106 protein-coding genes and 2 tRNA genes are annotated in these 112426 nt (G+C 74.1%); 39 read left to right on the plus strand and 69 right to left on the minus strand.

What is annotated here, in order from left to right; genetic code table 11:
• Nucleotides 1-95 precede the first annotated feature (95 nt).
• The 8 genes from def to IE305_RS28225 all read right to left on the minus strand — a co-directional run bounded on the left by def (nucleotide 96) and on the right by IE305_RS28225 (nucleotide 7638).
• Nucleotides 96-725 (minus strand): peptide deformylase, encoded by a 630-nt coding sequence (gene def / locus IE305_RS28190; RefSeq protein ID WP_190132624.1) that lies wholly within the window; start codon nucleotides 723-725, stop codon nucleotides 96-98.
• Between the two features lie 96 nt (nucleotides 726-821).
• The gene (locus IE305_RS28195) at nucleotides 822-1814 is read right to left on the minus strand and encodes a tetratricopeptide repeat protein (protein ID WP_190132625.1); all 993 of its coding nucleotides are present in this window, start codon (nucleotides 1812-1814) and stop codon (nucleotides 822-824) included.
• A gap of 224 nt (nucleotides 1815-2038) precedes the next feature.
• Nucleotides 2039-3271 (minus strand): HD-GYP domain-containing protein, encoded by a 1233-nt coding sequence (locus tag IE305_RS28200; protein ID WP_190132626.1) that lies wholly within the window; start codon nucleotides 3269-3271, stop codon nucleotides 2039-2041.
• A gap of 11 nt (nucleotides 3272-3282) precedes the next feature.
• Nucleotides 3283-4578: an HD-GYP domain-containing protein gene (locus tag IE305_RS28205; protein ID WP_190132627.1), complete on the minus strand. Its 1296-nt coding sequence runs from the start codon at nucleotides 4576-4578 to the stop codon at nucleotides 3283-3285.
• A 152-nt stretch (nucleotides 4579-4730) separates the two neighbouring features.
• Nucleotides 4731-5099 carry a mycothiol system anti-sigma-R factor gene (gene rsrA / locus IE305_RS28210; protein WP_190132628.1) on the minus strand — a complete coding sequence of 123 codons (369 nt, stop codon included), beginning with the start codon at nucleotides 5097-5099 and terminating at the stop codon, nucleotides 4731-4733.
• On the minus strand, nucleotides 5096-5776 hold the full coding sequence (locus tag IE305_RS28215; protein ID WP_229891641.1) for a sigma-70 family RNA polymerase sigma factor: 681 nt from the start codon (nucleotides 5774-5776) through the stop codon (nucleotides 5096-5098). Before IE305_RS28215 ends, rsrA begins: the two co-directional genes overlap by 4 nt.
• Nucleotides 5777-6121: 345 nt before the next feature.
• Nucleotides 6122-6775 carry an alpha/beta hydrolase family protein gene (locus tag IE305_RS28220; protein WP_229891634.1) on the minus strand — a complete coding sequence of 218 codons (654 nt, stop codon included), beginning with the start codon at nucleotides 6773-6775 and terminating at the stop codon, nucleotides 6122-6124.
• 35 nt (nucleotides 6776-6810) lie between these two features.
• Nucleotides 6811-7638 carry an SOS response-associated peptidase gene (locus IE305_RS28225; RefSeq protein ID WP_190132630.1) on the minus strand — a complete coding sequence of 276 codons (828 nt, stop codon included), beginning with the start codon at nucleotides 7636-7638 and terminating at the stop codon, nucleotides 6811-6813.
• Between the two features lie 41 nt (nucleotides 7639-7679).
• Here IE305_RS28225 and IE305_RS28230 point away from each other — a divergent pair, with 41 nt between their 5' ends.
• The 4 genes from IE305_RS28230 to IE305_RS28245 all read left to right on the plus strand — a co-directional run bounded on the left by IE305_RS28230 (nucleotide 7680) and on the right by IE305_RS28245 (nucleotide 11227).
• The gene (locus IE305_RS28230; RefSeq protein WP_190132631.1) at nucleotides 7680-8396 is read left to right on the plus strand and encodes a M50 family metallopeptidase; all 717 of its coding nucleotides are present in this window, start codon (nucleotides 7680-7682) and stop codon (nucleotides 8394-8396) included.
• Nucleotides 8397-8424: 28 nt separating this feature from the next.
• Entirely contained in the window at nucleotides 8425-9792 is a 1368-nt protein-coding gene (gene aroA, locus IE305_RS28235) for a 3-phosphoshikimate 1-carboxyvinyltransferase (protein WP_190132632.1), read from the plus strand.
• 15 nt (nucleotides 9793-9807) lie between these two features.
• Entirely contained in the window at nucleotides 9808-10815 is a 1008-nt protein-coding gene (gene rsgA / locus IE305_RS28240) for a ribosome small subunit-dependent GTPase A (protein WP_190132633.1), read from the plus strand.
• Between the two features lie 88 nt (nucleotides 10816-10903).
• The gene (locus IE305_RS28245; protein WP_190132634.1) at nucleotides 10904-11227 is read left to right on the plus strand and encodes a DMT family transporter; all 324 of its coding nucleotides are present in this window, start codon (nucleotides 10904-10906) and stop codon (nucleotides 11225-11227) included.
• Nucleotides 11228-11248: 21 nt separating this feature from the next.
• Here IE305_RS28245 and IE305_RS28250 read toward each other — a convergent pair whose 3' ends face one another.
• Nucleotides 11249-11887 (minus strand): helix-turn-helix domain-containing protein, encoded by a 639-nt coding sequence (locus tag IE305_RS28250; protein ID WP_190132635.1) that lies wholly within the window; start codon nucleotides 11885-11887, stop codon nucleotides 11249-11251.
• A 147-nt stretch (nucleotides 11888-12034) separates the two neighbouring features.
• Here IE305_RS28250 and hisN point away from each other — a divergent pair, with 147 nt between their 5' ends.
• Both hisN and IE305_RS28260 read left to right on the plus strand, forming a co-directional pair.
• Nucleotides 12035-12829, plus strand: a complete 795-nt coding sequence (hisN, locus tag IE305_RS28255; protein WP_190132636.1) for a histidinol-phosphatase — start codon at nucleotides 12035-12037, stop codon at nucleotides 12827-12829.
• A gap of 159 nt (nucleotides 12830-12988) precedes the next feature.
• On the plus strand, nucleotides 12989-13411 hold the full coding sequence (locus IE305_RS28260) for a CBS domain-containing protein (RefSeq protein WP_190132714.1): 423 nt from the start codon (nucleotides 12989-12991) through the stop codon (nucleotides 13409-13411).
• 95 nt (nucleotides 13412-13506) lie between these two features.
• Here IE305_RS28260 and IE305_RS28265 read toward each other — a convergent pair whose 3' ends face one another.
• Nucleotides 13507-14994 (minus strand): catalase, encoded by a 1488-nt coding sequence (locus IE305_RS28265; protein WP_373311768.1) that lies wholly within the window; start codon nucleotides 14992-14994, stop codon nucleotides 13507-13509.
• A gap of 146 nt (nucleotides 14995-15140) precedes the next feature.
• On the opposite strand from IE305_RS28265, the gene IE305_RS28270 reads away from it, so the two are divergent.
• Nucleotides 15141-15560, plus strand: a complete 420-nt coding sequence (locus IE305_RS28270; protein ID WP_190132637.1) for a Fur family transcriptional regulator — start codon at nucleotides 15141-15143, stop codon at nucleotides 15558-15560.
• A gap of 102 nt (nucleotides 15561-15662) precedes the next feature.
• Here the strand turns inward: IE305_RS28270 and IE305_RS28275 are convergent.
• The 4 genes from IE305_RS28275 to IE305_RS28290 form a co-directional block, all read right to left on the minus strand.
• Nucleotides 15663-15736, minus strand: a tRNA-Met gene (locus IE305_RS28275).
• Between the two features lie 72 nt (nucleotides 15737-15808).
• The gene (locus IE305_RS28280) at nucleotides 15809-17773 is read right to left on the minus strand and encodes a tetratricopeptide repeat protein (protein WP_190132638.1); all 1965 of its coding nucleotides are present in this window, start codon (nucleotides 17771-17773) and stop codon (nucleotides 15809-15811) included.
• Between the two features lie 283 nt (nucleotides 17774-18056).
• Nucleotides 18057-18130 (minus strand) — tRNA-Met (locus IE305_RS28285).
• 41 nt (nucleotides 18131-18171) lie between these two features.
• Nucleotides 18172-21114, minus strand: coding sequence for a UPF0182 family membrane protein (locus IE305_RS28290; protein WP_190132716.1), 2943 nt, complete (start codon nucleotides 21112-21114; stop codon nucleotides 18172-18174).
• 154 nt (nucleotides 21115-21268) lie between these two features.
• On the opposite strand from IE305_RS28290, the gene IE305_RS28295 reads away from it, so the two are divergent.
• Complete coding sequence (locus IE305_RS28295) at nucleotides 21269-21853, plus strand: PPA1309 family protein (protein WP_229891636.1); 585 nt, start codon at nucleotides 21269-21271, stop codon at nucleotides 21851-21853.
• A gap of 36 nt (nucleotides 21854-21889) precedes the next feature.
• On the opposite strand, the gene IE305_RS28300 is transcribed toward IE305_RS28295, so the two are convergent.
• The 4 genes from IE305_RS28300 to IE305_RS28315 form a co-directional block, all read right to left on the minus strand.
• Entirely contained in the window at nucleotides 21890-22978 is a 1089-nt protein-coding gene (locus IE305_RS28300) for a YlbL family protein (RefSeq protein WP_190132639.1), read from the minus strand.
• 66 nt (nucleotides 22979-23044) lie between these two features.
• A complete protein-coding gene (locus tag IE305_RS28305) occupies nucleotides 23045-23221 on the minus strand; it encodes a hypothetical protein (RefSeq protein ID WP_190132640.1) in 177 nt (58 codons plus the stop codon).
• 183 nt (nucleotides 23222-23404) lie between these two features.
• Nucleotides 23405-23866, minus strand: a complete 462-nt coding sequence (locus IE305_RS28310) for a molybdenum cofactor biosynthesis protein MoaE (protein WP_190132641.1) — start codon at nucleotides 23864-23866, stop codon at nucleotides 23405-23407.
• Between the two features lie 200 nt (nucleotides 23867-24066).
• The gene (locus tag IE305_RS28315) at nucleotides 24067-25191 is read right to left on the minus strand and encodes an SDR family oxidoreductase (RefSeq protein ID WP_190132642.1); all 1125 of its coding nucleotides are present in this window, start codon (nucleotides 25189-25191) and stop codon (nucleotides 24067-24069) included.
• Nucleotides 25192-25392: 201 nt separating this feature from the next.
• On the opposite strand from IE305_RS28315, the gene IE305_RS28320 reads away from it, so the two are divergent.
• Both IE305_RS28320 and IE305_RS28325 read left to right on the plus strand, forming a co-directional pair.
• Nucleotides 25393-26850 carry a zinc-dependent metalloprotease gene (locus IE305_RS28320; protein ID WP_190132643.1) on the plus strand — a complete coding sequence of 486 codons (1458 nt, stop codon included), beginning with the start codon at nucleotides 25393-25395 and terminating at the stop codon, nucleotides 26848-26850.
• Nucleotides 26847-27371, plus strand: coding sequence for an NUDIX hydrolase (locus IE305_RS28325; protein WP_190132644.1), 525 nt, complete (start codon nucleotides 26847-26849; stop codon nucleotides 27369-27371). Before IE305_RS28320 ends, IE305_RS28325 begins: the two co-directional genes overlap by 4 nt.
• A gap of 70 nt (nucleotides 27372-27441) precedes the next feature.
• Here the strand turns inward: IE305_RS28325 and IE305_RS28330 are convergent, their stop codons facing one another.
• From IE305_RS28330 to IE305_RS28345, 4 genes are all read right to left on the minus strand, one after another.
• Complete coding sequence (locus tag IE305_RS28330) at nucleotides 27442-28200, minus strand: AIM24 family protein (protein WP_190132645.1); 759 nt, start codon at nucleotides 28198-28200, stop codon at nucleotides 27442-27444.
• Between the two features lie 18 nt (nucleotides 28201-28218).
• Nucleotides 28219-28902 carry an AIM24 family protein gene (locus IE305_RS28335; RefSeq protein ID WP_190132646.1) on the minus strand — a complete coding sequence of 228 codons (684 nt, stop codon included), beginning with the start codon at nucleotides 28900-28902 and terminating at the stop codon, nucleotides 28219-28221.
• A gap of 11 nt (nucleotides 28903-28913) precedes the next feature.
• Nucleotides 28914-30662, minus strand: coding sequence for a TerD family protein (locus IE305_RS28340; protein WP_190132647.1), 1749 nt, complete (start codon nucleotides 30660-30662; stop codon nucleotides 28914-28916).
• Between the two features lie 114 nt (nucleotides 30663-30776).
• Nucleotides 30777-31394: a M48 metallopeptidase family protein gene (locus IE305_RS28345; RefSeq protein ID WP_190132648.1), complete on the minus strand. Its 618-nt coding sequence runs from the start codon at nucleotides 31392-31394 to the stop codon at nucleotides 30777-30779.
• 408 nt (nucleotides 31395-31802) lie between these two features.
• Here IE305_RS28345 and IE305_RS28350 point away from each other — a divergent pair, with 408 nt between their 5' ends.
• The gene (locus IE305_RS28350; protein WP_190132718.1) at nucleotides 31803-32903 is read left to right on the plus strand and encodes a ThiF family adenylyltransferase; all 1101 of its coding nucleotides are present in this window, start codon (nucleotides 31803-31805) and stop codon (nucleotides 32901-32903) included.
• 48 nt (nucleotides 32904-32951) lie between these two features.
• Nucleotides 32952-34319 carry an ABC1 kinase family protein gene (locus IE305_RS28355; RefSeq protein WP_190132649.1) on the plus strand — a complete coding sequence of 456 codons (1368 nt, stop codon included), beginning with the start codon at nucleotides 32952-32954 and terminating at the stop codon, nucleotides 34317-34319.
• Between the two features lie 65 nt (nucleotides 34320-34384).
• Here the strand turns inward: IE305_RS28355 and IE305_RS28360 are convergent, their stop codons facing one another.
• From IE305_RS28360 to IE305_RS28380, 5 genes are all read right to left on the minus strand, one after another.
• Nucleotides 34385-34591, minus strand: a complete 207-nt coding sequence (locus IE305_RS28360; protein WP_190132719.1) for a hypothetical protein — start codon at nucleotides 34589-34591, stop codon at nucleotides 34385-34387.
• A gap of 110 nt (nucleotides 34592-34701) precedes the next feature.
• On the minus strand, nucleotides 34702-35031 hold the full coding sequence (locus tag IE305_RS28365; protein ID WP_190132650.1) for a putative WhiB-interacting protein: 330 nt from the start codon (nucleotides 35029-35031) through the stop codon (nucleotides 34702-34704).
• Nucleotides 35028-35399: a WhiB family transcriptional regulator gene (locus IE305_RS28370; RefSeq protein WP_190132651.1), complete on the minus strand. Its 372-nt coding sequence runs from the start codon at nucleotides 35397-35399 to the stop codon at nucleotides 35028-35030. The genes IE305_RS28365 and IE305_RS28370 overlap by 4 nt, the downstream gene beginning before the upstream one ends.
• Before the next feature lie 128 nt (nucleotides 35400-35527).
• Nucleotides 35528-35824, minus strand: a complete 297-nt coding sequence (locus IE305_RS28375; protein ID WP_229891638.1) for a hypothetical protein — start codon at nucleotides 35822-35824, stop codon at nucleotides 35528-35530.
• A 150-nt stretch (nucleotides 35825-35974) separates the two neighbouring features.
• Nucleotides 35975-38188: an ATP-dependent DNA helicase UvrD2 gene (locus IE305_RS28380; protein ID WP_373311769.1), complete on the minus strand. Its 2214-nt coding sequence runs from the start codon at nucleotides 38186-38188 to the stop codon at nucleotides 35975-35977.
• 148 nt (nucleotides 38189-38336) lie between these two features.
• Here IE305_RS28380 and IE305_RS28385 point away from each other — a divergent pair, with 148 nt between their 5' ends.
• Nucleotides 38337-38594, plus strand: a complete 258-nt coding sequence (locus tag IE305_RS28385) for a mycoredoxin (RefSeq protein WP_190132652.1) — start codon at nucleotides 38337-38339, stop codon at nucleotides 38592-38594.
• Between the two features lie 50 nt (nucleotides 38595-38644).
• On the opposite strand, the gene nudC is transcribed toward IE305_RS28385, so the two are convergent.
• From nudC to IE305_RS28410, 5 genes are all read right to left on the minus strand, one after another.
• A complete protein-coding gene (nudC, locus tag IE305_RS28390; protein ID WP_190132653.1) occupies nucleotides 38645-39574 on the minus strand; it encodes an NAD(+) diphosphatase in 930 nt (309 codons plus the stop codon).
• Between the two features lie 45 nt (nucleotides 39575-39619).
• Nucleotides 39620-41050 (minus strand): M20/M25/M40 family metallo-hydrolase, encoded by a 1431-nt coding sequence (locus tag IE305_RS28395; protein ID WP_190132654.1) that lies wholly within the window; start codon nucleotides 41048-41050, stop codon nucleotides 39620-39622.
• A gap of 47 nt (nucleotides 41051-41097) precedes the next feature.
• Nucleotides 41098-44382 carry an ATP-dependent DNA helicase gene (locus tag IE305_RS28400; RefSeq protein WP_190132655.1) on the minus strand — a complete coding sequence of 1095 codons (3285 nt, stop codon included), beginning with the start codon at nucleotides 44380-44382 and terminating at the stop codon, nucleotides 41098-41100.
• A gap of 137 nt (nucleotides 44383-44519) precedes the next feature.
• Nucleotides 44520-47948, minus strand: coding sequence for an ATP-dependent helicase (locus IE305_RS28405; protein ID WP_373311770.1), 3429 nt, complete (start codon nucleotides 47946-47948; stop codon nucleotides 44520-44522).
• A 171-nt stretch (nucleotides 47949-48119) separates the two neighbouring features.
• On the minus strand, nucleotides 48120-48494 hold the full coding sequence (locus IE305_RS28410; RefSeq protein ID WP_308440284.1) for an MGMT family protein: 375 nt from the start codon (nucleotides 48492-48494) through the stop codon (nucleotides 48120-48122).
• Nucleotides 48495-48704: 210 nt separating this feature from the next.
• Here IE305_RS28410 and IE305_RS28415 point away from each other — a divergent pair, with 210 nt between their 5' ends.
• The 7 genes from IE305_RS28415 (at nucleotide 48705) to IE305_RS28445 (ending at nucleotide 59041) form a co-directional block, all read left to right on the plus strand.
• Nucleotides 48705-51359, plus strand: coding sequence for a lysylphosphatidylglycerol synthase transmembrane domain-containing protein (locus tag IE305_RS28415; RefSeq protein WP_190132657.1), 2655 nt, complete (start codon nucleotides 48705-48707; stop codon nucleotides 51357-51359).
• 66 nt (nucleotides 51360-51425) lie between these two features.
• On the plus strand, nucleotides 51426-51833 hold the full coding sequence (locus IE305_RS28420) for a TOBE domain-containing protein (protein WP_190132658.1): 408 nt from the start codon (nucleotides 51426-51428) through the stop codon (nucleotides 51831-51833).
• Between the two features lie 16 nt (nucleotides 51834-51849).
• Nucleotides 51850-52653, plus strand: coding sequence for a molybdate ABC transporter substrate-binding protein (gene modA, locus IE305_RS28425; RefSeq protein WP_190132659.1), 804 nt, complete (start codon nucleotides 51850-51852; stop codon nucleotides 52651-52653).
• Between the two features lie 5 nt (nucleotides 52654-52658).
• Nucleotides 52659-54590, plus strand: a complete 1932-nt coding sequence (locus IE305_RS28430) for an ABC transporter permease (protein ID WP_190132660.1) — start codon at nucleotides 52659-52661, stop codon at nucleotides 54588-54590.
• 102 nt (nucleotides 54591-54692) lie between these two features.
• Nucleotides 54693-56291 (plus strand): alpha/beta hydrolase, encoded by a 1599-nt coding sequence (locus tag IE305_RS28435; protein WP_190132661.1) that lies wholly within the window; start codon nucleotides 54693-54695, stop codon nucleotides 56289-56291.
• A gap of 100 nt (nucleotides 56292-56391) precedes the next feature.
• Nucleotides 56392-57444, plus strand: a complete 1053-nt coding sequence (locus IE305_RS28440) for a hypothetical protein (protein ID WP_190132662.1) — start codon at nucleotides 56392-56394, stop codon at nucleotides 57442-57444.
• A gap of 10 nt (nucleotides 57445-57454) precedes the next feature.
• On the plus strand, nucleotides 57455-59041 hold the full coding sequence (locus IE305_RS28445; RefSeq protein ID WP_190132663.1) for an alpha/beta hydrolase: 1587 nt from the start codon (nucleotides 57455-57457) through the stop codon (nucleotides 59039-59041).
• Nucleotides 59042-59100: 59 nt separating this feature from the next.
• Here the strand turns inward: IE305_RS28445 and moeZ are convergent, their stop codons facing one another.
• The 12 genes from moeZ to IE305_RS28500 all read right to left on the minus strand — a co-directional run bounded on the left by moeZ (nucleotide 59101) and on the right by IE305_RS28500 (nucleotide 73410).
• Nucleotides 59101-60279, minus strand: a complete 1179-nt coding sequence (gene moeZ / locus IE305_RS28450; protein WP_190132664.1) for an adenylyltransferase/sulfurtransferase MoeZ — start codon at nucleotides 60277-60279, stop codon at nucleotides 59101-59103.
• A 79-nt stretch (nucleotides 60280-60358) separates the two neighbouring features.
• Complete coding sequence (locus IE305_RS28455) at nucleotides 60359-61150, minus strand: spherulation-specific family 4 protein (RefSeq protein ID WP_190132665.1); 792 nt, start codon at nucleotides 61148-61150, stop codon at nucleotides 60359-60361.
• Nucleotides 61138-62052: an NAD-dependent epimerase/dehydratase family protein gene (locus tag IE305_RS28460; protein ID WP_190132666.1), complete on the minus strand. Its 915-nt coding sequence runs from the start codon at nucleotides 62050-62052 to the stop codon at nucleotides 61138-61140. The genes IE305_RS28455 and IE305_RS28460 overlap by 13 nt, the downstream gene beginning before the upstream one ends.
• Nucleotides 62053-62130: 78 nt before the next feature.
• A complete protein-coding gene (locus IE305_RS33595) occupies nucleotides 62131-63399 on the minus strand; it encodes a hypothetical protein (protein WP_190132667.1) in 1269 nt (422 codons plus the stop codon).
• Nucleotides 63396-64958 (minus strand): DUF3492 domain-containing protein, encoded by a 1563-nt coding sequence (locus IE305_RS28470; RefSeq protein ID WP_190132668.1) that lies wholly within the window; start codon nucleotides 64956-64958, stop codon nucleotides 63396-63398. The genes IE305_RS33595 and IE305_RS28470 overlap by 4 nt, the downstream gene beginning before the upstream one ends.
• A 156-nt stretch (nucleotides 64959-65114) precedes the next feature.
• Nucleotides 65115-66800 (minus strand): dipeptide ABC transporter ATP-binding protein, encoded by a 1686-nt coding sequence (locus IE305_RS28475; RefSeq protein WP_190132669.1) that lies wholly within the window; start codon nucleotides 66798-66800, stop codon nucleotides 65115-65117.
• 5 nt (nucleotides 66801-66805) lie between these two features.
• Nucleotides 66806-67795: an ABC transporter permease gene (locus IE305_RS28480; protein ID WP_190132670.1), complete on the minus strand. Its 990-nt coding sequence runs from the start codon at nucleotides 67793-67795 to the stop codon at nucleotides 66806-66808.
• Nucleotides 67792-68793, minus strand: coding sequence for an ABC transporter permease (locus IE305_RS28485; RefSeq protein WP_190132671.1), 1002 nt, complete (start codon nucleotides 68791-68793; stop codon nucleotides 67792-67794). The genes IE305_RS28480 and IE305_RS28485 overlap by 4 nt, the downstream gene beginning before the upstream one ends.
• Nucleotides 68790-70517: an ABC transporter substrate-binding protein gene (locus IE305_RS28490; RefSeq protein WP_190132672.1), complete on the minus strand. Its 1728-nt coding sequence runs from the start codon at nucleotides 70515-70517 to the stop codon at nucleotides 68790-68792. The genes IE305_RS28485 and IE305_RS28490 overlap by 4 nt, the downstream gene beginning before the upstream one ends.
• A gap of 205 nt (nucleotides 70518-70722) precedes the next feature.
• Nucleotides 70723-70818 carry an Ms4533A family Cys-rich leader peptide gene (locus IE305_RS33850; RefSeq protein WP_373311771.1) on the minus strand — a complete coding sequence of 32 codons (96 nt, stop codon included), beginning with the start codon at nucleotides 70816-70818 and terminating at the stop codon, nucleotides 70723-70725.
• Between the two features lie 113 nt (nucleotides 70819-70931).
• On the minus strand, nucleotides 70932-72383 hold the full coding sequence (locus tag IE305_RS28495) for a DUF3152 domain-containing protein (RefSeq protein ID WP_190132673.1): 1452 nt from the start codon (nucleotides 72381-72383) through the stop codon (nucleotides 70932-70934).
• On the minus strand, nucleotides 72376-73410 hold the full coding sequence (locus tag IE305_RS28500; RefSeq protein ID WP_190132674.1) for an alpha/beta hydrolase: 1035 nt from the start codon (nucleotides 73408-73410) through the stop codon (nucleotides 72376-72378). The genes IE305_RS28495 and IE305_RS28500 overlap by 8 nt, the downstream gene beginning before the upstream one ends.
• 160 nt (nucleotides 73411-73570) lie before the next feature.
• Here IE305_RS28500 and IE305_RS28505 point away from each other — a divergent pair, with 160 nt between their 5' ends.
• From IE305_RS28505 to IE305_RS28520, 4 genes are all read left to right on the plus strand, one after another.
• On the plus strand, nucleotides 73571-73807 hold the full coding sequence (locus IE305_RS28505; protein ID WP_190132675.1) for an Rv3202a family protein: 237 nt from the start codon (nucleotides 73571-73573) through the stop codon (nucleotides 73805-73807).
• A 187-nt stretch (nucleotides 73808-73994) separates the two neighbouring features.
• A complete protein-coding gene (locus IE305_RS28510; RefSeq protein WP_190132676.1) occupies nucleotides 73995-74636 on the plus strand; it encodes a TetR/AcrR family transcriptional regulator in 642 nt (213 codons plus the stop codon).
• 127 nt (nucleotides 74637-74763) lie between these two features.
• Nucleotides 74764-74991 carry a DUF3107 domain-containing protein gene (locus IE305_RS28515; protein WP_190132677.1) on the plus strand — a complete coding sequence of 76 codons (228 nt, stop codon included), beginning with the start codon at nucleotides 74764-74766 and terminating at the stop codon, nucleotides 74989-74991.
• Nucleotides 74992-75201: 210 nt separating this feature from the next.
• Nucleotides 75202-75480 (plus strand): hypothetical protein, encoded by a 279-nt coding sequence (locus IE305_RS28520; RefSeq protein WP_190132678.1) that lies wholly within the window; start codon nucleotides 75202-75204, stop codon nucleotides 75478-75480.
• 39 nt (nucleotides 75481-75519) lie between these two features.
• Here IE305_RS28520 and IE305_RS28525 read toward each other — a convergent pair whose 3' ends face one another.
• The gene (locus IE305_RS28525) at nucleotides 75520-76266 is read right to left on the minus strand and encodes a ferritin-like fold-containing protein (protein WP_190132679.1); all 747 of its coding nucleotides are present in this window, start codon (nucleotides 76264-76266) and stop codon (nucleotides 75520-75522) included.
• A 536-nt stretch (nucleotides 76267-76802) separates the two neighbouring features.
• Between IE305_RS28525 and IE305_RS28530 the strand changes: the two genes are divergently transcribed.
• Entirely contained in the window at nucleotides 76803-79259 is a 2457-nt protein-coding gene (locus IE305_RS28530; protein ID WP_190132723.1) for a DEAD/DEAH box helicase, read from the plus strand.
• 243 nt (nucleotides 79260-79502) lie between these two features.
• A complete protein-coding gene (locus tag IE305_RS28535) occupies nucleotides 79503-80396 on the plus strand; it encodes an alpha/beta fold hydrolase (protein WP_190132680.1) in 894 nt (297 codons plus the stop codon).
• Here IE305_RS28535 and IE305_RS28540 read toward each other — a convergent pair.
• Nucleotides 80374-81162: a VOC family protein gene (locus IE305_RS28540; protein WP_190132681.1), complete on the minus strand. Its 789-nt coding sequence runs from the start codon at nucleotides 81160-81162 to the stop codon at nucleotides 80374-80376. The two genes, IE305_RS28535 and IE305_RS28540, sit on opposite strands and share 23 nt — an antisense overlap.
• 244 nt (nucleotides 81163-81406) lie before the next feature.
• On the opposite strand from IE305_RS28540, the gene IE305_RS28545 reads away from it, so the two are divergent.
• Nucleotides 81407-81568, plus strand: a complete 162-nt coding sequence (locus tag IE305_RS28545) for a DUF8834 family protein (protein WP_190132682.1) — start codon at nucleotides 81407-81409, stop codon at nucleotides 81566-81568.
• A gap of 85 nt (nucleotides 81569-81653) precedes the next feature.
• Here the strand turns inward: IE305_RS28545 and IE305_RS28550 are convergent, their stop codons facing one another.
• The 4 genes from IE305_RS28550 to IE305_RS28565 all read right to left on the minus strand — a co-directional run bounded on the left by IE305_RS28550 (nucleotide 81654) and on the right by IE305_RS28565 (nucleotide 84776).
• Complete coding sequence (locus tag IE305_RS28550; protein ID WP_190132683.1) at nucleotides 81654-82259, minus strand: MarC family protein; 606 nt, start codon at nucleotides 82257-82259, stop codon at nucleotides 81654-81656.
• A gap of 173 nt (nucleotides 82260-82432) precedes the next feature.
• Nucleotides 82433-83296 carry a PHP domain-containing protein gene (locus IE305_RS28555; RefSeq protein WP_190132684.1) on the minus strand — a complete coding sequence of 288 codons (864 nt, stop codon included), beginning with the start codon at nucleotides 83294-83296 and terminating at the stop codon, nucleotides 82433-82435.
• 127 nt (nucleotides 83297-83423) lie between these two features.
• The gene (locus IE305_RS28560; protein WP_190132685.1) at nucleotides 83424-84065 is read right to left on the minus strand and encodes a DUF6758 family protein; all 642 of its coding nucleotides are present in this window, start codon (nucleotides 84063-84065) and stop codon (nucleotides 83424-83426) included.
• 111 nt (nucleotides 84066-84176) lie between these two features.
• Nucleotides 84177-84776: a suppressor of fused domain protein gene (locus tag IE305_RS28565; protein WP_190132686.1), complete on the minus strand. Its 600-nt coding sequence runs from the start codon at nucleotides 84774-84776 to the stop codon at nucleotides 84177-84179.
• Between the two features lie 549 nt (nucleotides 84777-85325).
• Here IE305_RS28565 and IE305_RS28570 point away from each other — a divergent pair.
• Nucleotides 85326-86441, plus strand: coding sequence for a magnesium and cobalt transport protein CorA (locus tag IE305_RS28570; RefSeq protein ID WP_190132687.1), 1116 nt, complete (start codon nucleotides 85326-85328; stop codon nucleotides 86439-86441).
• Here the strand turns inward: IE305_RS28570 and IE305_RS28575 are convergent.
• Nucleotides 86419-87417, minus strand: a complete 999-nt coding sequence (locus IE305_RS28575) for a DMT family transporter (protein WP_373311772.1) — start codon at nucleotides 87415-87417, stop codon at nucleotides 86419-86421. The two genes, IE305_RS28570 and IE305_RS28575, sit on opposite strands and share 23 nt — an antisense overlap.
• A 78-nt stretch (nucleotides 87418-87495) precedes the next feature.
• Here IE305_RS28575 and IE305_RS28580 point away from each other — a divergent pair, with 78 nt between their 5' ends.
• Nucleotides 87496-88035, plus strand: coding sequence for a hypothetical protein (locus IE305_RS28580; RefSeq protein ID WP_190132688.1), 540 nt, complete (start codon nucleotides 87496-87498; stop codon nucleotides 88033-88035).
• 20 nt (nucleotides 88036-88055) lie between these two features.
• Here the strand turns inward: IE305_RS28580 and IE305_RS28585 are convergent, their stop codons facing one another.
• Complete coding sequence (locus tag IE305_RS28585) at nucleotides 88056-88835, minus strand: hypothetical protein (RefSeq protein WP_190132689.1); 780 nt, start codon at nucleotides 88833-88835, stop codon at nucleotides 88056-88058.
• Between the two features lie 200 nt (nucleotides 88836-89035).
• Between IE305_RS28585 and IE305_RS28590 the strand changes: the two genes are divergently transcribed.
• The 3 genes from IE305_RS28590 (at nucleotide 89036) to IE305_RS28600 (ending at nucleotide 92259) form a co-directional block, all read left to right on the plus strand.
• Nucleotides 89036-90361, plus strand: coding sequence for a magnesium transporter MgtE N-terminal domain-containing protein (locus IE305_RS28590; RefSeq protein ID WP_190132690.1), 1326 nt, complete (start codon nucleotides 89036-89038; stop codon nucleotides 90359-90361).
• 61 nt (nucleotides 90362-90422) lie between these two features.
• Nucleotides 90423-91064: a DUF1003 domain-containing protein gene (locus tag IE305_RS28595; RefSeq protein ID WP_190132725.1), complete on the plus strand. Its 642-nt coding sequence runs from the start codon at nucleotides 90423-90425 to the stop codon at nucleotides 91062-91064.
• A gap of 43 nt (nucleotides 91065-91107) precedes the next feature.
• Nucleotides 91108-92259 (plus strand): Mrp/NBP35 family ATP-binding protein, encoded by a 1152-nt coding sequence (locus IE305_RS28600; RefSeq protein WP_190132691.1) that lies wholly within the window; start codon nucleotides 91108-91110, stop codon nucleotides 92257-92259.
• 58 nt (nucleotides 92260-92317) lie between these two features.
• Here IE305_RS28600 and IE305_RS28605 read toward each other — a convergent pair whose 3' ends face one another.
• The 5 genes from IE305_RS28605 to sigE all read right to left on the minus strand — a co-directional run bounded on the left by IE305_RS28605 (nucleotide 92318) and on the right by sigE (nucleotide 96949).
• Nucleotides 92318-93016: a hypothetical protein gene (locus IE305_RS28605; protein ID WP_190132692.1), complete on the minus strand. Its 699-nt coding sequence runs from the start codon at nucleotides 93014-93016 to the stop codon at nucleotides 92318-92320.
• Nucleotides 93017-93132: 116 nt separating this feature from the next.
• Nucleotides 93133-93549 (minus strand): sec-independent translocase, encoded by a 417-nt coding sequence (locus IE305_RS28610; protein WP_190132693.1) that lies wholly within the window; start codon nucleotides 93547-93549, stop codon nucleotides 93133-93135.
• Between the two features lie 88 nt (nucleotides 93550-93637).
• On the minus strand, nucleotides 93638-95410 hold the full coding sequence (locus tag IE305_RS28615) for a S1C family serine protease (RefSeq protein ID WP_190132694.1): 1773 nt from the start codon (nucleotides 95408-95410) through the stop codon (nucleotides 93638-93640).
• Between the two features lie 79 nt (nucleotides 95411-95489).
• Nucleotides 95490-96152 carry an anti-sigma factor family protein gene (locus IE305_RS28620; RefSeq protein WP_190132695.1) on the minus strand — a complete coding sequence of 221 codons (663 nt, stop codon included), beginning with the start codon at nucleotides 96150-96152 and terminating at the stop codon, nucleotides 95490-95492.
• Nucleotides 96149-96949, minus strand: a complete 801-nt coding sequence (gene sigE / locus IE305_RS28625) for an RNA polymerase sigma factor SigE (protein WP_190132696.1) — start codon at nucleotides 96947-96949, stop codon at nucleotides 96149-96151. The genes IE305_RS28620 and sigE overlap by 4 nt, the downstream gene beginning before the upstream one ends.
• Before the next feature lie 176 nt (nucleotides 96950-97125).
• On the opposite strand from sigE, the gene IE305_RS28630 reads away from it, so the two are divergent.
• Complete coding sequence (locus IE305_RS28630; RefSeq protein WP_190132697.1) at nucleotides 97126-97791, plus strand: O-methyltransferase; 666 nt, start codon at nucleotides 97126-97128, stop codon at nucleotides 97789-97791.
• Between the two features lie 130 nt (nucleotides 97792-97921).
• Here the strand turns inward: IE305_RS28630 and IE305_RS28635 are convergent, their stop codons facing one another.
• Complete coding sequence (locus tag IE305_RS28635) at nucleotides 97922-98089, minus strand: DUF3117 domain-containing protein (RefSeq protein WP_003985072.1); 168 nt, start codon at nucleotides 98087-98089, stop codon at nucleotides 97922-97924.
• Nucleotides 98090-98120: 31 nt separating this feature from the next.
• The gene (locus IE305_RS28640; protein WP_190132698.1) at nucleotides 98121-98360 is read right to left on the minus strand and encodes a hypothetical protein; all 240 of its coding nucleotides are present in this window, start codon (nucleotides 98358-98360) and stop codon (nucleotides 98121-98123) included.
• A gap of 39 nt (nucleotides 98361-98399) precedes the next feature.
• Between IE305_RS28640 and chcB the strand changes: the two genes are divergently transcribed.
• Complete coding sequence (chcB, locus tag IE305_RS28645; protein ID WP_190132699.1) at nucleotides 98400-99200, plus strand: 2-cyclohexenylcarbonyl CoA isomerase; 801 nt, start codon at nucleotides 98400-98402, stop codon at nucleotides 99198-99200.
• Between the two features lie 12 nt (nucleotides 99201-99212).
• Here chcB and IE305_RS28650 read toward each other — a convergent pair whose 3' ends face one another.
• Nucleotides 99213-99815, minus strand: a complete 603-nt coding sequence (locus IE305_RS28650; RefSeq protein WP_190132700.1) for a DNA-3-methyladenine glycosylase I — start codon at nucleotides 99813-99815, stop codon at nucleotides 99213-99215.
• Nucleotides 99812-100237 carry a cell division protein DivIVA gene (locus IE305_RS28655; protein WP_190132701.1) on the minus strand — a complete coding sequence of 142 codons (426 nt, stop codon included), beginning with the start codon at nucleotides 100235-100237 and terminating at the stop codon, nucleotides 99812-99814. Before IE305_RS28655 ends, IE305_RS28650 begins: the two co-directional genes overlap by 4 nt.
• 131 nt (nucleotides 100238-100368) lie before the next feature.
• Here IE305_RS28655 and folP point away from each other — a divergent pair, with 131 nt between their 5' ends.
• On the plus strand, nucleotides 100369-101229 hold the full coding sequence (folP, locus tag IE305_RS28660) for a dihydropteroate synthase (RefSeq protein ID WP_190132702.1): 861 nt from the start codon (nucleotides 100369-100371) through the stop codon (nucleotides 101227-101229).
• 31 nt (nucleotides 101230-101260) lie between these two features.
• On the opposite strand, the gene IE305_RS28665 is transcribed toward folP, so the two are convergent.
• Together IE305_RS28665 and dapE are read right to left on the minus strand one after the other, a co-directional pair.
• Nucleotides 101261-102022 carry an LOG family protein gene (locus IE305_RS28665; protein WP_190132703.1) on the minus strand — a complete coding sequence of 254 codons (762 nt, stop codon included), beginning with the start codon at nucleotides 102020-102022 and terminating at the stop codon, nucleotides 101261-101263.
• Nucleotides 102023-102107: 85 nt separating this feature from the next.
• Nucleotides 102108-103214: a succinyl-diaminopimelate desuccinylase gene (gene dapE / locus IE305_RS28670; protein ID WP_190132704.1), complete on the minus strand. Its 1107-nt coding sequence runs from the start codon at nucleotides 103212-103214 to the stop codon at nucleotides 102108-102110.
• Between the two features lie 72 nt (nucleotides 103215-103286).
• Between dapE and IE305_RS28675 the strand changes: the two genes are divergently transcribed.
• Nucleotides 103287-104213: a VldE C-terminal domain-containing protein gene (locus IE305_RS28675; RefSeq protein ID WP_190132705.1), complete on the plus strand. Its 927-nt coding sequence runs from the start codon at nucleotides 103287-103289 to the stop codon at nucleotides 104211-104213.
• A 332-nt stretch (nucleotides 104214-104545) separates the two neighbouring features.
• Nucleotides 104546-104950, plus strand: a complete 405-nt coding sequence (locus IE305_RS28680; protein ID WP_190132706.1) for an ATP-binding protein — start codon at nucleotides 104546-104548, stop codon at nucleotides 104948-104950.
• An 87-nt stretch (nucleotides 104951-105037) separates the two neighbouring features.
• On the opposite strand, the gene dapC is transcribed toward IE305_RS28680, so the two are convergent.
• The gene (dapC, locus tag IE305_RS28685) at nucleotides 105038-106135 is read right to left on the minus strand and encodes a succinyldiaminopimelate transaminase (protein ID WP_190132707.1); all 1098 of its coding nucleotides are present in this window, start codon (nucleotides 106133-106135) and stop codon (nucleotides 105038-105040) included.
• Between the two features lie 103 nt (nucleotides 106136-106238).
• Nucleotides 106239-106571, minus strand: a complete 333-nt coding sequence (gene fdxA, locus IE305_RS28690; protein WP_190132708.1) for a ferredoxin — start codon at nucleotides 106569-106571, stop codon at nucleotides 106239-106241.
• Between the two features lie 114 nt (nucleotides 106572-106685).
• Between fdxA and IE305_RS28695 the strand changes: the two genes are divergently transcribed.
• Both IE305_RS28695 and IE305_RS28700 read left to right on the plus strand, forming a co-directional pair.
• The gene (locus tag IE305_RS28695) at nucleotides 106686-107693 is read left to right on the plus strand and encodes a GNAT family N-acetyltransferase (protein ID WP_190132709.1); all 1008 of its coding nucleotides are present in this window, start codon (nucleotides 106686-106688) and stop codon (nucleotides 107691-107693) included.
• Between the two features lie 90 nt (nucleotides 107694-107783).
• Nucleotides 107784-108641 (plus strand): transglutaminase family protein, encoded by an 858-nt coding sequence (locus IE305_RS28700; RefSeq protein ID WP_190132710.1) that lies wholly within the window; start codon nucleotides 107784-107786, stop codon nucleotides 108639-108641.
• A 15-nt stretch (nucleotides 108642-108656) separates the two neighbouring features.
• Here the strand turns inward: IE305_RS28700 and IE305_RS28705 are convergent, their stop codons facing one another.
• From IE305_RS28705 to IE305_RS28720, 4 genes are all read right to left on the minus strand, one after another.
• Entirely contained in the window at nucleotides 108657-109289 is a 633-nt protein-coding gene (locus IE305_RS28705) for a response regulator transcription factor (RefSeq protein WP_268255954.1), read from the minus strand.
• Nucleotides 109286-110473: a sensor histidine kinase gene (locus IE305_RS28710; RefSeq protein ID WP_190132727.1), complete on the minus strand. Its 1188-nt coding sequence runs from the start codon at nucleotides 110471-110473 to the stop codon at nucleotides 109286-109288. Before IE305_RS28710 ends, IE305_RS28705 begins: the two co-directional genes overlap by 4 nt.
• A gap of 90 nt (nucleotides 110474-110563) precedes the next feature.
• Nucleotides 110564-111304, minus strand: coding sequence for an ABC transporter permease (locus IE305_RS28715; RefSeq protein ID WP_190132711.1), 741 nt, complete (start codon nucleotides 111302-111304; stop codon nucleotides 110564-110566).
• The gene (locus IE305_RS28720; protein ID WP_190132712.1) at nucleotides 111301-112254 is read right to left on the minus strand and encodes an ABC transporter ATP-binding protein; all 954 of its coding nucleotides are present in this window, start codon (nucleotides 112252-112254) and stop codon (nucleotides 111301-111303) included. The genes IE305_RS28715 and IE305_RS28720 overlap by 4 nt, the downstream gene beginning before the upstream one ends.
• Nucleotides 112255-112426: the final 172 nt, after the last annotated feature.

The raw sequence follows: 112426 nt of genomic DNA on the forward strand, positions 1-112426 counted from the left end.
TCTAAACTGCTCGCGCCCTAGACAACCGACCACGTGTTGCGACGACCGTTAGAAACCGCCCGATCCGTACGGGCCCTTCTGCCTTGCGTGCGCGCTCAGTCGTTCGGCACGACCGGGTAGCGCGGGGTGCCCTCGGCCATCTGGCGGAGGACGTCCTTGCGGTCGCGCTTGGAGAGGCGGTCGATGTAGAGGCGGCCGTAGAGGTGGTCCGTCTCGTGCTGGAGGCAGCGGGCGAAGTAGCCCGTGCCCTGGACCACGATCGGGTTGCCCTTCATGTCCTGGCCGCGGACCACCGCGTAGTCGGGGCGGGGCAGCTCGCAGTAGGCGCCGGGCACCGAGAGGCAGCCCTCGCCCGAGTCGTCCAGGACGCGGCGGTCGGCCGGCAGCTCGTCCAGGACGGGGTTGCAGACGTGGCCGACGTGGCGCACGCCCTCGTCGTCCATGCAGTCGTAGACGAAGACCTTCAGGTCGACGCCGATCTGGTTGGCGGCCAGGCCCACGCCCTCGGCCGTGCGCTGGCTGGCGAACATGTCGTCGATCAGCTGCGCCAGCGACTCGTCGAACTCGGTGACGTCCTTGCACTCCTTGTGCAGAACGGGGTTGCCGACGACCGTGATCGGACGCGAGGTGCCGCGCTCGCGGTGGGCGGCCTCGCGCGCCTCGGCGTCCGTCACGTCGTCGAGGAACTCCTCGCCCGTCTGCTGACCGGTCTCTTGCTGCGCCATCTCCGCCGTACGCCTCTCTCACAAACGCCATGTCGTGCCCCGTCGTCACACGGGGCCCATACAGGGTAAGCGGACGACCGCCGGAGGGCGCCGCCCTCAGCAGACCTCTTCGAGATCCCGCCATTCCCGGGTGTCGGGGCTGTCGGCGACCCAGCCGTCCAGCAGGCCGCGCACCAGGGCGGCGGGCGCGGCGATGCCGCACTCCCGCTCGGGCACCCACAGGGAGCCCGAACCGGAGCCCGCGGTGCGGTGGCCCAGGGGGCCGGGGTGGCCGGGCTCGCTGTGGTCGTGCGGGTCCAGGTGCTCCCCGTCGCCCTCGTCGCTGGGCATGCGGCTCTCCGAGCACGTGCGGCACAGCAGGCGCACGGAGGAGGACCAGTCCTCGGCGGCGAAGCCCGCGTCGGCGGCGAGCCGCTCCAGGGCGTCCCGGTCGGCCTCCGTGGCGGCCTCCAGCAGCACCACCCAGGTCGGCACGGGCGAGGGCGCCCACAGTTCGATCTCGTCGAAGACGGGGTACGCCGGGCCGGCGGCCGTGACGCGCTCGCCGTGCGGCACGCCGTCGTGCAGCACGACCTCGCCCCAGCGGCGGCCCGAGGACGGCAGCGGAATGCTGAGCACCTCGATCCGGGCCGGGTCCAGGCGGCGGCCCCAGACCACCTCGGCCTCGCCCTCCGGCGACAGCCGGACGGCGGCGCTGCCCAGCTCCATGCCCGTCGGCTCACCGGCCGGGCCGCCCTCCGCCGGCACCTTCAGCCCGTACGCCTGCCAGGCGCGGCGGGCCAGCGGCCAGTCCTGGAGGGCGGTCGCGGCGATGCCCACGTTCCACCAGTCCGGGGCGCCCGTCTCGCGGTCCAGCAGCGCCACCGCGCGCAGGCCGGCGGCGCGGGCCTGCTCCCAGTCGTGCCGGAACTTGTGCAGCAGTGCGAGGTTGAACCACGACTCGGACAACCACGGTTCCATGTCGGCCGCGCGCGTCAGCAGCGCGCCCGCGTCCTCGTACCGGCCGTCGCCGATGAGAGTGAAGGCACGGTCGGTGGCCTGCCGCCACGAGGCGGAAGGCCGGTGCCGTACCCTGCCGAAGATCCTCACGATTCCCGCCTGCCGGTCTCTGCGTGTGCGTACGGACACGCCGGATGGTCAACTGCTCCGGGGAGCGGCTCCCACCACACCTCCTTGCCGACGACAGCGCGCACGACACCCCCCGATTTCCGCATTCTCGCCGAACTCTTCGTCCTCTTCGCATCCAACCATGCCCCTTCGGACGCCCGCTCATTACCCGCGGGTTCGGCGGGCCGGTCGTGCCGTGGCGGGGTTCACGGGCCGGGCGGGGCGGGGCCACCGCGGGCGAGCACCGTGGCGAGCGCCTCCACGACGCGGGGCTCGTGGTCGTACGCCGTGGCCAGACGGAGCCGCTCCAGCGCGCGCAGGGGGCCGCACGCCGGGTCGGCGGCGAGGTCGTCGTAGGCGTTGACGGTCCGGACGATACGGGCGGTGAGCGGCTGGTCCCGGTACGGATCCGCCTGCCGCTCGACCACGAGTACGACTTCCGGGGGAACGCCGGTGCGGCGCACCACCGCCCCGCCGAGCCGGGCGATGCGCCGCCGCTCCTCCGGGGGCAGCGGCTCGGTGGCCCCGGCGGGCACCGGGTCGGGCAGCGACAGCTGGCCCACGTCGTGCATGAGGGCGCCGTACTCCAGCACGGTGAGCTCCGCACCGGACAGGCCCAGCTCACGGCCGACGGCCCGGCTGAGGGCGGCCACGCGGCGGGCGTGGCCGGCCGGGGTGTAGCCCGCGATCTCGGTGGTACGGGCAAGGGAGGCGACGGTCTGCCGGCGGGTGGCGCGCGCGGCCTCGTAGCGGTGCACGGACAGCTGGGTGACCAGCAGCGGCACACAGAACACGGGCAGCGCCCACAGCCCGGCGGCGGCCACGGCCAGCGCCATCACGGCACCCGTGGCGCCGATCGCCGAGCCGACGCCCGGCAGCTCCCGCAGCTCCCGCCGCAGCGCCGGGCCGTAGGCGCCGCCCCCGGCGCGGGCCCGGGCGAGGGCTGCGGCGATCACGGCGTCGCACAGCGCGGTGAGGGCGAGGAGGAGCAGCAGGAACAGCGCGTAGTACGGGCTGTGCGCGGGCCAGGTGCCGAGCACGCCCGAGGCGTGCAGCGGCTGGAAGCAGACGGCGGCGAACCCGGCCCCGATCACCCGCCGCGCCAGCCGGTCCAGGGCGGGCGGCCGGCCCACGGCGCCGGCGAGCGTGGCGCCGAGGACGACGGCGACGACCTGCGGGGCGCCGTGCGAGGTGGGCTCGCCGCCGACCTCGCCGAGCAGCGCGTACGCGAGCGTGCCGGCGGCGCCGAGCGGCGCGGTCTCCCGCAGCCCGCCGCCGGAGCGGGGCCGTCGCCGGGCGGCCTCCCCGAGGGCGATCAGCATCCCGTAGGCCAGGGCGACGCGGGGCTGGGCCACGCCCCGCCAGGCGGTCCACGCGAGCGCGCCGACGGCGACGGCGCCGGCGAGGGCGTGGACGCAGCGCACGGCGGACGGGGTCATCCCGGTTCTCATCAGGCACCGCCACCGGCGGCGGTGCGGGCGGGGCACTGATCAAGAGGGACGTTTCGGCTGGCCGGGACCGCGGGGTGCCAGCCGTACCGGTCCAGGGCGCGGGTCAGGGCGGCCACCATGCGCGGGTCGAAGTGCGACCCCGCGCAGCGGTGCAGTTCGGCCAGGGCGGCGGGGACGGGGCGGGCGCGGCTGTAGCTGCGGGTGGAGGTCATGGCGTCGAAGGCGTCGGCGACGGCCACCACCCGCGCCGCCTCGGGGATCTGATGCCCTGTCAGCCCGTAGGGGTAGCCGGTGCCGTCCAGGCGCTCGTGGTGGTGCAGGATCGCGTCCCGGGCCTCGTCGAGGAAGCCGATGCCGCGCACCATCTCGTGCCCGTACTCCGGGTGCAGCTCGATCAGCCGGCGCTCCTCGGGCGTCAGCGGCCCGTTCTTGCGCAGCACCCGCGTGGGGACGCCGATCTTGCCGACGTCGTGCAGGGTGCCGGCGAAGCGCAGCGCCTCCAGCCGCTCCCCGCGCATGCCCAGCTCACGGGCGATGAGGACGGAGGCGCGGCCGACGCGCTCGCTGTGGCCCCGGGTGTACGCGTCCTTGAGGTCGACGGCCTGGACCAGGGCGCGGACGGTGGCGCGGTGTGCGGCGCGCTCGCGGCGGCAGCGGTCGAGCACCCAGGAGGAGAGGGCCATCGGCAGCAGGACGAGCAGCGCGGCGGGCGGCCCGTAGGGGCTGTGCCACACCACCGCCACCAGCAGGCCCGTGGGCCCCTGGGCGAGCGGCGGCACCAGCGCGCCCGGCAGCGCGTCGCGCCAGGCCGTGCGCGGGGAGCGGCCCTCGGCGGTGACCAGGACACCCCCCTCCAGCACCGCCAGCACCAGCGCGAGGACCAGGGCCGCGGCCAGGGCGGGCCCGAGGGCACGGGGAAAGGCGGGCGCGGTGACGGGGCGGGGCCCGCCGAGCCCGTAGACGTACGAGGCGGCGCCGGTGGCCAGCGACAGCTGGGCGGCGTGCCAGAGCCGGCGGACGGCCACCGGGCGGCGGCCCACGCGGCCGGCGAGCCCGCCGGGCACCGCCGCGAGGCCGGCGGCGGCCGGCGGCAGCAGCACGGCGGCGGCCAGCAGCACGGGGAGAGTCAGGGGGCGGCGCGGCAGCCGTTCGCACACCGCGCAGACGCCCGCGAGGAGGACCAGCGCGCCCCAGGGCACCCCGGGGGCGCTCCGGGCGAGGGGCACGGCGCACACCGCGGCGGCGAGCACGGCACAGGCGATGTATACGCGCGCCGCCGCCGGAAGTGGCCCCATGGCGTCTCCTCCCCGACCGTCGGACCTGACGTCTGGATGGGGAGGATAGGCCCGCGGGGCCCGGAATTCGGCGTCGCCGGTATTGCGCCGTCCGTTCGGGTGACGTTCCCGGGTGCGGTGGTTTGGATCAGCTCCGGATCAGGCCCGGGAGGTCATGCCTCGGCGGGCCGCTGGCCCGTGCCGCGGTCGCCGGCGGCCTTAGCCGCGCGCGCGGCGGCCTCCGCGGCGCGGGCCTCGGCGACCACGTCCTGGTCGGGCACCGCCTGGCCGGAGCGGATCAGGTCGATCCGGCTCATCACCTTCGACCGCAGGTCGGCCGGCACGTCGTCGTGCCCGCAGCAGCGCTTGACGAGCTTCTTCACGGCCTGCTCCAGCCCGTACTTCTCCAGGCAGGGGGAGCACTCGTCGATGTGCACCTCGAACTTGGCGCACTCACCGGCGGGCATCTCGTGGTCGAGAAACTCGTAGAGGTGGTCGAGGACTTCGGAGCAGTCCGTCTCGTGCGGCTCCCCGCGGCTCATGAGTCCGACCCTTTCCGGTTGTGCGACGTGGCGGAACCATCCGCGGCCGCGGCGGTCCCCGCCGGGACCAGACCGCGCTCGCGGGCGTAGTCCTCCAGCAGCCCGCGCAGCTGGCGACGGCCGCGGTGCAGCCGCGACATCACCGTGCCGATGGGGGTACCCATGATGTCCGCGATCTCCTTGTACGCAAAGCCCTCGACGTCCGCGAGGTAGACCGCGATGCGGAACTCCTCCGGAATGGCCTGCAGGGCCTCCTTGACATCGGAGTCGGGAAGGTGGTCCAGCGCCTGGGACTCGGCCGACCGCAGCCCCGTCGACATGTGCGACTCGGCGCGCGCCAGCTGCCAGTCCTCGATCTCCTCGGAGGCGCTGCGCAGCGGCTCGCGCTGCTTCTTGCGGTACGAGTTGATGAACGTGTTCGTCAGGATGCGGTACAGCCACGCCTTGAGGTTGGTGCCCTCGCGGAACTGGTGGAAGGACGCGTACGCCTTGGCGTACGTCTCCTGCACCAGGTCCTCGGCGTCCGCGGCGTTGCGCGTCATGCGCAGGGCGGCCGAGTACATCTGGTCGAGGAAGGTCAGAGCGTCACGCTCGAACCGGGCGCTGCGCTCGGTCGCGCTCTCCGCCGGCCTCCGGCCGCCGTCGGTCCCCGTGTCGGTCCCAGTGACCGGACCCACCTCCTCCAGCAACATGGCCGAGCCCGAGACGGTCTTGTTCGCATTCGGAACAGATCCGCTCGAATCGGAGAATAGACGACGTTCGGCTCCCCCCGCCGCTCCAGCCGCAGCCGGCTGGGCCACGCCCAGGACGGCCCAGGCGGGCTCGGCCTGCTGCGGGCGGGACGGGCATGCGATCGAACCCATGCGGGGAGCTCCCATTCCTTCGTGCCGGTGCGTGACTACGGAAACCGTCAACACCGGCCGCCCGCTGATCATTCCCGGTCTGCTGGGGCGAGTTCCACAGATTTTCGACGGGGTTTCGACAGGGTGTGTCAGGGAGGTCAGGGACGGGTCAGAGCCGGGTCAGATCCCCTCCCCCAGCCCGCGCAGCCACGTCCCCACCGTGTCCGTGATCACGGAGAGCGCCTCCTCCTGGGTGGTGCCGGCCTTCTTCGGCACCGCGAAGCCGTGATCGCCGCCGGGCACCTCCACCGGCGCCGTGCCGGGCGGGAACTCCTCGGGCCGGCCGAACGGGTCGCGGCCGCCCTGCACCACGAGGACGGGCAGCCCGGTGCCGGCCAGCTCGTCGGCGCGGGACTTCTCCGGGCGGCCCGGCGGGTGCAGCGGGAAGCTCAGCGCGAGCACGGCGACGGCCCCCAGCTCCGCGGCCGTACGGCAGGCCACGCGCGCCCCGGCGCTGCGCCCGCCGGCCACCACCGGCAGCCCGGGGCCGGCCAGCGCCGGCCACAGGGCCCGCCACGCCTCGTCCAGCGCCTTCGGCGCGGGGGCCACCTTGCGGCCGGCCACCCGCCACGGCTGCTCCACCAGGGCGACGGCCACCCCCTCGTGGGGCAGGGCCGCGGCCAGCGCCTGGAGGTCGCGGGCCTCGACGCCGCCGCCGGCGCCGTGCCCGAGGGCGAGCACCAGGCGGGCGTCCGGGGCGCGGTACCAGTGGACGCGGGCGGGGCCGGCCGGCGTGGGGACGTCCTCGGTGTTCTTCGTCGGCAGGGTCGTCACGCCTCCATCCTGCCCCTCACCACTGACAGGACAGCTCAGAACAGCGTCGCCTCCTCCGGCGCGTCCAGCTCCGCCACCAGCTCCGGCCCGTTGTTGCGCACGTCGCTGACCGCCGTGGTCACCGGGTGGGCGCGCAGCAGGTCCGCCCGCGGCGGCGTGAGCAGGGCCCGCAGCTCGCCGGGACCCGTCCGGGGGTCGAGCCACGCGGACCAGCGGTCGGGCGTCAGGACGAGCGGCATCCGGGGGTGGATCTCCGCCAGGGAACGCGGCCCCGGCTCGTCCCCCGCGCGGTCCCCGGCCCCCGCGAAGGGCGCCGTCTCCGCCTCCGTGGTGATCACCGAGCAGGTCACCCACCACGCCTGCGGGTGGTCCGGCGGCAGCGCCGGGTCGCGCCAGAACTCGTACACCCCGGCCAGCGCCATCACCGAGCCGTCGGCCGGCGTGACGAAGTACGGCTGCTTACGGGTGCGCTTGCGCAGTCCGCGCTCCTCCAGCTCGCGCTCGTGCCCGCCGGTGACCCACTCGTAGTAGCCGTCCGCGGGCAGCAGGCAGCGGCGGCTCTCGAAGGCGGCGCGGAAGGACGGCTTCTCGTGCACCGTCTCGGCCCTGGCGTTGATCATCCGGGCGCCGCCCTCGGGCGACTTCGCCCAGGACGGCACCAGGCCCCAGCGCAACGCACGAAGCTGACGAACCGGACGCCGGTCGGCGGCGTCTTTCAGAGGACGCTCGAGCACCGCGTGAACGCTCTTCGTCGGCGCCACGTTCCAGTCCGGAGCGAGCGTCTCCTCCGGTTCCCACTTCTCCACCCCGAAGAGCCCGGCCAGATCCTCCGGCCGACGGCTCGCAGCGTATCTCCCGCACATGAGTGCCACACTGCCACGAACACGCAAGGAGCAGCCCACCGATGCACAGCAGTACCAGCGCCGCCGACCTGTGGGAGCGGATCGTCGGCGTCCAGCCCGGGCCGTCGGTGTGGACGGTGGTGGTCACCGGCCTCGTCGCCCTCGCCGCGGTGATGCCCCGCCGGGTGTGGCTGGTCAGCCGGAACGCCGTCACCCTCGCCCACGAGGGCGGCCACGCGCTGGTGGCCGTCCTCAGCGGACGGCGCCTGCAGGGCATACGGCTGCACTCGGACACCTCGGGCCTGACCGTCTCCCGGGGCCGGCCCACCGGTATCGGCATGGTCCTCACCGCGGCGGCCGGCTACACGGCGCCCTCCCTGCTGGGCCTGGCCGGCGCGGCGCTGCTCGCCGCCGGGCACACCACCGCCCTGCTGTGGGGCGCCACCGCCCTGCTCGCCGCCATGCTGGTGATGATCCGCAACGCGTGGGGCGTACTGACCGTGGTGCTGTGCGGCGCCGCGTTCGCCGTGGTGTCCTGGCTGGCCGGCCCGGAGGTGCAGGCCGCCTTCGCCTACGGAGTGGTGTGGTTCCTCCTCCTGGGCGGTGTCCGGCCACCGTTCGAGCTCCAGCGGAAGCGGCGCCGCGGCCGCGCCCCCGACTCCGACGCCGACCAGCTCGCGCGGCTCACGAACGTACCCGCGGCCGTCTGGCTCGGCCTCTTCCACGTCGTGTCCCTGTGCTGCCTGGCGGGAGGCGGCCGCTGGCTGCTCGGCCGGTGACCGGGACCGAGCCACTAAGGTTGGGGGCATGACCGAGAGCACCGCGCACACCGATCTCTGGCCCGCTCCGACCGCGACGGGGGCCGTCGACGCGACCGTCACCGTGCCCGGCTCGAAGTCGGTCACGAACCGTGCGCTGGTCCTCGCGGCCCTGGCCGCCGAGCCGGGCTGGGTGCGCCGCCCGCTCCGCTCCCGCGACACCGTCCTCATGGCCGACGCGCTGCGCGCCCTGGGCGTGGGCATCGAGGAGACCGTCTCCTCCAGCTCCTCCCCCGCCGCCGGCCCGGACGCCGCCGGCGAGGCGTGGCGCGTCATCCCCGCCGGCCTGCACGGCCCCGCCACCGTCGACGTCGGCAACGCCGGCACCGTCATGCGCTTCCTGCCGCCCGTCGCCGCCCTCGCCGACGGCCCCGTACGGTTCGACGGCGACCCGCGCAGCCACGAGCGGCCGCTGCACGGCGTGATCGACGCGCTGCGCGCCCTCGGCGCCCGCATCGACGACAACGACCGCGGCGCGCTCCCCCTCACCGTGCACGGCGCCGGCGCCCTGGAGGGCGGACCGGTCGAGGTCGACGCGTCCTCCTCGTCCCAGTTCATCTCCGCGCTGCTGCTGTCCGGCCCCCGCTTCAACCAGGGCGTCGAGGTCCGGCACACCGGCCCCGTCCTGCCGTCCCTGCCGCACATCCGGATGACCGTCGACATGCTGCGCCAGGCCGGCGCCCAGGTCGACACCCCCGAGTCGGGGGGCGAGCCGAACGTGTGGCGGGTCTCCCCCAGCGCCCTCCTCGGCCGCGACCTCGTCGTCGAGCCCGACCTGTCCAACGCGGCGCCGTTCCTCGCCGCTGCCCTCGTCACCGGCGGCCGGGTCACCGTGCCCGACTGGCCCGAGCGCACCACCCAGCCGGGCGACTCCCTTCGCGAGATCTTCACCGCCATGGGCGGCAGCTGCGAGCTGACCGAGGCCGGCCTGACCTTCACCGGCACCGGCCGCATCACCGGCATCGACGCCGACCTGCACGAGGTCGGCGAGCTCACGCCCGTCATCGCGGCCGTCGCCGCACTCGCCGACTCCGAGTCCGTGCTGCGCGGCATCGCCCACCTGCGGCTGCACGAGACCGACCGGCTCGCCGCCCTCGCCAAGGAGATCAACGAGCTCGGCGGCGACGTCACCGAGACCGAGGACGGCCTGCGCATCCGGCCCCGACCGCTGCACGGCGGCGTCTTCCACACCTACGAGGACCACCGGCTGGCCACCGCCGCCGCCGTCCTGGGCCTCGCCGTGCCCGGCGTCGAGGTCGAGAACGTCGCCACCACCGCCAAGACCCTGCCCGACTTCCCCGAACTGTGGACCGGGATGCTCGGCTCCGTCGCGGGGGCGACGGTGGCCGGCAGCTGAGAGACCGGAAAGACCATGCGCCGCTACGGCAAGCACACCGACGAGGACGACGTCCGCGTCCGCCCCAACCGCAAGGGCAACCGCCCCCGCACCACCATCCGCCCCAAGCACGAGGACGCCGCCGAGGGCTTCGTCCTCACCGTCGACCGCGGCCGGCTGACCTGCCTCGTCGACGGCCGCACCGTCATGGCGATGAAGGCCCGCGAACTGGGCCGCAAGGGCGTCGTCGTCGGCGACCGGGTCGCCGTCGTCGGTGACCTCACCGGCGCCAAGGACACCCTCGCCCGCATCGTCCGCGTCGAGGAGCGCCGCTCGGTGCTGCGCCGCACCGCGGACGACGACGACCCGTACGAGCGGGTGGTCGTCGCCAACGCCGACCAGCTGGCCATCGTCACCGCCCTCGCCGACCCCGAGCCGCGGCCCCGCCTCATCGACCGCTGCCTCGTCGCCGCGTACGACGCCGGGCTCGAACCGCTGCTCGTGCTCACCAAGTCCGACCTCGCCCCCGCCGAGACGCTGATGCAGTCGTACGGCGCCCTGGGGGTGCCCTACGTCGTCACCAGCCGCGACGAGCTCGCCGAGGGCGACGCGGCCGAGCGGGTGCGGGAGCGGCTGAACGGCCGCATCACCGCCTTCGTCGGCCACTCCGGCGTCGGCAAGACCACCCTGGTCAACGCCCTCGTGCCGGACCGGCAGCGGGCCACCGGGCACGTCAACGCCGTCACCGGCCGCGGCCGCCACACCACCACCTCCGCGCTCGCCCTGCCGCTGCCGTCCGGCGACGGCTGGGTCATCGACACCCCCGGCGTACGGTCGTTCGGCCTGGCGCACATCGACCCCTCGCGCGTCATCCACGCCTTCCCCGACCTGGTGCCGGGCACCGAGGGCTGCCCCCGCGCGTGCAGCCACGACGAGCAGGACTGCGCCCTGGACCAGTGGGTGGCCGACGGCCACGCCGACCCCCAGCGGCTGTACTCGCTGCGCCGGCTGCTCGCCACGAGGGAGCGGCGCGAAGGCGACTGATCGCTTACGTTTGCGAGTGACCCCCGGCGGCAAGGGCATGAGACAGCCGGCGGAGCCGGGGGGTCGCCGTGGAACGGGAGGCAATCGGATGGCGTGGTTGCTGGTGGTGGTCGCCGGACTGCTGGAAACGGGCTTCGCCGTCTGCCTCAAGCTGTCCCACGGCTTCACGAGACTCTGGCCCACCATCGCCTTCGCCTGTTTCGCACTCGGCAGCTTCGGGCTGCTGACGCTGTCGCTGCGGAAGCTCGACGTGGGGCCGGCCTACGCGGTGTGGACGGGCATCGGCGCCGCCGGCACCGCCATCTACGGCATGGTCTTCCTCGGCGACCTGGTCTCCACCCTCAAGATCGTGTCGATCTCGCTGGTCATCGTGGGCATCATAGGTCTCCAGCTCTCCGGTTCGGCCCACTGAGCCGCGGGGTCCCGCCGCCCCTCATGCGGCGGACGGTGCCGCCAGCAGGGTGCGCACCAGACGGGCGACCTCCGCGGCCGCCTCCTCGTCCGTGGCGGCGGGCGCCACCACGTACGACAGCGTCAGCCGGACGGCCGCCTCGCAGGCCCGCCACGCCGGCCCCGGTGCGGCCCCCTCCTCCTCGCGCTCCGGCGCCCCGATGGCCTGCAGCGCGCTGTCACGTATCCGCTCGGCCATCGAGCCGGGCGTGGGCGCGCCACGGAACGGGCGGCGCGCTTCGGGGGCGCGCTGCGCGGGCACGGGGGGCGCGGCGGCGGCCGGGAGCCGCTCGCCGCGGCAGCCGGTGAGCGCCGCCCGCACGAACGGGTTGGCGCGGGCCGCGCGCAGCGTCCAGGCGGCCGCCGCGGCACAGCAGCCACCCGCGTCGGCGCCGGTCGCGGCCGCGTCGGCCAGGCAGCGCTCCACGCCGCCGAGGAACGCCTCCGCCTCCCGCCGCACCAGGGCGCGGGCCAGCCCCTCCTTGCTGCCGAACTCGTTGTACAGCGTCTGGCGGGACACCCCGGCGGCCGCCGCGACGTCGACCATCCGCACCGCGTGCCAGGGCCGGGCGGCGAGCGCCGCGTAGGCCGCGTCCAGCAAGAGCTCTCGTGCCGCGGGCATCGTCGCCTCCTCGGCCGTACGGCCGCACGACGGTCGGGGGCCCGGAGGGGGCCGGTCACAGAATTGACGTGCCGCCGGACGGTGTCAAGAGCGACGGCAGGTCGCGCCGCGCGTGACCTGGCGATGGCCACGGGTAGTGTGCGTGGCATGTCCGATTACCACGATGATCTGCGTCTGGCCCACGTGCTGGCGGACGCCGCCGACGCGGCCACCATGGACCGGTTCAAGGCGCTCGACCTCAAGGTCGAGACCAAGCCGGACATGACCCCGGTGAGCGAGGCGGACAAGGCCGCCGAGGAGCTGATCCGCGGCCATCTCCAGCGCGCCCGGCCGCGGGACGCCGTGCTGGGCGAGGAGTTCGGCAGCGAGGGTCTGGGCCCGCGCCGCTGGATCATCGACCCGATCGACGGGACGAAGAACTACGTGCGCGGCGTGCCGGTGTGGGCCACCCTGATCGCCCTGATGGTGCAGGGCGAGGGCGGCTACCGGCCGGTGGTCGGCCTCGTCTCGGCGCCGGCCCTGGGGCGCCGCTGGTGGGCGGCCAAGGACTCCGGCGCGTACACCGGGCGCAGCCTGACCTCGGCCACCCGGCTCCAGGTCTCCCAGGTGGGGCGGATCGGGGACGCGTCGTTCGCGTACTCGTCGCTCAGCGGCTGGGAGGAGCGCGGGATGCTGCCGGGCTTCCTCGACCTGACGCGGGCCTGCTGGCGCACGCGCGGCTACGGCGACTTCTGGCCGTACATGATGGTCGCCGAGGGGTCGGTGGACATCTGCGCGGAGCCCGAGCTGTCGCTGTGGGACATGGCGGCCAACGCCGTCATCGTGGAGGAGGCGGGCGGCCGGTTCACCGGCCTGGACGGCCGTCCGGGGCCGCACAGCGGCAACGCCGCGGCGTCCAACGGGCTGCTCCACGACGAACTGCTCGGCTATCTGCGGTCGTAGCCCCCGGTACACACAACTGCCGTAAAAATTCGGCAAATCTCCACGGTCCGGGCCCCTTGTCCGGCCTCGCCGACGCGTGTGACGATGACAGCCCCCGGTTTGTGAACTTGTGAACTCCCTTGTGGAGCTCTCCAGGTCTCCAAGGAGGTGGCCATCGCCATGCTCGTCCGCGACGCCATGAGCACGGTGCTCCTCACCATCGGCCCCGCCCACACGCTGCGCCAGGCGGCGCGGCTGATGTCCGCGCGCCGGGTCGGCGCGGCGGTCGTCCTCGACCCGGACGAGGGCGGGCTCGGCATCCTCACCGAGCGCGACATCCTCAACGCCGTCGGGCGGGGCCTGGACCCCGACCGCGAGACGGCTCAGGCGCACACCACGACGGACGTGGTCTTCGCCGCCCCGGAGTGGACGCTGGAGGAGGCGGCCGCGGCGATGACGCGCGGCGAGTTCCGCCATCTGGTGGTGCTGGGCGGCCGGGAGCCGGTGGGCATGGTGTCGGTGCGCGACATCATCCGCTGCTGGCTGCCGCGGCGCGCGGAGGTGCCGGCGGGGGCGGGAGCGGGGGCCGGGGCACTGACCTAGGGCCGCCGGGTGTGCCCGTGCGCGGGCATGACGGAGAGGCCGGAGCCCCATGGCAGTCCGGCCTCTCCGCCGTGTACGGCAAGTGTCCAGGGTCGTCAGCCGCGCAGGGCCTGGACGGCGGCCTCCAACCGCTTGCCGTAGTCCGCGTCCGCCTGGCGGAAGTTGTTGATCGCCCGCTCGGCGATGTCGTCGCGCGACACCTTGGCGATGAAGCCGGCCAGGTTGGCGATCAGGCGCTCCTTCTCCTCCTCCGTCATCAGCCGGTAGAGGTTGCCCGCCTGGACGAAGTCGTTGTCCTCGGCGTGCGTCGGGGCGGCGTGGTTGCCCGTGGCGCCGGTGACGGCGACCGGCTGCCACAGCGGGCGGTCGGTCTGGGCCGGGCCGCCGAAGCTGTTGGGCTCGTAGTTCTTGGCGCCCTTGTGCCGGCCGTCGTACAGGAAACCGTCACGGCTGTGGGTCCGGGCCACCGTGGCGTGCGGGCGGTTCACCGGCAGGTGGTCGGCGTTGATGCCGACGCGGTAGCGGTGGGCGTCGCCGTAGGCGAAGAGCCGGCCCTGGAGCATCTTGTCCGGGGACGGTCCGATGCCGGGCACGAAGTGCGCGGGGCTGAAGATGGCCTGCTCGACCTCGGCGAAGACGTTCTCCGGGTTGCGGTTGAGCTCCAGCTTGCCGATCTCGGTCAGCGGGTAGTCGCCGTGCGGCCAGACCTTGGTCAGGTCGAAGGGGTTGAAGCGGTAGGACGCCGCCTCGTCCGCCGGCATGACCTGGACGTACACGGTCCAGCTGGGGAACTCGCCGCGCTCGATGGCCTCGCGCAGGTCGCGCTGGTGGCTGTCGGGGTCCTTGCCGGCCAGCTCCTCGGCCTCGGCCGCGGTGAGGTTCCGGATGCCCTGGTCGGTCTTGAAGTGGTACTTCACCCAGAACGACTCGCCGGCCTCGTTGGTCCACTGGAAGGTGTGCGAGCCGAAGCCGTCCATGTGGCGGTACGAGGCGGGGATGCCGCGGTCACCGAACAGCCAGGTCACCTGGTGGGTGGACTCGGGCGACAGGCCCCAGAAGTCCCAGACGTTGTCCGCCTCCTGCGAACCGGTGTACGGGTCGCGCTTCTGGGTGTGGATGAAGTCCGGGAACTTGATGGCGTCCTTGATGAAGAAGATGGGGGTGTTGTTCCCGACGAGGTCGTAGTTGCCCTCCTCGGTGTAGAACTTCACCGCGAAACCGCGCGGGTCGCGCACCGCGTCCGCCGAGCCGAGGTTGCCGGCCACGGTGGAGAAGCGGAGGAAGACCTCGGTCTCCTTGCCGACCTGCGAGAGGAAGGCGGCCCGGGTCCAGCGGGTGACGTCGGCGGTCACCGTGAAGGTGCCGTACGCGCCGGCGCCACGGGCGTGCACGACGCGCTCCGGGATGCGCTCGCGGTTGAAGTGCGCCAGCTTCTCCAGCAGCAGCTGGTCCTGGACCAGGACGGGGCCGCCGAGGCCCGCGGTCTCGCTGTTCTGGTTGTCCGCGACCGGAGCACCGGACTCCGTGGTCAGCGGGCCCGTCGTCGAAATGGCCGCGGAAAGGGCCTCGTCCTGCACCGACACGTACGCCTCCGTCTGTCGTCCTCGATCCGGAACCCGATCCTACATTGGACTTTGTCTAAGTCAAGATGCCAACCATAGAAATACGCGATCCATCGATGGACGGGCCCACTGCTACGCTGGAGCTATCTGACTGATAGGTGAATGGCATGAGTGACCTGCTGGAACGGCTCCGGTCCCGCGGCTGGCGGCTGACCGCGCAGCGACGCGTGGTGGCCGAAGTGCTCGACGGGGACCACGTGCACTACACCGCCGACGAAGTCCACGCGAAGGCGGCCCTCCTGCTGCCGGAGATCTCGCGCGCGACGGTGTACAACACGCTCGGCGAGCTGGTCTCGCTGGGCGAGGTGCTCGAAGTGAGCACGGACGGCCGCGCCAAGCGCTACGACCCCAACGCCCACCACGCCCACCAGCACCTCGTGTGCTCGCGGTGCGGCACCATCCGGGACGTCCACCCCGCCGGCGACCTGCTGGCCGGACTGCCCGCCGAGGAACGCTTCGGCTTCCGCCTGTCGGCGGTCGAGGTGACCTACCGCGGCCTGTGCCCGGAGTGCGCGACGGCGGGCTGAGAGCCCGCCGGGGGGCGCTGAGTGCGGGCCGGGCGCGTGCTGGGTACGGGCTGGGTGCATACGACAAAGGCCCGGATCATACGATCCGGGCCTTGTCCTGAGTAGCGGGGACAGGATTTGAACCTGCGACCTCTGGGTTATGAGCCCAGCGAGCTACCGAGCTGCTCCACCCCGCGTCGGTTCCACCACCCTAACCCGTCCGTGACCGTGGACGCAAATGCCTTCCCGTCCCCCCTCGCGATCCTTCCTCACGCCGTGAGCTCCTGCCGGAGCGCGTCGCGGAGCCGGGCGGCGCGCTCGGCGACCTCGGCCGGGCCCAGCTCGACCGCCCGCGCACACCACTGCTGGCCTGCCGACAGGTCACCGCGCCGGGCGGCGAGCAGGGCCAGCCGCAGGGCGGCCCGGCCGTGGCCGGCCTCCGCGGCCCGGGTCCACCACATCGCCGCCTCCGGCTCGCTGCCTTCGCGGGCGAGCAGCAGCCCCAGGTTGAACGCGCCGTTCCGGCTGCCGGCCTCGGCGGCCTGGCGGTACCAGTGGGCGGCCCCGGCGACGTCCCCGCGCTCGGCGACGATCATGCCGAGCCGGACCTGGGCCCGGCGGTGCCCCTGGCGGGCGGCCCGCTCGTACCACTGCTCGGCCTCGAACCGGGTGTCCTCGTCCCGGTCGAGCAGCGAGCCCAGCCGGAACGCGGCCTCGGCGCCGCCGCCCTTGACCGCCACCCGCAGGTGCCGCTCGGCCTCCTCCTCTTCGCCGTCCCGCAGCAGCACCATCGCCACCTGGAGGGCGGCGTCGGTGTGGCCCGCGGCGGCGGCGCGCTCGTACCACTCGTAGGCCGCGCGCTCCTCGTCCCGCCCGGCGTAGAGGATGCCCAGGTTGAACGCGGCGTCGACGCTGCCGGCCTCGGCGGCCTTGGAGAACCACGGCTCGGCGCCGGCCGGGTCGCCGTTCTGGAGGAGCAGCACGGCGAGGGCGTTGGCGGCCTCCTTGTGGCCCGCGTAGGCGGCGCGGCGGTACCACTGCTCGGCCTGGGCGGTGCGGCCCTGCTCGGCGCAGAGCAGGCCCAGGTTGTACGCACCGTTGATGTCGCCGGCGTCCAGGGCGGTCCGGTACCAGCGCTCGGCCTGCTGGGACTCGCCGCGCTCGGCGTGCAGGGCGCCCAGGGCGTTGGCGGCGTTGCCGTCGCCCTCCTGGGCGGCGCGGCGCCACCAGACGGCGGCGCTGTCGGTGTCGCCCGCGTCGCGCAGCAGGAAGCCCAGGGCGCAGGCGGCACGGGGCTCGCCGTCCTTGGCGGAGGTGAGGTACCAGCGGGCGGCCTCCTGGGTCTCCCCGCGGGCCTCCAGCAGGGTGCCCAGGTGCAGGGCGGCGCGCCGGTGGCCGCGAGCGGCGGCCTGCCGGTACCACTGCTCGGCCTCGCCGGCCGGGCCGTCCGGCCGGCCGCCGCCCGCGGCGGCGGCCGCGCGCAGCTCGCGGACGGAGGTGTCGCCGCCGCCCACGGAGACGCGGCGGGCGCCGGTGGGCGGGCCCAGGCCGGCGGTGAGCCCGGCGCCGGGGTCGGCGGGGCGCGGGGAGCGGCCGTCGAGTATGCGGGCGAGGCGGTAGGCGGCCTCGCGGTGGCCGCGCTCGGCGGCGGAGCGGAACCAGCGCTCGGCCCCGACGTCGCTGCGGTGCTCCAGCAGGTCGGCGAGAGCGTACGCGCCGAGGGCGTGCCCGGACTCGGCGGACTGGCGCAGCCAGTACTCGGCGGCGGGCTCGTCGCCGCGCTCGCGGTGGTAGCGGCCGAGGGCGTGCGCGGCGGCGGCGGAGCCGGCCACGGCGGCCACCCGCCACCAGCCGGCGGCCTCGTCGGCGTAGCCGCGCTGGTGCAGCAGCACGCCGAGGTTGTTGGCGGCGGAGCGGTCGCCGGCGGCCGTGGCGGCGCGCAGGTGCCGCTCGGCGCCGTCGAGGTCGCCGCGGCGCAGCAGCAGCGCGCCGAGCATGCTCAGGGAGGCGGGGTCGCCCGTCTCGGCGGCGCGGCGGCGGGCCGTCTCCAGTTCGAGGTCGGCGCCGTCGGCGGCGGCCGGGGAGTCCCGGCCGGCGCGGTCCGCGGATTCCTGGGCGTCCTGCGGGCCCTGCGGGTCGTGTGGGTCCTGGTGGTGCCGGTCGCTCCCGTTGCCGGGAGCGGGCACAAGCCGGCGCATCTCCAACAGCCTCGCCTTGTCCCCCATGAGTCCCATCGTCGCACTCCCGCAACCTGCGTACACCTGGAATACCGCAGCCAGTGAGGTCACTTCAGCGTTTTGTCGACTTCCCGACTTCCCGACACGGCGGTGCTCCAAACTCTAATCAAAAGCCCCGCACACAACCCGCACACCACGGCGCGTGCCGGGTGACGGACCGTCTGTTTCCGTCCCCGCGCCCCCGTGCGGCGGTCCGGGCCCGGTGTCCAGGGGCCCCGGGCGGTGGCGCGGCACACGACAAGGCCCGGAGTCGTATGAACTCCGGGCCTTGTCTTTGCAGTAGCGGGGACAGGATTTGAACCTGCGACCTCTGGGTTATGAGCCCAGCGAGCTACCGAGCTGCTCCACCCCGCGCCGTTGTGGAACAACCGTACCACGGCGCGGGGCGGGGCGGGTCACTGACTGCTGCCCTGGCCGCTTTGGCCGCCCTGACTGCTGCCCTGGCCGCTCTGGCCGCCCTGGCTGCCGCTCTGGCCGCTCGGGCTGCTGCTCTGGGCCTTGCCCAGCCGGTCGAGCGCGGCCTTCAGGTCGGCCTGGGCGCGTCCGTAGGCGGCCCAGTCCTGCTTCTCCAGGGCCTTCTGGCCCGCGTCGAAGGCTTCCTGCGCGGCCTTGACCGCGTCCTGCACCGAGGGGTTCCCGGTCGTCGGCGGCTTCGTCGTGCCGGTGGGCGGCGGCGGGGTGGCCGGCGCCGCGCCCTTGGCCCCGAACACCTCGTCGAGCGCGTCGGCGAGGGTGTCACGGAAGGCGATCTTCTCGCCGTAGTTGACGAGGACCTTCTTCAGCAGCGGGTAATTCGAGCCCACACCACGGACGTAGACCGGCTCCACGTACAGCAGTCCGCCGTCCAGCGGGATCGTCAGCAGATTTCCGTACTGGACCTCGGAATCGCCCCTCTTCCAAATGTTGATCTCACTGGCGACCGCGGGGTAACTGCTGAATTTGCTCTGGGCCTGCTCGGGGCCCCACACCGTGGTCTCGGAGGGCAGTTTGAGAATGCTGATGCGGCCGTAGCCGGCACTCTTGGCGTCGGCGTCGACGGCCATGAACGCGCCCAGGTTGGGCCGGTTGCGCGGGGTGAACGTGGTGGTCAGCGAGAACACCTGCTTGTCCTGGCCCGGCATCCGCATGCTCAGGTAGTACGGCGGAACCGCGTTGCCGTCCTTGTTGGTCGGGTCGTCCGGCACCTGCCAGCGCTCACTGCCGGTGTAGAACGTGCCGGCGTCGGTGACGTGGTAGCGGGTGAGCAGCTCGCGCTGCACCTTGAACAGGTCCTGCGGGTAGCGCAGGTGGTCCATCAGCGCGGGGCTGATGGCGCTCCTCGGCTTCACCGTGCCGGGGAACGACTTCATCCACGTCTTGAGGACCGGGTCCTTGGTGTCCCACTGGTAGAGGGTGACCGTGCCGTCGTAGGCGTCGACGGTGGCCTTCACCGAATTGCGGATGTAGTTGACCTGGTTCTGCTGGGCGACGACCGCGCGCTGCCCCGTGGTGAGGGAGTCGGCGGTGGTGTCGCCGAGGGTGGTGCGCGATGCGTACGGGTAGCCGTTCGACGTCGTGTAGGCGTCCACGATCCACTGGATGCGGCCGTCGACCACCGCCGGATAGGCGTCGCCGTCGATCGTCAGCCAGGGCGCCACGGACTCCACGCGCTCCTTGGGCGTCCGGTTGTACAGGATCTTCGATCCCTTGCCGATGGCACCGGAGTACAGGATCTGCGGCTCGCCGAAGGCCACCGCGTACGCGGCACGGTTGACCGGGCTCGACAGGCTCACGCCGCTCTTGCCGCGGTAGGTGTAGCTCTCCTCGCCCTTGTCGCTGGGGTGGTCGAGCTCCTTCTGCGGACCGCCGACGATCGAGTACTGGGTGGTCTTCTCGCCGTAGTACACCCGCTGTTCGTACCGGCCGAGCATGCCCTCGGTGGGCAGCTTCTTCTCCGTGAACTCCGGGGCCCCGGCGTCGTCGGTGGAGGTGCCCTTCGCGGCGATGGCACCGTAACCGTGGGTGTACTTGAAGTGGTCGTTGATCCAGTTCCGCTCGACGCCCTTGAGGTTCAGCTCGCGCAGACCGATGACCGTGTCCTGCTCCTTGCCGCTCGCGTCCTTGTAGCGGTCGACGTCGAGAGTGGAGGGGAACTGGTAGTACCCGCGGACCTGCTGCTCCTGCTGGAAGGCGGGCGACACCAGGTTGGGGTCGAGCAGGCGCAGGCTGGCCGTGTCGGCGGCCTGGGCCCGCAGCTTGTCGCGGTCCTTGCCCTTGAGGTCGCTGCGGCCCTCGTACTCCTGCACCTTCGCCCCGTCGATGCCGTAGGCCTCACGCGTGGCGGCGATGTTCTTCTTGATGTACGGGGCTTCCTTGGCCTGCTCGTTCGGCTGGACCTGGAACTTCTGCACGATGGCCGGGTACAGCCCGCCGATCAGCACCGCCGACAGCACCATCAGGCCGAAGCCGATCACCGGCAGCTGCCAGGTGCGCCGCCACAGCGTCGCGAAGAACAGCACGGCGCAGATCAGCGCGATGACGAAAAGGATCGTCTTGGCCGGCAGATAGGCGTTGGCGTCGACGTAGCGCAGGCCGGTCCAGCCGTCGGTGGACCGCAGCCCGCTGGACTTCACCGCCAGCCCGTACCGGTCGAGCCAGTAGGCGACGGCCTTGAGGGTGACGAAGATGCCCAGCAGGACCGACAGGTGGCCGGTGGCGGCCGCCGTGGCGCGGCCACCGGGGCTGGTGAGCCGCAGCCCCCCGTACAGGTAGTGCACCAGGGCGGCGGCGATGAGCGACAGCACCGCGGCGGCGAAGCCGAAGCTCAGCAGGAAGCGGTACCAGGGCAGGTCGAAGGTGTAGAAGCCGACGTCCTTGTGGAACTGCGGGTCCTTCGTGCCGAACGGCACGCTGTTCACCCACTGGAGCCACGTGCGCCACTGGCCGGCGGCGGAGGCGCCCGCCACCAGGCCGACGAGCGCGGACACCGCCAGCAGCACCCACTTCTTGTAGGGGGCGATGCTCATCCGGTAGCGGTCGAGGCTCTGCTGCTCCATGGACATGGCGCTGAGCGGCGGCCGCAGCCGGTGGGCCAGCCAGATGTTCGTCCCCACGGCCAGGGCCATCAGCAGCCCGAAGACGGCGAACAGGCCGATCTTGGTGCCCAGGGTGGTGGTGAACACCGACGCGTAGTCCACCGACCGGTACCACAGCCAGTCCGTCCAGAACCCGGCGAACATGACGAAGAGCATGGCCAGCCCCGCCAGCACGCCCAGGGTCATCAGCAGGGTCCGGACCCGACGGGACGGTCGGCCGACTCTGATCCGTGGCCCCGTGGGGCCTCCGCCGCGGTCCGGCATCTGGAAAGCCAAGGTGCGCACCTCGAAGTTCGCTGTGTGGATGGAACTGACGATCGGGACGATCGGGCCCAGCGATGCTAGGACCCACTGAGGCAACTTACCGAGGCTTTACTCGGTTCCCGATTTCGGCCTCGGGCAGGGCACGATATTGACCATGTCCAGCAATTCCGGTTCGAACCGTCCCGGCTCCCAGGAGCCCAGCACCCCGATGGCCGCCAGCCCCCTGACGCGTGCCGTCCTCGAGATCGACGAATACGCCGCGGGGCTCGGCTGGGACCAGCCCGCCCGCCTGTTCGCCCTGGTCGACACGGCCAGGCTGCGGGCGCAGGAGCCCGGCCTGGCCGACCAGCTCGGCCTCGACGAGACCCCCGGCGCCGCCCCCTCCTACACCCCCGTCGAGCAGGAGGAGCTGCCCGCGGGCACCGCCCTCGACAAGTTCCTCGGCACGATCGCCTGGCCCGACGCGGTGGTGGGCTGCGCCCTGACCGTGGAGCGGCTGATGCTGCCGCCGTCCGCCGAGGGCTCGGTGCCGCACGGCATGAACGAGAAGCAGCTCGCCAAGTGGGTGGCCGCCCACCCGGACCGGCAGGAGGTGCGGATGACGGTGGCGGTGCTGCGCGACGGGGCGCGCGAGTCGGCCCTGCGGCTGCGCGAGAAGGACTCGCCGACCGAGGTGCTCACCGGCCCCGACCTGGTGCCGGGCCTCGCGGACGCGCTGGCGGCCACGTTCGCCGACTGAGCGGCCGCCCGGGCCGCCGGGGTCCAGGGGGCCGGGCTAGCCCGTCGTGCACTGCGGCAGGCCGGCCCGGTCCCCCTTGCGGATCTTCTCCAGGGACGTGAGGGCGTCCGCGAGGGAGTCGACCTTGACCAGGGTGAGGCCGGCGGGGGTGTCCTTCGCGGCGGCCGCGCAGTTGTCCTTCGGGGTCAGGAAGTAGCGCGCGCCCTTGGAGCGCGCGCCGACGGTCTTCATCTCCACGCCACCGATCGGCCCGACCTTGCCCTTGTCGTCGATGGTGCCGGTGCCGGCGACGAACTGGCCGCCGGTGAGATCGCCGGGGGTGAGCTTGTCGACTATCCCGAGGGCGAACATCAGGCCGGCGCTGGGGCCGCCGACGTCCGCCAGCTTGATGTTGATCGTGAACGGGAAGGTGTGGTCGGTCCCGGCCTGGATGCCCACTATGGCGCGGCTGTCGTCGGACGCCTTGCTCGTGGTGAGCGTGACGGTGTCCTCGACCTTCGGCTCGCGCTTCTCCTTCTCCGCGGCGGCCGCCTCCTTGGCGGGCACCACCCGGAAGGCGACCTTCTCGCCGGGCTTGTGCCGGGTGACCTGCCGCGCCACCTCGCCGGGCTCCTTGATCGTCACACCGTCGACGGCCTTGATCACGTCACCGGCGTGCAGGGCGCCCTCGGCGGGGCTGCCCTTGACCACGGACGCCACGACCACGCGCGTGCCGACGGGGATGTCCAGTTGCTTCAGGGCCGCCACCTTGGCGCTCTCCTGGGACTGCGTGAACTCCTCCGCGGTCTCCTGGTTCAGCTGGTCGGGCGACTTGTCGTCGGGGTAGAGCGTGCTGTGCGGCACGACCAGGTTGTCGTGCGACAGCCAGCCGTACAGCGCCTCGACGAGGTTCATCCGGTACTGCGACCCCGTGACGCGCACCGTGGTCATGTTGAGGTGGCCGCCGGCCGGGTACGTCGTCCGGCCGGAGATCTGGAGCACCGGCTCGCCGCCGTGCTCACCGAGCGTGTTGACCGTCGGCCCCGGCGACATCTCCGCGTAGGGCACGGGGATCAGCACTCCCGCGCACAGCAGTGCGATCAGCATGAGGAGGGAGGCGAGCATCGTCGCGGTGCGGCGGGGCATGGAACGACAGTACGGGACGGGCCCGGCCGTCCACTTCCGGGGCGGTCCGTCCGGGTCTGGTCCGGGCTAGCCGGACGCCGGTCCGGAACCGGACTCGGACCGTTCCATCGCCTCACGGAAGCGGGCATAACCGGCCAGTTCCGCAACGTCGCCGGTCTTCCGGTTCCGCGCGGCCCAGCTTCCCCACAGGGCGGCGACCACCATCGCCACCACTGGAATCAGCAACCAAGCGAGCGCCGCCATGCCGGCCTCCGACCCCTTACGCCATCGCAACTGAAGTGATGAGCAGACTAATCATCTTCGGTCTCAACGCTTACGTCAGGGGGACGGTTACGCAAGCAGGACCGGCCCATAAGAGTCAGATTTCAACCCCCCGCAGCTACGCCCCCACCCTCCCCCAGCTACCGCTGGGAGGTGCCCCCATCACTACGCACCCACCCACTCCTCCGTGCCGTCCGTGAAGTGCTGGTGCTTCCAGATGGGGACCTGGGCCTTCAGGTCGTCGATCAGTCTGCGGCAGGCCTCGAACGCCTCCGCGCGGTGCGGGCAGGACACCGCGACGACCACGGCCAGGTCGCCCACCGCCAGCTCCCCCACCCGGTGCACCGCGGCCAGGGCCCGCACCGGGAAGTCCGCCGCGACCTTCTCCGCGACGCGCCGCAGCTCCGCCTCCGCCGTGGGGTGGGCCGAGTAGCCGAGACCTGTGACGCCGGAGCCGCCGTCGTGATCGCGCACCGTGCCCACGAACAGCGCCGTGCCGCCGGCGGCCGCGTCACCGACCGCGGCGAAGACCTCGTCCACGGACAGCGGGGTGTCCCGGATCGCGAGCAGCCGGACCGGGCCGCGGGCCGGGCCGGACGAGGGGGTGGGCGCGGAGGTGGACGTCATGCAGCCATCGTGCCGTACGGGGGAGGCCACCGGGAACGGCGGTTCGACGCACGGCCGGATCCACGCCCCTGCGGGCTCCCCGGCGTCCCTGTACGCGCGCGTGCCCGCGGCCGTGGCCCCGGCGCGCCCGGAACGGGCAGCTCCGCGCCGGTACGCGCGCGTGCCGGCCGGCCGCGCCCCCGTACCCCCCGGGTGCGTCCCTAGAGCCGCCTGCGCGCCTTGCGGGCCCGGCGGACGAGGGCGGCGGTGCCCAGCAGGGCGACGGTGGCGCCGGCCGCGCCCGCGGCCGTGGCGTCCTTGCGGCCCAGGCGCCGCCCCGCCACTGTGTGCCGGCCGGAGACCTCCTCCAGCAGCTCGGCGAGGACCTCCTCGTTGGTCCAGCGGGGCCGCCAGCCCGCGTCGTGCAGCCGGTGGCCGCTCACCACCCACGGGTACATCGTGTACGCCAGGTCACCGGCCGGGGACGGCGTCAGGCCCAGCCGGTGCAGCCGGGAGGCCGCGCCCAGCGCGACGGCCGACGGCAGCTCCATGCGGCGGATGCCGCTGAGCTCCTCGACCTCCTCCTGCTCCAGCCAGCCGTCGCAGCCGACGGCCAGCTCCCCCTCGGCCTTCTCCAGGGCGGCGAACTCCAGCGCCCCCACCAGGTCCTCGACGTGGCAGAACTGCCACGCGGGCCGGGAACCGGCCACCACCAGCAGGCGCGGCGACTCGAAGTAGCGGGTCAGCGCCGTGTCCGTGCCGCCCACCAGCACGGCGGGCCGCAGCACCGTCACGTTCAGGCCGGGGTGCGCCCGCGGCGCGCGCCTGGCCAGCCGCTCTATCTCCAGCAGGTCACCCACCCCGGTGGCCTCCGCGGTGGCCCGCAGCTCGGCGTCCTCCGCCAGCGGCACGTCGTTGTCCGGGTGGGCGCCGTACACCATCGCCGAGGTGCACAGCACCACGCGCCGCACCCCGGCGGCCGCGGCGGCGGTCAGCACCGTCTGCGTGCCGCGCACGTTGTAGGCGGTGCGGGCCGCCGGATCGGTCTCCAGGTCCAGGTCCAGGGCCAGGTGCACCACCACGTCGACGCCGCGCAGCCGCTCGGCGATCACCGGGTCGCGCACGTCGAGGACGTGCCACTGCGCCTCGGTGACCTCGCCGCGGCGCTCGTCGATCGCCACCACCTGCTTGATCTCCTCCGACGCGGCGAGCCGCTGCGTCAGGAGCGCGCCGACCCCGCGGGCGGCACCGGTGACGGCGACGACGGGCCGCCGGCCGTGCGTGATCACCGCGTCCGGCGCGGAACCGTTTCGCGCTGCGCGAACTTCTCGTTCTGGGGAACTCACCCGGCGACTCCAGCGGTTGTGTTCAGTACGTGCGGGCCACACGCGTCGTGACGCGTACGTACCAGGTGCTGTCCATCCTGCCGCAGGCCCCGGGCGCGCGGAGCACCAAGCCCGGACAGCGGCGAGGTGTCTACGCTTGGTGGTGTTGTCGGGCATTCGCCGCCGGTCCGGAGCCGGCGGCCCTACGAGCCGAGGAAACCCGTGAGTGACACCCCATTCGGATTCGGTCTTCCGCCGGAGGAGCCGGAGAACGGCGACGACGGCAAGAAGAAGGGCGGTGACCGGCCCGAGGGCGGCCAGGGGCCCGCGAATCCCTTCGGGTTCGGCGGGGCTCCCGGCGGCGGGGACAACCCGTTCGCCGCGATGTTCGGTTCGCTGAACCCCACCGATCTCGGCGCCGCCTTCCAGCAGCTCGGCCAGATGCTCTCCTACGAGGGCGGCCCGGTGAACTGGGACATGGCCAAGCAGATCGCCCGCCAGACCGTCGCCCAGGGCACCGCCGACGGCCGCAAGGACGCCAGCGTCTCCGCCGGCGAGCGGGCCGCCGTCGAGGAGGCCGTGCGCCTCGCCGACCTGTGGCTGGACGGCGTGACGTCCCTGCCGTCGGGCTCGGGCACCGCCGTCGCCTGGAGCCGCGCCGAGTGGGTCGAGGCCACCCTGCCCGTCTGGCGCGATCTCGTCGACCCGGTCGCCGAGCGCGTCGGCGCCGCCATGGGCGACGTGCTGCCCGAGGAGATGCAGGCCATGGCCGGCCCGCTGCTCGGCATGATGCGCAGCATGGGCGGCGCCATGTTCGGCACCCAGATCGGCCAGGCCGTGGGCGTCCTCGCGGGCGAGGTCGTCGGCTCCACCGACATCGGCCTGCCCCTGGGGCCGGCCGGCAAGGCCGCCCTGCTGCCCGTGAACATCGAGGCCCTGGGCTCCGGCCTGGGCGTGCCGCTGGACCAGGTCCGGCTCTACCTGGCCCTGCGCGAGGCCGCCCACCAGCGGCTCTTCGCCCACGTGCCGTGGCTCCGCTCGCACCTGTTCGGCGCCGTCGAGGGCTACGCCCGCGGCATCAAGGTCGACACCTCCAAGCTGGAGGACGTCGTGGGCCAGCTCGACCCCGCCCACCCCGAGCAGATGCAGGAAGCCCTCCAGCAGGGCATGTTCCAGCCCGAGGACACCCCGGAGCAGAAGGCCGCCCTGGCCCGCCTGGAGACGGCCCTGGCGCTCGTCGAGGGCTGGGTCGACGCCGTCGTCCACGCCGCCGCCGCGCCCCACCTGCCGTCGGCCGGCGCGCTCCGCGAGACGCTGCGCCGCCGCCGCGCCTCCGGCGGCCCCGCCGAGCAGACCTTCGCCACGCTGATCGGCCTGGAGCTGCGCCCGCGCCGGCTGCGGGACGCCTCGCGGCTGTGGGCGTCGCTGACGGACGCGCGCGGCATGGAGGGCAGGGACGCCCTCTGGGCGCACCCCGACATGCTGCCGACGGCCTCGGACCTCGACGACCCCGACGGTTTCGTGCACCGCGAGCACCTGGACTTCTCGGAGCTCGACAAGATGCTCGGCGAGGCGGCCAAGGGCAAGGACGCCGCCAAGGACGCCAAGGACGCCGAGAAGCGCGACACCGGCGACAACGGCGACGACGAGAGCGGCAAGGGCGGGGACGAGACCCGGTGAGCCTGCACGACGACGCGGTCCGCGTGCTCAAGGAGTACACGGACCAGGACGAGCTGCGCGGCCTCTACCTGGACCACCTGGCCGCCCACCCCGACGGCATGTGGAAGCCCTGCCAGGCCGGGCACCTGACGGCCAGCGCCCTGGTCGTCGACCCGGAGCACGGCAGGGTCCTGCTCACACACCACCGCAAGCTGCGCATGTGGCTGCAGATGGGCGGCCACTGCGAGCCCGGCGACGCCACCCTGGAGGCGGCGGCGCTGCGGGAGGCCACGGAGGAGTCCGGCATCGAGGGCCTCACGCTGCTGCCGGGCGGCCCGGTGCGCCTGGACCGGCACCCGATCCCCGCGCCGTGCAACTGGCACCTGGACGTGCAGTACGCCGCCGTCGTCCCGCCGGGCGCGGTGGAGACGATCAGCGACGAGTCGCTGGAGCTGCGCTGGTACCCGTACGCCGAGGTGCCGGCGGTGGCCGACGGCTCGGTGGCGGAGCTGCTGCGGTGCACGCTGGAGCGCCTGCCGTAGAACGGATCGACGGACGCGGGTAAGGGGCGGTCGCCATGGGCGACCGCCCCTTACGCGTACGGCCGTCGGCTCAGTTCGTCCAGATGTTGCCCTGGTTGGCGCCGCGCGCGCCCTGCTGGCCGAGGCCGTACTGGGCCATGAGGCCCTGCCCGATCTGCGTGCCCTGCGGCGGCAGCATCTCGCTGGGCTGCACGAGGACGTGGCCGTGGCCCTGGAAGTTGAGCTCCCAGCCCTCGCCCGTGCTGCCGCGCCGCCGCCAGACGCTGGAGGAGGAGGTCTGCGCCTGCATCTGGACGCGCAGCGACGACGACCAGGCGACGACGGCGTCGGCGTCCACGCACACGTACTTCTCGGGCGTGACCTCCAGCATCAGGGGGTGCCCCGACGTCATGAGGGCGACCGTGCCGCGGCCGCTGATGTTGAGGTTGTACGCGCCGGTGCCGGAGATGCCGAACTGGCTGTCCACCGCGACGGCGTCCCAGTGCAGGACGGAGTCCAGGGCGAGGACGTAGCCGCTGTCGACGGTCAGGCCCTCGTGGTCCACGTCGACGACGTGGATGTGCTGGGCGAGGTTGGCGAGGTAGACGGTGCCCTGCCCGGAGCAGCGCATCAGGTCCAGGCCCTCGCCGGTGCGGGCCTGCGCGTGGTCCTGGTGGCGGGTGCGGTACTCGCCGTCGAACTCGATCATGCCCTGGTAGGCGACCATCGAGCCCTTGCGGGCGAGCACGTCGTCGTGGCCGGTGAGGGCGACGCGCAGCAGCTGCGGGTTCTGGAGCGCGTAGCGGTCCTGGGCCTGGGCCTCGGTGTAGGCGAAAAGCGGGCTCTGCATGCTGGTTCGTCCGTCCCCTCAGCCCCGGGCCCGGAGCCGGTCGGTGCTGTCCTCACTGGGCTGCACGACCACGAAGCCGTGGCCGGAGAAACCCAGTTGGTACGCCTCGCCGCTGCCGCGGCCGATCATCGAGGAGGCCTTGAAGCTCCTCTTGCCCTTCATCCGCAGGCCGCTGGACCAGGCGACGAGCGCGTCGGGGTCCACGTACGTCTCGTCGTCGCCGCCCCCGCAGTTGACGACGACGGGCGTGCCGCGCGAGGTGAGCGCGACCCAGCCGGTGCCGCTGACGACGACGTTGAACAGGCCCTGCCCGGCGAACTTGGCCATGCCCTTGACGCGTTCGACACCCCACTGGAGGTGGGCGTCGAAGGCCAGCAGGTTGGTGCCGTTGACGGACACCGATTCGTTGGTGAGCTGCAGGCAGACGACGTCGGCGCCGTAGTCGGCGAGGTACAGCAGGCCGTCGCCGGTGCACCGCATCAGCGGGGCGCCCTCACCGGTGAGCCACTGGGAGGCCATCTGCCGGACGGCGGGCGGGTTCGGCTCGTACTGCACGTAGCCCTCGTAGGCCACCATCGAGCCGGTACGGGCGAACAGGTCGTGGCCGCTGCTCATGGCGACCTTCAGCATGTTGCTGCCGTGGTTCTCCATGCGCGCGGCGGGCGGGGTCGGGGCGTGGCCCGAGATCAGCGACTGGTCCATGACGGGCTCCCTCAGACCTCGTAGGGCTGGACGACGACGAAGTTTCCGGGCGCACCGCGGAACTGGAGATTCACGGTCTCCCCGCTGTGCCCCGGGTAGGCGGAGCGACGCAGCCGCACCTGACTGGAGACGACCACCTGCGCCCCGGCCGACCAGGCGACGACGGCGTTGCTGTCGGCGAACGTGGCGTTGGTGACGGGCAGCACGACCGGCGTGCCGTGGGTCTTGAGGACGACGGTGCCGGTGCCGTGGAACTGGAGGGTGAACAGGGCGCCGCCGGGAATGCCGTGGCCCTCGATGCGCCGCACCTCGTGGTGCAGGGACTCGTCGAAGGCGAGGACGGCGTCGGCGGAGACGCACAGGCCCTCGTTCTCCAGCTGTACCGGGTGGAGGTGCGCCGAGTTCTCGGCGAGGAACACCTGGCCGCGGCCGGTGCAACGCATCAGCTGCATTTCCTGGCCGGTGGCGTTCCCGACGATGCGGCCCATGAAGCCGGCGCCCTTGTAGGCGAAGTCGACCTTGCCCTGGTAGAGGACCATGCTGCCCTGGCGGGCCAGGACGGGCTGCGGGTCGGCGCCGAGGTCGACGCGGACGAGCTTGGCGTTCTGCAGCGCCCAGCGCTGCCCGACGGGGACCTCCTTGTACGGGTCGAGGCCGGCCTGGAGGCCGGGGACGCCGGGGTTGCCGTGGGCGGCGGGAGCTCCGTGGGGGGCGGGGGCGCCGTAGGGGGCGGGGGCACCGTAGGAGGCGTGCGGGCCGGGCTGGGGCTGCGCGGGCACGGCGGGCGTGCCGTACGGCTGCGGGGTGGCGAACACCTGGGTGGGCGCCGTGGGCTGCGCGTACGGGGCGTGGGGCGTGCCGGGCACGCCGGGCGGGGGCGGCGGCGGCGGGGGCACGGTGCCGCCGGCCGGCGTGTGGCCGCCGGAGAAGTAGCCGGGCGGGGCCAGGGGCGCGGCCAGGGTGGGCGCGCTGTGCGCGGCGGGCCCGGACGCCGGGGGCTGCGGCGGCGGGGTGCTGCCGGGCGGGGGCGCGTACCCCTGCGCGGGCGGCGGCGTGGAGAACGCCGGCGGCGGGGGCGGGGTCGGCGCCTGCGGCTGTCCGTGGTGCTGGGGGGCCGGGGCGGGCGGGGCGAAGGAGGGGGGCGCGGTGGCCTGCGGGGGCGCGAAGGCGGGCGCGGGCGTGGCAGCCGGGGCGGGTGCGGCTCCGGGGGCGGGTGCGGCCTCCGGCTCCTCCTCCAGCACCTCGCCGCCGAAGTTCGTCAGCAGCGCCTCCAGGCCGCCGTCGAAGCCCTGCCCGACGGCCGCGAACCGCCACACGTCCTTGAAATAGACGTCGGCGAGCATCACCGCGCGCTCGGTGCTGAACTCGGCACCGGTGAAGGAGTAGCGGGCCACCTCCGTGCCACCCGCCACGAGGCGGATGTACCCGGGGCCCACCTGCGACATCTGACCCGCCCCGTCGAGGGTCGCCGTGAAGGTGAGCCTGCGGACGTGCGGCGGGACGCGGTCGAGGGTGACGCGGAACGACTCCGTGTCCCCGGCCTGCGCACCCAGCAGCTGGATCGCCCCTTCGGGCGACTGCGGCTGGTTGAAGAACACGAAATAGCGGTCGTCGGAGAGCCGCTCGCCGGCGTCGAGACCGAAGCAGCTGATGTCGAAGGCCAGACCGGGACCCCCGATCTGCACTCCCACGTACAGATCGGTCCCCGCCGTCAGGTCACTGATCTTGGCCTTGTGGCCGCGTTGGAATTCCCTGGACATGCGTGACGAACGTCCCCCATCCGAACCTGTGGTGAGTGCGTTGCGCCAGGCTAACCGCTGGGAGGAGCGGCCGTTGCCGCCGGGACCGCCCGGCCCGCGGGGCCCGGCCCGGGGTCACTCGCCGCGGGCGGCCGGCAGATGGGGCAGCCGCCCGGCGGCCACCACACCCTCCAGATAGCCACGGGCACGCTCGGTGCGCGGGTACGGCTCCAGCAGCCGCCAGAACTCGGGGCCGTGGCCGGGCACGAGCAGATGGGCCAGCTCGTGCAGCAGCACGTAGTCGACGACGTACTCCGGCATGCCCTGCAGGCGGTGCGACAGGCGGATGCTGCCCTCGGCGGGCGTGCAGGAACCCCAGCGGGTGTTCTGGTTGGTGACCCACCGGACCCCGGCCGGCCGCGCCCGGCCCCCCAGATACTGCTCGGACAGCCGCCGCGCCCGCTCCGCCAGCTCGGCGTCGCCCGGCATGCGCTTGCTCTCCTGCGCCGCGAGCCGGTCGAGCATGACCGACACCCACCGCTTCTCCTCCGCGTCCGACATCCGGGCGGGGATGAGGACCACGGTGCGGTCGCCCTCGCGGTACGCGGACACCGTACGGCGCCGCCGCGCGCTGCGCCGCACCTCGACCGCGCCCGCCTCCGGGCCCCGCGGCACGGTCGCACGGCGCGGCGGGCGCGGGGCGCTGTGCAGGGGGGTCTCGCCCGAGAAGCGAGAGGGCTGGTCGACGGGCACGCCCCGACGTTACCCGCTGCCGGTGCGGGAAGTCGCGTCGCTCGGGCGCTTGTCACGGCTCGTATGACCATCACACCGGACCTGTGGACAACCCCGCACACGCCTCCGCCCCGACGGGCATGCTGAAGCCCGACCGAGCCCGAACCGAGGAGGAACACCATGCAAACGACACCGCCGACCACACCGCCGACCACATCGCCGACGACGATGCGGACCACGACGCGAACCGCGACACGGACCGCGACGCGGACCGCGATGCCGCCCACGCGGGCCACGCCGGGAACCGCACGCACGCCCGGCACCACCCCGCCCCCACCACCCCCACCGGGCCCCCGCCGCCCACCTCCCTACCCGTACGACGCGGACGACGGCCCCTCCGCCGCACCGCCCCCGCCCCAGCCCGACGCACTGCACCCCATGCTCAAGCCGGCGCTGCGCCGGGCCTGGCGGAACCGCGACACCGTGCAGTTCGGCATCAGCTCGGCGCACGCGAAGGTCGTGGGGCCGGTGGACACGGCGACCGGCAGCTTCCTGGGCATGCTCGACGGGACGCGGGGCATGCCGCTGCTCCGCGCGGAGGCCACCCGCGCCGATCTGCCGGAGGACCGCGCGGACCGGCTGGTGGGCCGGCTCACCAACGCCGGGCTGCTGGACGATCCGCACGGCGGCGGTCCGGGCGCGGCGGCGCTGCGCAGCCGAGGCGGCGGCCTGGAGCGGCTGCGGCCGGACCTGGCCTCGCTGTCGGTGCTGCATCCCGAACCGGGTGCGGCGATGCGGCTGATGGCGGCGCGACAGGGCCTCCGGGTACGGGTGCGGGGTGCGGGCCGGGTCGGCGGGGCGGTGGCGGCGCTGCTGTCGGCGTCGGGCGTGGGCCGGGTCGAGGTGCAGGACGGGGGCCGTGTCGAGCCGTGGGACGTGACGCCCGGCGGCGTGCGGGCCGAGCGGACGGGCGAACGGCGGGACGCCGCGACCCGGCAGGTGGTGCGGGACAGCGCGCCGCTCCCCCGCCCGCGGTCCCGGCCCGGGCCCGACGGCGCCCCGGACCCGCCGCCGGCGCTGGTGGTGTTCGCGCCGCGCGACGGGCTGGCCGCGTATGCGCCCGACCCGGGGGCGGCGGAGGAGCTGGTCCGGGGCGGCACGCCCCACCTTTATGCGGGGGTGCTGGAGGCCACGGGTGTGGTGGGGCCGCTGGTGGTGCCGGGCAGGACGGCGTGTGCGGGCTGTGTCGAGCTGGGGCGTGCGGAGCGGGACCCGGCGTGGCCCCGGATGCTCGCCCAGTGGCGGTCGGGCCGGGCGGCGGGGGTACCGTCGTGCGACATGGCACTGGCCACGGTCGTGGCGGGGCTGACCGTGGCGCGGGCGCTGGCCTTCCTCGACGGTGGCCCGGCGCCGGACGCGGCGACGCGTCTGGAGCTGGCTCTGCCGGGGCCGGGTTGGTCGCCGCAGCCGGTCGAGCCGCACCCGCGGTGTCCGTGCGGTGCGGCGGCTGCCGGGCGACCGGGAGAATGAGCCGTAACCGCCGTCCGCGGCGTGGCGTACAGCGAGTTGGAGGGGCGCATGTCTGATCTACCCCGCAAGGCGGTCACCCGGACCGCCAAGTTGGCCGCGCTGCCACTGGGGTTCGCGGGGCGCACGGCGCTCGGCCTGGGGAAGCGCATCGGGGGCCGGCCGGCGGAGCTGATCGCCGCGGAGCTCCAGCAGCGCACGGCCGAGCAGCTCTTCGCGACGCTCGGGCAGCTCAAGGGCGGGGCGATGAAGCTCGGCCAGGCCCTGTCGGTCTTCGAGTCGGCCCTGCCCGAGCAGATCGCCGGCCCGTACCGGGCGGCCCTGACGAAGTTGCAGGACGCGGCGCCGCCGATGCCGACGTCGACGGTGCACGCGGCGCTCGAGGAGCGGCTGGGCCCGGAGTGGCGGGAGCTGTTCGAGGAGTTCGACGACAAGCCGTCCGCGGCGGCCTCGATCGGGCAGGTGCACCGGGCGGTGTGGCACGACGGCCGTGAGGTGGCGGTCAAGGTGCAGTACCCGGGTGCGGGCGAGGCGCTGTTGTCGGACCTGACGCAATTGGGCCGGTTCGCCAAGCTGCTGGGGCCGCTGGTGCCCGGCATGGACATCAAGCCGCTCATCAAGGAGATGCGCGACCGGGTGTCGGAGGAGCTGGACTACGGGCTGGAGGCCGATGCGCAGGCCGCTCACGCACGGGAGTTCACCGGCGACCTGGACGTGATGGTTCCCGGGGTGGTGCACCACGGCGATCAGGTGCTGGTCACCGAGTGGATGGACGGTGTGCCGCTGTCGGAGGTCATAGCCGGCGGCACCCAGGAGCAGCGGGACCGGGCGGGTCAGCTGCTGGCCCGGTTCCTGTTCTCGGGCGTGGCGCGGACCGGTCTGCTGCACGCGGATCCGCATCCGGGGAACTTCCGGTTGCTGACGTCGGGTGCCCCGGACGGGCCGCCGGAGAAGTGGCGGCTGGGGGTGCTGGACTTCGGCACGGTGGACCGGCTGCCGCAGGGCCTGCCGGTGGAGATAGGCACGGCGTTGCGGCTGACGCTGGACGGTGATGCGGCGGCGGTGCACGAGCTGTTGTGCGACGAGGGGTTCGTCAGACCGGACCGGGACCTCGACCCGGAGGCGGTGCTCGACTACCTGTTGCCGATCATCGAGCCGGCGCGGGCGGAGGAGTTCACCTTCACCCGGGACTGGCTGCGGTCCCAGGCCACCCGGATCGCCGATCCCCGTTCGCCCGCCTACCAGCTCGCCCGGCAGCTCAATCTGCCCCCGGCGTATCTGCTGATCCACCGGGTGACGATGAGCACCATCGGCGTCCTGTGCCAACTCGGTGCCACTGTGCGCCTGCGCGAGGAAATGGAGACCTGGGTCCCCGGCTTCGCCACGCCCACGGCGGACCAGGACACCACAACAGCCTGACCAAAAAGAAAAATCCGGGGGGTGGGGGCGGGGGGGGGAGGGGGTGGGGCCCCCAGGAGGCGCAGCTACCACCAGGAGGAGTCGAGGCGGCCTTCGATGGATCTGATGTTGGCGCGGGCGCAGGCGTCGCAGAAGTAGTGGCGGGTGCCGTTCTCGACGGAGCAGGTCCAGGTGGGGGGTGGGGTGCCGGTGGGGGCCACGGCGCCGCAGCGGGCGCAGACGACGGGCGGCGGGGGCGCGTCGGGCCGGTGGGGGTCGGGGTCCTGCGGCACGGGTTCATGCGGGTGGTCCACAGCGCGACGATATCCCCGCAAGGAGCGGGAAAGCGGGTGGCACACCCGAAGGAACGGGGCCGGTCCTTTCGGACCGGCCCCGTGGTGTGTCACTGCATCACAGCCATGGCCAGTGCTCGGCGGGCGCGGAGCGAGGCGCGTTCGGCGCGCCGTTGCATCCGGCGTGCGGTGGCCAGCCGCACGGCCCTGCGTTCGGACTCCGCCTCGCGGAGGCGGTCGGCCATATGGGCCCTGGCCAGGGCTTCGGGGATGAGTTGCATGGCGAGGTTCCTGTTCTTGCGCGAGGCGGTCGCGCTCGTGGTTTCACGGTCGGGGGTGTGGGCGGAGCCGTAGGGCTCCGGGGACGGGCGCTGCATCGTGGGGTCCTGCTTCATCGGGTCGTGCGTGAGGGGGCGGTCGATCGTGCCGAGGGTGTTCATGCGACGACCGGGTTCTTGCGCGGGCGGCCGCGGGGCCGCTTGCGGGCCACGACCACGCCCTGGACGAACAGCTCGCCGCCCCAGACGCCCCACGGCTCGCGGCGGTCCTTGGCGCCGGCGAGGCAGGCCGCGCGGAGCGGGCAGGTCTGGCAGAGCGACTTGGCGTACTCGACGTCGGCGGGCGACTCGGCGAAGAAGACCTCGGGGTCGTAGCTGCGGCAGGGCACGGACCCGCCGAGGCTCTCGATGGCGTCGTCGAGGTCGGTGAGGGTGGTGAGGGAAGCGAGCGGGGGCACGGTGTCCTCCGTGGGTGCGGGCGGGGGGATCAGGTCGGTGGCTACGGACGGGGTGTGTGCCTTGAGTTGCACGGTGGTGGTGTCCTCGTCTGTTGTTCCGGCTGGTGGCCGGGCGGGTTCCCCAGGCTTGGGGGCAAACAAAAGGGCCGCGGATCCCGGTGTGGGTTCCGCGGCCCTGGAAGGTGCCGACCTGATCGCGATCAGGCTGGATCTCTCCAGGGTTCGAGCCCGCGGAAGGCCCACGTCTTGGGAAGGTGCAGTGCGTTCGGGAATCCGGCGCCGTTGGCCTCTGCCGCGCGCGGGCGGGCGTAGACCGGTGCCTTGGCTGCCGATGCCGGCCGTACGGCGCACGCCTGGACCAGGAGCTGTTCGCGCTGGACCGGGGCGGCGACGGACACACCGGTGCCCTGGAAGGAGCCGGTGGTGGCGCCGAGCATGGCGGCGGAGCCGATCTGGCGATCGGTCATTTTGGCGCTGGTGTTGATGAAGCTGATCATTTTCTCCGCCTCCTCTCGGCGTCTCGGGGACCTGCGCGAGCGGGTCCTGGTCTTCGGTTCAGTACAGCACGGAATCAACGAACCCCGGAAGTGCCGAAGGTCGCTCTTTCCTGCTCGGAAGGCTATGGGTAGGCCCTCCGCGTGCGCAAACTATTTTTCCGGAGAATCTTCGGAGGCGTCGTGCGACGTCTCTTCCGGCTCCTGTTCCGGCTCTCTGCCCGCGCACAGTGCGAGGACGTCGGCGCCGTACCGGTCGAGCTTCCGTCCTCCTACTCCTGGGATGCGCGCGAGGTCCGCTTCGGTTCCCGGCAGGGCCTCGGCGATGGCCATCAGGGTCTTGTCGGTGAAGACGCAGAACGCCGGCTGGCCCTGGCGGCGGGCCTGCTCGGCCCGCCAGTCGCGCAGCCGCTCGTAGAGCGCCTCGTCGAGGTCGGAGGGGCAGTCCTCGCAGCGCATCAGTTTGATCTCGCCGGCGTCCGTGAGGGACCTGCCGCAGACGCGGCAGCGCACGGTGGCGCGCTGCCGGGGTGCGGTGCCCCGTTCGACGCCGCCCTGGGCGGGGCGGGGGGCGGTGCCGTGGCGGAGGACGGCCGCGGTGCCGGGGCGCAGGCCGTCGAGGAAGCGGGTGGGTCTGCGGGAGGGGCGGCCGCCCGGCGTTCTGGACAGGGCCCAGGAGAGCGTGAGGTGGGTGCGGGCGCGGGTGACGCCGACGTAGAGGAGGCGGCGTTCCTCCTCGATCTGTTCGTCGGTGCGGGCGTAGGTGATGGGGAGCATGCCGTCGGTGAGGCCGACGAGGAAGACGGCGTCCCATTCGAGGCCCTTGGCGGCGTGGAGTGAGGCGAGCGTCACACCTTCGACGGTGGGGGCGTGCTGGGCTCCGGCGCGTTCGTCGAGTTCGGTGACGAGGTCGGCGAGGGTGGCGCCGGGGTGGGCGCGGACGTAGTCCTCGGCGAGGCGGACGAGGGCGGCGAGGGATTCCCAGCGGTCGCGGACGGCTCCGGAGCCGGCGGGGGGCTGGGGGGTCCAGCCGACGCCGCCGAGGACGGCGCGGACCTGGGAGGGGACGTCGTCGGCGTCGGCGAGGCGGGGGTCGGCGTGGCCGCCGGCGCGGGCGGCGCCGCGCAGCAGCAGTCCGGCCTCGCGTACCTCGGGCCGTTCGAAGAAGCGCTCGGCGCCGCGCATCTGGTAGGGGACGCCGGCGTCGGCGAGGGCCTGTTCGTAGACCTCGGACTGGGCGTTGATGCGGTAGAGGACGGCGATCTCGCTGGCGGGGACGCCGGAGTCGATGAGGTCGCGGACGCGGCGGGCGGTGCCTTCGGCCTCGGTGGGTTCGTCGGCGTACTCGGCGTAGTGGGGGTGGGGGCCGGCGGGGCGCTGGGAGATCAGTTCCAGGCGGTGTTCGGCGGCGCGGCCGCGGGCCTGGGCGAGGAGGCCGTTGGCGAGGTGGACGACCTGGGGGGTGGAGCGGTAGTCGCGGACGAGTTTGACGACGGTGGCGTGGGGGTGGCGGGTGCGGAAGTTCAGCAGGTGGTCGGGGGTGGCGCCGGTGAAGGAGTAGATGGTCTGGCTGGCGTCGCCGACGACGCAGAGGGTGTCGCGGTCGCCGAGCCAGAGGTCGAGGAGGCGCTGCTGGAGGGGGCTGACGTCCTGGTACTCGTCGACGACGAAGTGCTGGTACTGGCGGCGGACGGTGTCGGCGATGTCGGCGCGGTCCTGGAGGATGCCGACGGTGAGGAGGAGGACGTCCTCGAAGTCGATGACGCCGCGGTCGCGCTTGAGCTGTTCGTAGGTGCCGTAGAGGAGGGCGGTCTCGGCGGGGTCGCGGGGGGCTTCGCGGCCGCTCTTGGCGACGAGGGCGGGGTAGTCGTCGGGGACGGTCTGGGTGACCTTGGCCCATTCGATCTCGGCGGTGACGTCGCGGAGCTCGTTGCGGTCGAGGCGGACGCGGCAGCGGGTGGCGGCTTCGGCGACGAGCTGGGCCTTGCGTTCGAGGAGGCGGGGCATGTCGCCGCCGACGGCCTTGGGCCAGAAGTACTGGAGCTGGCGGAGGGCCGCGGAGTGGAAGGTGCGGGCCTGGACGCCGCCGGCGCCGAGCTGCCGGAGCCTGCCGCGCATTTCTCCGGCGGCACGGTTGGTGAAGGTGACGGCGAGCACACTGGCGGGCTGGAGGATGCCGGAGCGGACGCCGTAGGCGATGCGGTGGGTGATGGCGCGGGTCTTGCCGGTGCCGGCGCCGGCCAGTACGCACACCGGGCCGCTCAGGGCGGTGGCCACGGCGCGCTGCTCGGGGTCGAGCCCGTCGAGCACGGCGTCGGCGGAGTCCGGCACCTGGGGGAAGAGGGTGGAGTGCGTTACTGCTGTCACCCCGCCATGCTGCCAGGTCGGGCGGGGTGACCGGGAATGTTGTCCACAGGCGGGGTGGGGCGGTACGACTATGGGGCTGCGGGAATGGTCCGGCGTGGACGTGCGTTCCCTCTGCGGAACCTCTCCCCTACTGAAGGAGCACCGGTCGATGTCGGGCACCGTGACGATGTACAGCACCACCTGGTGCGGCTACTGCCGCCGGCTGAAGAGCCAGATGGATCGCGAGGGCATCACGTACAACGAGATCAACATCGAGCACGACGCCGACTCGGCGGCCTTTGTGGAGAAGGTGAACGGCGGGAACCAGACCGTTCCGACGGTCCACATCGTTCCCGCGAACGGCGGCGAGGCCGTGACGATGACCAATCCGAGCCTGGCGCAGGTCAAGCAGGCCCTGGGCGCCTGAGCGTACGCGGAAGAAGGCCCCCGCCGCGGCGGGGGCTTTCCCGTGTCCGGCTACGGCAGGGGTTCGCCGTACCACATCTCGATGAGGCGGGCGGCGATGGAGATGCCGGTGGGCGGCAGGACCTCGCCGGAGGCGAAGGCGGCCCGCAGGTCGTCGCGGGAGAACCAGCGTGCTTCGTGGATCTCCTCGCCGTCGACCTGGATGTCGGCGGAGGTGGCGCGGGCCATGAAGCCGAGCATGAGGCTGGAGGGGAAGGGCCAGGGCTGGCTGGCGACGTACTCGACGTCGCCGACGACGACGCCGGCTTCCTCGGCGACCTCGCGGCGCACGGCCTGCTCGATGGATTCGCCGGGTTCGACGAAGCCGGCGAGGGTGGAGAAGCGGCCTTCGGGCCAGTGCATCTGGCGGCCGAGGAGGGCGCGGTCCTTCTCGTCGGTGACCAGCATGATCACGGCGGGGTCGGTGCGCGGGTAGTGCTCGGCGCCGCAGGCGGGGCAGCGGCGGATGTGGCCGGCGGCGGCGATGACGGTGCGCTCGCCGCAGCGGGAGCAGAAGCGGTGGAGGCGCTGCCAGTTCTCCAGGGCGACGGCGTGCACGAGGAGGCCGGCGTCGCGGGGCGAGAGGAGCAGTCCGGCCTCGCGGAGCCCGGCGGGCCGCGCGGACTGGTCCATGCGGCCGGGCAGGGTGTCCTTCTGCAGGGCGAAGTAGGCGACGCCGTCGGCGTCCTGGCCGAGGAAGTAGCGGTGGGTCTCGGTGGGGGGTGCCTCGAAGGCGGGGGTCATGACCAGTTCGGTGCGGCCGTCGGGGGTGTCGTCGACCAGGGCCTGGCCGCCGGAGACCACGAAGACCCGCGTCGAGGGGTGGCTCCAGGCGGCGGAGAGCCAGGCCTCGTCGAGGCGGTGGTGGGCGGCGCGGTCGATGCCGCTGGCGCCGCTGAGTGTGATCGGCCGGTCGGTGGCGTGTTCGGTCCAGGTGGTCACGGGTGTTTCCAACTCCCCCTCGGAATGGTGGTCGTACGTCACGCGTCAGGCGGCGGGCCGGCCGGTGGCGTGGGTGCCGGTGCTGCCGAGCTCTTCCCACAGGTGCGCGGCGGCTTCGGCGCCCTTGAGGAGGAGGCCGGTCTCGACCTTCTCGTTGGGGGCGTGCCAGCCGTCGGAGGGCACGGAGATGCCGAGGAAGAGCACGGGTGCTCCCAGGACGTCCTGGAGGTCGGCGGCGGGCCCGGAGCCGCCCTCGCGGGTGAAACGGATCTTCTGGCCGAAGGCGCGGCCCATGGCGGTGACGAGGCTGCGCAGGGCCGGGTGGTCGATGGGGGTGAGGCAGGGGCGGGTGGCGCCGGTGAAGACGGTCTCGTGCCGGATGCCGGCGGGCAGGCGGTCGGCGACCCAGTCGCGGACGAGGGCCTGGATGCGGTCGGGGTCCTGCCCGGCGACCAGCCGGAAGGACAGCTTCAGCCGGGCGGAGGCGGGGACGATGGTCTTGCCGCCGGGGCCGCCGTAGCCGCCGGTGATGCCGTTGACCTCGGCGGTGGGGCGGGCCCAGACGCGCTCGAGGGTGCTGTAGCCGCTCTCGCCGAGGGCGGCGTGGGAGTGGGCGGCGCGCAGCCAGCGGTCCTCGTCGAAGGGCAGCTCGGCGATGAGGCGGCGTTCTTCGTCGGTGAGCTCGGTGATGCCGTCGTAGAAGCCGGGGAGGGTGACGCGGCGGTCGTCGTCGTGGAGGGCGGCGACGAGGCGGGCGGCCTCGGTGGCGGGGTTGGGCACGGCGCCGCCGTAGGCGCCGGAGTGGATGTCCTGGTCGGGTCCGTGGAGGGTGATCTCGCACTCGACGAGGCCGCGGAGGCCGGTGCAGACGGTGGGGGTGTCCTCGGCCCACATGCCGGTGTCGGAGACGATCACGACGTCGCAGGCGAGGCGGTCGGCGTGGGTCTTGAGGAGGGCGGGGAAGTTCGGTGAGCCGGACTCCTCCTCGCCCTCGACGAGCAGCTTGAGGTTGACGGCGGGCGCGGTGCGGCCGGTGGCGGCGAGGTGGGCGCGGACGCCGAGGGTGTGGAAGAACACCTGGCCCTTGTCGTCGGCGGCGCCGCGGGCGTGGAGGCGGCCGTCGGTGAGGACGGGCTCGAACGGGTCGGTGTGCCAGCCGTCCTCGCGGGCGGCGGGCTGCACGTCGTGGTGGCCGTAGACGAGGACGGTGGGGGCGCCGGGGGTGCCGGAGGGCCATTCGGCGAACACCGCGGGGGCGCCTTCGCCGTTCTCGCCGGTGGGCCACACCTCGGCGACGGGGAAGCCGGTGGCGGTGAGAGCCTCGGCCAGCCAGGCGGCGCTGCGCCGTGTGTCGTCGGCGTGGGCGGGGTCGGCCCACACGGAGGGGATGCGCAGCCACTCGGCGAGGTCGTCGAGGAACGCGGCGCTGTGGCCTTCGATGTACGTGCGGACGGCGCTGTCCGGGGTGCTGCTCATGGCTCCGAGCCTAGCCGGAGCGGTGGTGTGACCAGGAGCGGGATTTCTCACGCGTCCTCCCCGCGGAGGATGCGTTCCAGGGCGGGGCGGTCGGGCAGTCCGGTGGGGCGGACGACGGTGCCGTCGGGGATGTGGACGAAGGCGGCGTCGACGGAGGTCAGGGGCAGGTCGTGCTGTTCGGCCCAGGCGAGGCGGTAGATGGCGAGCTGGAGGGGGTCGGGGCCGCCGGGTGTGCCGGGTGGGCCGGGGGTGGTGCGGCCGGTCTTCCAGTCGACGATCTCGTACCGTCCGGGGTCGTTCTCGTCGCGGTAGACGGCGTCGACGCGGCCGCGGATGAGGCGGCCGGCGAGGGTGATCTGGACGGGGTGCTCGACGCGGTGGGGTGTGCGGTGGGCGTAGGGCGTGCGGGCGAAGGCTTCCTTGAGGGCTTCGAGGTCGTACGGGTCGGGCTCGTCGTGCTCGGGTTCGGGCTCGTGCTCGTCGGGGCCGGGGAGGGGCAGGGGGAGGGTGTCGAAGCGGGACTGGAGCCAGGTGTGGAAGCGGGTGCCGCGGCGGGCGGCGGGCTGGGGCCGGCGGGGCATGGGGCGGGCCAGTTCGCGGGCGAAGGTGTCGGGGTCGGCGGCGAGCCGGACGAGTTCGGAGGCGGTGAGGGTGGCGGGCAGGGGGACGTCGTGGACGGTGGCGCGGGCGCGGCGGAGTTCGCCGGCGAGGGCGTCGAGGTCGCGGTCCCAGGAGTCGGCGAGGCGGGCCTCCTCGGGCAGGAGGTCGTCCTCGTCACCGGAGGCGGTCCCGGTTTCTCCGGGCTCGGCCGCTGTGTCGTCGTCCAGGGCGCGGAGGTGGGCGAGGACGGTGTCGGCGGCGGCGCGGCGGCGGGCGAGGGAGGCGGGGTCGAGGGGCAGGGGCCAGGTGTGGTCCTGGGCGGCTTCGGCGAGGGCGGGGTTCTCCTCGCCGGGGGCGGGGGCGTCGGCCCAGGTGTCGATCTCGCCGTGGCCGCGTTCGCAGTGGGTGCGCAGGGCGTGGAGGAAGGCGGAGGGGCCGCGGGGCTTCTTCTGCTGGGGTCCCCACCAGTGGCCGGAGCCGAGCAGCAGGGAGCGGGGGCGGGTGAAGGTGACGTAGCCGAGGCGGAGTTCCTCGGTGTGCTGGTGGTCCTTGAGGGCGGTTTTGAAGGCGGTGATGCCCTTGCTGTCCCAGGTGGTGATGTCGGGGAGGGTGTCGGCGTCGCCGCGGAGGGCGTGCGGCAGGACCTGGGGCTGGGCGGTCCAGGCGTCGCGGGCCTGTTCGCTGGGGAAGGTGCGGGCGACGAGGCCGGGGACGGCGACGACGTCCCATTCGAGGCCCTTGGATTTGTGCGCGGTGAGGATCTTGATGGTGTCCTCGGCGCCGGGCAGGGAGGTGTCGAGGCCTTTTTCGTAGCGCTCGGCGGTGCGGAGGAAGCCGAGGAAGGCGCCGAGGGTCGCTTCGCCGTCGAGGGCGGCGAAGCCGGCGGCGATGTCGAGGAACCGGGTGAGGGTCTCGCGGCGGCGGGCGGCGAGGGCGTGCGGGGAGGCGGACAGTTCGACGTCGAGGCCGGTGGTGGTGAGGACGCGGTGCAGGACGTCCATGAGGGGGTCGCCGAGGCCGCGGCGGAGGTCGCGGAGTTCGCCGGCGAGGCGGGCGAGGCGGATGCGGGCGTCGCTGGAGAAGGGCAGGCCGTCGTCGGGGGCGGCGTCGGGGGTGAGGAAGGTGTCGAGGGCGTCGGCGAGGGAGATCGTCTCGGCGGGGTCGGTGCCTTCGACGGCTTCGGCGAGGCGTCGGGCGGGGTCGGTGCCGTCGGGCCGGTGGGGGACGAGGGCGCGGGCGCGGCGGCCGAGGAGGGCGAGGTCGCGGGGGCCGATGCGCCAGCGGGGGCCGACGAGGAGGCGGACGAGGGAGGCGTTGGCGGTGGGGTCCTGGAGGACGTCGCAGACGGCCACCAGGTCGGCGATCTCGGGGAGGTGGAGGAGGCCGGAGAGGCCGACGACCTCGACGGGCAGGTCGTGGGCGACGAGGGCGGCCTGGATCTGGGCGAAGTCGCCGGCGGTGCGGCAGAGGACGGCGATGCCGGCGGGGCGGGTGCCGGTGCGGACGAGGTGGGCGAGGTGGCCGGCGAGCCACTGGAGCTCGTCGGCGTGGGTGGGCAGCAGGGCGCAGCGGACGCGGCCGTCGTGTTCGGCGCCGGGGGCGGGGCGGAGGGCTTCGACGCCTTCGTGGCGGGCGCGGAGGGGGGCGGCGAGGGTGTTGGCGAGGTCGAGGAGGCGGCCGCCGCTGCGGCGGTTCTCGCTGAGGGTGTGGCGGCGGGCGGGGGTGCCGTCGGCGTGGGGGAAGTGGTGGGGGAATTCGTCGAGGTTGGCGACGGAGGCGCCGCGCCAGCCGTAGATGGCCTGGCAGGGGTCGCCGACGGCGGTGACGGGGTGGCCGGTGCCGTGGCCGAAGAGGCCGGCGAGGAGGAGGCGCTGGGCGACGGAGGTGTCCTGGTACTCGTCGAGGAGGACGACGGCGTACTGGTCGCGGAGGATGCGGCCGACGTCGGGGCGGGTGCGGGCGAGGCGGGCGGCGAGGGCGATCTGGTCGCCGAAGTCGAGGAGGTCGCGGGCGCGCTTCTCGGCGCGGTAGGCGGTGACGAGGTCGAGGAGGTCGAGGCGGGCGCGGGCGGCCTGGGGGATCTTGCGCAGGTCGTCGTTGGTGAGGCGGACGCCGTCGAGGGTGCGCAGCAGTTCCTCGTCGTGGGTGCGGAGCGCGTCGGGGTCGGTGAGGTGCTCGGCGAGCTCGCCGTCGAGGGCGAGGACGTCGGCGACGAGGTCGGCGAAGGGGCGGGTGAGGGCGGGGTGGGGGCCGGGCGAGTCGCGCAGGACGCGGGCGGCGAGCTGGTAGCGGGTGGCGTCGGCGAGGAGGCGGGCGGTGGGCTCCAGGCCGATGCGCAGGCCGTGGTCCTTGAGCAGCTGGCCGGCGAAGGCGTGGTAGGTGGAGATGCGGGGTTCGCCGCCGGTGTCCTCGGGGTCGCCGCCGGCGGCCGCGGGGCCGGGGTCGTCGCCGCCGGTGATGCCGGCCTTGGCGAGGGCCTTGCGGACACGGTCGGCGAGCTCGCCGGCGGCCTTGTTGGTGAAGGTGAGGCCGAGGACGCGGTCGGGGGCGACCTGGCCGGTGCCGACGAGCCACACGACGCGGGCGGCCATGACGGTGGTCTTGCCGGAGCCGGCGCCCGCCACGATCACCTGCGGGGCGGGCGGCGCCGTGATGCAGGCCGTCTGCTGCTCGGTGAAGGGGATGCCGAGGAGCTCCTTGAGCTGCTCGGGGTCGGTCAGGCGCGCGGTCATACGGCAACGCTAACGGGGTGCGCGGACATCGTCCGGGCTCCGTCCACACCCCCGGTACGACAATCGTCCTGCGCGGCGCCGCCACGGTCCGCCGCGATCATTCGCGTCCTCATGCGACGATCCTCATGCGGCGATCCTCATTCGATGATCTGCCGGCCCTCGGGCCGTGCCGTGCACGAGGCGCGGAAGGCGCAGTGGGTGCAGTGCTGCCCGGGGCGGGGCGCGAACCGCTCCTCCAGGACGCGCCCGGCGGCCTCCGCCAGGAGCTCGCCGACCCACTCCCCCTCCAGGGGCTCCTGGGCCTGCACCTTGGGCAGGGCGTCGCCGCCGTCCTTCTTCGCCGCGCCCTGCCGCAGGTGGACGAGTTCGGCACCGCCGGAGGGCGGCCGGGCGCCGCCGAACAGGTCGTCGACGGCGCCCTCCTGGACGGCGCGCTGGTAGACGGCGAGCTGCGGGTGGCGTTCGACCTCCTTGCCGGAGGGCGCGTTCTTGCCGGTCTTGAAGTCGACGACGTAGGCGCGGCCCTGGGAGTCGCGTTCCACGCGGTCCATGGAGCCGCGGATGCGCACCAGGTACTGCTCGGCCTTCAGCGTGACGTCGAAGGGGTGCTCGGTGGCGACGGGAACGCGGTCGCGTTCCATGACGTGCCAGCGCAGGAAGCGTTCGAGGGCGGCGCGGGCGTTCTCCTTCTCCTGCGCCGACTTCCACGGCGCGTCGAAGGCGAGGGCGTCCCACACCGACTCCAGGCGTTCCATGAGCACGGCCAGGTCGGCGGGGGTGCGGCCGGAGGCGACCTCGTCGGCGAGGACGTGCACGACGTTGCCGAAGCCCTGGGCGGCGGTGGCGGGGGTGTCGGCCTTGACCTCGCGGCCGAGGAACCACTGGAGGGAGCAGGTGGCGGTGAGCTGGCCGAGGGCGGAGCCGGAGAGGGCCACGGGCCGGTCGGGGGCGCGCAGCGGCGTGTCGTTGTGCGTGGCGTCGTGCAGGCCCCACCAGCGGTAGGGGTGGGCGGTGGGTACGAGGGGGGTGCCCTCCTCGTCGCGGAGCGCGGCGAGCCGGGCCAGGCGGCGGGCGGCGGCGGCGCGCAGCGCGGGCGAGGCGCCGGGGTCGACGGTGGTGGCGCGGAGCTCGGCGACGAGGGCGGCGACGGCCAGGGGGCGGCGGGGCCGCTGGGTGACGTCGACGGGTTCGGTGCCGAGTTCGGCGAGGAAGCGGGACGGCTGGTCGCCGTCCTCGGCGGCGGCCTTGACGGCGGTGACGACGAGGCGTTCGCGGGCGCGGGTCGCGGCGACGTAGAAGAGGCGGCGTTCCTCGGCGAGCAGCGCGGCGGCGCTGAGGGGTTCGGCGAGGCCGTCGCGGCCGATGCGGTCGGCCTCCAGGAGGGAGCCGCGGCGCCGCAGGTCGGGCCAGAGGCCCTCCTGTACGCCGGCGACGACCACGAGCCGCCATTCCAGGCCCTTGGAGCGGTGCGCGGTCATCAGCCGTACGGCGTCGGGGCGCACGGCGCGGCGGGTGAGGGTGTCGGCGGCGATGTCCTGGGCGGCGAGTTCGTCGAGGAAGTTGAGGGCGCCGCGGCCGCCGGTGCGTTCCTCTGCGCGGGCGGCGGTCTCGAACAGGGCGCACACCGCGTCCAGGTCGCGGTCGGCGTTGCGGCCGGCGGGGCCGCCGCGGTGTGCGGCGCGCTGGAGGCGGCCGGGCCACGGCGTGCCGTCCCACAGGGTCCACAGGGCGTCCTCGGCGGTGCCGCCGCCGGCGAGGACGGCGCGGGCCCGGTGCAGGAGGGCGCCCAGGCGCTGGGCGGGGCGTGCGTACGCCGGGTCGTGCGCGTCGAGCCGTGCGGGGTCGGCCAGGGCCTCGGCCACGAGGACGTCGGAGGGGCGCGGGAGGCGCCCCTCCGGTGCCCCGGCGGCCCGCTCCTCCTCGCGGAGGGCGCGGCCGAGGCGGCGCAGGTCGGCGGCGTCCATCCCGCCGAGGGGTGACGTGAGGAGGGTGAGCGCGGTCTCGGGGGCCAGGGCCCCGCGGGTCCCCTCCGGGGTGCGGGCCGTCTCCGGGTGCGGGTGCGGGTGGCCCTCCGGGGTGCTGTCCGTCTCCGGGTGCGGGTGCGTCGTGGGCCGCGCCTTCGGCGCGGGTTCCTCACCCTCCCGCCCGTCCGAATCCGTCTCACGAGCAGGCACCTCAACGCCCTCCGCCGCGACGCCCTCCGCCGCCCACTCCGCCGCCACGCGCAGTGCCGTCAGCAGGGGGGCCACCGCCGGTTCGTCGCGTAGGGGGATGTCGTCGCCGTCCACCTCCACCGGGACGCCTGCCGAGGTGAGGGCGCGGCGCAGGGACGGTATCGAGCGGGCGCCCGCGCGGACCAGGACGGCCATCTCGTGCCACGGCACCCCGTCCTCCAGGTGGGCGCGGCGCAGGACGTCGGCGATGTTGTCGGTCTCCGCGCCGGCCGTCGGGTAGGTGTACGCCTCGACGCGGCCGCCCTCCCGGACGGCCGTCAGCTCCCGGTGGGCCCGGACGGCGTCGGCGGGGAGCCGGGTGAGGGGCATGCGGCGGGTGAGGAGGCGCGTGGCGGCGAGGAGGGCGGCGCCGGAGCGGCGGGAGGTGGTGAGGACGGCGACGGGCGCCGGCGTGCCGTCGTGGCGGGGGAAGGCGTGCGGGAAGTCGAGGATGCCGCCGACGTCGGCACCGCGGAACGCGTAGATGGACTGGTCGGGGTCGCCGAAGGCGACGAGGGTGCGGCCGCCGCCGGCCAGGGCGTGCAGCAGCCGCACCTGCGCGGGGTCGGTGTCCTGGTACTCGTCGACGAACACCGCGTCGTACGCCCCCGCGAGCCGCGCCGCGACCTCGGGGCGCCCGGCGAGCAGCACGGCGCGGTGCACCAGCTCGGCGTAGTCGAGGACGCCGCGGTGGTCGAGGACGTCGAGGTACTCGGCGAGGAAGGACGCGGCGGCGGCCCAGTCGGGGCGGCCGGTGCGGCGGGCGAACGAGCCGAGCTCGGTGGGGCCGAGGCCCAGCTCGCGGGTGCGGGCGAGGACGGCGCGCATCTCGTCGGCGAAGCCGCGGGTGGTGAGGCAGGCGCGCAGGTCGCCGGGCCAGCGGACGCGGCCGCGGCCCTCCTGGTCGAGGGCGACCTCGCCGGCGAGGAGCTCGCGCACCATGACGTCCTGCTCGGGGCCGGAGAGCAGCCGCGGCGGTGCGGCGTCGAGGCCGGTGTCCTCGTGGGCGGCGAGCAGGGCGAGGCAGTAGGAGTGGAAGGTGGTGGCCTGGGGGGCGTGCGCGCCCCCCATTCGCGCCGCCATGCGGTCGCGGAGTTCGACGGCGGCCTTGCGGCTGAAGGTGAGCACCAGGAGCCGCTCGGGGGCGGTGCCGCGGCGGACGCGCTCGGCGACGGCCTCCACGAGCGTGGTGGTCTTCCCGGTGCCGGGCCCGGCGAGCACCAGCAGCGGCCCGTGCGCGTGGTCAACCACGGCGCGCTGGCGTGCGTCCAGCTCAGGAAGGGCCACGGGGGCCGGCGGCGTGCGCAGGAGGCGGTACGCGCCGGCCGGGTGGGAGGACGGGGAGGAGCTCACGTGGATTGCCGGTCCTGGGGGTGTGCGGTGCGGGGTGCGGCCCCCGACGCTACGCCAGGGGCAGGGTGGGGCGCAGGGCGTCGCGTGCGGCGTCACCGGTCTCGCGGGGCGTCGTCCGTTCGGGTGTCGTACGGGACGGACGGGGCTGGCGCCCCGCCCCACCCGGGCCGGTCACGTGTGCGGATTCACACCGTCGTCCGCCTCGTCCACGTCGTCCGGGCCGCCGCTCACCCCGTCCCACCGGGCGCGGGCCAGCGCGATGCGTGGGGGCCCGGCCGCCGTGGTGCGCAGCGGGGTGCCCTCGTCCCGGTAGTGGGCCAGGGCGCGCTGCTCGTGGCCGGGCAGCAGGACGCCGTCGGCGCGGACGACGCGCCACCACGGCACGGCGGCGCCGTAGAGGGCCATGACCCGGCCGACCTGGCGGGGGCCGCCCTCGCCCAGGTACTCGGCGACGTCCCCGTAGGTCATCACGCGGCCGGGCGGGATGTGCTCGGCGACGGTCAGCACCCTCTCCGCGTACTCCGGGTGGCCGGGAAGCTCAGTCACCCGCCCATCTTGCCGCACCCCTCGGACACCACCCGCACCCTCCAGGGCGACGGACACCCGGAGCCGCACCCGGAGCCGGAGCCTCCACAAGATCACTCAGAGTGCGCCGGGGCGCTACAGGGCGTACGATCCACAGTCCGCGCCCCCGAAATACACCCTGATACCCCCTTGCCCCGCCGGGTCATGCCACCATCTTCCGGGCGGTGACAGGTGATAAGAGACCGAGAAGAGACGCACGAGCAGCAGGGCGCGCGGACCCATGGAGGGGCCGGCGCCCCCCGAGGGCTGCCGTGCGACGGTGAAGGCGGCGAGGTCCACATCGACAAGATCTCCGGCGACGAGCCGCTGCTGCCCGCCCGCGTCCACCGCCCCGCCGACCTGGTCCGCATGTTCCTGGGCATCGTGGGCATCGCCCTGGTGCTGGCGCTGGCGGCGTTCGCCCACGGCACCACGGCGGGCCTGGAGCGCGACATCGGCGAGCGCACCGTCAAGGCGCCGGAGCTGCTGGCGCACTTCGCGGGGCTCGGCGCCAACGTCGCGATCTTCATCGTGCCGGTGGCCTTCGCCATCGAACGGCTGATCAAACGGGACGGGCTGCGCATCGCCGACGGGGTGCTGGCGGCGGTGCTGGCGCACGGCGCCGCGCTGGCCACCGACCTGTGGGTGGCGAAGACCGCCCCCGCGTCGATCCGGGACGCGCTCACCACGCACTCGCCGACCGGCGCGGTCACCGACCCCGTGCACGGCTACCTCGCCCCCGTCATCGCCTACATGACGGCCGTCGGCATGTCGCGCCGCCCGCGCTGGCGGGTGGCGATGTGGGCGGTACTGCTGCTGGACGCGTTCGCGGTGCTGGTCAACGGCTACAGCACGCCGTTCTCCATCGTCGTGACCGTGCTCATCGGCTGGACGGTGGCCTACGGCACCCTCTACGCCGTCGGCTCCCCCAACGTCCGCCCCACCGGCCAGCACCTCCTCGCGGGCCTGCGCCGGGTCGGGTTCAAGCCCGTCAGCGCGCTGCGCACCGAGGACCCGGCCGAGGCCGAGCGCCACCCCGACCGGGGCCGCCGCTACCTGGTCACCCTCGAGGACGGCCCACCCCTCGACGTGACCGTCGTCGACCGCGAGCAGCAGGCGCAGGGCTTCTTCTACCGCGTGTGGCACCGCCTGGCGCTGCGCAGCATGACGCAGCGCCGCAGCCTGCTGACGCTGCGGCAGGCCCTGGAGCAGGAGGCCCTCCTCGCCTATGCGGCGATCGCCGCCGGCGCCAACGCGCCCAAGCTGATCGCCACCTCCGAGCTGGGCCCGGACGCGGTGATGCTGATCTACGAGCATGTGAGCGCCCGCACGCTGGACGCCCTGCCGGAGGAGGAGTTCACCGACGACCTGATGCGGGGCGCGTGGCGCCAGCTGGAGGCCCTCCAGTCGCGGCGCATCGCCCACCGCAGGCTCGACGGGGACGCCCTGCTGGTGGATCGTTCCGGCAACGTCGTCCTCACCGACCTGCGCGGCGGTGAGATCGCGGCGGGCGACCTGGTGCTGCGCATGGACGTCGCCCAGCTCCTCGTGACGCTCGGCCTCCGGGTCGGGGCGCAGCGCGCGGTCGCCACCGGCGTGAGCGTCCTGGGCCCCGACGCGATCGCCGACAGCCTGCCCCTGCTCCAGCCGCTCGCCCTGACCCGCGTGAGCCGCGGCACCCTGCGCCAGCTCGCGCGCGAGCGCGCGCAGCGCGAACGCGACCGCGTCCTGGAGGCCGCCCGCGCCGCCAAGGAGGCGCGCAGCGAGGCCGTCAGCGACCGCAAGGCGCTCAAGGCCGAGCGGCAGGCGGAGAAGAAGGCCCTCGACGAGGCCAGGGAAGAGGCGCGCGACGAGGACCTGCTCGCGCAGATCCGCCGCGAGGTCCTCCTCATCCGCCCCCAGGCACCCATAGAGCCCGTACGTCTCGAACGCATCAAGCCGCGCACGCTCATCAGCTTCGTGGCGGGCGCCTTCGCCGCGTACTTCCTGCTGTCGCAGCTGACGCACATCAAGTTCGGCGACCTGGTCCGGGCCAACCTGGTGTGGGTCGCGGTCGCCGTCGCGTTCCAGGCGCTGACGTACGTCGCGGCGGCGCTCAGCCTGCTCGGTTTCGTACCGGAGAAGGTGTCGATGGGCCGCACGGTGCTGGCCCAGGTCGCGGGGTCCTTCGTGAAGCTGGTGGCGCCGGCCGCCGTGGGCGGCGTGGCCCTGAACACGCGGTTCCTCCAGCGCGCCGGCGTCCGGCCCGGCCTCGCGGTGGCCAGCGTGGGCGCCTCGCAGCTGTTCGGCCTGGCCTGCCACATCATGCTGCTGCTGTCGTTCGGCTACATCACCGGCACCGAACGCAGTTCGACGCTCGGCCCCTCCCGCACGGTGATCGGCGGCCTGCTCACGGCGGCGGTCCTCGTGCTGGTGGTCGCGGCGATCCCGGTGCTGCGCAAGTTCGTCTCCACCCGGCTGCGCTCCCTCTTCGCCGGCGTCGTGCCGCGCATGCTGGACGTGCTCCAGCGCCCGCAGAAGCTGCTGTCGGGCATCGGCGGCATGCTGCTGCTGACCGCGGCCAACGTGATGTGCCTCGACGCGGCGATCCGCGCCTTCGGCGGCGAGCTCAGCTACGCCAGCATCGCGGTGGTCTTCCTCACCGCGAACGCCCTCGGCTCCGCGGCCCCCACACCGGGCGGCGTCGGCGCCGTCGAATTCGCCCTGACCACGGCCCTGACGTTCGCCGGCCTGCCGGCCGAGCAGGCCGCGCCCGCCGTCCTGCTCTTCCGCCTGATGACGCTGTGGCTGCCGGTCCTCCCCGGCTGGCTGTGCTTCAACCACCTCACCCGCAAGGAAGCGATCTAGCACCTGCCGGTCACAGGAGCCGATCCGCCTTGCAGATGCGGCCCGCAGGGCCATACGGTGCCGCACATGCGCACGTACACCATCGGCGGGGCAGCACGGCTGCTCGGCGTCAGCCCCGACACGGTCCGCCGCTGGGCCGACGCCGGCCGGCTGCCCACCCGGCGGGACGAGACCGGCCGGCGCCTCGTCGAGGGCACGGACCTGGCGGCCTTCGCCACCGCCCTGGCGAGCGAACCGGACAAGCCCGGCGAGCCGTCGCACACCAGCGCGCGCAACGCGTTCCCCGGCATCATCACGGCGGTGAAGCTCGGCGACGTCGCCGCGCAGGTGGAGATCCAGGCCGGCCCGCACCGCCTGGTGTCCCTGCTGACCCGCGAGGCGGTCGAGGAACTGGGCCTGGCCGTCGGCATGGAGGCCGTGGCCCGCGTCAAGGCCACCAACGTCCACATCGACCGCGCCCCCGACGGCGCCTGAGAGGGACCGAGCACCCATGCCCCGTACGTTCCGGGCCAAGAGCGCCAAGAGCGCCCTCACCGCCGCAGCCACTGCCGCCACAGCCCTCCTCGCCCTCACCGCCTGCTCCACGTCCCCCACGTCCTCCCCCTCCGGGAAGGGCGACGCGCCGCAGCAGGTGACGGTCCTCGCCGCGGCCTCCCTCACCGACGTCTTCGGCGAGGCGAAGAAGGCGTACGAGAAGAAGCACCCGGACACGCGCCTCACCTTCTCCTTCGCGGGCTCCCAGGAGCTGGCGGCCCAGGTCCGGCAGGGCGTGCCCGCCGACGCCCTCGTGACGGCCGACACCAGGACGATGGACGACCTCGCCGCGCGCACCGGCAAGCCCACCACCATCGCCAAGAACCGCCTCACCATCGCGACGGCCCCCGGCAACCCCAAGGGCATCCACGGCCTGGCCGACCTCTCCCGCTCCGACCTGAAGGTGGTCCTGGCCGCGCCGCAGGTACCGGCGGGCCGCTACAGCAAGAAGGTCCTCGACGAGCAGCACGTGACCGTCGCACCGGTCTCGCAGGAGCCCAGTGTCCGGGCCGTCCTCAGCAAGGTCACCCTGGGCGAGGCCGACGCGGGCCTGGTCTACGTCACGGACGCCACCGCCAAGCAGAACAAGCAGAAGGTGACGACCGTCACGATCCCCGACGCGCAGAACGCCGTCGCCTCCTACCCGGCGGCCACCCTGAAGAACGCCAAGCACCCCGAGCAGGCGAAGGAGTTCGTCGCCTGGCTCGGCACCGACGAGGCCCAGGCGATCCTCCGCAAGGCAGGCTTCCAGCAGCCGTGAGGTCCATGAGGTCCCGCACGCGCCCGCACCTGCCCGCCGGGCGGTTCCCCCTCCCCCTGGTGGTGCCGGCGGCGCTGGCGGTGACGTTCCTGCTCCTGCCCCTGGCCGGCATCCTCGCCCGCACCCCGTGGAGCTCCCTGCCCGCGCGCCTCGCCTCGCCCGCCGTGAAGGAGGCCCTGTCCCTCAGCCTCACGGTCTCGACGGGCGCCCTCGCGCTGTCCCTGGTGCTCGGCGTACCGCTCGCCTGGCTGCTGGCCCGTACGCACTTCCGCGGCAAGGCGCTGGTCCGCTGCCTGGTCCTGCTGCCCATGGTGCTGCCCCCGACGGTGGCCGGCGTGGCCCTGCTCCAGGGCTACGGACGGCAGGGCGTCGCCGGGCAGCTCCTGGACGCGTGGCTGGGCGTCTCCCTCCCCTTCACGACGGGCGGGGCCGTCCTCGCCGCGACGTTCGTCGCCATGCCGTTCCTGGTGATCAGCCTGGAGGGCACCCTGTCCGCCCTGGACGCCCGCTACGAGGAGACGGCGACGTCCCTGGGCGCGAGCCCCCTCCGGGTCTTCCGGACGATCACGCTCCCCATGACGGCGCCGGGCCTCGTCGCCGGGGCGGCGCTGTGCTGGGCCAGGGCGCTGGGCGAGTTCGGGGCGACCATCACGTTCGCGGGCAACCTGCCGGGCGAGACCCAGACCCTGCCGCTCCAGGTATACCTGCTGCTCCAGGACGACCCCGAGGGCGCGACGGCCCTGTCGCTGGTCCTCCTGGCCGCGGCGACGGCCGTCCTCGTCCTGCTGCGGGGCAACTGGACGGGCCGGCGCCCCGTACGGACCCCACGCCCCGCGCCGCCCGACCCCACCGACCCCGCAGGGCCCACGCCCCCCGAGCCCGCAGCACCACCCCCCGCACACCCCCACCCCACCCCCCAGCCCCTGCGCACCACCGTCACCGGCGCCGTCACCGCGGCCCTCGACGCGGCACCCGGCACCACCATCGCCGTGGTCGGCCCCAACGGCGCCGGCAAGTCGACCCTGCTCCGCGCGCTCCTCGGCCTCACCGACCGCGCCACCACCCCCGCCACCGCTCCCCCGCACCGCCGCCGCGCCGCCTGGGTGCCGCAGGACGGCGCGCTCTTCCCGCACCTCACGGCCGTCGCCAACACCGCGTACGGGCTGCGCGCCCAGGGCGTGCCCAAGGCCCGCGCGCACGCCACCGCCCGGCAGTGGCTGGAGAGCCTCGGCATCGGCCCGGACCTGGCCGGCCGCCGCCCCGGCCGGCTCAGCGGCGGCCAGGCCCAGCGCGTCGCCCTGGCCCGCGCGCTGGCCGCCGGGCCGCGCCTGCTGCTCCTCGACGAGCCCCTGACCGCGCTGGACCAGACGACCCGCGCCCACGTGCGCCACACGCTGCGCACGCACCTCGCCGCCTTCCCCGGGGTGTGCCTGATGGTCACGCACGACCCCGTGGAGGCGGTGTCGCTCGCCGACCACGTGCTCGTGCTGGAGGACGGCCGGGTCACGCAGTACGCCACGCCCGCCGAACTGACCCGCCGGCCGCGCTCCCCGTGGGTCGCGCGCATGCTGGGCGACAACGCGTGGGAGGCCGAGGCGGCCGGGGACGGCACCCTCGCCCTCACGACGGGCGCCACCCTCCGCACCGCGGACGCCCCCGCCGGCGCCGCACCCGGCCTGGCGGTCGTACCGCCCCACGCCGTCTCCCTCCACGCCACCGCACCCAAGGGCGCCGGCGCCCGCACCGTCTGGCACGGCACCGTCCGGGAGATCACCGCGCAGGGCGGCCGGCTCCGCACCCTCGTCGCGGCGGAACCGCACGGCACGCCGCTCGTCGCCGAGCTCACCCCGGCCGCCGCGGCCGGCCTGGGCCTGACGGAGGGCGCCACGGTGTGGGCGAGCATCAAGACCACCGAGGTCAGGTTCGTCACGCTGTAGAGCAGCCGAGGGACAGCTGCAGGACGGCTCCTAGGACGCCGGCACCAGAGCCCGTAACCCGTACGCCCGCACCGCGCGCGCCCCGCACCGCGCGCCCCGAGGATGGACAGCGTGTCCAGACCCGTACGGGCGCCCGGCGCCCGCGCCCTTCTCTGCGCGTGCGCACTGTTGCTGACGGCCACGGCGTGCAGCGGCAAGGACGCGGCGAGGACCGGCACCGGCTCCGGCAGCCCACGGAGCGGCGACACCATATCCACCGCGGGACCGGAACCCGCCCCCTCGGACCTGGCCACGCAGAAGCTCGACTGGAAGACCTGCCCGCCGCCCAACAGCAGCGAGGACAGCGGCGCCGGCAGACCCCCCGGCAAGGACTGGGAGTGCGCGACGCTCCGCGCCCCGCTGGACTACGCGCACCCGCACGGCGGCACCATCGGCATCGCCATGATCCGGGCGAGGGCCACCGATCAGAGCCACCGCATCGGCTCGCTGCTCTTCAACTTCGGCGGCCCCGGCGGCTCCGGCGTCACCACGCTCCCCTCGTTCGCCGACGACTACCGCACCCTCCGCACCCGCTACGACCTCGTCAGCTTCGACCCGCGCGGCGTGGGCCGCAGCGACGGCGTCACGTGCCTCGACGACAAGCAGCTCGACGCCTACTACGCGGCGGACGCCGCCCCCGCGACCCCGGCCGCCGCCAAGGCGCTGCTGGACCGCATCCACCAGTACAACAACGGCTGCCGGCAGCGCTCCGGGAAGATCCTGCCGTACGTCGGCACGGCGAACGCGGCCCGCGACATGGACCTGATGCGGCAGGTGCTCGGCGACGACAAGCTGCACTACTTCGGCATCTCGTACGGCACCGAACTCGGCGGCGTCTACGCCCACCTCTTCCCGAAGAACGTCGGCCGGGGCGTGCTCGACGGCGTCGTGGACCCCACCACCGACCCGGTGCGCAGCGCCCTCGCGCAGGCCGCCGGCTTCCAGCTCGCGCTCGGCAACTACATGACCGCCTGCACGCGCACGCACGACAACTGCCCCACGGAGCAGCAGATCACGGCGCTGCTCGACCGGCTGGACAAGAAGCCCATCCCCACCGGCGACCCGGCGGGCCGCACCCTCACCAAGTCCCTGGCCACCACCGGCATCGCCCAGTCCCTCTACTCCAAGGACTTCTGGGACTACCTCACCGAGGGCGTGGAGGACGCGGAGAACGGCGACGGCAAGATCCTGCTGGCGCTGGCCGATTCGATGAACGGCCGCGGCCCGGACGGCCGCTACAGCTCGCTCCAGGCGTCCCTCGCCGCCGTCACCTGCGCCGACTTCGCGCAGCGCTACGGCCCGGAGGACGTCGAGGCGAAGCGGGCGGAGTTCCGCAAGGCGTCGCCCGTGTTCGGGGACTTCATGGCGTGGAGCCTGCTCCAGTGCTCCGGTTGGCCCGTAAAGGGCGAATGGCAGACGCCCGATGTGAGCGCGAAGGGCGCGGCGCCGGTCCTCGTGGTCGGCAACACCGGTGACCCGGCGACCCCTTACGAGGGTGCGCGGCGGATGGCGCAGGAGCTGGGCCCGGGGGTGGGCGTGGAGATGACGTACCGGGGCGAAGGCCATGGCGCGTACGACAGCGGCAATGCCTGTGTGAAGAAGGCAGTTGACGCATACCTGATGGAAGGCACCGTTCCGGGGCGCGGCACGGTGTGTTCATAGGACCCATAGCACAGCACTCCGGTACTACTTAATGGGCGGACGGGACGGTCCGGGGCCCGCACTACCATCGCCCGCACTCGGCAGTACGAGGGGAGGGCACGTGGCATACGGGCGGACGCTCACCGGCGCGCTGGCCGTCGCCGCCCTCGTCGCGGCCGTCGTGGCGCTGTGGCAGACCCAGTCGGGCCCGCTGGAGGACCGGCACCGCGCCTACTGCTGGGGCACGTGGCGCGAGGACGCCGGCCCGTCGCCGCGCGGCACCGCCGGCCGCCAGGTGCGGGAGGAGGCGCCCACGCGCCGCCGCCCCACAGGCCGTTGCACGCTCAGCTGGCTCGGCGCCGGCGGACCGGAGGACCGGCGCGGCATCGACCTGCGCTACGGGCCCGGCCCGGCGGCGGCCGACGAGCGCAGGGCCTGGCTGGCGGGCCTCTTCACGGGCCACGACACGGCCCTGCCGGACGGCATCCCCGGCTTCGTCACGGCCGTGTCCGGCACGCTCGTGCTGCCGCGCCCCTGCGACGTGGACGGCAGGCCGACGGTGCTCACGCTGACCGGCACCTTCGACTCCACGCCGGCCCGCACCGGCCGGCTGCTGCTGGAGGCGGCCCACCACGCGGCGCGGGCCACCGGCTGCGCCCCCTCGGCCACGGTGCCGGCCGGGGCCGCGACGGCCGTCACCGACGTCACCGAACCGCCCGGCCCGCAGCACGCCCCGCAGAGCGCCCCCCGCGACACCCCGCCCCGCACCCCGCACGCGAGCCCCCACGACGGCCCGGCCACCGCCCCGCCCGACTGCACGGCCCACCTGGGCACGCACCCGCGGGAGGCACAGGAGGACTTCCTCAGCTGCTCGTTACGGACCACGCCCGCGACCATGCTGGCCCGCCCCGGGCTGGTGGCCCTCTTCGACGGGCTCCCCGAGGACCGCACCCTCCTCCGCACCGACTGCGGAGGCCGCACCACCGTCTTCACGGCCCGCGCGCCGTGGAAGGCCCGCTCCACCACCCCCGCCCCGGAGTTCCCGCGGTTCGTCCGCGCCCTCAGCGCACGGAAGGGCTGCGCGCCCCCGCGCTCCCTCCGAGGTCACGCGCTCCCTCCCCCGGCGCCCGTACGCCGGGGACGCCACGGAGGGGAGGGGACCATTCCTCCGTAGAGTGCATGGAATGAGTCCCTCTCGGCCACGGGTCACCCCCCTCGCCTCCGTCGTCCTCGCGCTCGTGCTGACCGCCGCCGCCACCGCGTGCAGCGGCCAGGACGGGGCCGGCACCGACAGCAAGAACACCCCCGGCACCGCCGGCGGCACCGGGACCGGCGGCACGACCTCCCCCGCCGTACGGCTCTCCTGGTCCTCCTGCCCGGCACCCACCGCCGCCCAGGGCGGCGGCAAGGCCCCCGGCAAGGGCTGGGAGTGCGCGAGACTGCCCGTACCGCTCGACTACGACCAGCCGGACGGCAAGAAGATCGAGCTCGCGCTGATCCGTACGAAGGCCCGCGACCAGCACCGGCGCATCGGCTCGCTCGTCTTCAACTTCGGCGGCCCCGGCGGCTCCGGCGTCGCGACCCTGCCCGCGCTCGCCGACGGCTACGGCACCCTGCGCGACCGCTACGACCTCGTCAGCTTCGACCCGCGCGGCGTCGGCGAGAGCGCCGGCGTGACCTGCCAGAGCGACCGGGAACTCGACGCGTCCCTCCAGACCGACGCCACCCCCGACGACGACGCCGAACTCCGCACGCTCCTCGCCGAGAACAAGAAGGCCGTCGACGCCTGCGCCAAGAACTCCGGCACGGTCCTCCCCCACGTCGGCACCGTCGACGCCGCCCGCGACATGGACCGCATCCGCGCCTCGCTCGGCGACGAGAAGCTCAACTACTTCGGCATCTCCTACGGCACCGAACTCGGCGGCGTCTACGCCCACCTCTACCCGAAGAACGTCGGCCGCGCCGTCCTCGACGCCGTCGTCGACCCCACCCAGGACCCGCTGCAGGGCGGCATCGGCCAGGCCAAGGGGTTCCAGCTGGCCCTGGACGACTACCTCAAGGACTGCTCCTCCGGCGGCGCCTCCGCCGGCCTCGGCGGCGCCCGCTGCTCCTCCCTGGACGACATCACCGCGCTCCTCAAGCGGCTCGACGCCACGCCGCTCCCCACCGACGGCAGCCGCAAACTCACCCAGGACGAGGCCGTGAACGGCATCGCCGCCGCCCTCTACTCCAAGGACACCTGGCGGTACCTGACGGTGGGCCTCCGCGAGGCCATCGACAAGGGCACCGGCAACACCCTGCTGCTGCTCTTCGACAGCATCTCCGGCCGCTCCCCCGACGGCCGTTACAGCAACCTCCAGGCCGCCAACCGGGCCATCTCCTGCGCCGACGCCGAACAGCGCTACACCGTCGACGACGTGCGGCAGCACCTGCCGGAATTCCGCGCCGCCTCCCCCGTGTTCGGCGAGTCGGCGGCCTGGTCGATGCTGTCCTGCACGGGCTGGCCCGTGAAGGGCCGGTGGAAGACGTCCGACGTGACCGCCGCCGGCGCCCCGCCCATCCTCGTCGTGGGCAACGCCGGCGACCCGGCGACCCCCGTGGCCGGCGCCCGCGCCATGGCCGGCCGGCTCGGCAAGGGCGTGGGCGTCGTGCTCACCGTGCAGGGCGAGGGCCACGGCACGTACGGGGTGAGCAGCTGCGCCACCAAGGCCGTCGACGCCCACCTGCTGGACGGCAAGGTCCCGGCGGACGGGACGACCTGCGGCGGGTAGGGACACATACGGAACGGGCCCGCTCGCCATGGGCGAGCGGGCCCGTGAACCGGCACCCGTCAGTACACCGGCTTGTGCGGCTCGATCTGGTTCACCCAGCCGATCACGCCGCCGCCCACGTGCACCGCGTCGGCGAACCCGGCGGACTTCAGCACCGCCAGCACCTCCGCCGAGCGGACACCCGTCTTGCAGTGCAGGACGATCTTCTTGTCCTGCGGCAGGTCCTGCAGCGCGGTGCCCATCAGGAACTCGTTCTTCGGGATCAGCCGCGCACCCGGGATGGACACGATCTCGTACTCGTTGGGCTCACGGACGTCGATGACGTCGATGTTCTCGCCCGCGTCCAGCCACTCCTTCAGCTGGGCCGGGGTGATCGTGGAGCCGGCGGCGGCCTGCTGCGCCTCCTCGCTCACCACGCCGCAGAACGCCTCGTAGTCGATGAGCTCGGTGACCGTGGGGTTCTTGCCGCAGACCGCGCAGTCGGGGTCCTTGCGGACCTTGACCTGGCGGTAGGTCATCTCCAGCGCGTCGTAGATCATCAGCCGGCCGACCAGCGGCTCGCCGATGCCCGCCAGCAGCTTGATCGCCTCGTTCACCTGGATCGACCCGATGGACGCGCACAGCACGCCCAGCACGCCGCCCTCGGCGCACGACGGCACCATGCCCGGCGGCGGGGGCTCGGGGTAGAGGCAGCGGTAGCAGGGGCCGTGCTCGCTCCAGAAGACGGACGCCTGGCCGTCGAAGCGGTAGATCGAGCCCCACACGTACGGCTTGTTCAGCAGCACGCACGCGTCGTTGACCAGGTAGCGCGTGGCGAAGTTGTCCGTGCCGTCGACGATCAGGTCGTACTGGGCGAAGATCTCCATCACGTTGGAGGAGTCCAGGCGCTCCTGGTGCAGCACCACGTCCACGTACGGGTTGATGCCCCGCACGGTGTCGCGCGCCGACTCCGCCTTGGAGCGGCCGATGTCGGCCTGGGAGTGGATGATCTGCCGCTGCAGGTTCGACTCGTCGACCTCGTCGAACTCGACGATGCCGAGGGTGCCGACCCCGGCGGCGGCGAGGTACATGAGGGCCGGCGAACCGAGGCCGCCGGCCCCCACGCACAGCACCTTCGCGTTCTTCAGGCGCTTCTGCCCGTCCATCCCGACGTCCGGGATGATCAGGTGGCGGGAGTACCGACGGACCTCGTCGACGGTGAGCTCGGATGCCGGCTCGACCAGCGGTGGCAGCGACACGGGGACTCCAGGGGTCATCCCCGCGGGCGCGGGGAACATGGACGCGGCTTCATTGCCCGTAACACTGCCACGCCCCGTCTCATTCCGAGACACCAGGTCCGATGCGCGAGACAAGATCGTCCCAGTAGCCGGGCATGCACTCCCACGGGTCGAGGGCGCCCCGCCCGCCGCCGTGGTCGGTGCGGTCGGTGACGTAGACCGTGCCGGCGCCCTGCCAGCGGGCGATGCGCAGCGCCTCGTCGAGGTGCGTCAGCGGCACGCCGTGCACGAGGTGGCAGAACCGCTCCGGCGGGTGCCCGGCGGTCCAGGCGGGCGCCTGCGACCAGCGGTAGCCGGACCAGGGGCCGGCGTAGGTCACCAACTGGTCGGCGAGCGCCGCGTACCCCTCGCAGGCGTGCGTGCCGTGCATCAGCACGACGTGGGCGCCGGGCAGGAGGGTGCGCAGGGCGCCGGTGAGCCGGCGGGTGCAGGGCAGGCCGGCGGCGTCGGCGGGGCAGCGGCCGAGGGCGAACCCGTCGACGCGGTACCAGTTGAGGAAGCGCTGGGCGTCGGAGAGGAGTTCGCCGAAGGGCCGGGCGCCGTGGCCGGTGTCGAGGTGGCCGAGGACGCGGACGCCGTTGCTGCGCAGCGGGACGGCGGCGGACAGCCAGTACGGGTCCTGGCGGCCGCCGGGCCCGCCGGCGAAGGAGTCGGGGCCGGTGGGCGCGGCGGCGCCGAGCACCACCCAGTCGAGCGGCAGCCCGGCGCGCTGGAGGCCGCCCCACTCGGCGGGGGCGACGAGGGGGTGGGCGAAGCCGGGCACGGCGAGCCGCAGCGGGGCCTTGCGGGCGGCGACGCCCCGGCGGTGGCCGGGCGAGGTCAGATGCGACACGCGGCCTCCATCCAGATGTCGGCCAGCGACTCCTCCAGGCTGATCCGGGGCCGCCAGCCGAGCCGGTCGCGGGCGGTGCGCACGTCGGCCTGCTGCCACACGCCGCAGCCGTCGGGGTAGGGGTAGGCGGGCGGGGCGCCCAGGTGGGGGTCGTCGAGTTCGTGCAGGGCGCCGCCGAAGCCGGCGACGCGGGCGAGCAGGGTGGCGGCGTCGCGCAGCCGTACGGCGCGGCCGGTGCCGATGTTGACGGCGCCCTGGGCGGCGGACAGGGAGGCGGCGTGCACGGCGCGGGCGATGTCGCGGACGTCGACGAAGTCACGCTGGACGCCGAGGCCGGTGAGCTTGAGCTCGTTGTCGCCGTTCTGCATGGCCCGGCGCATGGCCTCGGCGAGCCGGCCGAGGGGCGAGCCGGCCGGGGTGCCGGGGCCGACCGGCGAGAAGACGCGCAGCACGATGGCGTCGAGGCCGGAGCCGAGGACGAGTTCGGTGGCGGCGAGCTTGCTGACCCCGTACGGGCCGCCGGGGCGGGGCACGGCGTCCTCGGCGGTGGTGGAGCCGGGCTGGGAGGGCCCGTACTCGGAGGAGCAGCCCACCTGGACGAGGCGGGCGCCGCAGCCGCTGCGGCGCAGCGACTCGCAGACGGTGGCGACGGCGACGGTGTTGTGGCGGGCGAGGTCGCGGGCGCCGCCGCGGGTGGCGCCGGCGCAGTTGATGACGACGCCGGGGTGGACGGCGTTGAGGAACCGGGTCAGCGCGCCGGGGCTGCCGGTGGCCAGGTCGAAGCGGACGTCCGCGTCGTCGCCGCGGCCCAGGGCGGTGAGCTGGACGGCGGGGTCGGCGAGCAGCCGGTCGGCGACGAAGCGGCCGAGGTAACCGTTGGCGCCGAGCAGCAGGACTCTCATCGGTCGTGCCCTCGCTCTCGCCGGGTGGGGGGAACGGGGTGAACGGTCATCTTCCTGGGTCTCCTCTTGGGGGTGGGGTCACCGGGCCGGTGCGGTGCCGGCCGGGGTGTCGTGGGCGGGGCCGCGGGCGGGGTCGTGGTCCGGGTGCTGGTCCGGGGCGTGGTCCGGGTGCTGGTCCGGGTGGTGGACCGGGGCGCGGTCCGGGGCGGGGGCCGGGCCGTGGACCGAGGCCCGGGACAGGGCGGGGACGGCGTGGGCGAGCAGGGCGAGGGCGGCGGGGGCGCAGGCGGCGAGGGGGACGACGGCGGGGCCCTGGGCGGTGACGGCCCAGGCGACGGGCCAGCGGAGGGCCTCGCAGCCGGGGATGCGGGCGGCGAGCAGGGTGGCCGTGGCCAGGGCCTCGGCGGTGGCGGCCGCCACCGCGGCGGTGACGGCGGGCCGGGGCAGGCCGTGGGCGGCGAGCAGCCGGCCGAGGAAGAGCAGGGTGCCGAGGGCGGTGACGGCGGCGCAGGCCGCCAGGGGCGGGGTGCGGTGGGCGGCGGGCAGGGAGGCGGTGAGCGCGGGCCACAGGGCGGCCGGGAGGGTGGCGAGGACGAGGGCGGTGACGGTGAGCAGGGCGGGCCGGACGCGGGCGGCGAACTCGGCGAGGCTCCGGCTGGTGGCGAGCGCGTGCCGGGCGCGGGCGGCGAACCAGTGGGCGCCCCAGGCGGCGGGGGCCACGGCGCAGGCCAGGGCGAGGGCGGTGGGCAGGGAGGCGGTGAGGGCGGTGGCGAGCAGGGCGGGGACGGGCCGGCCGTGGCGGCCGTGGAGGAGGGCGGTGAGGAGCTGGTCGCCGAGGAGGGCGTGGGCGGCGAGCCAGGCCCAGGCGAGGGCGCCGGCGGTGCCCCACGGGGTGCGCAGGGCGTCGCAGGCCCCGGGGCGGGGACCGGTGCCGGTCCCGTCGCCGGGTACGGCGGTGGCGGGCGCGGTGTCGTCGTCGCGGGGGCGTTCCACGCGGGCGTGGATCTCCTCGGCGAGGGTGAAGACGTCGCGGTGCCGGTACGCGGCGGCGGTGCGGTCGGTGATGCCGCGGGCCTCCAGTCCGGCGGCGATGCCCAGGGGGTCGACGGCGTGGGCGCACAGGGCGTGGTGCTGCCGGATGAGGGCCTTGACGGGGTCGGCGGGCGGGGCGGGGCGGGCGTCGGCGCCGGGATCGGTGCCGGCACCGTCGGCACCGTCGGCGGTGTCCGTGCCGGCCGGTCCGGTGGTGACCGGTTCCGTGGTGAGGGGTTCCGTGGTGACCGTGAGGGCGTCCTCGGCCGCTTCCCCGGCTATGCCCGTACGCACGGAGGTGGGCAGCGGTGTCATGGGCGCCCCGCCCAGGTGGGAGAGGTGGCGCGGCGGGAGCCGGTGAGGGGCGGCTGGGCGCCGGCGGCGTGGGAGAAGGGGACGGACGGGTCGGGCTTGGCGTGCTGCACGGGGGCGCGGGAGAGGACTTCGAGGTAGAGGGCGCCGAAGGCGGAGACGTTCTGTTCCACGGTGAAGAGTTCCAGGGCGCGGGCGCGGGCGGCGGCGCCCAGCCGGGTGCGCCGGCCGGGGTCGCGGAGCAGGGCGAGGACGGCCTCGGCGAGGGCGCGGGGGTCCTGCGGGGGCACGACGAGGCCGGTGCCGCCGATGACTTCGCGGACGACGCCGGTGTCGGGCGAGACGGTGGCGCGGGCGCAGAGCATGGCCTCGACGAGGGTGGAGGGGAAGCCGTCGGCGGCGCCGGAGTGCAGGACGACGTCGGCGGGGGCGTAGTCCTCGGGGCCGCGCGGCCGGTCGTAGGTGACGCCTTCGGGGGGGCCGGACGGGGTGCCGGCGGTATCCGGGGGTGCGCCGACGATTCTCAGCCGTACGCCGGGTTCGGCGACGCGGATGGCGGCGAGGGCTTCCCACAGGTGGGGTTCGACGGGTCCGCCGGCCCATACGACGACGCCGCTGCCGGGGCCGCCGGGCGGCGGGGCGGCGGGGGTGAGGGCCTCGCCGACGGCTTCGTAGAGGGCGGCGTCGGTGCCGGGGTGGACGGTGCGCAGCCGGTCGCGGGGGGCGCCGCAGCGCTCCTGCCAGCGGCGGCCCTGGCCGTCGCCGGAGGTGACGACGGCGGCCTCGCGGTAGACGAGGGCGGTCAGCTGGCGTTCGTAGGCGGACAGCAGAGTGCGGACGGCCACGGAGAGGTGGTCGGGGCCGGCGAGGTAGAAGGCGCGCAGCCGGACCTCGTATTCGGTGACGAGGAGGGGGATACCGAAGAAGCGTTTGGCCAGGAGGCCCGGGAGGGCGGCGGGCCCGGCGGAGGTGGCGTGGCACAGGTCGACGGCCGCGAGGCCGCGGTCGCCGTCGGCGGTGCCGTACCAGTCGAGGGAGAGGGGGCGCAGGGCGCGTTCGAGGAGGCCGGCGACGACGAGGAGGTCGGCGACGCGGGTGCCGTAGGCGGCGGGGTGGGCGCCGGGGGCGCGGCAGGCGTTCTCCAGGGCGCGCAGGGCGAGTTCGGAGCGGAGGGCGGCGGGGAGGCCGCCTTCGTCGCGGGCCAGGTCGGCGAGGCCGAGGAGGCCCTCGGTGAAACGGTACGCCTGGTCGCCCGGCAGGGTGATGGCCGCGGCCAGGTCGCCGAAGTGGGCGGTGAAGCGGCGGCGTTGCTCGCGGCCGTAGGGCCCGGCGGCGGTGCCGGTGCCGCCGGCGGCGGGGCCGCCCCACAGGGGTGCGGCGCGGACGCGGCGGACGTTGCCGGGCAGGGCGTACCAGCCGCTGTCCTCCTGGTGGGCGTTGCGGCTGAGGGCGTAGACCTCGAAGTCGTGCTGGCCGAGCCCGCGGACCAGCCGGTCGCACCACTCCCCTCCCTCGCCGGCCGCATACGGATACCCGCCCTCGGACAGCAGTCCCACACGCACGAACGCACCCCCGGTTCTCCCTGGTCGGAAGCCGCCGTTACGGCAGCGGGGAGCACGCTATGCGCGCTTCCCGGTGGCGCGGCGGACGGTTGTCCGTCGCGCCACCGGAAGGGGTGAACAGGAGTGACTTTCCTGCCGACAGCGCGTTGTTTCCCGCTATGCCACCGCATTCCGGCGCACAGCGGCACCGGCGGGGCCCGCGAGGCCGGGGTCCGCCGGGCCCGCGGGCGCCGGGGGCAGGGCGGGGACGGCGGCGAGCAGGCCGCGGGTGTACGGGTCGCGGGGGTGGTCGTAGACCTCGTCGGCGGGGCCCTCCTCGACGACGCGGCCGTGGCGCATGACGACGAGCCGGTCGCTGACCTGGCGGACGACGGCCAGGTCGTGGGCGATGAAGACCAGGGCGAGGCCGAGGTCGCGCTGCAACTCCGCCAGTAGGGCCACGACCTGGGCCTGGGTGGTGACGTCGAGGGCGGAGACCGGTTCGTCGCAGACGACGATCCGGGGCTCGGGGGCGAGGGCGCGGGCGATGCCCACGCGCTGCCGCTGGCCGCCGCTGAACTCGTGCGGGTAGCGGTGGTACGCGTCCGGGTCCAGGCCCACGCGCTCCAGCAGCTCCTTCGCCCGTCCGATGATCCGGTTTTCGGTGAGCCGGCCGGCGGCGCGCAGCGGGTCGGCGACGGACTCGCCGATGCTGCGGCGGGGGTTGAGGGAGGAGGCGGGGTCCTGGAAGACCATCTGGAGGTCGCCGCGGACGGCGCGCAGGTCGCGGCCGCGGAGCCGGCCGATGTCCTGCCCGCGGTAGCGGAGCTCGCCGGCGCCGGGGTCGAGGAGCCGGACGAGCATGCGGCCGAGGGTGGTCTTGCCGCTGCCGGACTCGCCGACGATGCCGACGGTCTCGCCGGCGCGGACGGTCAGCGAGACGTCGTCGACGGCGGTGACGGCGTGCCGGCCGCGGCCGAAGGTGCGGTGCAGCCCGGTGGCCTCCAGCAGCACCTCGGGGGCGGTGGCGGCGGGGGCCGGGGGCGTGCGGCGCTCTTCGACGCGCGGTACGGCGGCGAGCAGCTCGCGGGTGTAGGGCGCGCGCGGCGCGTGCAGCAGGGGCCGCAGGGGGCCGCGCTCCACGGCCCGGCCGTCCTTCATCACCAGCAGCTCGTCGACGCTGCCGGCGGCGACGCCCAGGTCGTGGGTGACGAGGACGAGTCCCATGCCGGTCTCCTCGCGCAGTTCGCGCAGGAGGGCGAGGATGCGGTCCTGGACGGTGACGTCGAGGGCGGTGGTGGGCTCGTCGGCCACCAGCAGCTGCGGCTCGCAGGCCACGGCCATGGCGATGAGGGCGCGTTGCCGCATGCCGCCGCTGAACTCGTGCGGGCGGGAGCGGGCGCGGCGGGCGGCGTCGGGGATGCCGACGCGGTCGAGCGCCGCCACGGCGCGGGCGCGGGCGGCGCGGCGGGTGGTACCGGGCCGGTGCAGGCGGTGGACCTCGGCGATCTGGTCGCCGATGGCCTGGTAGGGGTCGAGGGAGGAGAGGGGGTCCTGGAAGACCATGGCGGCGGTGCCGCCGCGCAGCTTCCGCAGGGTGGCGTCGTCGGCCGCCTGCACGTCGTGGCCGGCGACGCGGACGGTGCCGGTGACTTGGGCGCCGGTGCCGCGGTGCAGGCCGAGCAGCGCGTAGGCGGCGGTGCTCTTGCCGGAGCCGGACTCGCCGACGATGCCGAGGGCGGCGCCGGGCGCGAGCGTGAAGGAGAGCCCGTCGACGGCGCGTACGGCTCCGTCGCGTACGTCGCCGTCGCGGCCGGGGAAGTCGACGGTCAGGCCCTCGACGGAGACAAGTGGGCCGGTCATGGTGGTCATCGCAGGGCCGCCCTTCGGTCGGTGACGGCGTGCAGGACGTCCGCCAGGATGTTGGCGAGCACGACGGCGGCCCCGGTGACGAGGACGACGCCGACGACGACGGGCAGGTCGACGGTCCGCGTGGCCTGGACGATCAGCTGGCCGATGCCGGGCAGGCCGAAGAGCGTCTCGGTGAGCATCGCGCCGCCGAGCATCGTGCCCAGGTCGACGGCGGTGAGGGCGATCACCGGGGGCAGCGCGGCGCGCAGGGCGTGCCGGAGGACGAGGGAGCGCTCGCTCACGCCGTAGGCGCGGAAGGTGCGGATGTGGTCCTCCGCGAGCGCCTCCAGTACGGAACTGCGGGTGAGCCGCGCGTACTTGGCCGACTCCAGGAGGGCGAGGGCGAGCCAGGGCAGGAGCAGGTTCCACGCCCACTGCTCGGGGTCCTCGGTGAGCGGTACGTAGCTGGGGAAGGGCAGCCACTCCAGCTGGGCGCAGAACACCATGAGGAGCATCAGCCCGGTGATGAAGACGGGGGTGGCGGCGCCGGCGAGGACGAGCCAGGTCACGAGGCGCTCGGTGATGCCGCCGCGGCGCAGCGCGGAGAGCAGGCCGGCGCCGACGCCGAGGAGCAGCCACAGCACCATGGCGCCCAGGGCGAGGGAGACGGTGGCGGGCAGCCGCTGGACGATCAGGTCGGTGACGGGCAGGTCGTTCTGGTACGAGCGGCCGAGGCAGGGCGCGGCGCAGTGCTGGACGCCGGTGCCGGTGGAGTAGTCGTGGCCGGCGACGAGGCTCTGGAGGAAGTGCGCGTACTGGACGTGCACGGGGTCGTTCAGGCCGAGCTGGTCGCGGACCTGGGCGATCTGCTCCGGGTTGCAGCGGGGGCCGCAGGCGAGGCGCGCGGGGTCGCCGGGCGCCAGGTAGAACAGCGCGTAGACGAGGACGGACAGCGCGAGGAGCACCACGAGGGCGCCCAGGACGCGGCGCAGGAGGTAGCCGGTCATGCCGCGCCTCCCTTGCGGCCGGTGCGCCGTCCGATGTGCAGGCGGGAGGCTTCGCGCGGGTCGAGGGCGGTGCGGACGGCGTCGCCGAGGACGGTGCAGGAGAGCACGGTGACGAAGAGCATGAGGGCGGGCAGCAGCACGTAGGCGGGGTCGGCCTGGAACCAGGTGGTGGCGGAGGAGAGCATCTGTCCCCAGGAGGGGGTGGGGGGCCGGACGCCGACGCCGAGGAAGGACAGCGACGCCTCGTAGACGATGTTGACGGGTACGAGGATCGCGGCGTACGTGAGGACGGGTGCGGCGAGGGCGGGCAGCAGTTCGCGGCGGGCCACGCGCAGCGGCGAGGCACCGGTGAGCCGGGCGGCGGCGACGTAATCGAGCTTGTTCAGGGTGGTGGCCTGGGCGCGCACGAGGCGGGCGGTGGCGCCCCAGTTGAGCAGGCCGATGACGAGGACCAGCAGCAGGGGCCGGGGGAAGTCCTGCGGGACGACGGCGGTCAGGCCGATGGCGAAGATCAGCATGGGCAGGGCGACCATCACGTCGGAGACGTGGCTGAGCACGGTGTCGACGAGCCGGTTGCCGAGGGCCGCGGTGAGCCCGACGGTGACGCCGACGAGGACCTGGACGAGGGTGGCGCCGACGGCGACGAGCAGGGAGACGCGGGCGCCGTACAGCAGGCGGGTGAACAGGTCGCGGCCGGTGCCGGGTTCGACGCCGAGCCAGTGGTCGGCGCTGATGCCGCCGAAGTCGCCGAGGGGGACGCCGCCGCGCGCCGAGTCGACGAGGGCGTCGTGGTACGTGGTGGGGTCCTGCCCCTCCAGCGCGGCCAGCAGCGGCGCGGCGAGGGCGAGGACGACGAGCAGCCCGAGCACCCCGGCGCCCACGAGGGCGCCCTTGCGGGCCCGCAGCCGTCGCAGGAACTGCCCGGGGGCGGGGGCGGGGGCCGGGGCGGCGACGGCGTCCGCCCCGGTCTCCTGCTGAGTGGTGACGGCGGTGCTCACTTGACGGCGACCTGGGAGACGTCGAGGACACCGGTCCAGTCGCTGATGACGACGTTCTTGACGTCCTTGCCGAAGAGGCGCTTGTAGACAGGGTGGAACAGCGGCACGGTCAGGGCCTGCTCGCCGATCTTCCGGTCGAGGGCGCCCCAGCGGCGGGCGGCCTCCGCATGATCGGTGATCTTGTTGATGGCGTCGATCTCGTCGTTGACGGCGGGGTCGTCGAGGCGGGCGTAGTTGTAGTTGGACCCCTCCTTGACGATCTGCCGGCCGTCGAAGACGGGGGCGAGGAAAGGGCCGCCGGAGGGCCAGTCGGCGCCCCAGTGGGCGAGGAAGAAGTCGGGCTGCTGGGCGAGGCTGTGCGTCTTCTCGTCGTAGTCCTTGTCCTCCAGGCCGCGGAGCTTCACGGTGATGCCGGCCGGCTTGAGGGCGGCCTGGACGGCGGTGGCGATGTCGGGGCCGGTCTCGAAGTCCTGCGCGGTGCTGTGGGTGAGGGTGATCTCCAGCCCGTCGCCGTACCCGGCCTCCTTCAGCAGCTCCTTGGCCTTGTCCGCGTTGCCGGTGGCGCCGGCCGGGAACGGGTCGGAGGGGGTGTGACCGAACGACTTCTGGTTCGGCAGGAAGGTGGTGGCCGGCTCGGCGAGCGAGGAGCCGCCGGCGGCGTTGATCACGCTGGTGCGGTTGATCGCGTACGCGACGGCCTGCCGCACCCGCGGGTCGTCGAACGGCTTGGACTTCGGGTTGAACGCCAGGTAGTTGGTGTAGCCGAAGTGGCCGGTGCCGACGCGCGCGGAGAGCTGCTTGTCGGTGCTCACCTTGGCGAGTTCGGCGGGGCCGAGGTTGGTGTCGGTGGTGACGGCGGCGGCGTCGGCGCCCTGGCCGCCGGCGAGGCGCTGGTTGATGACGGCCGGGTCGAGGCCCGAGCGGACGTCGATGCGGTCGGGGTAGGCGTGCCGCTCCTTGTCGGTCTCCTCGGACCAGTGCGGGTTGCGCTCCAGCAGCAGGTGCTCGCCGTCGTTGTCGTTCTTCACGACCTTGTACGGGCCGGAGGAGACGGGGTGTTCGGCGTACTTCAGGCCGGTGTCCCGGTCCTTGGGGACGGGCGTGAACTGGGTGGAGGTGGCGAGGAAGGGGAAGTCGCCCTCGGACTTGCGGAGGTGGAAGACGATGGTCTTCTCGTCGGGCGTCTCGATCGCGTCGAGCCCCTTCTTCTCCTTGTAGGGCCCCTGGTACGTGTCGCCGCCGGTCAGCCAGTCGCGCAGGTAGGGCGCGCCGCCGGAGAGCTCGGGCGCGAAGGAGCGCTCGACGCCGTACTTGATGTCGGCGGCGGTGATGGGGGTGCCGTCCTCGTACGTCAGCCCGTCCTTGAGACGGAACGTCCACACCGTGGCGTCGTTGCTGGGCGTGCCGGTGTCGGTGGCGAGGTCGGGGACGACCTTGGTGCCCTCGGCGCCGTTCTCCCGGTTGCGGGTGGTGAGGGTGCGGTAGACGAGGGAGGGGATGTTGCCGCCGCCGGAGGTGTAGAGCCGGGCGGGGTCGAAGGTCTTCTGCGGGGCTCTGTTGAGGACGGTGAGGGTGCCGCCCTTGTGGGGCGTGCCGCCGGCGCCTCCGCCGCCGCTCGCACCGGCGCCGTTCTTCTCGGGGCCGCAGGCGGCGGCGCCTCCGACGAGGGCCGCGGTGACGACGGCCACGGCGATACGGCGGGAGAGGGCGGTGGGTTGACGCATGACGGCATGCCTTTCGCGGGTGGGTGCGCGCCGCGGACGGCGGCGGCACGGGGTGCGGGAGGGCAGCGGGCACCCACGGAAGGCGGCGGGAGGAGCGTGCACGGGAGGGGAACGCGGGCGCCGCCCCCGGCGGGGCGCGCCGCTGCGGATGCGGCGCCGGACGGCGCAGGGGGGAAGGCGGGAAGGGCCCTTGAAGGAAGGAGCCCTAGCGGCGACAGAGGATGTCGGCGACCGCGTGCGGGGCCACGCCGATCAGCGCCAGCTCGTGGCTGGCGTGCGCGGGGGCGTGGCGGGTCGGCATGCCCAGAAGAGTGAACGAATTTTCGCCCCGGGGCAAAGATGTCTCATATCGAGAGACGGAATGTCTCAAACCCGTCTCCCGATGCGTCGTCACCCCGGGGTGCCCGCCGTGCGTCAGTTCTGCTTGGCGTCCGGGAACGGCCAGGGGTTGGGCTTGCAGGTCCGGCCGTCGTCGGGGTTCTTAAGGAACTTCGTCTGCTGCATCATCACCGGCGCGAGCGCGCCGTCCGCGGAGCACATCTCGTGGTCGTGCTTCAGCCGGTGGCCCACCTCGTGGTTGATGAGCATCTGCCGGTACTCGTGCATCCGGTCGCCGTACGTCTCCGAGCCCTGCGCCCACCGGTAGGCGTTGATCATCACCCGGTCGGTGGCGGCGGAGTCGCAGGAGACGTTGTCCTCCGTGGTGTCCAGGCCCGACTTGGCGCACCAGTCGGCCGTGGTCCGCGGGCTGGCGAGGCTGATGACGAAGTCGGCGGAGCCGGACGAGACGCGCTCGAAGGTGCGCTTGCCGCCGTGGCCCCAGCTCCGCTCGTCGTTGAGGGTGCGGTGCACGGCCGTGGCGAACAGCGCGCCGTCCAGCGGCAGCCCCTTCTCCACGTCAACGCGGTACCGGAGGATTTCGCCCTTTCCGGGGGCTTGGTCCTGACCCCCGACGGTCTCGAATTCACCCGAACCACCGACTTTGGGGTCCAGCGGGTACTTCCGTGCCATCCGGTCCTCGTACGTCGCCGCGGCCGCGATGCCGCCCTGCGGCGTGGGCCGGCTGTCCGAGCGGGAGGCGGTGTCCGGGACGCCGGGGCGCTTGCCCGAGTCCGCGGTGCGGGCCTGCGCGGTGCCGTCGCCCCCGTCGTCGACCTGCGCCGCGACGGCGACCGCCAGCAGGGCCGTCACCACGGCGGCGGCCACGCCCGTGGCCGTACGGGCCACCCGCCGGCCGCCCCGCGCCGTACCGGCCGGGCCGCCGTCCGCACCGGCTGCCCGGCGGGCGGGCTCGCGTCTGCGGGCCGGCCGCGGCTCCGCGCCGGGCCCGGCACCGGCCGGGGGCCGCGCGCCCGCGCCGTCGCCGGCAGCGGGCTGCGCCGGCACGGCGCCGCCCGGCGAGTAGCCGGTGACCGTGCGGGTACGGCCGGCGGGGCCGGTCGTCGTGGCGGGGCCCGCCGTACGGTCGCGCTGGGCGCCGATGACGCCCCAGCCGGCCACGGGGTCGCGCTGTTCCGGGTGGCCGCCGCGGGCCGGTTCCTGTCCGGCGGGGTCGTGGCCGGGGCCCTCCCCGGGCCCGGCGTGAGTGTCGGCGCCGCCCTCCCGGGCGGCGTCGAAGGCGGCGTCGAACCCGGCGGCGAGGGCCGCGGCCTCCTCCCCGGAGGCGGTACCGCGCCGGCGGCCCGTGCCGGGGCCCGGCACCGGCGTGCCGGCGGGTTCGTGGGCGGTGGTCTCCTGGACGGCCGGGACGGCGGGCCCCTGGCCGTCCGGGGTGCGGCGGCGGAGGCGGCCGGCGGGGCCGCCGGGTGCGGCCGCGGCGGCGGGCCCGTGACGGGCCCGGTCGGCACGTGCGCTGTGTTTACCCACGGGGCGGGGCGCTCCGTTCAGATGTCGTGGCGGTGTCCGCGAGGAGGTCCCGGAAGGCGCGGGCCACCGCGTCCGGGTCCTCCATCATGGCGACGTGGCCCGCCTCCAGGAGCGTCAGCAGCCGCGCGTCGCGGAAAGCCTTGCTCGCGCGGCGGGCCATGCGGATGGAGACGAGCTGGTCGCGCACTCCGTACACGAGCAGCGTAGGGGCAAGGACCCGCTCCGCCTGACGCCACAGCGAATGCTGGCCGCCCAGCGTGTAGGCGTCGACGACGCCGCGCGCCGAACGGGCCATGGCGTCCCAGAAGTAGGGGAGCTCCAGCCGGCGCTCGTACTCGGCGACCGCCGCCGCGAACCCCTCCGGGGTCACCCGCGACGGGTCGCCGTAGCACAGCGCCAGCACCTCGCGGGTGCGCCGCTCCGGCGTCCAGTCGCGCGTCATCCGGGCGAACAGCGAGGCGACGCCGGGCAGCGCGAGCAGGGCCGTGGGGACGGCGGTGCGCTGCGGGCGCAGTTCGGGCAGGGCGGGCGAGACCAGGGTGAGGGTGCGCACCAGGTCGGGCCGGACGGCCGCGACGCGCGTGGCGACGGCGCCGCCCAGCGAGTTGCCCACCAGGTGCACGGGGCCGCGGCCGGAGGCGTCGAGGTGACGGATGACGACCCGGGCCTGGCCGGTGACGGAGTAGTCGCCGTCCTCCGGCGGCGGCGCGTCGCCGAAGCCGGGCAGGTCCAGCGCCTCGCCGTCGACGGTGCCGGCGAGCCGTTCCATCAGCGCCGACCAGTTCTGCGAGGAGCCGCCGAGCCCGTGCACGTACAGGGCGGGCGGCAGGCCGGCGCGGGCGGGCGGCCGCGAGCGCACGGTGAGCGTCACACCGGGCAGCGCCCGCGTGCGCAGCTCCTCACCGGGGCTGACGCGGGACGACCGCGCGGGCGGCACCACGGGGACGGCGGGGACGTCCCGGGGCGCGCCGGGCACCGGACCGGACGGCCAACCGGGTTCTGATCCGGACGAGGCGGTCGACGACATGCGGGCAATGTTACGAGACGATCACGCCCGGCCCGTTGTGGTGGCGCTCACAGATCGCCTGGCGGTGCGGGGCGCCGTCTCCTAGGCTTCGTACCAAGGAGTACGAGGAGCAAGAGTTCAGTACGAGCGCGATCGCCAAGGATGCCGCAGAAGGAGCCGCATGCCTGTCGACCCGACCGATCCGGACACGTTCGAGGACATCGACGACGCGGAGAACGGCGTGGATCTCGACGTGGAGGCCCCCGAGGCCGACGCCGCCGAGCAGCACGCCGAGCTGGCGCCGAAGTCCGACGACCCGCTGGCCCTGCTGCGGGACCTCGACCCCGCCGCGGGCAGCGAGACCGACCTTGCCGAGCAGGCGAGGATCGTGGAGCTGGAGGACGACGACTACCGCTGAGCCGGCCAGGAGCCACGGCGGTGCTCCGGACCGGGGGCGTCAATGGGGGATCGATGAGGGTATTTGTCGGTTTCCCACAGCGTCCGGTCCGTGAAATTCTCCGCTCCGGGCGAGCGCGGCCCGGTTACCCGACCGTACGATGGCGGGCGCGGTGCGGACCACGCACGGAACGACATGGAGGTGCGGCGTGACAGCCATCGAGCAGACCGAGGCGCGCCCGCGGGGCACGCGCCTGCCGCGCCGGGCCCGACGCAACCAGCTCCTGGGCGCGGCCCAGGAGGTCTTCGTGGCGCAGGGGTACCACGCCGCCGCGATGGACGACATCGCCGAGCGCGCCGGGGTCAGCAAGCCGGTGCTCTACCAGCACTTCCCGGGCAAGCTCGACCTCTACCTGGCCCTGCTGGACCAGCACTGCGAGAACCTCCTCCAGGCGGTGCGCACGGCGCTGGCCTCCACCACCGAGAACAAGCAGCGCGTCGCCGCCACGATGGACGCCTACTTCGCGTACGTGGAGGACGAGGGCGGCGCCTTCCGCCTGGTCTTCGAGTCCGACCTGACCAACGAGCCGGCCGTGCGCGAGCGCGTCGAGCGGGTCTCGCTGGAGTGCGCCGAGGCGATCAGCGAGGTCGTGGCCGAGGACACCGGCCTGCCCAAGGACGAGGCCATGCTGCTGGCCGTGGGCCTGGGCGGCGTGTCGCAGGTGGTCGCCCGCTACTGGCTGGCCAGCGAGAGCCCCGTGCCGCGCGAGACGGCCGTGCAGCTGATCACCTCGCTGGCGTGGCGGGGCATCGCCGGCTTCCCGAAGATCGGCACCGAACAGCAGCACTGAGCGCCGGCGGTTACGGCCGCGGGTCGCCGATGTTCGCTGCGAGCGTGCGGGGGCGGGCCCTCCGCCCGGCCGGGCCGGGCTAATGTGTGGGGCGTACGGGACCGCCAAACCTTCGGAGGGACAGACCGTGGAGGTCAAGATCGGCGTGCAGCACGCGCCCCGCGAGATCGTTCTCGAGAGCGGGCTGGCTGCCGAGGAAATCGAGCGCACGGTGTCCGAGGTGCTGGCCGGCAAGACGCCGCTGCTGAGCCTCACGGACGAGCGCGGCCGCAAGGTGCTGGTCCCGGCCGACCGGCTCGCCTACGTGGAGATCGGCGAGCCGACCGTCCGCAAGGTCGGCTTCGGCGCGATGTGACCATTCGTCGCGGGGCGCGCACGCGCATCCCGCGACGGGCAACGGCGGGGCTCCGGTGCGGAATTCACCGGGCCCCGCCGTTGTCGTACCCGGGTGTGGACCCGTCGGGAGGACGGGCCGCAGCCGAGGGTTGTCCGGCCCGGCCCCGGGGTAGGACCGCTACGACCGATTTGCACCCGCTTCTCGGCCACCTCACGGGAGGGAATGACCATGATCCTCTGGGAAGCGCTCGGCTCGGTCCTGATCGGCCTGGCCGTCTCGTACGCAGCCCTGCGCTGGCTTCCCACGCGCTACGGACAGTTCCGTTCCCGGCCGCTGGCCCTGGCCACGGGCCCCGGCGCCGCCCTCTTCGGCGCGCTGCTCGCCCACTCCGTACTGGGCCCCGGCCACACCCTCGCCACCCTCGGGGTGTCGCTGGGCGTGGCGGTCGCGCTGCTCTCCCTGCTGCTGCGCCCGTCAGGGCGGGCCCGCCGATCAGCCACGGCTTGAATTCCGCGAGCCCGCGTCGTGCGACGCGCCTGCCCCGTGTTACGCGGCCAGGCCCAGCGCGGCCATGCGCTTGGTGTGCGCCTCGGTGATCCGGGAGAACATCCTGCCGACCTCGGCCAGGTCGAAGCCGTCGGCCACGCCGCCCACGAGCATCGTCGACAGCGCGTCACGGTCGGCCACGACACGCTGCGCCTGCGAGAGCGCCTCGCCCATCAGCCGCCGCGCCCACAGCGCGAGCCGCCCGCCGACGCGCGGGTCGGCCTCGATGGCGGCCCGCACCTTCTCGACCGCGAACGTGGCATGCCCGGTGTCGTCCAGCACGGCGAGCACCAAGGCGCGGGTGTCCGAGTCCAGCCGGACGGCCACCTCGCGGTAGAAGTCACTGGCGATCGAATCGCCCACATACGCCTTGACCAGGCCCTCCAGCCAGTCCGAGGGCGCCGTCTGGCGGTGGAACTCGTCCAGCGCCGCCGCGAAGGGCTCCATGGCCGCGGTCGGCTGCGCATCGATGGCCTCCAGCCGGTCGCGCAGCCGCTGGAAGTGCTGGAACTCGGCCGCGGCCATCTTGGCCAGGGCGGCCTTGTCGTCCAGCGTCGGCGCCAGCTTGGCGTCCTCGGCGAGCCGCTCGAAGGCGGCCAGCTCGCCGTAGGCGAGGGCGCCGAGCAGATCGGTCACGGCGGCACGGTACTGCGGGTCGGCGGATGCCTGCGCCCAGTCCTGGGCGGCGATCCCGGTCGGCTCCCCGGCGGTCCCGGTGGCGTTCTCTGGCGTGTCGGACGTCTCCATGCAGCGAACGATAGCCCGCCACGCGACACGATGAACCCCCTGGTCAGACACATCATCGTGAACCGGACACCGGATTGTCCGGACACACCGGCACCGTTCCGGGGTACAGTGCTAATAGGCCAGCCGAGTATTCGGCGGGCCAAACTCATGCTGTGTCTTCTGGAGGCGAGTCTCCAGGGCTCCAGCGGATGCCCGGTCGGTGGCCCGATCGGCTTCCACCCGACCGACCGCCCTCCACGCGGCGCGTACCGGACGTACGCACACGCACACCTGGAGGGATCCGCCCGCGGCACGTGTGCTCGAGCGAAGGCAGTGGTCCCGCGCCGCCCGGCCCCCCGGCCGGACGCAACCCGGCGCGGTCCGTACGCCAACGTCGTACGACCCCCTTCGCGCGCCTCGCGCCGCGTCTCACAGAAGAGGCAAAAACCCTGAAGACGCTCACGCAGACTCCCACCTTCCGCGAACTCGGCATCCTCCCCGAGACCGCCGAGGCCCTGGAGGCCGTCGGCATCACGAGCCCGTTCCCCATCCAGGAGATGACGCTCCCGGTCGCCCTGTCCGGCTCCGACGTCATCGGCCAGGCCAAGACCGGCACGGGCAAGACCCTGGGCTTCGGCCTGCCGCTGCTGGAGCGCGTCGTCGTCCCCGCGGACGTCGAGGCGGGGCGCGCGACGCCCGCGCAGCTCACCGACGCGCCGCAGGCGCTCATCGTCGTCCCCACCCGCGAGCTGTGCCAGCAGGTCACCAACGACCTGCTCACCGCGGGCAAGGTCCGTAACGTCCGGGTCCAGGCGATCTACGGCGGCCGGGCCTACGAGCCGCAGGTCGAGGCGCTGAAGAAGGGCGTCGACGTGATCGTCGGCACGCCCGGCCGGCTGCTGGACCTGGCGGGCCAGAAGAAGCTCGACCTGTCGCACGTCAAGGCGCTCGTCCTCGACGAGGCCGACGAAATGCTGGACCTGGGCTTCCTGCCCGACGTCGAGCGCATCATGCAGATGCTGCCGGCCAAGCGCCAGACGATGCTGTTCTCGGCGACCATGCCGGGCGCGGTGATCTCGCTGGCCCGCCGCTACATGTCGCAGCCCACGCACATCCGCGCCACCTCGCCGGACGACGAGGGCGCCACGCACGCGCACATCGCGCAGCACGTCTTCCGCGCCCACTCCATGGACAAGCCGGAGATGGTGGCCCGCATCCTGCAGGCCCGCGGCCGCGACCTCGCCATGATCTTCTGCCGCACCAAGCGCACGGCGGCGGACATCGCCGACCAGCTCACGCGGCGCGGCTTCGCCGCGGGCGCCGTCCACGGCGACCTGGGCCAGGGCGCCCGCGAGCAGGCGCTGCGCGCCTTCCGCAACGGCAAGGTCGACGTCCTCGTCTGCACGGACGTCGCGGCGCGCGGCATCGACGTGGACAACGTCACGCACGTCATCAACTACCAGGCGCCCGAGGACGAGAAGACCTACCTGCACCGCATCGGCCGCACGGGCCGCGCGGGCAAGTCCGGCACGGCCGTCACGCTCGTCGACTGGGACGACATTCCGCGCTGGAAGCTCATCAACAAGGCGCTGGACCTGTCGTTCGACGAGCCGGAGGAGACGTACTCCACGTCCCCGCACCTCTACGAGCTGCTCGGCATCCCCGAGGGCACGAAGGGCGTCCTGCCGCGCCAGGAGCGCACGCGGGCCGGCCTGGAGGCCGAGGAGATCGAGGACCTGGGCGAGACGGGCGGCCGCGGCGCCGGCCGGAACAGCCGCGACGCCGGCCGGGGCCGTGACCGCGCCCGCGACGGCGGTCGGGGCCGTGACGGTGACCGTGGCCGCGACGGCGCGGAGGAGCAGCGCCCGCCGCGTACGCGGCGCTCGCGGCGCCGTACGCGCGCCGGCGAGCCGCTGGCGGCACAGCCGGCGGTGGAGACGCCGCAGGACGACACCACGCGCCCGCGCCGACGCCGCCGTACGCGTGGCGGGGCGACGGGCATCCCCGTGGCCGGCGCGCCGGCGCCGGTGGCCGCGGAGACGGCCGTGGAGGCCGTGGAAGCCGTGACGGCGGTGGAGACGGTCGAGGCGATCGAGGCCGTCGAGACGAAGCCGAAGCGCACGCGCACCCGGAGCCGTAAGCCGGCCGCGGCGGAGACGGCTGTGGAGGCCGTGGCGCCCGTGGCCGCGGTGGAGGTGACCGAGGCCGTCGAGGCGGTCGAGGCGAAGCCGAAGCGCACGCGGACCCGTAAGCCGGCCACGGCGGAGACGGCCGTGGAGACCGTGGAGGCGACCGAGGTCGTCGAGGCGAAGCCGAAGCGGACCCGCACGGTGAAGAAGGCCGCCGCGGAGGTCGCCGTCGACACGGCGGAGGCCGTGGAGACCAAGCCGAAGCGCACCCGCAAGGCCGCTGCCGCCGCGCCCGCCGTCGAGGCGACGGAGACCCCGGAGACGGCCGAGGCCAAGCCGAAGCGGACGCGCAAGACGGCCGCCGCCAAGCCCGCCGCCGAGGCCGCAGTGGAGACGGCCGAGGCCGTCGAGGCGAAGCCGAAGCGCACCCGCGAGACGGCCGCCGCCAAGGCCGCGGAGGCCGCGGTCGACACCGCCGAAGCCGCCGAAGCGAAGCCGAAGCGGACGCGCAAGGCCGCCGTACCCGCCGTCGAGGCGGCGGAGACGGCCGAGGCCAAGCCGAAGCGCACCCGCAAGACCGCTGCCGCCAAGGTCGCGGAGGCCACGGAGGCCGCGGTGGACACCGCCGAAGCCGCCGAGGCCAAGCCGAAGCGCACCCGGAAGGCCGCTGCCGCCAAGCCGGCGACCGCCGAGGGTGAGGCCGAGGCGAAGCCGAAGCGCACGCGCACGGTCAAGAAGGCCACCGCGGAGCCCGCCGACGCACCGGCCGAAGCGCCCAAGCGCACCCGCAAGACGGCCGCGGCCAAGGCCGCGACCGCCGAGGGCGGGGCCGAGGCCAAGCCGAAGCGCACGCGCAAGGCCGCCGCCGCCAAGCCGGAGGCGTAACCGCACCGCCCGAGGGGCCGGTCACCACATGGTGGTGACCGGCCCCTCGGCATACCCGCACCGCCCCGGCCCACGAGGCGACCGGTCACAGCCCCACCGCCCAGCGACAGCCGGGCGAGCGTCGCAGCGCCCGTACGGCCCGCCGCACGACCGCGGGCCCCGTATCGCGCCGCCGCACCGCGCCGCCCCCGGGCCACAGCCCCACCGCCCCCCACCCTCCCCCCCGCCCACTAGCCTCGACGCATGAGCAGGCCGCCGTTTCTGTCCCTGCCCGCTTGTGCGCGGGCGTACCGTCTCAGCACCGTTCGCGGGGAGTTCGCCGTGCACGAGGCGTTGCCGCCCGGGGGTGAGGGGCGGGGGGTGGCGTTGCTCGTGCCCGGGTTCACCGGGAGCAAGGAGGACTTCCTCGCGCTGTTGGAGCCGCTCGCGCGGGCCGGGTACCGGGTGGTGGCCGTCGACGGGCGGGGGCAGTACGAGACGCCCGGGCCGGACGACGACGAAGCCGCTTACGCGCAGAAGGAGTTGGCGGCCGACGTGCTCGCGCTCGTCGCCGCCCTCGGCGGCGAACGCGTTCACCTTCTCGGGCATTCCTTCGGCGGTCTCGTCTGCCGGGCCGCCGTTCTCGCCGACCCCGCGCCCTTCGCCTCGCTCACCCTGATGAGCAGCGGTGCCGGCGCCATCGCGCCGGCCCAGCAGGCCCGTACGCGACGGCTCGTCGAGGGGCTCACGGCGTTCGGCATGGAGGCCGTCTGGCAGGCCATGCAGCAGGAGGAGGACGCGGAAGGCGGCGCGGCCGACGCGGGGACGCCGCCCGAGCTGGCCGAGTTCCTGCACCGGCGGTGGCTGTCCACCCGCCGCGCCCAGCTGCTCGCCGCGGCCCGTCAGCTGGTCGAGGAGCCCGACCGCACCGCGGAGCTCGCGGCGCTGGAGCTGCCGCTGCACGTCGTGTCGGGGGCGGAGGACTACGCGTGGCCGGTGCCCGGCCTCAACGCCTTCGCCGCCGCGCTGTCCGCGGCCCGTACGGTCGTGGCGGGCGCCGGCCACTCCCCCAACGCCGAGCGGCCGCAGGAGACGGCCGAGGCCCTGGCCGCCTTCTGGGACGCGGCGGACGGCGTCAGCAGGACGTGCCCAGCGTGACCGTGAAGAGCCCGCCCTCGCGGTCCCGGAGCGTCGCCTCCTGGCCGACCTTCGACGTCGACGGCTCGGAGACGAGCGTGCCACCCGCGGCGAGCGCGGCCTCGACGGCCTTCTCCACGTCGTCGACGCGGAAGTACACGTGCCAGCGCGGCCGGATCTGCGGGTCGGGGGCCTCCTCGATCGCCCCGCCGCGCAGGCAGGCGACGGTGTGGCCGCCCGAGCGGACGGTCACGACCTCGTCCTCGTAGATGACCTCGCAGCGGTCGGGGCGGTCGATCCAGTCGAAGATCTCGCCGTAGAAGATGGCGGCGGCGAACGCGTCGCGCGTGCGCAGCTCCAGCCAGGCCGGGGCGGCGCCGCTGCCGATGCGCCAGCCGGGCAGGACGGCGCCCTCCCAGAAGCCGAAGCCGGCACCGGCCGGGTCCGCGGCGAGCACGGCCCGGCCGCGCCCGACGGCCAGCGGGCCGACGGCGACCGTGCCGCCGCGCTCGCGTACCCGTGCGGCCACGAGGTCGGCGTCGTCGACGGCGAAGTACGAGGTCCAGGAGACGCCCACGCCCATGCTGCGGGCCACGTTGCCGAGGCCGGCGACGGGCTTGCCCCCGGACAGCGCGACGGAGAACCCCTCGCCCAGCGAGCCGGAGCGGAACGTCCAGCCGAAGACGTCGCCGTAGAACTCCTGCGCCGAGGCGAGGTCGCCGGTCAGCAGCGTGACCCAGCAGGGCGTGCCGCGCACGGCGTGATCGGTTGCTGCTGCTGCGGGCATGACCGGTCGCCTCGTTTCGCTCGGGGTGCTCCGGGGTCTCTCCAGCAAGGGTTCCACTCGCTTCCCCGGCGCGCATGGCGGCACGCGGTACGGCGCCGCGGTACAGCGCGCGGTCAGGGATCACAGTGACTGGTTAGGTTGTTTAAAAATTTCTTTAGCGTAGGGAATGTTTGCGGCAACCAACCCGTTGGATACGTGTGACACACGTTGTTCTCCTCGGGAGGATCCGACGAAGGGAGAAGCCTTGCGCTTCGAGATCATGCGCCTGGACGACATCGACGGCACCGCGATCGACAGCACGGTCGTGGACGCCGCCTCGGTCAGCGGAATCGTGCAGCAGGCCGCCGCGACCGGCCAGCGCATCTACATCCGCCCCGCCGCCCACTGCACCTCCCTGGCCCCGTAACGCCGACGCGCGACGAGCCCCTGGAGGACGGTCACGTACCGTCCGCCAGGGGCTCGTCGCATTTCCGGAACCCGGCCGGGGCGCCTCAGTGGTGCTGGATCACCTGCGTGATGCCGTTGATGATCTGCTGCACCGCGAGCGCGGAGAGCATCATGCCCGCCAGCCGCGTCACCAGCACCACACCGCCGTCCTTGATCACCTTGATGATCAGCAGCGAGTTGCGCATCACCAGCCACAGCACGACGTGGATCGCGGCGATCGCCGACCACACCGAGACCTGCGCGCCGAACGAGTCGGCGTGCTGCACGGCCAGGATCACCGACACGATCGCACCGGGCCCGGCCAGCAGCGGCATGCCCAGCGGCACCAGGGCGACGTTGACGTCCTTGGTCTGCGTCGGCTCCTCCGACTTGCCGGTGAGCAGGTCGAGCGCGATGAGCAGCAGGAGCAGACCGCCCGCGATCATCAGCGCGGGGGTGGTGATGTGCAGGTAGTCGAGGATCTGCTGGCCGCAGATGCCGAAGACGGTGATCACCCCGAAGGCCACGGCCGCCGCCTGCCAGGCCATCCGGCGCTGGGTCTTGGCGGGGCGGCCGGCCGTGAGGGCGAGGAAGATCGGGGTGATCCCCGGGGGGTCCATGATGACGAAGAGGGTGAGGAAGAGGGAGCCGAAGACGGCGACGTCGAACACAGTGAGCCTTGCAGGAGTGGTGGTGCGGGTGAGCGGTGGAGCAGCGGGGAGCGCACGTGCCCGGACGACGCGCGCCGGTGCGGCGCGCGTCGTCCTACGGGTACGGGTGGCCCCGCCGGGCCGTGGCGACGGCCGGGAGCGGGGTTACGGGCGCGGGGCGCGGGCGCGGAGCGTCAGCCGCCGGCGCCCGGGACGGGGAACGCGCCGGTCGCACGGCGCGTGATCTCGCCGTAGATCTCCGGGTCGGTGGTGAACTCGCCGAGCCCGCAGGTCTTGCGGCTGCCGTGGTAGTCGCTGGAGCCCGTGGTGAGCAGGCCCAGCTCGCGGGCGAGCCCGCGCAGGCGGGCCCGGGTGGCGGCGTCGTGGTCCATGTGATCGACCTCGATGCCGTCGAGCCCGGCCGAGGCCAGCTCGGCTATGCCGCGCTCGGAGACGCAGTTGCCGCGCTGGAACGCGAAGGGGTGGGCGAGGACGGTGACGCCGCCGGCCGCCTTGACCAGCCGGATGGCCTCGAAGGGGTCCAGCTCGTGCTTCTCGACGTAGGCGCGTCCGCCGCCGCCCAGCCACTCGGGCGTGAAGGCGGCGGAGACGCTGTCCACCACGCCGAGCTCGACCATGGCGGTGGCCACGTGCGGCCGGCCGACCGCGCCGTCGCCGGCGATCTGCGCGACCCGTTCCCACGTCACGGGCACGCCGAGCTCGTTGAGCTTGCGGACCATGGCCCGCGCGCGCGGCACGCGGTCGTCGCGGACGAGCTCGCGCTCGCGCGCCAGCTCGGGCTCCAGCGGGTCGAAGAGGTAGGCCAGCATGTGGACGCTGAAGCCGTCGGGGCCGGCGAAGCGGCAGGACAGCTCGGCGCCGGGGACGAGGGTGAGGCCGGGCGGCAGGGCCGCGATCGCCTCGGCGTGGCCGCCGACCCCGTCGTGATCGGTGAGCGCGACGACGTCCAGCCCCGCGGCGGCCGCCTTGCGGACCAGCTCGGCGGGGGTGTCCGTACCGTCGGACGCCGTGGAGTGGGTGTGCAGGTCGATGCGCACGACGCTGGCTCCCCTTCGGCGGACGGTGCGGACGGGCACGGTGACGGGCGGGCTGGCACCCCGCAGCCGTACGGGCGTACGGGCATGGACGGGGCCGCGTCAAGGATAACCGCCCAGTGGGTGGACCCTACGGCTCCAGGATGCGCGGCGAGAGCGCGCCGCACGGCAGGAGGTCCACCTCGGCGCCCGCGTCGCGGAGGTCGGTGATCACCAGCTCGTCGTAGAGCAGCAGCCCGGACTGCTCGGGCCAGACGATCGCCCACAGCCAGAGCCCGCGGGCCTCGCCGGCGAAGACGGCGCGGTCGTGGGGGGCGTTGTCGACATGCCAGAGGGGGGTGGGGCGGCCGGCGGCGTGCACCTTGGCGTGCGGGGAGCGGTCCACGCACAGGTACGGGCCGGGGTCGGGGCCGTCGACGCCGGCGTAGCGGGCGCCGAGGCCCACGCCCAGCTCCTCGGCGACGAGGAGCAGTTCGCCGGGGCCGCCCAGGGGGCTGGGGCCGGAGCAGGCGACGGCGGTGGCGCGGCCACCGTTGCGGTCGTCACCGGCGCAGGCCACGCCCGTGAACAGCCAGCCGACGGGGAGGGGCCAGGGCATCCAGACGGGGACGCGGGCCCTGCGGACCACGACGGCGAGGGCTTCGACGCTGGGCGGGACGACCGGTTGCAGCGGGTGCACGGTGCCGTGCACGGCGCACTGCCACGAGTCGGCGAAGAGACCGGGCGCACGCACCCGGCCACCGCACTTCGGGCAACAGGGTTCGCCCCTCATAGCCTCCAACGGTCCTACCCGGTCGCGCTCGCGTCAAGGACGATCACCCGTCCGGAGTCGGCGCCGTCACACCGTTCCGGCCGTGCCCGCCGGAGACGTTGCCGGCGCGGGTCAGTCGCCCAACGGCACGGCGGCGCGCAGGGGGTCGCGGAGGTCCGTGCCGTGCCGCAGCCAGCGCTCGTTCAGGGCGGCGGCGCCGTGGACGCGCTTCCACGCCGCCTCGTTGGGCGTCATGGGCAGCAGCGGCAGGAAGCGGACGGGGTCGCGGGGCGGGTCGAGCTCCAGGTCCTCGACGAGGCCGCCGGGCTCGGCGACGAGGACGGAGGTGAAGGGCGCGTCCGGCCACAGCGGCGCGCCCGTGTCCAGGGAGGCGCCGGGGGCCACGACGACCCCCTCGACCTGCGGCGAGGCGGCGAGGACGGCGAGCGGGCGGAGCACCTGGTCGGTGTCGGCCCGGCCGGCCCGCACGGTGAGGACGAGCTCGGCGCGGGGGCCGCGCACGGGGTCGGCCAGCATCGCGGTGGGGTCGGCCATGGGCTGGGCGGACATGCCGAGGGTGGCGTAGCGGACGATGTCCCCGCCCTCGTCGGCCGCGGCGAAGCGGAGGACCTCGATGCGGTCCGCGCCGAGGAAGGTGACGGCGGCGCGCGCGTCGGGTTCGCCGAAGGCGGTCAGCAGCCGGGCCTCTGCGAGTGCGACAACATCTGACATGCCGTGAGCATAGAACGCACGGTTCGGCACACAGAACGACACCCGGGACGCCCAGAACGATGCATAGAACGAGTATCGAACGGGCAAAGGGAGGGCTTGACGCTCCAGGCGGCTGCTAGCCTGGTCTCGCCCTGGCCCGCGGTCGGGGCCGTGACGTTCGTCCCTCAGCGGGGACCGGCCGGAGGAGGTGGGGCTGCGATGGATCCTAGTCGACCGTGCAGTACCGACAGTTCTCCCGTCTCCTCGCTCCGGACGCGCTCCAGCAGCTGACCGCCCGCTGAGACGGCCCCCGGGGCCACAGCGCGCACGGATTTCCTTCAGCGCCCGCAGCACATGACGGAAGAGCGCCTTCTCCGCTTTGTCCGTATTCGCCTGCGCAGAATCGTCGTTCTTTTCCCGCCGAACCTCTGCGTTGCCTGTTGCCGCGTTCACCACGCACGTCGTCCGGCGTCGTGCGCGAACCGCCGCCGGCTGCCGTACCGTCCGTGGTCCCGGGCAGCGCCACGCGCCTCTCGCGGGCCGGCGGCCCGGCCCGTGAAGGAGCCTGCCATGTCGATGATCCGTGACCTGCGCGCCGCCGTCCGTCCCGCCCTGCGCCGGGTGCCCGTCCAGGGGACGGTCCGCGCCTACGACGCCGCCTGCGGCCCCGCGGCGGGCAGCGCCGTCGTGGACTGCGCCGTCTACCGCGACGGCAAGCGCGTCGGCGCCGCCTGCACGCCCGCCGAGGCGATGCGCCGGGTGCGCGCCGAGGGCGGCTTCGCGTGGATCGGGCTGCACGAGCCCACGGAGCAGGAGTTCGCCGGCATAGCCCGGGAGTTCGGGCTGCACCCGCTGGCGGTGGAGGACGCCGTCCACGCGCACCAGCGGCCGAAGCTGGAGCGCTACGACGACACGCTGTTCACCGTCTTCAAGACCGTCCATTACGTCGAGCACGCCGAACTCACCGCCACCAGCGAGGTGGTGGAGACCGGCGAGGTGATGTGCTTCACCGGCGAGGACTTCATCATCACGGTCCGGCACGGCGGCCAGGGCTCGCTGCGCCAGCTGCGGCACCGTCTCCAGGACGACCCCGAGCTGCTCGCCAAGGGCCCGTCCGCGGTGCTGCACGCCATCGCCGACCAGGTCGTCGACGGCTACATAGCCGTGGCCGCGGCGGTGCAGGACGACATCGACGAGGTGGAGATCGACGTCTTCTCGCCGCCGAGCAAGGGCGCCCGGCGCGGCGGCGACGCGGGCCGCATCTACCAGCTCAAGCGGGAGGTGCTGGAGTTCAAGCGGGCCGTCACGCCGCTGATCCGGCCGATGCAGCTGCTGAGCGAGCGGCCGGTGCGGCTGGTCGACCCCGGCATCCAGAAGTACTTCCGGGACGTCGCCGACCACCTCGCGCGCGTGCACGAGCAGGTGGTGTCCTTCGACGACCTGCTCAACTCCATCCTCCAGGCCAACCTCGCACAGGCGTCGGTGGCGCAGAACGAGGACATGCGCAAGATCACCTCGTGGGCGGCCATCTGCGCCGTCCCCACGATGATCGCGGGCATCTACGGCATGAACTTCGACCACATGCCGGAGCTGCACTGGAAGTACGGCTACCCGGCCGTCATGGTGCTCACGGTCGCCATCTGCGTCACGATCCACCGCGGCTTCAAGCGGAACGGCTGGCTGTAGCGCCGCTCCCCGCCTTGCGCGCCGGCGCCGCGTCCCCCCGTACCACCAGGGCCAGCCCCGCGAGGATCACCACCAGGCCCGGCCAGGCGGCGGGCGGCGGGAGCTGGCCGAGCCAGAGGGCCGCGAGGAGGGCCGCGCCCGGGGTCTCCAGCAGCATCGCCGTCGAGACGACGGACGGGCCGAGCGTCTTGACGACCCGGTTCATCAGGGAGTGGCCCATCAGCTGGGCGGTGGCCGTGAGCAGTAGCAGCTTCAGCCACGTCCCGCCGTCGTAGCCGCCGAGCCGGGCGCCGGCCGTCAGGCAGACGGCCAGCAGCAGCACCGTCGTCGTGCCGTAGCAGAGCCAGCTGTACGTCACCGTGCTCACCGTCCGGCGCACCTCGGCGCCCAGGAGGACGTACCCGGCCGCGGCGATGCCGCCGGCCAGCGCGAGGGCGTCGCCGGCGAGGGCCCGCGGGGAGAGCGAGAGGTCGGCGCCGGTGAGGCCGGCGACGCCGAGGAACGCCAGCCAGGTGCCCGCCCACACCAGCGCGGGCGGCCGGTGGCCGCGCAGCCGCAGCAGCAGCGTCGTCCACAGGGGCGTGGTGGTGACCAGGGCCGTGGAGGAGGCCACCGACGTCATGCGCAGGCTCGGCAGCCAGGCGCCGAAGTGCACGGCGAGCAGCGCACCGGCGGCGACGGCCAGCAGGACGGTCCGGCGTCCCGCGCCCCGCAGCTCGGCGCGGTGCCGCAGCAGGACGACGGGCGTGAGCGCGCCGACGGCCATGGCGTTGCGCCAGAAGGCGATCGCGAGGCCGGGGGCGGCGGTGGCGGCGATGAGGGGCGCGGAGAGCGACACGGCGGCGACGGCGACCGCGAGCAGCCCGAGGTCGGCGCGGGGCATGCCGTGGTGCGGGAGCTCCGGTGGGAGGGGCGGGCTGCCGGGAGCAGCCGGGACGGAGGACGAGCCGGGGGACGAACCAGGGGTCGCTCTCACGTTCCCAGCCTAGGGCGGGCGGACGGCCCCGGCGCCGGCCGCGCAGGGAACCCGCACGGCCCGCATAGAGTGGGGCGCATGACGACGACGCAGGCGCAGCAGTCCGGGGCGCAGGTGCTGCTCGACCAGGCACTGATCGAGGAGGCCACGAAGAAGTCGGGCCTCATCTGGGTGCGCGGCGCGGACGGGACGTCCCGCGCGCTGTGGCACGTCTGGCACGAGGGCGCGGCGCTCGTCGTGGGCGGCCCCGGCGAGCAGCCGCTGGACGGGCTGGGCCTGACGGAGGGCGCCGCGGCGACCGTGTCGGTGCGCAGCAAGGACAAGGGCGGCCGGCTGGTGATGTGGGCGGCGGCGGTGCGCGAGCTGCCGCCGCACGGCGAGGCGTGGACGGCGGCGGTGGCCGAGCTCAAGGGCAAGCGGCTGAACGCGCCGGACGCCGAGCGGCTCGAGGAGCGGTGGGCGGAGCAGTGCCGCGTCCTGCGCCTGGAGCCGACCGGGGAGACGGCGGCGCTGCCGTCCGGCTCGCTGGCGGCCCGGCCCGTGCCGACCGCGGCGACCACCCGGCACCCGATGCCGGCGGCGCTGCCGCGCCTGCTCCGCGGCCGCGGCAAGCGCTAGCCCCGCAGGGGCGCTGGGGCTCAGCCCGTCGGCGGGGTGCGCGGCAGCTGGAGCTGTTTGCCGTAGTCGACGGTCTGGGCCTTGGCGGGGACGGCGAGGGCGAAGTCCTTGCCCCAGTCGTCCAGCTCCAGCTGGCCCCCGCCGCCCGCGCGCTGCACCCGCAGCGGGTAGGGCGTGCCGACGAGGGACACGTCGACGGTGCCGCCGCCGCCCTTGGCGCCGCTGACCCGGATGGTGCGGACGCCGCCCACGCTGCCGTGCTCGCCGCGGGTGAGGGTGCCGTGCAGCCCCAGCAGGCCGTCGAGCAGCACGTTCTTGTCGGTGAAGCCCTTGAGCTGCTGGTACGAGGGGTCGTCGGCGGGCACCTTGACGTACTTGTCGTCGAGCTTGCCGGCCGCCGCGGCGGCGCCCCCCTTGGCCGTGGGCGAGGGGGCGGCGGAGGCGCCCTTGGCCCAGAAGCCGGCCGGGGCCTTCAGGAAGAGGTCGTCGCCCACCCGCAGCAGCTCGAAGGAGTCCGCGCCGGCCGAGGAGACGCGGCCCGTGCCGCCGTCCTTCTTCAGCCGCATGTCCAGGCGGTACGTCCGGCCCTGGCTGACCACGCTGCCCGACAGGTGCACCGCGTCCGCGCCGCGCGCGGCGGCCCGCGCCTTGTCCTGGATGGCGGGCGCGGTGAGCTTGCCGACGCCGTTGGTGCCGGCGTCGGGGTCCTCGCTGCCGCCGCCGCAGGCGGTGAGCGCGGCGGACAGGCCGGCGCACAGCGCGCCGACGACCGCCGCGTGGCGTGCGTTACGGGTTCGCACCTCTGCTCGTGCCTCCTGTGACCGGTGGGGGATCCGGTGGGTGACCGCAGCGTACCCGCGCCGCCCGTAGGCGGAAGCCGGGAGTCCGTACCGGCTTCGTCAAGGCTCCGTACGGCCGCCTCCCCGCGCCAGGGCGAACCGGGTCACGTTAGCCTGAACCGGACATCTCCGGGAGACCTCGGGAGAGGAGGTGCGCGGCCATGGCAGGAGGCGCCGCCCGGGTGTTCGTGTCGCACCTCTCCGGCGTGGCCGTCTTCGACCCCAACGGCGACCAGGTCGGCCGGGTCCGTGACGTCGTCGCCATGCTGCGCGTCGGCGGCCGGCCGCCGCGCGTCCTCGGGCTGGTCGTGGAGGTCGTCAGCCGCCGCCGGATCTTCCTGCCCATGACCCGGGTGACGGGCGTGGAATCGGGCCAGGTCATCACCACCGGCGTGGTGAACATGCGGCGCTTCGAGCAGCGCCCCACCGAGACCCTCGTCCTGGGCGAGCTGCTCGACCGCCGGGTGCGGCTGGTCGAGGGCGAGACGAAGGGCGACGAGGTCACCGTCCTCGACGTGTCCATCGTCCAGCTGCCCGCCCGCCGCGACTGGGAGATCGACAAGGTCTTCGTCCGCCGCGGCCGCGGCGGCAAGCTGCGCCGCAAGGGCGAGACGCTCACCGTCGACTGGTCCTCGGTCACCGGCTTCTCCATGGAGGAGCACGGCCAGGGCGCCGAGAGCCTGCTGGCCACCTTCGAACGGCTGCGCCCCGCCGACCTGGCCAACGTGCTGCACCACCTCTCCCCCAAACGCCGCGCCGAGGTGGCCGCCGCCCTCGACGACGACCGGCTCGCCGACGTCCTGGAGGAGCTGCCCGAGGACGACCAGATCGAGATCCTCGGCAAGCTCAAGGACGAGCGCGCCGCCGACGTGCTGGAGGCCATGGACCCCGACGACGCGGCCGACCTCCTCTCCGAGCTGCCGGAGGAGGAGACCGAACGGCTGCTGACCCTGATGCGGCCCGACGACGCGGCCGACGTGCGCCGCCTCATGGCGTACGAGGACCGGACCGCGGGCGGCCTCATGACCACCGAACCGGTGGTGCTGCGTCCCGACGCCACCGTCGCCGACGCCCTGGCCCGGGTCCGCAACCCCGACCTCTCCCCCGCCCTCGCCGCCCAGGTCTACGTCTGCCGGCCGCCGGACGAGACACCCACCGGCAAGTACCTGGGCGCCGTCCACTTCCAGCGGCTGCTGCGCGACCCGCCCTTCGCGCTCGTCGGCTCCATCACCGACACCGACCTGCGCCCCCTCTCCCCCGACACCCCGCTGCCGGCCGTCACCAGCTACCTGGCCACGTACAACCTGGTCTCCGCGCCCGTCGTCGACGAGCACGGCTCGCTGCTGGGCGCCGTCACCGTCGACGACGTCCTCGACCACCTGCTGCCCGAGGACTGGCGCGAGACGGAACTGCAGAACGGCGCCCCCGGCCTCAACGGGCTGGGCGGCCGGCAGCCGCACGAAGGGACCGCCGGTGCCCGGGGCTGACGAGCCGCCCGGCCGGCCCCCGGAGCGCCACGAACCCCTGCGCGAGCAGGTCCGCGAACAGCTGCGCGAACGCCTACGGGAACGCGCCCGCGAGCGCGAGGAACGGGACCGCGAACGGGAACGGGAACGCGAGCGCGAGCGCGCCAAGGCCGCCGCCAAGGTGGCCGCCGAACGGGCACACGTCCCCCCGCGCGCACGGCTGGACATGCCCCTGGTCCGGCGCCGGGCCTGGCTGCCGGAGTACGACCCCGAGGCGTTCGGCCGCACCTCCGAACGGATCGCCCGGTTCCTGGGCACCGGCCGCTTCATCGTCTGGATGACGGTCGTCATCGTGCTGTGGGTGGTGTGGAACAGCAGCGCCCCCGACCACCTGCGCTTCGACCGCTACCCGTTCATCTTCCTCACCCTGATGCTCTCCCTCCAGGCGTCCTACGCCGCACCCCTGATCCTGCTGGCGCAGAACCGGCAGGACGACCGCGACCGGGTCAACCTCGAACAGGACCGCAAGCAGAACGAACGGTCCATCGCCGACACCGAGTACCTCACCCGCGAGATCGCGGGGCTGCGCATGGGCCTGGGCGAGGTCGCCACCCGCGACTGGATGCGCTCCGAGCTGGAGGACCTCGTCCGGGAGCTGCGCATGCTCCAGGCCCTCGAGGAACAAGCCGTATTCCCCGGCGGAAGTGAGGAAGGCGACCGCTGAGAGGCTTTCCTCGCGCGCTGTGACGGGCCGTACCATCGACCGTATGGCTACCGAAAAGTACGGCCCGAGCGAGGACGCGATCCGCGCTGCGCTCGCGACGGTCAACGACCCCGAGATCCACCGCCCCATCACCGAGCTCGGCATGGTCAAATCGGTGGGGATCGCGGCGGACGGCTCGGTCGCGGTGGCCGTGTACCTGACGGTCGCCGGCTGCCCCATGCGCGACCGGATCACGTCGATGGTGACCGAGGCCGTCGAGCGCGTCGAGGGCGTCACGGGCGTCACCGTCGAGCTGGACGTCATGAGCGACGAGCAGCGCCGCGAGCTGGCGGCCTCGCTCCGCGGCGGCCAGACCGAGCGCGAGGTGCCGTTCGCCAAGCCCGGCTCGCTGACGCGCGTCTACGCCGTCGCCTCCGGCAAGGGCGGCGTCGGCAAGTCCTCCGTGACGGTCAACCTGGCGGCCGCGATGGCCGCCGACGGCCTGAAGGTCGGCGTCGTGGACGCCGACATCTACGGCCACTCGGTGCCGCGCATGCTGGGCGCCGACGGCCGGCCCACCCAGGTCGAGAACATGATCATGCCGCCGTCGGCGAACGGCGTGAAGGTCATCTCGATCGGCATGTTCACCCCCGGCAACGCCCCCGTCGTCTGGCGCGGCCCCATGCTGCACCGCGCGCTCCAGCAGTTCCTCGCCGACGTCTACTGGGGCGACCTGGACGTGCTGCTGCTCGACCTCCCGCCGGGCACGGGCGACATCGCCATCTCCGTGGCCCAGCTGGTGCCCAACGCGGAGATCCTCGTGGTGACGACGCCGCAGCAGGCCGCCGCCGAGGTGGCGGAGCGGGCCGGCTCGATCGCCGTGCAGACGCACCAGAAGATCGTCGGCGTGGTCGAGAACATGTCCGGGCTGCCGTGCCCGCACTGCGACGAGATGGTCGACGTCTTCGGCACGGGCGGCGGCCGGCTGGTCGCCGACGGCCTGTCGCGCACCACAGGCACCACCGTGCCGGTGCTGGGCTCCATCCCGATCGACGTACGGCTGCGCGAGGGCGGCGACGAGGGCAAGCCGGTCGTGCTGAGCGACCCCGACTCGCCGGCGGGCAGCGCGCTGCGGGCGATCGCGGGCAAGCTGGGCGGGCGGCAGCGGGGCCTGTCGGGCATGTCCCTGGGGATCACGCCGCGCAACAAGTTCTGAGGTACGGGTAAGGGGCGCTCTCCCTTGGGGGCGCCCCTTACCCATGCTCTGGCCGGGCTCAGTGCTCGTACGTACTGATGTCCGTGATGACGGAGAAGCCCATGCCGTACGCGCTCATGCCGCGCCCGTACGCGCCCAGGTGCACGCCGTGCTCGTCGTCCGGCGAGCCGGCCAGCACCCAGCCGTACTCCGACTCGCGGTAGCGGAAGTCGGTGGGCACGCCGTCGACGGGCAGGGACAGCGTGGTCCAGGCGGGCTCCTCCAGGTGGTCGGCGAGCTCCCAGGCCAGGGCCGTCTGCTGGTCCAGCCAGTCCTGCCGCAGGGCCCGGTCCATCTGCGCGGGCCAGGTGCAGGCCAGCAGCCCGGCGCCGGCCAGCCAGGCGGCGGAGGAGACCGAGGTGGCCTCCAGGGTGCCGGTGCCGTCGGCGCTGCGGCGCACCGGGCGGCTGGCGACGGTCACCACGACGGCGAAGCGCTGCGTGGCGGTCTCGTGCTCGACGCGGCCCATGCGGAGGGTCGGCTCGGCGCCGTGGCCGGTGGAGCCGTGCTCCACGGTGCCGTCGGCGGCGGTGCCGACCTGGAGCAGCCAGCGGGGGCCCGTGTACGCCTCGTCCAAGCCGTACCAGGGGAACGACGCCTGCAGATAGCCGTCGAGCGAGCGCCGGGCACTCGTGCCACCGGGCGGCACGCCCTGTTCCTCCGCGGACGCGTCGGACGGACCGCTCCCCTGCGTCACTGCCCGGCTCGTGGTCTCCATCTGCGCGGCGCCTCCTCGTAAGCCCCTCGTCCTGGGCGCGTCGGCCTGCGCGGACGACCGCACCCCAAACAAAGGGAGGATAGCCACCCCCGTCAACGGGGCCGGGTAAAACCGGCTCAGGTGGCGTCGGAGTCGAACGGGGGGCGCTCGCCCGGCGCCGGCCGGTCCTGCTTCTTGAGCAGGTCGGGCGTGGCGGGCGGCGCCTCCGGGGTACGGCTGTGCACGGCGTCGGTCAGGTCCGACATCTCGGCCTTGAAGTCGAAGCCGTTGCGGATCTCCTTGAGGCCGAGCTCGTCCTTCTCCAGCACGTGCTTGCGCACGAACGTCTTGGGGTTGAGGTCCTCGAACTCGAAGTCCTTGAACTCCGGCCCCAGCTCCGAGCGGATGTCCTCCTTGGCGCTCTCGGAGAACTGGCGGATCTTGCGGAGCGTGCGCGACACGTCCTGAATGACCTTCGGCAGGTTGTCGGGGCCGAAGATGAGCACCGCGAGGACGACGAGCGTGATCAGCTCGAGGGGTCCTATGTCCAGCACGTTGCACAGCTCCTTGGGGCGTCGGTGGCCGCGTCGGTGGCCGGGGTGGCGGGCCGCCTATCACGGTACCTGGCCCGGAGGACACCGGTCACTGGTCACCGGCCGAGCCGAGTGTGAGCCGTACGGTGCTCTCCTTGCCGTCACGCTCCAGGGTGAGGGTGAGGGTCTCGCCGGGGCGGTGGCTGCGGACCTTGACGATCAGCTCCTGGCCGCTGTGCACGGCCACGCCGTCGATCGTCCTGATGACGTCGCCGGGGCGGACGCCCGCCTTGTCGGCGGGGCCGCCGGAGGTGACGGCCCCGCCGCTCTTGACGTCGGTGTTCACCCGGGCGCCGTCGCCGGTGTAGGCCATGTCGAGGGAGACGCCGATGACGGGGTGGGTGGCGCGGCCGGTGTTGATCAGCTCCTCGGCGACGCGCTTGGCCTGGTTGACGGGGATGGCGAAGCCGAGGCCGATGCTGCCGCCCTGGCCGCCGGAGCCCGAGTCGGAGCCGCCGGCGGAGCGGATGGCGCTGTTGATGCCGATGACGCGTGCCTGCGCGTCCATGAGGGGGCCGCCGGAGTTGCCGGGGTTGATGGGGGCGTCGGTCTGGAGCGCGTCGACGTAGCTGATGTCGCTGCCGCCGCCGTCCTGCGCCTTGCGGCCGCCGGCGGTGATGGGCCGGGCCTTGGCGCTGATGATGCCGGTGGTGACGGTGCCGGCGAGGTCGAAGGGCGCACCGATGGCGACGACGGAGTCGCCGACGCGGACGGAGTCGGAGTTGCCGAGGGGGAGGGGGGTGAGGCGGGAGACGCCGGTGACCTTGATGACGGCGAGGTCGTAGCCGCTGTCGCGGCCGACGAGGGTGGCCTTGGCGGTGTGCCCGTCGTTGAAGGTCACGGATATGGACCCGTCGGCGGCGGCGGGCCGCACCACGTGGTTGTTGGTGAGGATGTGCCCGCTCTTGTCGAGCACGAAGCCGGTGCCGGTGCCCTGCTCGCCACTGCCGCGGACGTGGATGGTGACGACGCCGGGCAGCGCGCGGGCGGCGATCCCGGCCACGCTGCCGGGGTCGCGGTCGCTCCCCCCGGCCGCGGCCTGCGCCAGCCGCACCCCGCCCCCGTCCCGCTCCAGCCAGGCCCCGACGCCACCGCCGACCCCACCGGCCACGAGCGCGACGACGACGGCCCCGGCCACGATCTGCCCCCGCCGGGGCGCCTTGGCAGCGGCCTGCTGCCGGCGCACGGCCCAGGGGTCGTAGGCCCAGGGGGAGGGGGGTACGGGTGCGGCTGCCCCTGCCGCGGGGGCGGCGGGGTACGCGGGGACGGCGCCGGGCAGCGGCGGGGCCGCGAGCGGGTGCGGCTGGGCGCCGACCGGGGCGCCGACGGGCGCGGCAGCGCCGGCCGGCTCACCGCCCGCGTACGGCGCCGGCGCGCCGCCGGCGGGCGACGCCACCTCGGCGGGCGGCCCGGCGGGCGCCGCAGCGTCGACCGGCTCACCGCCGGCCTGCGGCGCCGGAGATCCGGCGGGGGGCGGCGCGGCCGTCGGTGCCTGCGGCTCGGTGCCTGCCTGCGGCTCGGCGCCGGCAGGCGTGGGCAGTGCGGCGGCGGCCGGCGGGGCGGGGGTGAAAGCCTCGCTGGCGGGCGGCGGGGGCACGGGCGTGCCTCCCGGCGGCGTCACCGCCGGGAGCTGCACCGGCGGGGCCGGGGCCCAGGGGCCGGGGCGGCCGTAGGGCGGGGTGGCGTAAGGATCGGGAGCATGAAGAGGGACCTGGGGGGTGGGTTCCGACGGGTCCGGGAGCAGCCAGTCGTCGGCCTCGCGGCGCCGGCGCTTCCACCACTGCGGCTTGGGCGCGGAACCACGCGCCTGCCCGTCGTCCATTGAGTTCTCCCCACCGTTGGTCCAGGGGCGCGCGCACCGCGGCGTACGCGCCCCACGGAGGATTACACCAGGTCCGGCCTCAGCGCGTGGCGCCGGACGGACCCGGGGTGCGGACCAGCGGGGGAAGCACCGGAGCGGTGGACGGGCGCAGCAGGGAGACGCCCCTGCTCATCGTGAAGGACGCCGTGGTGGCCGCCGGGGCTCCGGAGCGGCGGGCGACGTCCACGGTGGGCGTCTCGGCCGGCTGCGCGCCGCCCACGAGGGCGAACGCGGCGAGCGAGACGGCACCGGCCGCCGCGAAGGCGAAGCGCCGGCCGCGGGAGGACCCGCGCTCCCGCCCCACGTCATGGACGGGGAAGCCGCCGTCAGCGGAGAAACCCGCCGCGAACACCGGCAGCATGGTGAATTCGGCGGCCCCGGCGCCTCTTCCCCGCCGTGCGTCACCCGGCCCGCGCTCACCACCGGCGGCGGGGCCGCCACGGGCGTCGTCGTCGGCCGACACCACCGCGGGCAGGCTGTGCAGCCGTGCCAGCAGCGCGTCGGACACGGGCGGCACCGCGGCCTCCGCGAACACGCTCTTGAGCCGGCGCTGCGCGTCGGCCTCGGCCTTGCAGGTCCAGCAGGTGGCGAGGTGCGCCAGCACCCGCTCCCGCGAATCGTGCCCCAACTCCCCGTCGACCAGGGCCGCGAGGCGGTCGCCGAGGTGGTGCTCGGCGGGGGACTGACCGCCTGAACCGGTCACGCGATCCCGACCTCCCCCCCGACGGGAACCGCGCGGCCGACCGACACGGCGCGCTGCTCGGCCCGGGCGGCGGGCGAGCGGTGCGACAGGGCCTTGCGCAGGTGGCTGCGGCCGCGGTGGATGCGGCTGCGCACGGTGCCGAGCTTCACGCCGAGCGTCGCGGCGATCTCCTCGTAGGACAGGCCCTCGATGTCGCACAGCACGACGGCCGCGCGGAACTCGGGCGCCAGGGTGTCCAGGGCCTGCTGCACGTCGGCGTCGAAGTGCGTGTCGTTGAAGTGCTGCTGGGGCGACGGCTCGCGGCTGGGCAGCCGCTCCGCGGCGTCCTCGGCGAGCGCGTCGAAGCGGATGCGCTGCCGGCGCCGGACCATGTCGAGGAAGAGGTTGGTGGTGATGCGGTGCAGCCAGCCCTCGAACGTGCCGGGGGTGTACGTGGACAGCGAGCGGAAGACCCGGACGAAGACCTCCTGCGTGAGGTCCTCGGCGTCGTGCTGGTTGCCGGTCAGGCGGTAGGCCAGGCGGTAGACGCGCGCGCTGTGGGTGCTGACGATCTCCTCCCACGTGGGAGGCGTCCACGCCTGCGCGGCCGCGTCGCCGGCGAAGCCCGCGGTGGTCACGGCGGACACGGCGGACGCGGTTGCGGAGTCCTCGGGGCGGGCACTGTCAGCGGTGTAGGTCACGGATTTCGGCTCGACGGCCGGCCTGCCCAGCAGGCGCCTCAGCACCCCTCGGCGGTCGCCGCCCGCAGCCGCACCTCCCCTGTCGGCTCTGGTGGTGTCCAGTGGAGCCCCTACCATATCCACCCCGCCCGTTAGCGCCGGATAAACAGTTTTGACCGGCTTTTTGTATTGACCCTCGTCCTGCTCCGACGATCGCCCGGCAGCCTGCGGTTCCCCGCCCGTCCATGGCCGTACACCCCCTCCAACGCCCGGTCCCATCTGCGGGTTCCCGGGGGCAGCGGATACAGTCACCGTTGCGTCGACCACGGGGACAGGAGAGGGCCATTACCGGCAACCAGCAGACGAGCTGGGCGTTCGCCGATGTGTTCGTCGCCGAGGACGAGGCGCTGCTCTGGGCCCGCGACCGGGCCTACGAGGCGGGCATCCGCTCGGTGTCGAACGGCACCGGCGGGGCGCTGCGCCTGCTCGCCGCCGCTGTGGACGCCAAGGCCGTCGCCGAGATCGGCACGGGCACGGGGGTGTCGGGCATCCACCTCCTGCACGGCATGCGCCCCGACGGCGTGCTCACCACGGTGGACAGCGACCCCGAGTGCCAGCAGTTCGCGCGCCAGGCGTTCCGCGCGGCCGGCTTCGCCGGCAACCGGGCGCGCTTCATCCCCGGCCCGGCGCTGGAGGTGCTGCCCCGCCTCGCGGACGGCGGCTACGACCTGGTGTTCTGCGACGGTGACCGGCTGCAGTGCCTCGACTACCTAGCCGAATCGTTGCGCCTGCTGCGGCCCGGCGGGCTGGTGTGCTTCGAGGGCGTCTTCGCCGACGGCCGCACGGTCGACGCGGCCCTGCCGCCCGCGGAGGTGCAGCACCTGCGGGACCTGCTGCGGGCGGTGCGCGAGTCGACGGTGCTGGTGCCGTCGCTGCTGCCGGTGGGCGACGGCCTGCTGTGCGCCGTCAAGCGCGGCTGAGGAGACCACCCCGCCCCCGGCCCGCCCGGACATGCCACCGCCCCGGCGGCCGGCGTGTGCCGGCCGCCGGGGCGGTGGGGAGTCATCGGACCTGGTCGCGGTCCGTCTGCGCCGGACGGTGCCGGACGGTTCAGACGGTGACCTTCTCCAGGGCCTCACCGAGAGCCTTGGCCTCATCCGGGGTCAGCTCGACGACGAGACGACCGCCGCCCTCGAGCGGAACCCGCATGACGATGCCCCGCCCCTCCTTGGTCACCTCGAGCGGGCCGTCGCCCGTCCGCGGCTTCATGGCCGCCATGCTCGTTCCCCTTCCTGAAACCAGCTCATCGTCAGCCGACGGCCCCTGTGGAAAGGGCACGCGTCACCGGCATCGAACACATTGCTTCCAGGCCATTATCCCGCATCGCGCGACCCAATGACCAACATCGGTCCGCATCCCTTCGGCAACGCGCTGCCGCAAAACCACTCAATTCGGGGATCGCGCCGTGCTCCCCCGTAGCCCCGGAGGTCACCATGGCCTTCGCTTCTTTGACGCAGGTCACATGTGCGCCGCCGATGATCTCCGGCATGCTGAGCCCTGACCGCACCGCCGAGGGAGGGAACGCGCGATGGCAGACACCGTGCTGTACGAGGTGACCGACGGACTCGCGACGATCACGCTGAACCGTCCGGACGCCATGAACGCCCTGGACACCGCCACCAAGGCCGCCCTCCGCGACGTCGTGCGCGAGGCCGCCGCCGACACCGCCGTACGGGCCGTGCTGCTCACCGCCACGGGCCGGGCCTTCTGCGTGGGCCAGGACCTCAAGGAGCACGTCGCCTCGCTGGCCGCCGACGACGCCCACGGCACCCGGACGACCATGGACACCGTCCGCGAGCACTACAACCCGATCCTCACGGCGCTCACCCAGATGCCCAAGCCGGTCGTCGCCGGCGTCAACGGCGTCGCCGCGGGCGCCGGGGCGGGCTTCGCCTTCGCCGCCGACCACCGCGTGGTCGCCGACACCGCCTCCTTCAACACCTCCTTCGCCGGCGTCGCGCTCACCGCCGACTCGGGCGTCTCCTGGACCCTCCCCCGCCTCGTCGGCCACAGCCGCGCCATGGACCTGCTGCTCTTCCCGCGCAGCATCACGGCCCAGCAGGCGTACGAGCTGGGCATCGCCAACAAGGTCGTCCCGGCCGCCGAGCTCGCTGCCGAGGCCGCCGCCGTGGCCCGCGCCCTCGCGGACGGCCCCACCGCCGCGTACGCCGCGCTGAAGGAGTCGGTGGCGTACGGCGCCGACCACTCGCTCGCCGAGACCCTGGCCAAGGAGGAGGAGCTCCAGGCCCGCGCCGGGGCGTCGGAGGACCATCGCATCGCGGTCGACGCCTTCCTCAAGAAGGAGAAGCCCCGCTTCGTGGGCCGCTAAGTTGCCGGGCCGCTAGGCCGCGGGGGCCTGCCGCCCCGCCCGTACGTGGCAGCCCGCCAGGTGGTCGTCGACCAGGCCGCACGCCTGCATCAGCGCGTACGCCGTGGTGGGTCCCACGAACCGTATGCCCCGCCGCTTCAGCTCCTTGGCCAGCGCCGTCGACTCCGGCGTCACCGCCGGCACGTCGGCGAACGACCGCGGCACCGGCCGGCCCGCCGGCGGGGCGTACGACCACACCAGGGCGTCCAGCTCGCCGGGCGCCCACTCGGCGAGCACCCGGGCGTTGGCCAACGCGGCCGTGATCTTGGCGCGGTTGCGGATGATGCCCGGGTCGGCCAGCAGCCGCTCCGCGTCCCGCTCGGTGAAGGCCGCGACCGCGGGGACGGAGAACCCGGCGAAGGCCGCCCGGAACCCCTCGCGGCGGCGCAGGATCGTCAGCCACGACAGGCCCGACTGGAACGCCTCCAGGCACATCCGCTCGAACAGCGCGTCGTCGCCGTGCACGGGGCGGCCCCACTCGGTGTCGTGGTACAGGCGGTAGTCCGCCCGCGACTCCGCCTCCAGCCCCCACGGGCAGCGCGCCAGCCCGTCCGGCCCCACCACCACGTCGCTCATGCGGTCCGCCCCTCTTCGTCGTCGCCCTCGTCCTTCGCGGGCCGCGCGTCCTGCTCGGGACGCGCCGGCTCCTGCCCGGCGGCGGTCGCACCGCCGGCCGTCCCGCGCCGGGCGCCCATCGCCGCGGCCTGGGCGCCGGCCAGGGCGGCCTCCAGCTCCGCGATCCGGGCGTCGCGCTCGGCCAGCTCGGCGCCCAGCCGGTCGAGGACGTCGTCGGTCTCGGCCATGCGGTAGCCACGCACCGCCATCGGCAGCCGCAGCCCCTCGACGTCCGCGCGGCCCAGCGGCCGGCCGGCGGGCAGCGGCCAGGCCACCCGGTCCTGCGCCGCCTCCGGCAGCAGTCCGTCGCTTCCACCGCCGGCGACGGCCAGCGTCACCGCGGCGACCACCACGACCAGCGCGATGAGCAAGAACCAGAACACGGCGGTCTCCCCGTCAGTCCTCCGTCAGCCAATCCGTCCACCCCGATCGTGCCATGCCGCTCGGACAGTTAAGGTCGCTGGCGGACGTGGGACAGGAAGCCGGACAGGGAGTCCGGCAGGGAGTAGGGCAGATGCTGCGGCTGGGACGACGCGAGTTCGGCGCTCACGAACCGGTGATCATGGCGATCGTGAACCGGACGCCCGACTCCTTCTACGACCAGGGCGCCACGTTCCGCGACGAGCCGGCGCTGGAGCGGGTCGAGCAGGCCGTGGCCGAGGGCGCCGCGATCATCGACATCGGCGGCGTCAAGGCGGGGCCCGGCGCGGAGGTGAGCGCCGAGGAGGAGGCGCGGCGCACGGTCGGGTTCGTGGCGGAGGTGCGGCGCCGCCACCCCGATGTGGTGATCAGCGTGGACACCTGGCGGCACGAGGTCGGCGAGGCCGTGTGCGAGGCGGGCGCGGACCTGCTCAACGACGCGTGGGGCGGGGTGGACCCGAAGCTGGCGGAGGTCGCCGCGCGCTACGGCGCGGGCCTGGTGTGCACGCACGCGGGCGGCGTGGAGCCGCGTACCCGGCCGCACCGGGCGGCGTACGAGGACGTGATGGCCGATGTCCTGCGCGTCACCGTGGGCCTGGCCGAGCGGGCGGTGGCGCTGGGCGTGCCGCGCGAGTCGGTGCTCATCGACCCGGGGCACGACTTCGGCAAGAACACCCGGCACTCGCTGGAGGCGACCCGGCGGCTGGACGAGATGGTGGCCACCGGCTGGCCGGTGCTGGTGTCGCTGTCGAACAAGGACTTCGTGGGCGAGACGCTGGACCGTCCGGTGAAGGAGCGGCTGCTGGGCACGCTGGCCACCACCGCGGTCTCGGCGTGGCTGGGCGCGCAGGTGTACCGGGTGCACGAGGTGGCGGAGACGAAGCAGGTGCTGGACATGGTGGCGTCGATCGCCGGCCACCGTCCGCCGGCCGTGGCCCGGCGGGGCCTGGCCTGAGCCAGGGCCCCCGCCCGGCGGCCCGGTTCGGTCAGGTGCCGGCTTCCTTCGTCACGAGCGTGATGGCCTCGTCGACGTCGTCCGTCACGTGGAACAGCTGGAGGTCGGCCGCGCCGGCCTTGCCCTCGGCGACGAGCGTGCCCTCCAGCCAGTCGAGCAGGCCCTTCCAGTAGGCGGTGCCGAACAGCACGATCGGGAAGCGGGTCACCTTCTTCGTCTGGACCAGCGTGAGCGCCTCGAACAGCTCGTCCAGGGTGCCCATGCCGCCGGGCAGCACCACGAACCCGCTGGCGTACTTCACGAACATCGTCTTGCGGACGAAGAAGTACCGGAAGTCGACGCCCAGGTTGACGTACGGGTTGAGGCCCTGTTCGAAGGGCAGCTCGATGCCGAGGCCCACGGAGATGCCGCCGGCCTCCATCGCGCCCCGGTTGGCGGCCTCCATGGCGCCCGGCCCGCCGCCGGTGATCACCGCGAAGCCCGCCTCGACCAGGCCGCGCCCGATGGCGACGCCGGACTCGTACTCCGGGGACCCGGGCTTCGTCCGGGCCGAGCCGAACACGCTGATCGCCGGGGGGAGTTCGGCGAGCGCGCCGAAGCCCTCGACGAACTCCGACTGGATGCGGAGCACCCGGAAGGGGTCCTCGTGGACCCAGTCCGCGGTGCCGCGGGTGTCCAGCAGGTGCTGGTCGGTGGTGCCGGCCTGCATCTGGCCGTGCCGCCGCACGACCGGCCCCCGGCGCTGCTCCCGCCGGCCCCGCGGCGTCTCCGGGCTGCCCGTGCCGTGGTTCATACCGTGCTCCCTCCGCTGCGGATCTCGTCCGTCCGCCCCAGCCTAGGCCGTGTTCACCGCACGTCAGGCCGGGTTCGGGCGGTCGTCAGGCGGTCAGCCAGGCCCGCAGCCGCTCCTCGCAGTGGTGGATGCGGTCCACCACCACGTGCTCGTTCCGCTTGTGGGCGTACAGGGGGTCTCCGGGGCCGTAGTTGACGGCGGGGATGCCGAGGCGGCTGAAGCGTGAGACGTCGGTCCAGCCGAACTTGGGGCGGGCCTTGCCGCCCACCGCCGCCATGAAGGCGGCCGCGGCGGGGTGCGAGAGGCCCGGCAGGGCGCCGCCGGAGTGGTCGTCGACGACGAACTCGGCGACGCCGCAGCCGGCGAAGAACTCGCGGACGTAGGCGAGCGCCTCCTCCTCGGTGCGGTCCGGGGCGTAACGGAAGTTCACCGTCACGGCGCACTCGTCGGGGATCACGTTGCCGGCCACCCCGCCCTCGATGCGGACGGCGTTGAGGCCCTCGTGGTACTCGAGGCCGTCGATGACGGGCTTGCGCGGTTCGTACGCGGCGAGCCGGGCCAGGATGGGCGCGGCGGCGTGGATGGCGTTGGAGCCCATCCAGGCGCGCGCGGAGTGGGCGCGCTCCCCCTTGGTGCGCAGGACGACGCGCAGGGTGCCCTGGCAGCCGCCCTCGACCTCGGCGTCGGTGGGTTCCAGCAGGACGGCGAAGTCGCCGTGCAGCCACTCGGGGTGTGCCGAGGCGAGGTGGCCGAGGCCGTTGAGGTGGGCGGCGACCTCTTCGTTGTCGTAGAAGACGAAGGTGAGGTCGCGGTTGGGCGCGGGGACGGTGGCGGCGATGCGCAGCTGGACGGCGACGCCGGACTTCATGTCGCTGGTGCCGCACCCCCACAGGACACCGTCGGCGTCCAGGCGGGAGGGGACGTTGTCCGCGATGGGGACGGTGTCGATGTGGCCGGCGAGGACGACGCGTTCGGCGCGGCCGAGGGCGGTGCGCGCGACGACGTTGTTGCCGTACCGGTCGACGGTCAGGTGGGGCAGGGCCCGCAGGGCGTCCTCGACGGCATCGGCGAGGGCCTTCTCGTGACCGCTCTCGGAGGGGAGGTCGACGAGCGCGGCGGTGAGGGCGGCGGCGTCGAGGGAGAGGTCGAGCGAGGGCCGGCCGGTGGCTGCGGAGTGGTCTGCGGCGTCCATGCGGCGAGCCTAACCCGGTCGCCGCGCGGGCTGGAGCCGTCGGTACCCGGTCTCTGAAGTAACGTAACGCGCATGTCGCGCTTCACCGTCACCCGCCGTGGCCGACTGCTGCGTACCGTGGCCGCCGGTGCCGTCCTGCTGGCGCTCGTGGGCTATCTGGTGGCGCAGGTGGTGACGGGGGGTCCGGGGGCGCCGCGCTGCACGGTGCGGGCGAACGGGGAGTCGTACTCGCTCTCGCCGGAGCAGGCCGTGAACGCGGCGACGATCTCCGCGGTGGGCTCCTCGCGCGGGGTGCCGGAGCGGGCGGTGACGATCGCGCTGGCCACGGCGATGCAGGAGTCGGGGCTCCGGAACATCCACCACGGTGACCGGGACTCGCAGGGACTGTTCCAGCAGCGGCCGTCGCAGGGCTGGGGCACGGCGGCGCAGATCACGGACCCGGTGTACGCGGCGGGCGAGTTCTACGAGCACCTGATGCAGGTGCGGGGCTGGTCGCGGCTGCCGCTGACGCGGGCGGCGCAGGAGGTGCAGCGCAGCGGTTTCCCGCAGGCGTACGCCAAGCACGAGCCGGACGCGTCGCTGCTGGCGTCGGCGCTGACGGGCCGCGCGGAGGCGTCGTTCAGCTGCACCCGGAGCCCGGGGGACGGCAAGGCGGGCGATCCGCCGGCGGTGCGGGCGAAGCTGTGGCGGGAGTTCGGGCCGGCGGTGCTGCCGTCGGTGGTCCGTGCCGGTGGCGGCCCGGCGGGGGCGGCCGCGGGGCCGGGCGGGCCGACGGTGACGGTGCCGGTGCGGGAGGACCCGTCGGTGCCGGAGGGCAGTGCGGCGCGGCGCGGCTGGCAGGTCGCGTCGTGGGCGGTGGCGCACGCCGCGGAACTGCGGATCGAGCGGGTGGCGTTCGGCGGCCGGGTGTGGTCGGCGGACCGTTCCGCGGACGGCTGGCGCAAGGCGTCGCAGCCGCAGGGGGACCCGGCGGCCGTGCGGATCACGACGACGCGCTAGCGGACCGAGGCCGCGAGGCCCCTCCTCGCACCTCGTTCAGGGGTACGAGGGTGCCCCCGCCCGGGGTATGCGCCGCATACGGGAGTTGCCGTGCGGCCGGTATCCGTACGCGGCACCGGGAAACCGCCGGTCACCTTGGAGACAAAGGCTTTTCACGGCTGCCGGAGGGCGGCGGTCCTGCCCGGGTTTGCCGGGTTTTCCGGCGGGCGGATTATGCGATGCATTACCTACTCTTTACCTGGCGGCACCGCAACCTTCGGGGGGCTCACGCGGTAGTCACAGCGTCCGGACGCCGGACAGCCAACGACTCATCACTCCGTCAAAGGAGCAACATGTCCCTCCCCCTCACGCGTCGGATCGCCCGGGTCGCCCTGCTCGTCGCAGCGGGTGCCGCTCCCGTCGTCGGTGCGGCCGGCTCTGCGAGCGCCGCGGACCTCGTGAAGGCCCCCGACCTCGGCGGGCTGAGCGCGGTGGACAGCGCCAACCTGGGCAGCGGCCTCGACTCGACCTCCCACCAGGCCGGGGCCGTGGCGACCGGCGTCGGGACCAAGGCCGTGCACACCACCACGGGCGCGGTCAGCAAGGCCGGCAAGGAGCACGTCCCGGCCGCGCAGAAGGCCGTGGGCCAGGTCGCGGGCGGTGCCGGTCAGGCCGTCGGCCAGACCGCGCAGGGTGTCACCAAGGGTGGCCTGCCCACCCAGGCGCTGCCCGGCAAGGGTCTCCCCCTCGGCGGCTGACCGCAGACCCGCCGCACCGCGCGGCGCACCCCCGAGGGGGCCCGGGACCGTCGTCCCGGGCCCCCTTCGCGTGCCCCGGAAGGCGGCTCAGTCCGCCAGCCGGCGGACGGCCGCCTCGATGCGCTCGTCGGTGGCGGTGAAGGCGATCCGTACGAACCGCTCGCCCGCCGCGCCGTAGAACTCGCCCGGCGCGACGAGGATGCCGCGCTTGGCCAGGAACTCCACCGTGTCCCAGCACGGCTCGTCGCGCGTGGCCCACAGGTACAGCGACGCCTCGCTGTGCTCGATCCGGAAGCCCGCGCCCTCGAAGGCGGCGCGCAGCGCGGTGCGCCGGCGGGCGTAGCGGGCCCGCTGCTCGGTGACGTGCGCCTCGTCGCCCAGTGCGGCGATCGTGGCGGCCTGTACCGGCGCCGGGACGATCATGCCGCCGTGCTTGCGGAGCCCCAGCAGCTCGCCCAGGACGGCGGCGTCGCCGGCGAGGAAGGCCGCGCGGTAGCCGGCCAGGTTGGAGCGCTTGGACAGCGAGTGGACGGCAATGATCCCCTCGTGGGAGCCGCCGCACACGTCCGGGTGGAGCACCGACACCGGGTCGGCCTCCCAGCCCAGGTCCAGGTAGCACTCGTCGCTGACGAGCAGGACGCCGTGCTCGCGGGCCCAGGCCACGGCCCGGCGCAGCTCGTCGGCGGACAGCACCCGGCCGGTGGGGTTCGACGGCGAGTTCAGCCACAGCAGCTTCAGGCCGGCCGGGTCGAGCTCGGTCGGCTCGTCGTACACGACGGGCTCGGCGCCCGCCAGCCGCGCGCCCACCTCGTACGTGGGGTAGGCCAGCCGCGGGTACGCGACCTTGTCGCCGGGGCCCAGGCCCAGCTGGGTCGGCAGCCAGGCCACCAGTTCCTTCGACCCGACGACGGGCAGGACGTTGCGGTGGTCCAGGCCGCGGGCGCCCAGCCGGCGCTCCGCCCAGCCGGTGAGCGCGTCGCGCAGGGCCGGCGTGCCCCAGACGGTGGGGTAGCCGGGGCTGTCGGCCGCGGCGGCCAGGGCCTGCTGGACCACGGCCGGCACGGGGTCGACCGGGGTGCCCACGGACAGGTCCACGATGCCGTCCGGGTGGCCGGCGGCGGTGGCCTTGTACGGCTCCAGCCGGTCCCAGGGGAAGACGGGGAGACGGGAAGAGACTGCGCTCACGGTGCTCGCTGCTCGCTCTCGTGCGCTAGGGGTGGCCGGTGGGGGAATGCCGCGGCCCCGTACGGTGGTGGCCGTACGGGGCCGCGGCGGGGACCACTGTCGGTCAGTGCTCCGCCGGGTTGATGTCCGCGGGCAGCGCCGCGACGAAGGGGTGGTCGCTCTCGATCAGGCCGAGCTTCGAGGCACCACCGGGCGAGCCGAGCTCGTCGAAGAACTCGACGTTCGCCTTGTAGTAGTCCTTCCACTCCTCCGGGACGTCGTCCTCGTAGAAGATCGCCTCGACGGGGCAGACCGGCTCACAGGCACCACAGTCGACGCATTCGTCCGGGTGGATGTACAAGGACCGCGAGCCCTCGTAGATGCAGTCGACGGGGCACTCCTCGATGCACGCCTTGTCCTTCACGTCGACACAAGGCTGCGCGATGACGTAGGTCACGCTGTCGTTCCTCCTCGGTAGGGCTCATCTCGCGCGGGAGCGCGGCGTCGTCGATGCCCACACCTAGTATCTCCCTCCCCGGGCACATGACGAACAAGAGGGGCGGGCACAGCTGTGGAATTCACCACGGGCGGAAGACTGGAGGTCAGGATTTCCGCGGCGGATGTGGGAAAAAGGGTCTCGGTGCGGCGTCTGAACGACACCCCCGGGTCGCCGGAACGCTTCACCGACGTCGTCGGCGTGCTCACCTCCTGGGAGGGGGGTGTGGTGCGGATCACACGCCGGAACGGTGAGACGGTGGCCTTCCCCGAGACCGCGCTCGTCGCCGGCAAGACCGTCCCCGCGGCCCCGGCGCGGCGCCGCGGGCCCGCCGCGACCGCCCGCGAGCTCCAGGAGACCGCCGCCCGCGGCTGGCCCGCCCCCGACACCGAGCCGCTCGGCGGGTGGACGCTGCGCGCCGCCGGCGGCTTCACCGCCCGCGCCAACTCCGTCCTGCCGCTGGGCGATTGCGGACTGCCGGTGGACGAGGCGGTCGACCGGATCTGCGCCTGGTACGCCGCCCGCGGGCTGCCCGCCCGGGTGCAGGTCACCACCGGCGACCCGGGCGCCGACGAGCGGCTGGACGCCGAGCTGGCCCGGCGCGGCTGGACCGGCGAGCGGTACGCCCTGATGCGTACGGCCCCCCTCGCGCCCCTCGCCGACACGCCGGCCGGCACCGGGCGCGTCCTGCTGACCCGCGAGCCGGACGAGGCGTGGCTCGCCGCGTACGGGCGGACCGGCAGCGACCCGGGCGCCGTCCGCGCGGTGCTGACCGGCGGGCCCTCGGTGTGGTTCGCGACCGTGCCCGGCGAGGAGCCCGGCGACGAGCCCGCCGCCATAGGGCGCTGCGTGGTCGACGGCCGCTGGGCCGGGTTCGCGGCGCTGCACGTGAGCCCGGCGCGGCGGCGGCAGGGGCTGGGCTCGCTGATCATGGCCCGGCTGGCGGAGCAGGCCCTGTCGGAGGGTGCCTCCGCCGCGTACCTCCAGGTCGAGGAGGACAACGGCGGCGCGCTCGCCCTCTACGACGAGCTGGGCTTCACCACGCACCACGCCTACCACTACCGTCGCGAACCGTCGCGGTAGTCGTCCCGGCAGTCGTCGCAGCAGCCGTCGCCCGGGCGGCCGCGGACGCACCATGGACGGTGACGGAGCCAGGAGGGACGCGAGAGACGCATGGACCACAGGGGTCGCAGGGACGACGAGACCAGCGCCCGGCGGCGGCGGTTCGCCGAGGCGGCCCGCGAGGACCGGCCCGACCTGGCCGCGCTCTGCCTGCTGATCTGCGCGGAGGCGGAGGGCGGCCTGCCGGAGGCGGCCGTCGACGCGGCCCAGATCGAGCTCGACGACCTGGCCGGGCGGCTGCCCGCGCTCGGCCGGCACGCGCCGCCCCGGCGCTGGGCGGAGGCGGTGGCGGAGCTGCTGGGCGGCCGCTGCGGCTTCCACGGCACGCCCGCCGACTACCGGCGCCTGGAGTCGTCACTGCTGCACGAGGTGCTGCGGCGCCGGCGCGGCCTGCCCATCCTGCTGTCGGTGGTGTGGATGGAGGTCGCCCGGCGGGCCGGGGCACCGGTGTACGGCGTGGCGCTGCCCGGCCACTTCGTCGTCGGCTTCGGCGAACCGTGGGGCCGGCACGTGCTGGCCGACCCCTTCGACGGGGGCCGCCCCCTGTCCGCGGAGGACGCCGCGCTGCTGGTCGCCGGGGCGACGGGCACCACGCTGACGCCGGAGGCGTTCTCGCCGGCGGACCCGCTGGAGATCGTGGCGCGGGTGCTCAACAACATCCGCGCCTGGGCCGCGGCACGCCCCGAGCGCAGCGACGTCCAGCTGTGGGCCGTGGAGCTGTCCCTGCTGCTGCCCAGCCACCCGGCGCGGCTGCGCTACGAACGCGCGGAGCTGCTGGTGGAACGCGGCGAGTTCGCGCGCGGGGCGCGGGAACTGGAGGAGTACGCGGACGTGATCGCACCGGTGGAGCCGGACACGGCGGAATCGGTGCGGCACCGGGCGCTCGCCGCGCGGGCCATGCTGAACTGAACCGTCCCCGGCCCCTTACAGCCAGCCCTTGTCGCGGGCGATCCGCACCGCCTCGGCGCGGTTGCGGGCGCCCGTCTTCTGGATCGCGGTCGACAGGTAATTACGGACGGTGCCCGGCGAGAGGTGCAGCGCCTTGGCCAGCTCGGCGTTGGTCGAGCCGTCCGCCGAGGCGGACAGGACGGCGCGCTCCCGGTCGGTGAGCGGGTTCGCGCCCTCGGCCAGGGCCGCCGCCGCCAGCATCGGGTCGATGACCCGCTCGCCGCGCAGCACCCGCCGCACCGCGTCCGCCAGCTGGGCCGCCGGCGCGTCCTTCACCAGGAACGCGTCCGCGCCCGACTCCATGGCCCGGCGCAGATAGCCGGGGCGGCCGAAGGTCGTGAGGATGACGACCTTCAGGCCCGGCACCTGGCGGCGCAGCAGCCCCGCCGCGTCCAGCCCCGTCATGCCCGGCATCTCGATGTCCAGCAGGGCCACGTCGACGGGCGTGCGCAGGGCCGCCGCCACCACCTCGTCGCCGCGCGCGACCTGTTCGACGACCTCGATGTCGTCCTCCAGCCCCAGGAGCGCGGCCAGCGCTTCCCGGACCATGGACTGGTCCTCGGCAAGGAGGACCCGGATGGCGGCGTTTCCCGTCTGAGCAGCAGTCACATCGACAGGGTAGGCGCCTCCGGCTCGGCCCGTTGCGCCAGCGGTACGTAGGCCCGCAGGCGGAAGCCGCCGCGCGGCGCCGGCCCCGTCTCCAGCCGGCCGCCGGTCAGCGCCAGGCGCTCCTGGAGACCGGTGAGACCGTTGCCGGGCGAGCCGGAGGGGCCGCGCCCGTCGTCGCTGACGGTCAGGCAGAGTTCGTCGCCGGCCTCCGTCAGCGTCACCTCGCAGCGCCGGGCGCCGCTGTGCCGTACGACGTTGGTGACCGCCTCGCGCAGCGCCCAGGCCAGGGCGCCCTCCGCGTCGGGCGAGACGCCGGGGCGGGCGGTGGTGTGGGCGAGGTCGCCGACGATGCCGGCCGCGGTCAGCGCGGTGCGGGCACCGGCGACCTCGGCGTCCAGGGTGGGGCGGCGGAAGCCGCTGACCGCCTCGCGGACGTCCACCAGCGCCTGGCGGCTCACCCGCTCGATGTCGGCGACCTGCTGTGCGGCCTGCTCGGGCTTGTCCGGCAGCATCCGCCCGGCGAGCTCGCTCTTGAGCGTGATGAGCGACAGCGAGTGCCCGAGCAGGTCGTGCAGGTCGCGGGCGAGCCGCAGCCGCTCCTCGTTCGCGGCGAGGTGCGCCACGGTGGCCCGGGCCTCGCGCAGGGCGCGCGAGGTCCGGGCCATCTGGCGGATGCCCACCATGGCGAAGCCGCCCAGCATCGACGGGACGACCAGCTCCGCGGCGAGCGCGTGCCAGGCGCCCGGAATGGCCGCTCCCGTTGCCGCCAACACCCCCGTGGTCAGCGGAATCGCGAACCGGGCCAGCTTCGCGGGCAGCACCGCGCCGCAGGAGACGCTCACGTAGACGAACAGCACCAGCCACGCCTTGCCGAGCCCCAGCGCCAGGCCCACGGCCATCGCCATCAGCGCGGCCAGCATGGCCAGCACCCGCAGCCGCTCCAGCGGGAGCGACGTGTGCTGGAAGATGAGGACGAGGTAGACGGCGACGAACGACGCCAGGCCGGCGGCGCCCACCAGGGTGCCGGGCCACTCGTGGTGCCCGCCGAAAATGTCCTCCACCGGCGACGCCAGATAGGCCATCCAGATGCCGATCCAGACCAGCTTGGTCATCGCCTGGCGGACGTTCTCCGGCCGCTCGCCGATGCGCGGATCCTCGGCCGAGACCTCGTCCCTCGCCTCCATGACCGCCCGCCACAGGCGGTGGCCCACACGTCCGGCCATGACCGCGTCCTCGCCCTTCTCTCTTTCTCTGCCGTCGTCCGAGATCTTCCCTTACGCCTTGCGGGTGTCCTTGCGGTACAGCCAGGCGGCGGCACCGGCGAACAGCACCAGGTAGACGACGAGCAGGGTGACGTCCTTGCCGTGCGGCGCGTCCCCGACCTCGATGGCCTGGCCCAGCGCCGCGTAGGCGTGGGTCGGCGTGTAGTCGGCGATCTTCTGGAGCCACGACGGGAAGCCGGTGGTGGGCATCCACAGGCCGCCCAGGATGGACAGCGCGAAGTAGATGATGAAGGTCACCGGGCGGACGGCGTCACCCATGACGAGGTAGCCGATGGCCACGCCGAGCGCCGCGAAGACGATGCTGCCCGCCCAGATGCAGCCGGTGAGGGCGCCCCACTGCCACGCGTCGAGACGGACGTGCTTCACGGCCGCGGCGACGGCGAACACCACGAGGATGGACGGCAGGGACACCACGGCGGCCGAGGCGACCTTGGCGGCCACGTAGCCGCGGCCGGGCAGCGCTGTCAGGCGCAGCTGCCGCACCCAGCCCTTCTCCCGCTCCTTGGCTATGCGCTCGCTGTTGCCGACGAGGACGGCGGTGATCGCGCCGAAGGAGGCCATGGAGACCATCATCAGCATCGGCAGCGTCAGGTCGCTGCCGTCGACGAGCTTCTTCTCGCTCGCCCCGCCCGCGATGATCAGGTAGAGCAGCGCCGGGTACAGCACCGAGAAGAACATGAACTTCTTGTTCCGCAGGGTGCGGGTGATCTCCAGCTTGACCAGCGTGTTCATCGGGACGCCTCCTCGGCGTTCGCGGCGTCGTTGATGGCGAGGAAGGCCTGCTCCAGGCCGAGGCCCGCGACCTCCAGGTTGCGCGGGTAGAAGCCCATCCCGTACAGGGCGTGCACGGTGGCGTCGGCGTCCTGCGACTGGATGCGCACGGTCCGGCCGCTCACCTCCAGCGAGATCACGAACGGCAGCTCGCGCAGCGCGCCCTCGCCGGCCGGCTGGTCCAGGTCGAAGACGATGCGCCGGCCACCGGCCCGCGCCTTGATCTCCGCGGCGGAGCCGTCCGCGAGGACCCGGCCCTGGCGCAGCACGACCACGCGGTCGGCGATCGCGTCGGCCTCCTCCAGGTAGTGCGTGGCGAACAGGACCGTACGGCCCTGGCGGGTCTGCTCCCGCATCACGCTCCAGAACGCCTGGCGGGCCGAGACGTCCATGCCGGTGGTGGGCTCGTCGAGGACGATGAGGTCGTTGGCGCCGGCCGTGGCGAGCGCGAACCGCACGCGCTGCTCCTGGCCGCCGGAGAGCTTGTTGACCATGCGGTCGGCGATGCCGGTGAGGTCGGCGGCGGCCAGCACCTCGTCGACGGGGAGCGAGCGCGGGTGCAGGTCGCAGGCGAGCTTCACCAGCTCCCGGACCTTCACCTCCTCCATCAGCCCGCCGGACTGCAGCATCGCGCCGACCCGGCCCTGCTCGATGGCCTGGCGGGGCGTCGTGCCGAACAGCTCGACGCGGCCGCTGTCGGGCTGGCGCAGCCCCAGCAGCAGGTCGAGGGTCGAGGACTTGCCGGCACCGTTGGGGCCCAGGAGGGCGACGGTCTCGCCGGCGTGGAGGTCGAGATTGAGGCCGGAGACGGCACGGACGGTGCCGTAGCTCTTGCTGACGTCGGTGAAGCTGACCACGGGGGCGCCGGTCAGGCGCCCGTCCCCCGTGTACACGCTCGCAGTAGTGGTCATGACGACCATGGTGTCCGAGCGCCCGGTGCGGGAGGCAGTGCCGGACGTCGTGACATCCCCATGACAGATGTCATGGTCTCCGAGCTGCGGAAACGGCCCCCGCGCCGGGGTGGGACGCTGTTGGCGAATTCGGGGGTTCGCGTGACGTCGGCCTTCAAGACCCGGTTGTGGT

The sequence above is a fragment of the Streptomyces mashuensis genome (assembly GCF_014654785.1).
Lineage (GTDB): Bacteria > Actinomycetota > Actinomycetes > Streptomycetales > Streptomycetaceae > Streptomyces > Streptomyces mashuensis.

Bases quoted from the DNA above. Each gene is read 5' to 3' on its own strand.
- IE305_RS28230 (WP_190132631.1), top strand. From the start codon at position 7,680: ATGCACAGCAGTACCAGCGCCGCCGACCTGTGGGAGCGGATCGTCGGC.
- IE305_RS28340 (WP_190132647.1), bottom strand. From the start codon at position 30,662: ATGTCCAGGGAATTCCAACGCGGCCACAAGGCCAAGATCAGTGACCTG.
- modA (WP_190132659.1), top strand. From the start codon at position 51,850: ATGCCCCGTACGTTCCGGGCCAAGAGCGCCAAGAGCGCCCTCACCGCC.
- IE305_RS28290 (WP_190132716.1), bottom strand. From the start codon at position 21,114: ATGCCGGACCGCGGCGGAGGCCCCACGGGGCCACGGATCAGAGTCGGC.
- IE305_RS28225 (WP_190132630.1), bottom strand. From the start codon at position 7,638: ATGTGCGGGAGATACGCTGCGAGCCGTCGGCCGGAGGATCTGGCCGGG.
- IE305_RS28490 (WP_190132672.1), bottom strand. From the start codon at position 70,517: ATGCGTCAACCCACCGCCCTCTCCCGCCGTATCGCCGTGGCCGTCGTC.
- rsrA (WP_190132628.1), bottom strand. From the start codon at position 5,099: ATGAGCCGCGGGGAGCCGCACGAGACGGACTGCTCCGAAGTCCTCGAC.
- chcB (WP_190132699.1), top strand. From the start codon at position 98,400: ATGGCAGACACCGTGCTGTACGAGGTGACCGACGGACTCGCGACGATC.
- IE305_RS28665 (WP_190132703.1), bottom strand. From the start codon at position 102,022: ATGAACCACGGCACGGGCAGCCCGGAGACGCCGCGGGGCCGGCGGGAG.
- IE305_RS28460 (WP_190132666.1), bottom strand. From the start codon at position 62,052: ATGAGAGTCCTGCTGCTCGGCGCCAACGGTTACCTCGGCCGCTTCGTC.
- IE305_RS28395 (WP_190132654.1), bottom strand. From the start codon at position 41,050: ATGAGCAGCACCCCGGACAGCGCCGTCCGCACGTACATCGAAGGCCAC.
- IE305_RS33850 (WP_373311771.1), bottom strand. From the start codon at position 70,818: ATGCCGACCCGCCACGCCCCCGCGCACGCCAGCCACGAGCTGGCGCTG.
- IE305_RS28280 (WP_190132638.1), bottom strand. From the start codon at position 17,773: ATGGGACTCATGGGGGACAAGGCGAGGCTGTTGGAGATGCGCCGGCTT.
- IE305_RS28605 (WP_190132692.1), bottom strand. From the start codon at position 93,016: ATGGAGACCACGAGCCGGGCAGTGACGCAGGGGAGCGGTCCGTCCGAC.
- IE305_RS28420 (WP_190132658.1), top strand. From the start codon at position 51,426: ATGCGCACGTACACCATCGGCGGGGCAGCACGGCTGCTCGGCGTCAGC.
- aroA (WP_190132632.1), top strand. From the start codon at position 8,425: ATGACCGAGAGCACCGCGCACACCGATCTCTGGCCCGCTCCGACCGCG.
- IE305_RS28200 (WP_190132626.1), bottom strand. From the start codon at position 3,271: ATGACCCCGTCCGCCGTGCGCTGCGTCCACGCCCTCGCCGGCGCCGTC.
- folP (WP_190132702.1), top strand. From the start codon at position 100,369: ATGCTGCGGCTGGGACGACGCGAGTTCGGCGCTCACGAACCGGTGATC.
- IE305_RS28640 (WP_190132698.1), bottom strand. From the start codon at position 98,360: ATGCCGGAGATCATCGGCGGCGCACATGTGACCTGCGTCAAAGAAGCG.
- IE305_RS28355 (WP_190132649.1), top strand. From the start codon at position 32,952: ATGTCTGATCTACCCCGCAAGGCGGTCACCCGGACCGCCAAGTTGGCC.
- IE305_RS28480 (WP_190132670.1), bottom strand. From the start codon at position 67,795: ATGACCGGCTACCTCCTGCGCCGCGTCCTGGGCGCCCTCGTGGTGCTC.
- IE305_RS28500 (WP_190132674.1), bottom strand. From the start codon at position 73,410: ATGTCGTCGACCGCCTCGTCCGGATCAGAACCCGGTTGGCCGTCCGGT.
- IE305_RS28505 (WP_190132675.1), top strand. From the start codon at position 73,571: ATGCCTGTCGACCCGACCGATCCGGACACGTTCGAGGACATCGACGAC.
- IE305_RS28245 (WP_190132634.1), top strand. From the start codon at position 10,904: ATGGCGTGGTTGCTGGTGGTGGTCGCCGGACTGCTGGAAACGGGCTTC.
- IE305_RS28675 (WP_190132705.1), top strand. From the start codon at position 103,287: ATGTCGCGCTTCACCGTCACCCGCCGTGGCCGACTGCTGCGTACCGTG.
- dapE (WP_190132704.1), bottom strand. From the start codon at position 103,214: ATGGACGCCGCAGACCACTCCGCAGCCACCGGCCGGCCCTCGCTCGAC.
- IE305_RS28565 (WP_190132686.1), bottom strand. From the start codon at position 84,776: ATGTCAGATGTTGTCGCACTCGCAGAGGCCCGGCTGCTGACCGCCTTC.
- IE305_RS28335 (WP_190132646.1), bottom strand. From the start codon at position 28,902: ATGGACCAGTCGCTGATCTCGGGCCACGCCCCGACCCCGCCCGCCGCG.
- IE305_RS28560 (WP_190132685.1), bottom strand. From the start codon at position 84,065: ATGAGGGGCGAACCCTGTTGCCCGAAGTGCGGTGGCCGGGTGCGTGCG.
- rsgA (WP_190132633.1), top strand. From the start codon at position 9,808: ATGCGCCGCTACGGCAAGCACACCGACGAGGACGACGTCCGCGTCCGC.
- IE305_RS28435 (WP_190132661.1), top strand. From the start codon at position 54,693: ATGGACAGCGTGTCCAGACCCGTACGGGCGCCCGGCGCCCGCGCCCTT.
- IE305_RS28305 (WP_190132640.1), bottom strand. From the start codon at position 23,221: ATGGCGGCGCTCGCTTGGTTGCTGATTCCAGTGGTGGCGATGGTGGTC.
- IE305_RS28205 (WP_190132627.1), bottom strand. From the start codon at position 4,578: ATGGGGCCACTTCCGGCGGCGGCGCGCGTATACATCGCCTGTGCCGTG.
- IE305_RS28720 (WP_190132712.1), bottom strand. From the start codon at position 112,254: ATGACCACTACTGCGAGCGTGTACACGGGGGACGGGCGCCTGACCGGC.
- IE305_RS28540 (WP_190132681.1), bottom strand. From the start codon at position 81,162: ATGCCCGCAGCAGCAGCAACCGATCACGCCGTGCGCGGCACGCCCTGC.
- IE305_RS28520 (WP_190132678.1), top strand. From the start codon at position 75,202: ATGATCCTCTGGGAAGCGCTCGGCTCGGTCCTGATCGGCCTGGCCGTC.
- IE305_RS28385 (WP_190132652.1), top strand. From the start codon at position 38,337: ATGTCGGGCACCGTGACGATGTACAGCACCACCTGGTGCGGCTACTGC.
- IE305_RS28295 (WP_229891636.1), top strand. From the start codon at position 21,269: ATGTCCAGCAATTCCGGTTCGAACCGTCCCGGCTCCCAGGAGCCCAGC.
- IE305_RS28700 (WP_190132710.1), top strand. From the start codon at position 107,784: ATGGACCACAGGGGTCGCAGGGACGACGAGACCAGCGCCCGGCGGCGG.
- IE305_RS28535 (WP_190132680.1), top strand. From the start codon at position 79,503: ATGAGCAGGCCGCCGTTTCTGTCCCTGCCCGCTTGTGCGCGGGCGTAC.
- IE305_RS28250 (WP_190132635.1), bottom strand. From the start codon at position 11,887: ATGCCCGCGGCACGAGAGCTCTTGCTGGACGCGGCCTACGCGGCGCTC.
- IE305_RS28715 (WP_190132711.1), bottom strand. From the start codon at position 111,304: ATGAACACGCTGGTCAAGCTGGAGATCACCCGCACCCTGCGGAACAAG.
- sigE (WP_190132696.1), bottom strand. From the start codon at position 96,949: ATGGTAGGGGCTCCACTGGACACCACCAGAGCCGACAGGGGAGGTGCG.
- IE305_RS28300 (WP_190132639.1), bottom strand. From the start codon at position 22,978: ATGCCCCGCCGCACCGCGACGATGCTCGCCTCCCTCCTCATGCTGATC.
- IE305_RS28400 (WP_190132655.1), bottom strand. From the start codon at position 44,382: ATGACCGCGCGCCTGACCGACCCCGAGCAGCTCAAGGAGCTCCTCGGC.
- IE305_RS28680 (WP_190132706.1), top strand. From the start codon at position 104,546: ATGTCCCTCCCCCTCACGCGTCGGATCGCCCGGGTCGCCCTGCTCGTC.
- IE305_RS28330 (WP_190132645.1), bottom strand. From the start codon at position 28,200: ATGCAGAGCCCGCTTTTCGCCTACACCGAGGCCCAGGCCCAGGACCGC.
- def (WP_190132624.1), bottom strand. From the start codon at position 725: ATGGCGCAGCAAGAGACCGGTCAGCAGACGGGCGAGGAGTTCCTCGAC.
- IE305_RS28570 (WP_190132687.1), top strand. From the start codon at position 85,326: ATGTCGATGATCCGTGACCTGCGCGCCGCCGTCCGTCCCGCCCTGCGC.
- IE305_RS28310 (WP_190132641.1), bottom strand. From the start codon at position 23,866: ATGACGTCCACCTCCGCGCCCACCCCCTCGTCCGGCCCGGCCCGCGGC.
- IE305_RS28580 (WP_190132688.1), top strand. From the start codon at position 87,496: ATGACGACGACGCAGGCGCAGCAGTCCGGGGCGCAGGTGCTGCTCGAC.
- hisN (WP_190132636.1), top strand. From the start codon at position 12,035: ATGTCCGATTACCACGATGATCTGCGTCTGGCCCACGTGCTGGCGGAC.
- IE305_RS28710 (WP_190132727.1), bottom strand. From the start codon at position 110,473: ATGGAGGCGAGGGACGAGGTCTCGGCCGAGGATCCGCGCATCGGCGAG.
- IE305_RS28590 (WP_190132690.1), top strand. From the start codon at position 89,036: ATGGCAGGAGGCGCCGCCCGGGTGTTCGTGTCGCACCTCTCCGGCGTG.
- IE305_RS28430 (WP_190132660.1), top strand. From the start codon at position 52,659: ATGAGGTCCCGCACGCGCCCGCACCTGCCCGCCGGGCGGTTCCCCCTC.
- IE305_RS28615 (WP_190132694.1), bottom strand. From the start codon at position 95,410: ATGGACGACGGGCAGGCGCGTGGTTCCGCGCCCAAGCCGCAGTGGTGG.
- IE305_RS28270 (WP_190132637.1), top strand. From the start codon at position 15,141: ATGAGTGACCTGCTGGAACGGCTCCGGTCCCGCGGCTGGCGGCTGACC.
- IE305_RS28600 (WP_190132691.1), top strand. From the start codon at position 91,108: ATGGCTACCGAAAAGTACGGCCCGAGCGAGGACGCGATCCGCGCTGCG.
- IE305_RS33595 (WP_190132667.1), bottom strand. From the start codon at position 63,399: ATGACACCGCTGCCCACCTCCGTGCGTACGGGCATAGCCGGGGAAGCG.
- IE305_RS28365 (WP_190132650.1), bottom strand. From the start codon at position 35,031: ATGAACACCCTCGGCACGATCGACCGCCCCCTCACGCACGACCCGATG.
- IE305_RS28475 (WP_190132669.1), bottom strand. From the start codon at position 66,800: ATGACCGGCCCACTTGTCTCCGTCGAGGGCCTGACCGTCGACTTCCCC.
- IE305_RS28650 (WP_190132700.1), bottom strand. From the start codon at position 99,815: ATGAGCGACGTGGTGGTGGGGCCGGACGGGCTGGCGCGCTGCCCGTGG.
- IE305_RS28635 (WP_003985072.1), bottom strand. From the start codon at position 98,089: ATGGCGGCCATGAAGCCGCGGACGGGCGACGGCCCGCTCGAGGTGACC.
- IE305_RS28530 (WP_190132723.1), top strand. From the start codon at position 76,803: ATGACGCTCCCGGTCGCCCTGTCCGGCTCCGACGTCATCGGCCAGGCC.
- IE305_RS28525 (WP_190132679.1), bottom strand. From the start codon at position 76,266: ATGGAGACGTCCGACACGCCAGAGAACGCCACCGGGACCGCCGGGGAG.
- IE305_RS28445 (WP_190132663.1), top strand. From the start codon at position 57,455: ATGAGTCCCTCTCGGCCACGGGTCACCCCCCTCGCCTCCGTCGTCCTC.
- IE305_RS28375 (WP_229891638.1), bottom strand. From the start codon at position 35,824: ATGATCAGCTTCATCAACACCAGCGCCAAAATGACCGATCGCCAGATC.
- IE305_RS28260 (WP_190132714.1), top strand. From the start codon at position 12,989: ATGCTCGTCCGCGACGCCATGAGCACGGTGCTCCTCACCATCGGCCCC.